This is a genomic window from Saccharomonospora cyanea NA-134, assembly GCF_000244975.1.
In the GTDB taxonomy this organism is placed as follows: domain Bacteria; phylum Actinomycetota; class Actinomycetes; order Mycobacteriales; family Pseudonocardiaceae; genus Saccharomonospora; species Saccharomonospora cyanea.
This window is the reverse complement of the sequence record NZ_CM001440.1, coordinates 1238539-1350161: the sequence shown is the minus strand read 5'-3', so window position 1 is coordinate 1350161 and position 111623 is coordinate 1238539. Positions and strand designations below refer to the sequence as shown.

The following is a 111623-nucleotide window of genomic DNA, read 5'->3' as shown; positions in this document are numbered from 1 at the left end:
CCGTCCCGCACCGTCACGTCGACGCGGGAACCGGAGTGGAGATCGCCCTTCAACAACATCCGGGAGAGCACGTTGTCGACCTCCCGCTGGATGGTCCGGCGCAGTGGGCGGGCCCCGTACTCCGGCTGGTAGCCAGCCTCCGAGAGCCACTGCACGGCCTCCGGGGTGAACTCGACGTCCACGCCCTGGGCGTGCGCCTTGCGTGTCGTCTCCCCCAGCAGCAGTGTGGTGATCTGCTGGAGCTGTTCGGGCGACAGCTTGCGGAAGACGATGATCTCGTCGATGCGGTTGAGGAACTCCGGCCGGAAGTTGTCCCGCAGCCTGCGCATCAGGCGCTGGCGTAGCGGGCTTTCCGTCTCGCTCTCGTCCTGGGGGGCGAACCCCAGTGCGCCCTGCGTACCGCTCAGCACGAGTTCGGAACCGATGTTGCTGGTCATGATGAGGACCGTGTTGGTGAAGTTCACCGTACGGCCCCGCCCGTCGGTGAGACGGCCGTCCTCCAGGACCTGCAACAGCATGTTGAACACGTCCTGGTGCGCCTTCTCGATCTCGTCGAGCAGCACCACCGAGTACGGTCGCCGGCGCACGGCCTCGGTGAGCTGCCCGGCTTCCTCGTACCCGACGTAGCCGGGGGGCGCGCCGACGAGCCTGCTGACGGTGTGCCGCTCGCCGTACTCGGACATGTCGAGCCGGATCATGCTCTCCTCGCTGCCGAACAGAGCCTCGGCCAGCGCCCGCGCGAGTTCGGTCTTGCCGACGCCCGTGGGCCCGAGGAACAGGAAGCTCCCCGACGGCCTTCCGGGTTCGGCGAGCCCGGCCCTGGCCCGACGTACGGACTCCGCCACGGCGGCCACCGCCTCGTCCTGGCCCACGACCCGCCCGTGCAGGTGTTCCTCCAGGTTCAGCAGCCGTTCGCGTTCCTCCTGCGTCAACTGCGCCACGGGGATGCCCGTGCTGCGCGAGACGACCTCGGCGATGTCGGTGGCCGTGACGTCGGGCGCCTCGGCGGGCCGGTCCTCCCTGCGCTGCTCCTCGATCCGGCTGCGCAGGTCGTGGATCTCGTCGCGCAACGCGGACGCGCGCTCGTAGTGTTCCTCGCTCACCGCCTGGTCGCGGTCGCGGCACAGTTGTTCGAGCCGCGACTCCATGTCGCGCAGCCGCTCGGGCCAGCGCCCGGAACGCATCCGCACCCGTGCGCCCGCCTGGTCGACGAGGTCGATGGCCTTGTCCGGCAGGTACCGGTCGGTGATGTAGCGGTCGGACAGCGTGGCCGCCGCGTTCAGCGCCTCGTCGGTGAACCGCACCTGGTGGTGCGCCTCGTACTGGTCGCGCAGCCCGTGGAGGATCGCCAGCGTGTCTTCCACGTTCGGCTCGGGCACGAGGATGGGCTGGAAGCGACGCTCGAACGCCGGGTCGTTCTCGATGTTCTCGCGGTACTCGTCCAGGGTCGTCGCGCCGACGATGTGCAGCTCGCCCCTCGCGAGCGCGGGCTTCAGCATGTTGCTCGCGCCCATCGAGCCCTCCGACGCCCCCGCACCCACCACGGTGTGCAGTTCGTCGATGAACACGATGAGTTTGCCCTGGTTCTGGCGTAGCTCGTCGAGCAGCTTCGTCATGCGCTCCTCGAAGTCCCCGCGGTAGCGCGTGCCCGCGACCATCGCGGCGATGTCGAGCTGCACCACGCGGCGGTCGGCCATCGAGTCGGGCACGTTGCCGTCGACGACGCGCTGCGCGAGTCCCTCCACGATGGCCGTCTTGCCGACACCGGCCTCGCCGATGAGGACGGGGTTGTTCTTCGTGCGCCGCGAGAGCACCTCGATGGTCTGCTCGATCTCGTCGTCACGACCCACCACGGGGTCGATCTCCCCGTTGCGCGCCATGGCGGTGAGGTCGCGCCCGTACGCGTCGAGCGTGGGCGTCTCGCTGACCTGCTCCTGCTGCTGGGGTTCGTGGCGGGTGGGGCGCGGCGAGCTCTCCGGCCCGGAGATCGCCCGCTGCATGGCCTCCGGGGTCACTCCCGCCTCCGACAGCAGCAGTCCCGCGCGCGAGTCGGGGTTCGCCACCAGCGCCAGCAGGATGTGCTCGGGGCCGATGTAGGACGACCGCAGTCCCCGCGAGATCTGGTGCGCGTCGAGCAGGGTGCGTTTGGCGCCGGGGGTGAGCACGGGCGTGGCCTGCGGCGACCGGCGCTCGGCCGCCTCCCGCTCCACACGCTCGGCCAGCGCGTCGGGGTTCGCGCCCGCACGCTGCAGCAGCTCCCGGCTTCCGGGCACCCGGGTCGCCGCCCACAACAGATGGGTGGAGTCGAGTTCACTCTGCCGCCATTCACCGACCTGGCGCACGGCCGCGGAAACCAGCGCGAGCGCCTGCTCGCTCATCAGGCGCGTGATCCCCACGGCGTGGGGACGCCGCCCCGGCATCGCGTTGCCGAAGAACTGGGCGAGTAGCTGGTCGAACGGGCTTGGCCCGGGTTCGGCGAAGAAGCCGGTCATCGACACACTCCCTCTCGGCGGCGGTTCGTTCTCGCTCCCCGGCCTACCCGGTGGAGCGGTTCGTCAACCCGTCATCCGACGTAGCGCCGAGCGGTGGAGCGTCGTTGGGAGTCCTCCAGCGACCGCAGTCCCTCCTCCACCGACGGTGGCACCACCCGGCGTTCGGACAGCACCCACGGCAGCCCCCGCACCGCCTCGGCCACAGCGCCGAGGGTGGCGGCGTCCCTGGGCGCGGAACGCAGCACGTCGACGGTGCGCCGTGCCGCCGACCGGGCGGGTCTGCGCAGCCACAGCGTCCACAGCGTGTTACGGATGCCGAGCTGGCGGCGCCGTCGCGGGTCGCGCTGCCGTGACGGCGCATGGTGGATCACGATGTCGGGGTCCCAGCACATCCACCACCCGTGTGCGGCGAGGTCGATGGCGAGCAGCTCCTCCTCCCCGCCGAGCCACATGCGCGGCGAGAACCCGCCCACCTGCCGGAACGCCTCCACCCGGAAGGTCGTCAGTCCCGCCATCACACCGAGCAGCGCGGGCCCGGGAAGCCAGTCCGGCCCTCGAACCGGGGAGTCCCGCAGCTCGGGAGTGATCGGGTCCTCCACCAGATCCGGTTCCACGAGGCAGCGGCCCGTCACCGACGCCAGGCCGGGGTAGGTGTCGAGCAACTCCGCCGCCCGCGTGAGCGCGCCCGGCTGCCACCGGGTGTCGTCGTCGCAGAACGCCACGTACGGTGTCTGGATCTGGCGCACGGCGAGGTTACGGGCGAGGGCTCCGAGATTGCGGTCGCACCTCAACAACGACACGTGCGGGAACACGGTGGCGATCGCGTCGGCGGTGCCGTCGGTCGAGGCGTTGTCGGCGACCACGATCGGCGCGGCGTCGGGCAGCGACGTCATCGCCTCCAGCGTCCGCAGCGCCTCGTCACGACGGTTGTGGGTGATCATCACGACGCTGACGCGGTTCATGCGAGCTCCCTGATCCGCTGTTCGACGTGGTCGGGAAGTGGGCGGCGGTCCGCCAGTGCCCTCGGCAGCCTGCGGAGCGCTCCCGCCGCCGCGACGGGATCGCGAAGCAGCGTGCCTGCCGTGCGCGCGCAGTCGCCCAGCGGGCGGCGCATCCACGTGATGAGCACGTTGTTCCGCCGCTCGATCCGCCGTCGCCAGGCCGCGGACGGTCGGATCGCCGACGGATGGTGGTGCGCGTACAGCCGGTCGACATAGCACAGCTCCCAGCCCCGGGCGGCGAGGTCGTAGGCGAGCAGCTTCTCCTCGGCTCCGAAGTGCAGCAGCGGGTTGAAACCCCCGGCGTCGAGGAACGCGCTGCGCCGCACCACCGCGGAGCACGCGAGGAAGCCCAGCACCCTGGGGCCAGGCAGGTCGGGTGCGGTGCCCAGCGGGCTGTGGGCCATCGCCTCGCACACGGGGTCGCGGCGGCATTCCGGGCCCACCAGCGTCGTGGCCGCCACGAGCCCGACCCGGGGGTAGGCGTCGAACAGCACCTCGGCCTGGGACAGCGACCCCTGCGCCCACCAGGAGTCGTCGTCGCAGAACGCCACGTACGGGGTGTCGGCCGCCTCCACGCCCAGGTTGCGTGCCGCCATGCCCACGTTCTCCGGGAGCCGGACGAGCCGCACCTCCGGGAAGTCCTCGTGCACCCGCGTGGCCGTGTCGTCGGACGACCCGTTGTCCACCACGATGACCGGCGGGGTGGGCTTCAGCGCCCGCAGGTGTTTCAGCGTGTTGGCGAGGTCGTCCGCGCGGTCCCGCGTGGCGATCACCACCGTCGTCCTCATCGGAGCACCTCGCCCAGGAGTTCCGCGACGAGCGTGCCCTGCCCGCCCGGCGGGGTACGCACCCCCTCGCCACCCGGGTTCGACAGGCACCAGCGCCACCACCGGTCCAACCTGTCGGTGTCGAGTTCTTCGGCACCGATCACGGCGGGCCAGCCCAGTGCCTCGCCCTGGGCCGTCACCTTCCCGCCGCCTGCCACCGGGTCCACGGCGACGGCGGGCACACCGGACCGCAACGCGAGCACCAGCCCGTGCATGCGCGTGGTCAACACGACGTCCAGCCGCGCCACCAGGGACAGGAACTGGTCCGGTGTGGCGCAGTGCCGCCAGTCCGTGCTGTCGAGCCGCGTGTCGAGGCTCACCCGCGCGCAGTCGAGGCCGGTGACCCAGTTCAGCAACGTCTTGTGCACCTGCTCGTGTCTGCGGCGCCCGCCGTACTCGTGCTGTCCCGGCGCGAGCATGATGCCCACCACCGGCACCGTGTCGATGTGCGCTGCGTAGGAGAGGTCCGGCTGCGCCTCCCCCAGCCCGTCCCGGGCGAGAATGCGGTGGAACCCGGCCGCGGCGGGGTTCCGGGGGTCGATCACCGACACCCCCACCGCGATCCGTCGGCACACCGCGTACCGACGGTGGAGCCACTCCACCTGCTCCCCGTGCGCGGGCCCGCACACGAAAACGAGATGGGTGTAGCGTTCCGGGTCCGCGTCGTCGAGATGCAGTGCGCCCGGCCGCAGGCCGGGGCTCCACGCCGTGTCCACGCCGATGCCGGCCCCTTCGAGGGCGTCGGCGACGCGTCGCATGCTCAACACGTCCCCCGCGGTCGCCTCACCATGGAGGAAACTCGGCCATCCGGTCACCAGCACGCGCATGCTCCGACCTGTACCCGCTGGCGGAGCGTTTCACACCGGACCTCCAGGGTAACCGATCCGGCATGGTTTCCGCAGGTGAACACGTGGTCGTCATCGGTGGTGCGGGTTTCGTCGGATCCCATGTGTGCGAACGACTTCTGCGCAGCGGATACCGAGTGACCTGTGTGGACAGTCTCGTGACGGGCAGCGTGGACAACGTCTCCGCGCTACGCCACAACGCCGGGTTCCGACTCGTCGAACTCGACGTGACCCGCCCACTGTCGGAATGGCCCGAAATGCCCGCACCGGGCTCCGTGCTGCACCTCGCTTCCCCGGCGTCCCCCAAGGACTACCAGCGCCTGCCCATCGAGACGCTGCGCGTGGGCGCGGTCGGTACCGAGAACGCACTCGAACTCGCCACCCGGCACGGAGCGAGGTTCCTGCTCACGTCCACGAGCGAGGTGTACGGCGACCCTGCCGAGCACCCGCAGAACGAGAGCTACTGGGGCAACGTCAACCCCATCGGTCCGCGCAGCGTGTACGACGAGGCCAAGCGCTACGCCGAGGCCCTCACCATGGCCTACCACCGACAGCGGGGCACCGACGTGGCCATCGCGCGCATCTTCAACACCTACGGCCCGCGCATGCGCGGCGACGACGGGCGAATGATCCCGAACTTCATCACCCAGGCGCTCTCCGGGGCACCCCTCACCGTGGCCGGCACGGGAACGCAGACCCGCTCGGTGTGCTATGTCGACGACACGGTGTCGGGGCTGCTCGCCCTGTGGCGCAGCGATCTCACCGGGCCCGTGAACATCGGCAACCCGCACGAGCTGACGGTTCGGCACCTCGCCGAGGAGGTCCGCGCCATCACGGGGACCGCCTCGGCGATCACGTCCGTACCCGGTGCCGTCGACGATCCCCGCCGTCGCTGCCCGGACATCACGCTCGCCCGCACGAAGCTCGGCTGGGAGCCGGAAACCGGTCTTCGGGAAGGTCTGAACCGCACCGTCGCCTGGTTCGCCCGGCACCCCGGCGCGACCGCGAGGACGAGCCGCGCCTGAATGACTCCGGGTGACCGCTCTCGCTCACCTTCCGTAGCGACGTCCTGGGGTTTTGCCGTGCACCCGTTTAGGCGTCGCTTCAGCGGGTAGCGACATAGTGCGGGTCGCGACAGCGACTCCACCCGATCCGGGAGGTGTGCACGAGTGCGGATACTCGGAATCAACGCCGTTTTTCACGATCCCGCGGCCGCGATCGTCGTGGACGGCCGGATCGTCGCCGCCGCGGAGGAGGAGAGGTTCACCCGCCGCAAGCACGGCAAACCGCCTGTTCCGTTCTCCACATGGGAGTTACCGGAGAAGTCGGCGGCGTGGTGCCTGCGGCAGGCCGGGCTCGACGCGTCCGAACTCGACGCCGTCGCGTACTCCTACGATCCCACGCTCGTCGACGAGTCCCTCGGCGGCGTGGACGCCGGAGGCTGGGAGAAACTGCGCACGCTCTACGCCCGGCGAGCACCGGCGTTCCTGAAGACGGCGTTGCCCGGGCTGGATCCGAGCATCGTCCGGTTCGTCCGGCACCACGTCGCGCACGCCGCCTCCGCGGCGCTGGCCGCACCGTTCGGTGACTGCGCGGTGCTCACCTCGGACGGCCGGGGCGAGGCCGAGTCGTCGGTGCTCGGCGAGTACCGCGACGGCAAGTTCCTGGAGCTGGCCCACCAGAGCCTTCCGCACTCTCTCGGACTCACCTACGAGGACTTCACGGCACACCTCGGTTTCCAGCGGTCCAGCGACGAGTACAAGGTCATGGCACTCGCCTCCTACGGCACGCCACGCTTCCTGCCCGAACTGCGCGAGCTGGTCTTCTCCACCGGCGACGGGGGGTTCCGCACCGAACCGGTGGAGTGGGAGCGTTTCGCCCCGGCTCGGCACCGCGACGGTGAGTTCCTTCCCGAGCACGCCGATCTGGCCGCCAGCGTGCAGAAGGTGACCGAGGAGGTGCTGCTCGACCTCGCCCGGTGGCTGCACGAGCGCACCGGCCACACCGACCTCGCCATGGCCGGAGGTACCGCGCTCAACTGCGTGGCCAACACCCGTCTGTACGACGAAGGCCCGTTCGAACGCGTCTGGGTGCAGCCCGCGGCGGGTGACGCCGGCACCGCACTCGGCGCCGCGCTGCAACTGGCCGCGGACTTCGGTGAGGCGATCGAACCCATGTCCGGGGCCGACCTCGGCCGAGGCTGGACCGACGACGAGCTGGAGGACTGGCTGCGCCGCGCCAGGGTGCCGTACGAACGCTGCGACGACATCGCCGAGACGGTCGCGGACGCGCTCGCCGACGACGCGATCGTGGCGTGGTTCCAGGGTCGCGCGGAGTTCGGGCCGCGCGCACTCGGTCACCGGTCGCTGCTCGCCCATCCCGGCAGGTCCGAGAACCTGGAACGACTGAACGACGTGAAGGGCCGCGAGCAGTTCCGGCCCGTGGCGCCGATGGTGCTCGCCGACCGCGCGTCCGAGTTGTTCTCGCGCGGGCCGATTCCGAGTCCGTACATGCTCTTCGTGCACGACGTCGATCCCCGGTGGCGTGACCGCATCCCCGCGGTGACCCATGTGGACGGTACGGCGCGGATCCAGACCGTGGACTCCGCCGACGAGCCGCTGCTGGCGCGCATGCTGTCCGCGTTCGAGCGCAGGACGGGCCTGCCCACGGTGGTGAACACGAGCCTCAACACGGCGGGACGCCCCATGGTCGACGACCCCAGGGACGCGTTGGAGTGCTTCGGCTCCGCACCCGTGGACCTGCTCGCCATCGGACCGTTCGCCGTATGGCGTAAGGGAGGGACGGCGTGAACCGACGGCGTGACCGGGCCCCGGCCTACACCGTCGTCATCCCGACGGCGGGGCGCGACAACCTCGTCTCACTGCTGCGGGGACTCGCACACGGCGAAGGCCCCGAGCCCAGCGAGGTGCTGGTGATCGACGACCGGCCCGCGGGCCGGGCCGGCACGCCGCTGACCCTGCCGGAACTCGGCCTGCCCGTGCGCGTGCTCGCCTCGGGTGGGCGAGGCCCGGCCGCCGCGCGCAACGTGGGCTGGCGGGCCGCGCGGGACGAGTGGATCGCCTTCCTCGACGACGACGTGTTGACGGCGAGGGACTGGCCCTCGCGGTTGGCCACCGACCTCACCGGACTCGACGACGACGTGGCTGCCTCCGTCGCGCGGATCGACGTCCCGCTGCCGGACACCCGCAGGCCCACCGACGACGAACGCGACACGCTCGCGCTGACGCGGTCACGGTGGATCACCGCCGACATGGCGTATCGACGGCAGGCGCTGGTGGAGGTCGGCGGATTCGACGAACGTTTTCCCCGCGCGTACCGGGAGGACGCCGATCTCGCGCTGCGCGTACGCCGCGCGGGCTGGCGCATCGCCGAGGGCAGCCGCGTGACGACCCACCCGCCGAAGCGGGGCGGTTTCCTCGCGAGCGTGCGCAGGCAACGCGGCAACGCCGACAACGCGTTGATGCGCGCCAAACACGGCGCGCACTGGCGGCACGAGGCCGGTGAGGGACCCGGCAGGCTCGGCAGGCACGTGTTGACGACCCTGGCCGGAGTGTCGGCGCTCGCGTTGACCGCCGCCAGGTCGCCGAGGGCGGCGGCGCTGGCCGCCGGGCTCTGGACCGGGCTGACCGGGGAGTTCGCCACGCGGCGGATCGCGCCGGGACCGCGCACACCCGGTGAGGTGGCGCGGATGGCCGTGACGAGCGCCGTGATCCCACCCGTGGCCTGCGCCCACCGCCTCGCGGGCGAGTGGCGGGTCCGGCGGGGTCGCGCGGTGCTGTTCGACCGGGACGACACGCTGATCGAGGACGTGCCGTACCTGTCCGATCCGGAGAAGGTGCGGCCCATGGCCGGGGCGGCCGACGCGCTGGCGCTGCTGCGCGACGCGGGGGTGCCCGTGGGTGTCGTGAGCAACCAGTCCGGACTGGCCCGCGGCCACATCACCGCCGAGGCGTTTCGCGCCGTCACCCACCGCGTCGACGAACTGCTCGGCCCGTTCCAGACGTGGCAGCACTGCCCCCACGGTCCCGACGACGGGTGTCCGTGCCGGAAACCCCGCCCCGCCATGGTGCTGCGGGCAGCCGAGGAGCTCGGCGTGGACGTGCGACGGTGCGTGGTCGTCGGTGACATCGGCTCCGATGTGGAGGCCGCGTTGACGGCGGGTGCACAGGCGATCCTCGTGCCGACCGCGCGCACCCTGCCCGACGAGGTGGAGCTGGCGCGCCGCCACGCGGTCGTCGCCCCCGACCTGCCCACCGCCGCGAGGATCGCGTTGGAGCTCACATGACGGGCCGGGTTCTCGTCGCGCGTCTCGACAACATCGGCGACGTGCTGCTGGCGGGGCCGGCCGTCCGGGCCGTGGCGGCACACGCCGACCACGTGGTGCTGCTCGCCGGGCCCCGCGGCCGTGCCGGTGCCGAGCTGCTGCCCGGTGTGGACGAGGTCGTGGAGTGGTGCGCGCCGTGGATCGACCCGGAACCGCCCGCTCTCACCGAGGCCTCGGTCGACGCCCTCGTCAAGCAGGTGCGGGATCTACGACTGGACGCCGCGTTCATCCTCACCTCGTTCCACCAGTCCCCGCTGCCGCTGGCGCTTGTGCTGCGACTCGCTGGAGTGCCGTGGATCGGCGCCATCAGCGACGACTACCCCGGCTCGCTGCTGGATCTGCGGCACCGCGTCGACGGTGACCCGCCCGAAGCCGAGCGCGCGCTGTCGCTCGTCACCGCGGCCGGGTTCGCCCTGCCCGAAGGAGACGACGGGGCCCTCGCCGTCCGACGTCCGTTGCCGGACACCCGGGCGCTGACCGGTCCGGACCCGTTCGTGGTGGTCCACCCGGCCGCCTCCGTCCCGGCACGGCAACCTTCGTGGGAGCGGACCGCTGCGGCGGTGTCGGCGCTCGCCGGGGCGGGACACCGCGTGGTGCTCACCGGTGCCCGCGCCGAACGCGACCTCACCGCCCGCATCGCCCACGCGTCGGGCTCGGACGCCGCTTCGGGCCGGGTCGTCGACCTCGGTGGTGCGACGTCACTTCCCGAACTCGCCTCCGTACTGGCCGCCGCCCGCGTGGTGGTGGCCCCCAACACCGGCCCGGCACACCTCGCCGCGGCCGTGGGCACCCCCGTGGTGTCCCTGTTCGCACCCGTGGTCCCCAGCGCCCGCTGGGCTCCCCACGGCGTGCCCCGTGTCGTGCTGGGAGACCAGGACGCACCCTGCAAGAACACCAGGGCCCGGCACTGCCCGGTCCCGGGACACCCGTGCCTGGCGATCGATGCGGCAGACGTGGTCGAGGCCGTGGAAGCACTGGCGCTCACGACCGGGCGCGGTGACGACGGTGCCGACACCGCGCTGCGCGTCGGCACGAAACCCACTGGAGGTGTGTCGTGATCGAAGAGCATTTCCGCGCACTGGAAGGCGCGCTGCACCGGGTGCGCGCCGCGGCGCCGACCATCGAGTCGTGGGCGAAGCAGCTCGCCGAGGTGCTGACCGGCGGCGGCAGGCTGCTCGCGTGCGGCAACGGCGGCAGTGCGGCCGAGGCACAACACCTCACCGGCGAACTCGTCGGCAAGTTCCGTCACGACCGGCAACCCCTGTCCGCCATCGCGCTCCACGCCGACACGTCGGCCGCCACGGCGATCGTCAACGACTACGGCGAGCACGAGCTGTACGCACGGCAGGTGCGGGCCCACGGCAGGCCGGGCGACGTGCTCGTCGCCCTGTCCACCAGCGGCCGCAGCCAGAACGTGGTCACCGCCGTGAAGGTGGCGCACGAACTCGGCATGGTGACCTGGGCGTTGACGGGCCCCGAACCGAATCCGCTCACCGCGCTGTGCGACGACGCGGTCGCCGTGGACGCCGACCACGTGGCCACCGTGCAGGAGGTGCACCTCGCGGTCGTGCACGCGCTCTGCGCCCACCTCGACCGCACGCTGGGGGTGCCCGCATGAGGCCGCTCGTGGTGGTCGGGGACGCGCTGCTCGACGTCGACGTCGAGGGCAGCGCCACGCGGCTGTGCCCCGAGGCGCCCGTGCCGGTGGTGGACGTGGACGGCGAGTGGGTGCGGCCCGGCGGTGCCGGGCTCGCGGCGACGCTGCTCGCCACGCACGCCGCGGGTGACGTGCTGTTCGTGACGGCGCTGGGCAGCGACGACACGGGACGCAGGCTGGCCGCGCTGCTGGCCCGCGACGTGGAGGTGCTGCGGCTGCCGCTGTCGGGCGAGACGGCGCGCAAGACCCGGGTCAGGGCGTCCGGGCAGTCGGTGACACGTCTGGACACCGGTGACGGCCACGCGGCGCACGCCCCGCTGCCGGAGCGCGTGCGGCGCGCGATCCGGGGGGCCGGTGCGGTGCTGGTCTCCGACTACGGCCGTGGTGTCGCGGCACATCCGGAGATGCGGCGGTTGCTCACCGAGGCCGCCGCGCGGGTACCGGTGGTGTGGGATCCACACCCTCGCGGCACCGCCGCGGTGCCGGGGGTCACGCTGGCCACCCCCAACGAGCGGGAGGCCCTGTCGATCGCGGACGGGTGCGCCGACCCGGCGGACGCGGCGGTGTCGGTGCGGCGGCGGTGGCGCAGTCAGGCCGCGGCGGTGACGGTGGGAGCGCGCGGGGCGGTGCTCGCCGCCCCGGACGGGACCACGCTGGCCGTGCCCGTACCGGACGGCGCCACGCTCACCGGACAGAAACTCGACACCTGCGGCGCGGGCGACCGGTTCGCGAGCGCGGCCGTCAGCGCGCTCGCCGAGGGTGCGGACGTCGCCGACGCCGTGGCCTCGGCGGTGGAGTCCGCGTCGAGGTTCGTCGCCGCCGGTGGAGCCGCCGCCCTGTCGACGCGGGACAGCTCCCGGGACGGCGGCGAGGACGGCCTCCCGCCGAGCGAGGACGGGTCGGCGTTCGAACTCGCGGAGTCCGTACGCAGGCGCGGCGGCAGGCTCGTCGCCACGGGCGGGTGCTTCGACCTCCTGCACGCCGGGCACGTGAGCCTGCTGCGGCACGCGAAGTCGCTGGGCGACGCGCTCGTCGTCTGCCTCAACTCCGACGAGTCGGTCCGGCGGCTCAAGGGCCCCGGACGGCCGGTCGTCACGGCCGACGACCGCGCTCGGCTGCTCGCGGAGCTGTCCAGTGTGGACGCAGTGGTGGTGTTCGAGGAGTCGTCGCCGTCGGCCGTGCTCGAACGGCTGCGCCCCGACGTGTGGGTCAAGGGCGGCGACTACGCGGGCAGTGAACTCCCCGAGGCCGAGGTGGTACGCCGCCACGGCGGCGAGGTGGTGCTGGTGCCCACCGTGGAGGGCTACTCCACGACCCGGCTGCTTTCGGAGGCGAGCCGGTGAACGAGGTGAACGAGGAGGCACGATGAAGGTTCTGATCAGTGGCGGGTCGTCGGGGCTCGGGGCCGCGACGGTCCGGGAGGTCCTCGACGCGGGCGGCACCCCGCTCGTGCTCGACCGCAAGCCCCCCGAGGTCGGCGGCGTGGACTACGCGCTGGCCGACCTCGCCGACACGCCCGCCGCCGAGAACGCCGTGCGGGAGCTGGCCGAGCGCGCGGGCGGGCTCGACGCCGTGTTCACCGCGGCGGGCATCGACACGCCGGGCAGGCTCGATGACGTCTCGACCGAGGACTGGGAACGTGTGGTGCGGGTGAACCTGCTGGGCACCGCCGCCGTCGTGCGTGCCGCCCTGCCCTATCTCGAACGTTCGCGGGGCAAGGTCGTCACCTGCTCCTCCACGCTCGGGCTGCGCTCGGTCTCCGACGCCACCGCCTACTGCGCGTCGAAGGCGGGAGTCGTCGCCTTCACCCGCGCGCTCGCCGCCGAGACGGCCGGCCGGATCGGAGTCACGCTGCTGGTTCCCGGCGGCATGCACACCGCCTTCTTCGACTCCCGCGACGACCAGTACAAACCCCCGGCCGACGCGAAGCTCAACGAACCGGCGAACGTGGCCAGGGCCGTTCTGCACGCGCTGCGGCAACCCGAGGGGTGCGAGGTCAGGGAAATGGTCGTCTGCCACTCGGAAGAGGGCTCATGGCCGTGACGCTCGTGCTGCGCGCGCTCGGACTCGGCGACCTGCTGACCGCCGTGCCCGCGTTGCGCGCGCTGCGCAGGGCCCGGCCGGACGACCGGATCGTGCTGGCCGCGCCCGCCCCTCTGGCCCCTCTCGTGGAGCTGGTGGATACCGAGGGGCCGGGCGTCGAGCTGCTGCCCACGCCCGGGCTGTCGGCACTGCCTCCGGTGGCGGACGTCGACCTCGCCGTGAACCTCCACGGCAGCGGACCGCAGAGCATCGCCGACCTGCTGGCCACGCGACCCCGGCACCTCGTCACGCACCGGCATCCCGATCACCCGGGGCTCGGTGGTCCCGAGTGGAGCGACAACGTGCACGAGGTGGACCGCTGGTGCGAGCTGCTGGACTGGCACGGAATTCCCTCCGACCCCGGCGACCTGGTGCTACCCCCACCGCCCGTGCCGAGCCCCGTGCCGGGGGCCGTGATCGTCCACCCAGGGGCGGCGTTCCCCGCACGCCGGTGGCCACCGGAACGCTTCGCCACCGTGGCGCGCGCGCTCGCCGACGACCTGGCGGGCACGGCCACGCCCGTGCTCGTCACCGGCAGTGAGGCGGAACGTCCGTTGGCCACCGAGGTCGCCGTCCGCGCCGGACTCGGCACGTCGGCCGTGTTCGCCGGACACGGCCTCGGCGAGCTGGCGGCGCTCGTGGCGGAAGCCGCGCTCGTCGTCTGCGGCGACACGGGAGTCGGCCACCTGGCCACGGCCTTCGGGACGCCGTCGGTACTGCTGTTCGGCCCCACCCCGCCCAGCCGCTGGGGACCGCCCGCCGACCGGCCGCAGCACGTCGTGCTCTGGGCAGGCGCGCTCGGCGACCCCCACGCCACGACCCCGGACGCGGGACTGCTGCGGCTCACCGCGTCCGCCGTACTCGACGCCGCGCGGACGCTGCTCGCCGGAGGTGACCCATGTCGGACCCCAAGGAACGCCGAGACCGTCTCACCGTCGGTGTCGTCGGTACCGGCTACGTCGGACTGACCAGCGCCGCCTGCCTCGCCCGGTTGGGGCACCAGGTGACCGGTGTGGACATCGACGCCGCCAAGGTCGCCGCCCTGTCCCGGGGCGAGGTTCCGATCGCCGAACCGGGCCTCGACACGCTGGTCGCCGAGGGCCTCGGCGACGGCAGGCTCACCTTCACCACCGACCTGGGCGCGCTGTCCCGTGCCGAGGTGGTGGTGCTGTGCGTGCCGACCCCCACCGGCCCGGAGGGCACAGCCGACCTGCGCGCGTTCGACGCCGCCGTCGACTCCCTCTCGACGATCCTCACCCCCAGCTGCGTCGTGGCCGTGAAGTCGACGGTGCCGGTGGGTACGACCGCGCGCACGGAACACGTGCTGAACCGCCCCACGGTGAGCAACCCCGAGTTCCTCAGGGAAGGGCACGCGGTCTACGACTTCCTCAACCCCGACCGCATCGTCATCGGCGCGGTCGACGCCGACGCCGCCGACCGCGTGGCCGCGCTCTACGACGGCCTGCCCGCCCCGGTGCTGCGCACCGACCCGGCGAGCTCGGAGCTGGCGAAGTACGCGAGCAACGCCTTTCTCGCGGTGAAGGTGTCCTACGTGAACGTGCTCGCCGAGCTGTGTGAACGTCTCGGCGCCGACATCGCCGACGTGGCACAGGCCATGCGTCTCGATCCGCGCATCGGTTCGGCGTTTCTGTCACCCGGCCCCGGCTGGGGCGGCTCCTGCCTGCCGAAGGACACCCGGGCGCTGCTGCACACGGCCGCCGAGGCAGGTGTCGACTTCGCGGTCCTGGCCGACGCGGTGGCGGCCAACCACCACCAGCACGAGCGCATCGTGGCCAAGGTCAGGGAGGCCGTCACCGGATCGGCCGACGGCACACTGGACGGCCTGCGCCTCGGACTGCTCGGGGTGGCGTTCAAGGCCGGGACGGACGACGTGCGCGAGTCGCCCGCGCTGGCGGTCGCGGCACGGCTCGCGGAGGCCGGTGCGGTGCTGACCGGCTACGACCCCGGGGTCAACCGCAACGACTGCGCGGCGGGGGTGGTGCAGCTGGTGGACGACGTCACGCTGGTGGCCAAGGACGCCGCCGGGCTGGTGCTGTTGACGGAGTGGCCGGAGTTCCGCGACCTCGACTGGGCGCAGCTGGCCGACCTGACCGACCGCGCCACAATCGTGGACACGCGCAACCTGCTCGATCCCGAGGCCGTGACGCGTGCGGGTTTCGCGTACTGGGGACTGGGTCGGTGAACCGATCACCAAAAGGGGGACCAAACCATTTTCACGTTTTCGGACCGCCATTCCGGTGAACTAGACGGCGACTATTTTGGCGGACCGCCGACAAGTGATCGGAAATTCACTCGATCAGTCACGTGAGATGTCCTCGACCGCGCCCCCCACGTCGGCGTCGGGAAGTTTCCGCGCGGCGTCGGCCTGCGCCACGATTCCGACGAGTTCCTCGCCTTCCACGACGGGCAACCGCCGCACCTGGTGACGCGCCATCAGCCGCAGCGCCTCGGCCACGTCGTCGTCGGGCCCCACCGCGACGACCTCGCCCTGCGCCAGCTCACCGACGTGTACGGCCACCGGGTCCTTGCCCTCGGCCAGCACTTTCACCACGATGTCCCGATCGGTGAGCATCCCCTTGAGCTTGTGGTCCTCACCCCGGATGGGCAGCGCCCCCACGCCCTCCCCCGCCATCGTCCGGGCCGCGTGCGTCACCGTCTCACTGGTTTCCGCATAGGTCGGGTTCGTGGTCATGATTTCTCGAACACGTGTCATCGGTAGGTCACTCCTCGTATCCCAGGAAAATCCTCCGATTGGGGAATGCCCGACGATTCTGGTCTTTGCACGTTGGGCCGTCCGGGCTAGTCTTTGGGCGTCGGCGATGGAGTAGGCAGCGCCGGACGCAGAGGCCAGACGTAATTCGACCTATCGGTTGATGTGGACACCGCTGGAGGTGCCGTGTCCGAATTAGCAGTACCCACTTCACTGTTGGGTCTAACCACCGAATGTCACGGAGCAGGAGTCGTCGTCACGGTGAGCGGCGAGATCGACCTCGGCACGAGGGACGAACTCGCCGAGCACCTGGACGAGGCACTCGGCGCCGTGTCGCCACCCCAGTCACTCGTCGTGGACCTCAACGAGGTCACGTTCCTGGGGTCGGCGGGACTGGCGCTGCTTCTCGACACGCAGGACGCCGCCGCGCGGAAGGGCGTTCCCCTCCGCGTGGTGGCCACACAGCGAGTGGTTCGGAGACCGATCGAGGCCGTGGGCCTGGCCGAGGCACTGCCGTTGCACCCGACGGTGGAGTCGGCCCTCACCGAGCTCCCCGTGCCTCGGAGAGGGGACGAGTTGGTGGACTTCCCGTTCCAGGCGAACCCCGCCTTTCGATGAACACGAAGGGTCGTCCTCATCGCGCGCGACACGGTGAGGTCGGCCTTCCACATGCCCACCGAACGAGTTATCGAACCTATGTTCGATTCGCTGGTATCGTCTCGGCATGATCGACGACACAGTTGTCGCGGCGGCATCGACGTTCCTGACGGCGAACGCGCGCCTGCTCGACCGGCACAGGTTCCGACTGCTCGTGGAGGCGGGAGATCCGCAGGCGACGCTGTCCGCGCTCGCCGGCTACCGCAACGCCGACGGCGGTTACGGCCACGGCCTCGAACCCGACCTGCGCTCGCCCGAGAGCCAGCCGTCCGCCGCACTGCACGCCTTCGAGGTACTGGCGGAACTCGCCCCGGTCACGACCGCCCAGGCCGAGCAGCTCTGCGACTGGCTGCTGACGGTCACACTGCCCGACGGCGGGCTGCCGTTCGCGCTGCCGGTCACCCATCCCGAGAGTTGCGCGCCGTTCTGGGTCCAGGCCGACCCGGCGACGTCGTCACTCCAGATCACCGCCGTCGTGGCCCTGCACGCCCACCGTGTCGCCGTCCACGACCGCGCCGTGGCCGCTCACCCGTGGTTGTCGCGCGCCACTGAGTTCTGCGTGTCGGCCATCCACCGGCTCCGCGAGGAACGCCGTACGCCCCACGCCATCGAACTCGCCTTCGCCGTGCGCTTCGCCGACGTGCTGAGCGTGCGACACCCCGAGACGGCCCGCGAACTCCTCGACGTCCTGGGGGCGTTCGTGCCCGCCGACGGCACCGTCCACGTGCAGGGTGGCGCAGCCGATGAACACATGCGGCCTCTGGACTTCGCACCGCTTCCCGGCCCGGCCCGGGCGTTGCTGTCGCCGGAGGCCGTCGAGGCCGATCTCCAGCGACTGAGGTCGGGGCAGGCGGACGACGGTGGGTGGACGGTCGACTTCGTCAGCTACTCCCCCGCCGCCGCGCTGGAGTGGCGCGGCTACACGACGGTGAACGCATTGCGAACCTTGACCGCCCACAGCGGCTGACCCGGCGCGCGACGGGAACGCGGCGGCGAGATCGTCGGCACCCACCTGCCCACGAGCGTGTGTGGCACGCAGTGGTGCTGTACGAGTCCCGGCCGTGGGTGGCGGGCACGCCACCCACGGCCGGAGGGACTAGAAGCGCAGGTTCGCCAGGTACTCGAAACCGACCTTGGCCGTGTTCAGCGGGTCGGCCGGGTTGTCGTGCTCGACGATGTACTGCTTCATCGGTCCGGTCCACGTCCGGCGGAACAGACTCGCCCAGTCGATGGTGCCCGTGCCGACGTCGGCCCAGCCGCCGCCCTCCGCGCGGTCCTTGACGTGGAACTGCAGGACCCGGCCGAACCGGCGGAAGTACTCCTCGACCGGGTCGGCCCCGCCGTCCACCACCCAGTACAGGTCGTACTCCAGGTGTACGTTGCGCGGGCTGGTGTTCTCGGCGATGACGTCGATCGGCCGGACACCGTCGATGGCCTGGTACTCGTGGGCGTGGTTGTGGTAGCCGTACGAGATCCCCGCCCTGCGGAAAGCCGCGGCGGCCTTGTCGAGCCGGCCCGCGAACGCCCTCCACTCCTCCAGCGTCGAGTAGTTGGCGTAGGCGCAGGCCGCCTTGCGGTAGCCGAGCGTCTTCGCGTCCTCGATCAGCTGGTCGACGTCGGCGCCGTCGAACGAGACGTGGGCGGAGGTGGCCTTCAGGTGGTAGCGGTCGAGCAACCGCCGGAACTCGGCGGCGGAGCGGCCGTAGGTGCCCGCGAGCTCCACGGTGCGGTAGCCGATGTCGGCCAGTGCCTCCAGCGTGCCCTCCAGGTCGGCCTCGAACAGGTTCCGGAGGGTGTAGAGCTGGATGCTGAGCATCTGCCTGGGAATGCGCCTGCCGCGCCAGCCCCAGTCGGCGTGAGCCGTGCCGCTCATCGCTCCGGCAAGACCCACGGCGGCCGCGGCACCCGCCGCGGTGCGGAACATCGCTCTGCGGGACAGTTTCTTGTCGCTCATGACGTCAGTTCCTCTCCGTGCTGAACGCGGCGTCGAAGGCCGCCTCCGGCTTGTCGAACAGCTGGCTGCGGATGTAGGTCACGGCCTCGGCGGCACCCCGCAACCGGTCCATGCCCGCGTCCTCCCACTCGACCGAGATCGGCCCGGTGTAGCCGATGGCGTTCAGCGCCCGGAACGCGCTCTCCCAGTCCACGTCGCCGTGCCCGGTGGACACGAAGTCCCAGCCGCGACGCGGGTCGGCCCACGGCAGGTGCGAGCCGAGCCTGCCGTTGCGGCCGTCGAACCGCTTCTTCGTGTCCTTGCAGTCCACGTGGTAGATGCGGTCGGCGAAGTCGAGAATGAAACCCACCGGGTCGAGGTCCTGCCACACGAAGTGCGACGGGTCCCAGTTCAGACCGAAGGCGGGACGGTTGTCGACGGCCTGCAGCGCCCGCTTGGTGGTCCAGTAGTCGTAGGCGATCTCGCTCGGGTGCACCTCGTGGGCGAACCGCACCCCCACCTCGTCGAAGACGTCGAGGATCGGGTTCCACCGCCGCGCGAAGTCGGCGTAACCGTCCTCGATCATCTCCGCGGGCACCGGTGGGAACATCGCCACGTACTTCCAGATCTTCGACCCGGTGAAGCCGATGACGGTGTCCACGCCGAGTTTCGCGGCGGCCCTGGCCGTGTCGGCCATTTCGGCGGCCGCCCGCTGGCGCACACCCTCGGGTTCGCCGTCACCCCAGATACGGGAGGGCAGGATGTTGCGGTGCCGCTCGTCGATCGGGTCGTCGCACACCGCCTGACCGACGAGGTGGTTGGAGATGGCCCAGACCTTGAGCCCGTAGGAGTCGAGCAGCTTCAGCCGGTTCGCGACGTAGTCCTCTTCGGACAGCGCACGGTCGACCTCGAAGTGGTCGCCCGAGCACGCGATCTCCAGCCCGTCGTAGCCCCATTCCGAGGCCAGTCGACAGACCTCTTCGAACGGCAGGTCGGCCCACTGGCCCGTGAACAGTGTTACCGGTCGGCTCATCGTTGAGTTCCCTCTCGGATTCCTTGCAGTTGCAGCAGGAGTTGACGTACGTCGGTGGCGGACAGGCGGCCGGAGGACTCCACGGCGGAGGGCACCTCCGGATCGGAGCAGAGCAGCACCGGACCGTGCTCGGCCGAGTCCGGTAGCCGGCCGTGCGAGCCCCGCACCCACCTCGGGTCGGTGGGCACCACGTTCATGGCGTAGCGCAACCCGGCCTTCTTGCGCACCAGGTTGAGCCCCGCCCTGGCCTTGGCGAACCGGTCGGTCGGGTCGAAGAACAACTCGGCGGGATCGTAACCGGGCTTGCGGTGGATCTCCACCCCCCGCGCGAAGTCGGGTGCGAGGTCGTCGTCGAGCCAGTAGTAGTAGGTGAACCACGCGCGCGGCTCGGCCACCGCGACGAATTCCCCCGCGCGCTCGTGGTCGAGCCCGTACCGGGCCTGCGCCTCGCGATCCAGTACCTCGTCCACACCGGTGAGGTCCTCGACGATCTTGCGAACCCTGGGCAGGTCGGCGTCGTCGGCCACGTAGACGTGGGCGACCTGGTGGTCGGCCACGGCGAACGCCCGGGACGTCCACGGGTCCAGGTACTCCATGCCGTCCTGGGTGTAGACCTCCAACAGCCCTTCCCGCCGCAGTGCCCGGTTGATGTCCACCGGCGTGTCCACGGACGTGATGCCGTACTCGGACAGTGCCACCACGGTGGTTCCAGCCCGTTCGGCGTCGGCGAGCAGCGGCGCCAGCACGGCGTCGACGTCGCGCGCGGCCTTGGCCGCCTGCGGCGAGTCGGGGCCGTACCGCTGGAGGTCGTAGTCGAGGTGCGGCACGTACGCCATCGTCAGGTCGGGGTTGTCGGTGCGTAGGATGCGCCGTGTGGCCTCCACGATCCACTTCGACGAGGTGATCGACGCCGTGGGCCCCCAGTACTGGAACAGCGGGAACGCACCGAGTTCGGCCGTCAGCGCGTCGTGCAGGTGCGGTGGGCGCACGTAGCAGTCGGGTGACTTGCGGCCGTCGGCGTGGTAGATGGGCCTCGGGGTGACCGTGATGTCGGTGGTCATGCCCATCGCGTACCACCAGCACACGTTGGCGGCGGTGTAGTCGGGATGCTCCGCCCTCGCGGTCTCCCACACCTTGGGCCGCTGCACGAGCTTGTTGTGTTGCCGCCACAGGTGGATCTCGCCGAGGTCGCGGAAGTACCAGCCGTTGCCCACGATCCCGTGTTCGGCAGGCATCGCACCGGTGAGCAGCGTCGACTGCACGCTGCACGTGACGGCGGGCAGCACGGTGCCCAACTCGGCGCGCCAGCCCTTGTCGGCCACCTCCGACAGGTGCGGCATGTGCCGTAACAGGGCGGGCGTCATGCCCACCACGTCGAGCATCAGCAGTTTCCTCATACGGCTACCTCCGTCCTGGCCCAGCTCAGTTCGTCGGCGATCCCGGCGGCGAGATCGGTCCGGTCGGCCTCGGGCAGTACCGTCCACGTGTAGGTCTCGACCTCGACGTGTGGGAGTGCTCGCCCGCTCCCGGCGAGGGCGGCCACCGCGTCGGTCAGCACGTCCGTGGTGGACGCGAGCGGTGACCTCGGCCGGGTGTGCAGCGGGACGTGGAAGTGCACGCGCCACGGCCCGGTTCCCGGCAGGTCCGTCAGCGCGGCGTCGAGGTCGTCGGCGGCGAGCACCTCGCCCGTCGCCGACAACTCCCGTACCTGGTGCAGGTAGCGCGGTTCGCAGAACTCGGCGAGCGCCGCGCGGGCCTGCGGATCGGCCGGGTTCTCGACGTGCAGCGCGGCCGACGCCTGCACCTTCACCACGTCGAGTCCGGCGTCGTGGACGCGCCGTACCGTGCTCGCGGGGTCGGCGAACGACACGGCCAGATGGCAGGTGTCCAGGCACAGCCCCACGTAGGCGGGGTCGACACGACCGGACAGCCACGACACCGCATCGGCCACCGTGTCGAGTACACACCCCGGTTCGGGTTCCACGGCCAGCCGCAACGGCCTGCCGACGCGGTCGGACAGCGCCCGCGCGTGGGCCGTGACCTCGTCGAGGGCCGCCACGGCGCGCTCGTCGTCGCCCGGGCCCCACGGGTCGCGCCAGGCGAGCGGCAGCGTCGAGATGCTGCCGTAGCTCGCGTCCTCGTGCAGCAGGTCGGCCAGCACCGTCAGGCAGTCACGCGTGTAACGCAGCCTGCGCGGGTCCGTCCACTCCGGAACATACACCGCGTGTTTCACGACGGTGTCGTGGAAACCGCCGTACGGGAAGGCGTTGAGTGTCTGCACACCCAGTCCCCTGGCCTTCAGCTCCCCGGCGAACCGGGCCCTGGCACCGGGATCGTCGGCCAGCGCGGAGGCCACCTCGGCTGCGAGCCACAGCCCCACGCCGAGAAGGTCGACCCCGAGTCGCTCCCGCACCGGAACGGCGTAGGTGTCGAGTTGGGCGACGATGCCGTCGAGGTCCTCGGCGGGATGTACGTTGGTGCAGTAGGAGAGCACGGCTCACTTCCTCGCGCCGCGCAGGACGGAGTTTCCTTCGAACGTCTCGGCCGTCGGCGCGGACTCGGGCAACGGACCGAGCATCAGCTTGCCGCTCTGGCCGTAGAACGCGACGGGGTTGTCCCACAACACCTTGTCTACTTCGGACTCGGAGTATCCGGCTTCGAGCATCGCCTTGCCGGTGCGGTAGGTCTTGAGCGGGTCGGAACGTCCCCAGTCGGCCGCCGAGTTCACCAGCATCCGCTCGGTGCCGTACTCCTTGAGAATGGCCACCATGCGGTGTTCGTCCATCTTCGTGTCGGGGTAGATGGAAAAACCCATCCAGCACCCGGACTCGGCCACGAGTCCGACGGTGACCTCGTTGAGGTGGTCCACCACCACGCGAGCCGGGTCGATGCCCGACTCCCGGACGACGTCGAGCGTGCGTCTCGTGCCCGCGAGCTTGTCGCGGTGCGGGGTGTGGACGAGCACGGGCAGGTCGTGCTCGATCGCGAGTCCGAGCTGGCGGGTGAACGCCTTCTCCTCGGCGTCGGTCATCGAGTCGTAGCCGACCTCGCCGACGGCCACCACACCGTCCTTGGCGAGGTAGCGCGGCAGCACGTCGAGCACGTCGACACACCGCGGATCGTTGGCTTCCTTGGGGTTCAGCGCGATCGTGCAGTGGTGCCTGATGCCGAACTGCGAGGCCCGGAACCGCTCCCACCCGATCAGCCCGTCGAAGTAGTCGGTGAACGCCCCGACGTTCGTGCGCGGCTGCCCGAGCCAGAACGCGGGTTCGACGAGGGCACGCACACCGGCGGCGTACATGTTCTCGTAGTCGTCGGTGGTGCGCGACGTCATGTGGATGTGCGGGTCGAAGATCTTCATCGGGCGACCTCCTCGTCACGGGTGGCACCGAGGGCCAGGATCGCCTCGGCGTCGGCGGGCACGGCGCGGCCTGCGGCCTTCCTCTCGGCCACGTAGTCGGAGACCATGCGGAGCAGCTCGGCGTCACAGCGCCGGGACAACCCGGCGACAGCGGCCGTGGGAACACCGGTGAACAGGCATTTCAGTACCCCGTGGCGCCAGCCGTGGTCGTCGAGGAACTCGGCGGCGAACCGCCCGAGCGCGGCGGCCACCAGTCCGGTGTCGTTGGCCCGCAGCGCGTCGGACACCAACCGCACCCCGGCCTCGACCACGTGGGGGTCGTCGGTGGGCAGGACGTGGAGGTTGCGCAGTACGCCTCGGCGCTCGGCGCCGTCGCCGTACCGGTACAGCTCCTCCACCTCCTTCACCAGCGCGTCGGTGTCCAGTTCCGAGCCCAGTGCCGCCAGCAGCCGGCCACGCGCGCGGTCGTCGACGGTGCCGTGCACGAGCCCTTCCGGGTCGGTGTCCGGCCGGACGGCGGTGCGCCCCACCTTCCGGCCCACCGCCGGGAACAGCGTGCGGATACGGGTGGGGTCGGCGCGGATCGCCGACTCCGCGCCTGCCACCCAGTCGACCACCCGGTCGGCCTCCGTCAGCGCCGCCTTCGCGCGGCGGGCGACGTCCGGGGCGGCGTGACTGTGCCGGGGCAGCTCCACGGCCGCCAGCCCCTCGTAGCCGACGTCGGCCAGCGCGCCGAGCGTCTCGGCGAGGTCGAGCTGCCCCTCACCGAACTCCAGGTGCTCGTGCACGCCGGGGAGCATGTCGTCCAGTTGCACGTTGAACAGCAGGCCCCCGGCCTTCCGCACGCACTCCGCCGCGCTGACGGGCTCCACCGCGACGCAGTGCCCCACGTCGAGCGTGATGCCGAGGCGCTCGGGGTCACCCAGTTCCCGACGCAGCCTCAGTGCCTGGTCGAGGTGCTGCACGTAGTGGCCGGGTTCGGGTTCCAGTGCGAACCGCGCCTGCGTGCCGTCCAGCACGGCCGCCACTCCGGACAGCAGACGCTGCCAGGCCGTGTCCTCGTCCACGGTGGAGTCGGCGACACCGGACCAGAACGAGACGCACTCCGCGCCGAGGTCGACGGCGATGTCGGCCGCCCTGCGCAGGAAGTCCAGCCGAGGCCCGGGGTCGTCGGAGAGCAGGGTCGGCCGGTGCTTGCGCCACGGATCGAGCAGGAACCGCGCACCGGTCTCGACCACCACGCCGAGCCCCAGCTCCGAGAGCCGCCTCGCGACGCGCGCCGTCTGCGCGGCCACGTCGTCGGCGAACGGATCGAGGTGCGCGTGGTCCAGCGTCAGCGCCACACCCGAGTAGCCGAGGTCGGCGATGATCGCCAGGGCGTCGTCGAGCCGGTGGTTGGCGAAACCGTTGGTGCCGTATCCGAATCTCAGTGTGCTCACGTCGGGCTCACCCTTCTCGCGAGTCGCCGCGCCAGCGGCAGAACGGTCACCAGCAACGTCGCGGCGCGCACGGCGCCGTGCCTCGCCGCGATGGTGGCCTGGAGCGGGACCATGCCGTGGATGCCGGCTTTGGTGGCCTCACGCACGCGCTGCGCCGAGGGCTCCCGCAGGGCCGCGTACTGGGCGCTGCCCACGGACGACGCGTACGTGCCCGCGAACACCGCCGTGGCCGCCCTCCGCAACCGCCCGCCACCGGACCCGGCGGGACGTCGCCTCCCCGCCAACGCGGCGGAGGCCGCGGACGTCACGGTCGCCGCGAGGGCACCACCTGCCGTGCGGGCTTCGGTGCCGTGCACCTCCCCCGCCGACAGCGCGGTGACGCCGAACGTGTGCACGCCCAGTGCTCCCGCCGCGGCCAGGGCCGCCCGTTCCCGGCCGGAGGCGCCCATGAGCACGTCCAGCGCACGGCACGCCGCCATGCCCACCGGCCCGAGGGCCGTGCCCTTCAACGTCGTGTCGTAGGCCCACAGGCAGGCGGCGAGCGGAACCGCGGTGCGCCAGGCGTGGGCCCCACCACCGATCCGCGCCAGTGCCAGTCCCGCGGCGGTGAGGCCTGCGCCCGTGGTCAACGCCGCGGTCGCGCTCACCCGGCCGGAGGGGATGGGCCGCTCGGGGCGCTCCACCGCGTCGAGGTCGCGGTCGGCCCAGTCGTTGAGCGCCATGCCCGCCCAGTAGAACGCCGCCGACGCCAGGGGCAGCAACCGTCTCCGGCCGCGTAGCGGCGTTCCCGAGGCGGCGGCACCGGCCACGGTGTCGCCCACCACGGTCAGCGCCGCCGGTGCCCGGACGAGCTCGGCGTACGCGCTCACAGGGTGCCCGCCCAGTCGACGAGCTCGGAGAACTGCTGCGAGAGGCGGTGTTCCTCACTGCCCACCGGGTCCTTGAAGAAGAATCCCAGGGACGCGAGCGGTCCCGTCCGCCCGGCCGCGTGGGCCGCCGCCGTGAAGCGCGCCAGGTCGAGCACCAGCGGCGCGGCGAGCGACGAGTCGTAGCCGGTCCAGGTGAACTGCAGGCTCATGCGGGCACCGAGAAAGCCCTCGAACGACACGTGGTCCCAGGCGATCTTCTGCTCGCCGAGGTCGGGCACGTTGTCGATGTGCAGGGGCGCGGTGACCTCCCGGCCCAGCAACGTCGCCAACCCACGCCCCTTGGACGCGAGCTTGCTGCCCGCGTGTTCGGCGTCGGCCAGCGTCATGCCGTCGCCGCCCCCGAGGAGGTTGGTGCCCGACCACGACCGCACCATGAAGCCACGCGTGGTGAACATGGGCGCGAGCGTGCTGCGCACCAGGGTTTCGCCCGTCTTGCCGTCCGACCCGGCGTAGGGCACCCGCTGCTGCTCGGCCAGCGTCTCCAACGCGGGAAGCCGGATTCCCGTCGACGGCGTGAAGTCGACGAACGAGCAACCGGCCCGCAGCGCCGCGTAGGCCGCCACCGAGCTCGGCGGCAGCACCGTGCGGCCGGGAACGGCCATGGCCGCCTCCAGCACACCGAGGCTGTCGTGCTCGGGCAGGGTGGGGAACACGGGTTCGGTGGACGACACGTTGAGCACCACGACCCTGGCCAGCCCGTGCCTGCTCGCGAACTCGGTGATGTCGGCGGCGAGCGCCCGCGCCGCCTCCGCCTGCGTGCCCGCGTGCGTCGCCGGGTGGTACCCGGGTCGCAGCTCGCTCTCCACTTCGGACAGCGAGGGACGCACCGCCTCGAGGACGCGGTGCGGGATCACACCGGCTTCGGCGAGCAGTTCGGCCCGCTTCTCCAGGCACGTGTCGACGATGTCGTGCCCGCCGACGTGGATCTCGTCCCACTCCGGCAGCGGGACGTCCGCGAACTCCTGCCGCGCGCTGACACAACCGACGGGAGGAACGACCCCGGACCGCAACGCGAGCAGACCCGTGATCGCCGTGGTGGCGACCGAACCCCGGGCACCGATCAACCACAATCCTGTGGGCGCCATGATGCACCAACCTCAGTTCACTCGTGTTCGTTCGCGGCGGGGCTCGCGCCGCCGCGTCTTGTCCGCCCTCTCACGCTCCCTGACGTCCCGTCGCTTCGACGCGGCCGCCGTGGAGACTCCCGGGTGGACGTCTGCCGCGCCGCAGACGCCCACCCGGGAGAGGATCACGACACGACGGGCAGCGGGGCGCTGCCGTCGAGGTCACCGATGAGAGCCCGCCCGTCTCGCACCAGCACCTCGCGTGCCCCCTCGTCGGAGACGCGCTCGGCTCGGTCCACGAACTTCTCCAAGGCGCGCGCGGCCTGCTTCATCTGGTCCCGGTCGAGGGCCCGTTCCGCACGCGCCAGGTCGGCCAGCAGCAGGACCTTCTCGGCGAAGCCGAGCTTGCGGTCGGCGCCGAACCGGTACACCAGCGCCTTCACGTCGTCCACCGAGGTCGTCGAGGTGAAGGTCAGGGTGTGCTCGGCCGTGTTGCCCGCCTTGTCGGTGGCCTTCACGGTGAGCGTGTGGTCGCCGAGGTCCAGCTGGTGCAGCGGCACCGTGGTGGCCGACTCCAGTGCCTCACCGTCGAGTTCGGCCCCGGCGGAGGAGATCCCGGACGTGGCGTCACGCGCCTGCCACGTGATGATGAGGTCGTCGGCGTCACCGTAGACGAACCCGTCGGCCACCCCACCGACCAACACGGTCGGGTTCGTGCCGTCGATCTTGACGGTGACGGCCTTGTCGGTCTCCGTGTTGCCCGCCTTGTCCACGGCGCGGTAGAGCATCGTGTGCTCACCGTCGCCACTGATCACGACCGGCTCGGTGTACGTGGTCCAGTCCCCGCCGTCGAGGCTGTACTCGATGCGCTCGACACCGGAGTCGGCGTCGGTGGCCGACAGCGTGACCCCGACCTCGCCCGCGTGCCATCCGTTCGCACCGGGCTCGGTGAACGACGCCTCCGTGGCCGGGGCCGTCGTGTCGAGCTCGCGGACCTGCACGTTGCGGAACCAGACGTCGTCACCGTCGCCGTGGTTCTGCAACCCCACGAAGCCCGTGGTCAGGTCGCGGTTGGGGTCGGTGCTGACGAAGTCGTTGACCAGCTCCCCGTTGAGGTAGACCTTGATGGTCTGGTCGCGGACCACGATCTCGTACGAGTTCCACTCGCCCGGCGGGTTGAGCGCCGCGTCCCGCGCCGCCAGATCGGCCGACTGGAAGTCGTAGATGGCACCGGTGGTCTTCTCGGGTGCGTCGGTGGCGTCGATCTGGATCTCGTAGCCCTCGTTCACCGCCACCCACGGGTCGTCACCCGGGTCGGGGAACCCGACGAACACACCGGAGTTGTCGTCCCCTGCCATCTTCCAGTCGAGCTTGAGGCTGTAGGCGCCGAACTCCTCGCCGAACCACAGCAGCCCCATACCGCCGACCGACTTGATGGTGCAGTCGCCCTCCAGCTCGAACGATCCGGGGCCGGCCTGGTTCCAGTTCTCCAGGGAGGACGCGGTGCCGTCGAACAGCATCCGGTAGCCCTCCTCGGGCTGGGCGGGCTCGCATTCGGTGGGCGGGGTGCCGGGCTCGGCGACTCCGCCACCATCGACGTGGAGGACGTCCACGTCGAACAATCCTCCGCTGCCCTGGCCTCGGAACACCAGGTACAGCGGCCCCTTCTCACCCGGATCGGTGACAGCGACAGGGCCGATCTCCGTGTAGGTGTCGAAACCGCCCGTGTTCGGCACGTCCACCGTGTGGACCACCGGGCCGTCGACGGCACCGATCCTGGCCTCGATCGTGCCGCCGGCACCACCCGAGGACACCCGGTACGTGATGCCGTCGACACCGGTCAGGTCGGCCGGGTCCAACTTGACCCAGTCACCGTCGTCGATGTAACCGACCCGCTTGCCACCGCTGGCGCCGTCGGCGTTCACGACCTCGACACCGTGGAACTCGGAGAAGTACTCGGCCTGCTTGGTCTTCGGCTGCAGGACGATCTCGTCCGAACCCTCCAGCGCGGGCACGTCACCGGCTCCGGTGTCCGTGTAGCTCGCGTTGATGACGCCGAAGATGTTCGCGTCGAGCCCGTGTCCCTCGTCGGCGGGGGTTTCGATGACGCCCTCGCAACCGGTCGCCCTCGACAACGGGTGGCCGTGGTTGTCGTGGCCGAGGATGTACTCGACCGTGACCCTCGAACAGTCGATCTCGCCGTCCTCCGGGTCCGTGACGCTCACCCGGAACGGCACGGTGTCACCGAAGCCGAAGAACCCGCCGTTCGCCGGAGTTTCGAGCGTCACGGTCGGGGCCGTGTTGCCCACGGTCACGATCACGCTCGCACTCCCGGTCAGCCCCGTGGAGTCGGTCACCGACAGCCTGGCGCTGTACTGGCCGTTCTCGGTGTAGGTGTGGGTCACCGGCCCGGCCTCCGTCGAGTCGGTCTCGCCGTCGCCGTCGAAGTCCCAGGCGTAGGTGAGTTCGTCGCCGTCCTCGTCGCCGGTCCCCGACGGGTCGAACGCGACCTGAAGCGGTGCCTGTCCCGACGTCACGTCGGCCGACAGCGACACCTGCGGCGTGCGGTTGCCCTTCGTGTAGTCGATGCGGTACACGGCCGAGTCGGCCGCGCCACCGAAGTAACCGCTGCCGTAGTCCAGCACGTACAGCGAACCCTCGGGCCCGAACTCGATGTTCATCGGTCTTCTGAGCTGCATGGACTCGAAGAACGGTTCGATGGCGCCGCGCTCACCGTCCGCGCCCACCTCGATCGTCTTGATCCACCCGCGGTCCCACTCGTAGGCGAAGTTCCTGCCGTCGTAGACCTCGGGGAACTTCGTGTTCGAGTCCAGCTCGGGGTCGAAGTGGTACACCGGGCCACCCATGGGCGACTCACCACCGGTACCGAACTCCGGCACCGAACCGCCGTCGTACGGGATCCACGCCGGCTGCACGGGCGGCAGCTCGGTGAGCCCCGTGTTGTTCGGGCTGTCGTTGACGGGTGCGGAGCAGTCGAACGCCTCACCGGAGGTGCCGGTCGCGAAGTCGTAGTCGCGGTAGGGCTGGTTGTCGCCCACGCAGTAAGGCCAGCCGTAGTTACCCGGCCCCTTCACGAGGTTGAACTCCACGGTGCCCGCGGGACCCCGGTCGGGGTTGGCCGACCCCGCGTCCGGCCCGTAGTCACCGACGTAGAGCCAACCGGTCTCCTTGTCGACCGCGAACCGGAACGGGTTGCGGAAACCCATCGCGTAGATCTCGGGCCGCGTCTTCTCCGTGCCGGGCTCGAACAGGTTGCCCTCGGGGATCGTGTAGCTGCCGTCCTCCTGCACCGTGATCCGCAGGATCTTGCCGCGCAAATCGTTTGTGTTGCCCGAGGTGCGCTGGGCGTCGAACGCGGGGTTGCGGTCGGCTCGTTCGTCGATCGGCGTGTAGCCGTCCGAGGCGAACGGGTTCGTGTCGTCACCCGTGGACAGCAGCAGGTTGCCGTCGGCGTCGAAGTCGATCTCACCACCGGCGTGGCAGCAGATGCCGCGGTTGGCGGGCACCTGAAGGATCTGCTGCTCGCTTTCCAGGTCGAGCGTGCCGGAGTCGGTGAGCTTGAACCGCGAGAGTTGGTTGTGTCCCTCGAACGGCGCGAAGTCCTCCGACGTGCCGTTCTCCGGTGCGTCACCGGCCGGGGTGGAAAGCGGCGGCGCGTAGTACAGGTAGACCCAGCGGTTGGTCTCGAAGTCCGGGTCGACGGCGATGCCCTGGAGGCCGTCCTCGTCGTGGTTGTAGACGTCCAGGGTCGCGGCCACGGAGGTGTCGCCGTCGGGCGTGGTCAGGAACACGCGGCCGTCGCGCGAGGTGTGCAGCACCCGGCGGTCCGGCAGCACCGCCAGCGCGATGGGCTCCCCGGTGACGGCCTCGCCCCTGGCAAGGGTGATCTGGTCGAAGTCGGTGTCGGCGGGCGGTTCCGTTCCGGGGTCCTCCCCGGAGGTGGAGCAGTCGGCGTCGGCCAGCCCTGCCGCGTACCGGATGCCACCGGCGAGGTGGGAGAGGAACTCCGGTTCGTCGAAGGACTCGGACGTGTGGCCGCCGCCGGTGTACCAGGCTCGCCCGCCACTGTTCTCGTGGCACCAGGCGATCGGGTGGTCGTCACCCATCGCGCCCGAACCCGGGTCGTAGCTGCTCTCGTCGAGCGAGGCCAGCACGTGCACGTCCTGCCTCGGGTTCTCGCGGTAGTTGTACCACTCGTCGGTGCGCGTCCACTGGTACGGAAGGTCCGCTGTGGACGGATGCTGGCGGTCCTCGACGTTGACGACCGCTTCCTGGATGTGGGGATGGGAGTCGAACCAGGCGCCCACGAGGTCGCCGTACCACGGCCAGTCGTACTCGGTGTCCGACGCGGCGTGCACGCCCACGTAGCCCCCGCCGCCCTCCACGTAACGCTCGAAGGCGGCCTGCTGTTCGGAGTTCAGGACGTCGCCTGTGGTGGACAGCCACACGACGGCGTCGTAGCTCGCGAGGTTGTCGTCGGTGAACGCCGCGGCGTCCTCCGTGGCGTCCACGGAGAAGTGGTGCGCGGCCCCCAGTTCCTTGATGGCCTCGATCCCCGCCGGGATCGAGTCGTGCCGGAAGCCCGCGGTCTTCGAGAAGACGAGAACACTGGCTTCCTCGTGTTGGATCTGCTGGTCGGCGACAGCGACGAAGCCGCCGGCACCCAGTCCCGTACTCAACGCCAGCGCCGCGACGCCGGCCTTCCAGCCGCGCCGCGACGCTGTTCTCACCCTGGTACTACTGCCTCGTTGCACTGGTACCTACTCCTCGTCCCCCAACGGGTGGGGCCCGGTCGGTTCTCGGTTACACCTCGATGTACTTCGATCCGTTCTCCGCGCTCTGCTCGACCGCCGCCAGGATCCGCTGAACGTGCAGTCCGTCGGCGAAACTCGGTTCTGGTGGTGTCCCCGCCTCGATCGCGGTGAGCAGGTCCGCGATCTCGTGGGTGAAGGTGTGCTCGTACCCGAGCACGTGCCCTGGCGGCCACCAGGCACCGGCGTAGGGATGGGTGGGTTCGGTGACGACGATCCGGCGGAAACCGCCGGTCTCGGGCGCCTCCTCCCCGTCGTGGAACCACAGCTCGTTCATCGACTCGAAGTCGAAAGCGAGGCTGCCCTTGGAGCCGTTGATCTCGAGCCGCATGGCGTTCTTGCGGCCCGTCGCGTAGCGGGTGGCCTCGAAGCTGCCCACCGCGCCGGACGAGAACCGCGCGCTGAACACCGCGCAGTCGTCCACGGTGACGTTCTCCGTGCCCCCGGCGGCGTCCGACGGGCGCTGCCGCACGAACGTCTCGGTCAGCCCGGACACGCCCGTGATCGTCTGCCCGGACACGAACTGGGTGGCGTCGATGATGTGCGCGCCGATGTCGCCGAGGGCCCCGGAACCGGCCTGCTCCTTACGCAGTCGCCAGGTCATCGGCGCCTCGGCGTCGGCCAGCCAGTCCTGGAGGTAGGCCGCCCGCACGTGGCGCAACTCGCCCAGCCTGCCCTCGGCCACCAACTGTCGCGCCAGCGCGAGCGCGGGCACCCTGCGGTAGTTGAACGCCACCATCGAGTACACGCCGCGTTCACGTGCCCGCTCGGCCGCCTCCACCATGCGCTCGGCCTCGTCGACCGTGTTGGCCAGCGGCTTCTCGCACAGTACGTGCTTGCCGGCCTCCAGCGCCGCGATGGCGATCTCGGCATGGGTGTCACCCGGAGTGCAGACGTCCACGAGATCCACGTCGTCGCGTTCCACGAGCGCCCGCCAGTCGGTGGAGGACTCTGCCCACCCCATGCGTTCGGCCGCCCGGGCGGTGCGCTCCGGGTCCCGTCCGCCGAGGACGACCATCCTGGGCGTGCGGGGCACGTCGAAGAACCGCGCGACACTGCGCCACGCTTGGGAGTGCACGGCGCCCATGAATGCGTGGCCCACCATGGCGACCCCGAGTTCGGGCCGCCCGCTGTCATTGCTGATTGCTTTTTCAGTCACCAGTCGTAACCCAACGTCAGGAAATCCGCTTGTCGTTCGATGACCGCCGCCGAGCCGGTGGTGAACGCTCGGCGGACATCGGGTCTTTTCGGCTCCTCCGGCCACGCTCGCGCGCCCGGACGACCGGGCGGGCGCAGGGCTGATGCCGAAGGGCTGGGGCCGGGTTCGCTCGGGGTGAGCCGGGGCCGGGTGCTCACTTCGTCGCTTGCCGCGTGCAGACTTAAATCCACATCAGCCCCACTTTCTTCTCTGGCATGCAAAAGTAGGGCTGTGACCGTTCAGTCGTCAAGCGTGAGATTTCGCCACGGGCGGGCCTGCCACCCCGAAACGCTGTGTGACCAGCGGATCACCACTTGAAGTGCATGTGGCGGAACGAGGGCCACAACTCGGCCCACGAGGCCTTCCGTCCCTCGCACAGCCAGATGGGAGCGCCCTGGTTGTCGTTGTTGACCTCGTGACCGTTGTCCACGGTTCCGATCTGTTTCACCTGATCGAAGTAGTCATCGAGGCGGTCGCGGTCAGCGCCGACGAACAACGTCAGTCGGGCGTCCTCAGGCGGCGAGCCGAAGTACCAGTAACCCCGCCCACCGCTGTACGCGTGCGGCAGGCCGGGCTCGAACTTCTCGATCGCCGCGGCCTGCCAGTAGGTCTCGGTCACGATCGTGGTCGTCGCCTGCCGCTCCGGCGGCAACCCGGCGTACACCGACGCCACGCTCGCGGCGACCTGCGGCCAGCCGAACTCCTCCAGCTCCATGTTCATCGGGTCGTACGGCTCACCCGCGTACGCCGAGATCGGCTTGATCGGCAGCCAGCTCACCGCTACCAGCGCCGACACCGCGTAGGCCAACGCCATGGCGGGCCGCCACCGCGACGTGAGCACCCGGTCCAGCTCCACCGCCGAGACCGCGAAGCACAGCGCGAACATCCCACCGACGTAGTACGGCCGCCCGGAGGACGCCCAGAACACCGCCGTCACCCCGAGCACGGTCAGCCCGAGGAACCGGTACTCGCGCAGCCGCGGCGACCGCAGCAACCACCACACCCCGAGAACGACGAGCACCGCCCCGACGCCGTATCCGGCCTGTTCGAGCGCCATCGGAAGGAACGTGGCCCGACCCCCCGCGTACGACACCTCGTCGGCGACGATGCGGTTCATCTCCAGCTGCGGCCAGCCGTTGGCCGCCTGCCACACGAGCGTCGGCACGCACGTGGCCACCGCGATCGCGCCGCCCAGCCACAGCAGCGGTCGACGGACGAGGTCCTTCGGCCCGAGCAGCCACGCCGCCAGCACGGCGACGCCCCAGAACACCGGGATGAGGAACTTGACCTGCAGGTCCACCGCGGTCACGAGCGCGGCGGCGAGCAACACCCGGTCGTCGCGTAAGCGAACCCAGCGGACCACCAGCCACACGATGACCGTCCACAGGAACGCGTCCACCATGTGAGTGGCGAGGATGTGCCCAGCACCCGCCAGCAGGAACGGTGAGCACGCGTACGCCCCCGCCGCCATGACCTGCGCCCGCGTACCGCCCCCGAGCTCGCGGGCCGTCAACCCGGCCACGACGATGCCCGCCCCGGTGAACAACACCGCGGGCAGGCGGAAACCCATGACGGAGTTCGGGAACAGACTGTCCATCAGCAACGCCAGCAGCGGCAGCAGCGGAGGTTGGTCGGCGTAGCCCCAGTCGAGGTGCCGTCCCGCGGCGATGAAGTACAACTCGTCGCCGTGATAGCCGTAGCGGTTACCGAAAGCCAGCAGCACCACCATCGCGGCACCGGCCACGAGGCACACCGGAAGCCGGGCGAAGCGCGGGACGGCCATAAACCAAAACCTTAAGGGACGGGACCACACGGATCAGTAGTGATCTTTACCCACCCGCACGTGGCGGCGACTACACCATTTGGACGTTCGTGGTGCTCCGTGTGGGCAGAAGCGACGGGTCGTGAGGCTGCCCGCGTCGGGCGTACCGGCTCGACGCGGGACCATGACCGGATGGCACGGATTCGCGATGTGGTGTTCGACTGCCGGCATGCGGCGTCCCTCGCCCGGTTCTGGTCGGCGGCACTGGAGGACTACCGGGTGGCACCCTACGACGAGGCCGAACTGGCCCGGCTGCGCGAGGTCGGCATCGACAACCCGGAGGACGACCCGACCGTCCTGGTCGAGCCTCGTGCGGCAGGCCGGCCGCGCCTCTTCTTCAACGCGGTACCCGAGCACAAGACGGTCAAGAACCGGGTGCACCTGGACCTGGACAGCGACGACGTCGGCGCCGAGCGTGAACGGCTGGAAGCGCTGGGCGCGACGGTGGTGGCCGAACACGACGGTCACCTGGTGCTCACGGATCCCGAGGGCAACGAGTTCTGCCTGATGTCCACCTGACGACGTGGCACCGGCCGGCTCCCTGCGACCGGGAGCGCTACCGGCCGCAGGGAACCCGACGACTACATGTTGATCATGTGTCCGGCGAGGCCGTGGATCGCCTCCTTCACCGCCTCGCCCAGGGTCGGGTGCGCGTGCACGTTGCGGGCCACCTCGTGCACCGTCAGGTCCCACTGCTGGGCCAGCGTCAGCTCGGGCAGCAGCTCGGTGACGTCGGGGCCGATGAGGTGCCCGCCCAGCAGTTCGCCGTACTTGGCGTCACTGACGAGCTTCACGAACCCGACCGCGTCGGCCAGGCCGTGCGCCTTGCCGTTGGCCGTGAACGGGAACTTCGACACCTGCACGTCGTAGCCCTCGGAGCGGGCCTGCTCCTCGGTGAGACCGAAGCTCGCCACCTGCGGCTGGCAGTAGGTCGCCCGCGGAATCATGCGGTAGTCGAGTTCCATGGTCTCCACGTCGGCGATCGTCTCGGCCGCCACGATCCCCATCGACTCCGCAGCGTGAGCGAGCATCAACTTCGCCGTCACGTCACCGATCGCGAAGATGTGCGGCACGTTCGTCCGGCAGCGACCGTCCACATCGATCGCACCACGCTCGGTGAGCGCAACGCCGGTGTTCTCCAGCCCGTAACCCTCCACATTGGGCGCGAAACCCATGGCCTGGAGCACCTTGTCGGCCTCCAGCACCTGCTGCTCGCCGTCCTTCGACACGGTGACCCGTACCTTCTCGCCCGACTCGTCGATGGACTCGACGCGCGTGGACGTGAGGACGTCGATGCCGAGCCTGCGGTACCGGCGCGCCAGCTCGGCCGACACCTCCTCGTCCTCGGCGGGCACCATGCGGTCCATGAACTCCACGATGGTGACCTTGACGCCGTAGTTGTGGAGCACGTAGCCGAACTCGACACCGATGGCGCCAGCACCGCAGATGACGATGCTCTCGGGCAGGTCGGACTCCAGGATCTGCTGTTCGTAGGTGACCACCCGGTCGCTGACCGAGGTGCCCGGCAGCAGCTTCGGCGAGGCGCCGGCGGCGATGATGCAGTGGTCGAACGTCACGGTCTCCACGCCGTTGGCCGTGGTGACCTCGATGGACTTGTCACTCGTGAAGGTGCCGCGACCGTTGAACTGGGTGATCGCGTTCTTCTTCATCAGGTAGTGGATGCCCTTGACACGGCCGTCGGCCACCTTGCGGCTGCGCTGGTGGGCGGCGGAGTAGTCGAACGTGACCTCGCCGTCGACCTTGATGCCGAACGTGCGCGCCTCGTGGGTGAACAGGTGGGCGAGCTCGGCGTTGCGCAGCAGCGCCTTCGACGGAATGCACCCGACGTTGAGGCACACCCCGCCCCAGTAGCGTTCCTCGATGACGGCGGTGTCGAACCCGAGCTGGGCCGCACGGACTGCGGCGGTGTATCCGCCGGGGCCGGCACCCAGCACCACAACGTCGAAGTGTTCGCTCATGGCCGCGATTATGCCCCCACCGCGTCCGCCGGTGGGGTGCGGCCACGGACGTCCACCAGCAGGTCCGTGATGGACGTCATGATGCGTTCGGTCGCCTCGCGCAACTGGCTCGCGCTCGGCCGCTCACACACCAGATCCGACAGCTCCACCGGCGGGCCCGCCACCACGTGCAGGGTCGGCCTGGGCCGCACCTTCGGTAGTCGGCCGCCCACGGGGAGCAGCTCCTGAGTCCCCCAGCACGCCACCGGTACCACGGGGGTCCCGGTGGTCAGTGCCATGCGGGCGAGCCCCGTCTTTCCCCTGGTCGGCCAGCCGTCCTCGCGGTCGGTGAACCCGCCTTCGGGGAACACCACCACACAGTCACCCGCACGCACGGCGGCCACTCCGTCACGGAACGCGTGCAGCGCACTGGCCTTGCCGCGGTGTACCGCGATGTGCCTGCCCGAGCTCATCACCCACCGCACCACGGGCAGCTCCCACAGCTCGGCCTTGGCGAAGAACCGCGGCACCCGCCCCGCGGTGAGTGTGAACAACGTCACCGCGATCGGATCGGCGAAGGACAGGTGGTTGCTCGCCAACAGCACGCCGCCCCGCCGGGGAACGTGACGATGGCCCTCGAGCCGCCAGCGGGACGCCGCGGCCAGCAGAGGCGCGATCACCTCGATGGCGAGTCCGAACCAGAATCCCCGGCCCCGGCGGGGGAAACGGCGGATGAGCGCGAGCGGGTGCGGCCCGCGGCGCGGTTCGCCGGAACGGGAGGTACTCAGTCGAGACGCTCCAGGACCACGACGGGGATCTCCCGCTCGGTCTTGCGCTGGTAGTCCTCGTAGTCGGGCCACACCTCGACCATGCGGGCCCACAGCGCTGCGCGTTCCTCACCGGTCGCCGTGCGGGCACGGGCGGGGAACCTGTCCGCCTTGACCTGCACCCGGACCTCGGGATCGGCCACCAGGTTCTTGTACCAGTCGGGATGGTCGGGTGCGCCGCCCTTCGACGCGACGACGACGTGGTGGCCCTCGTACTCGCCGAAGATGAGCGGCGACTTACGTGGCCGCCCGCTCCTGCGCCCCGTGGTGGTGAGGATGAGGATCGGCGCGCCCTTCATCCAGGTGTAGCCGACCTCGCCGTCGGTTTCCTCGTAGCGGCGCACATGGTCGTCACCGAACAGCATCGTTCACTCCTCGTCGAGCGATCGGGTGAGCACGTCCGACAGCAGGGCGGGGTCCACGTTCCCCCCGGACACGACGGCCACCGTCCGCCCGGCGGGCAACTCGGCCGCGTGGTACAGGTACGCCGCCGTCGGCACGGCGCCGCTCGGCTCGGCGACCAGCCTGCCCCTGCGGGCCAGCACCGCCATGGCGGAGCGGATCTCGTCCTCGGTCACGGTGACGAGATCGTGCAGGCGGGTCTTCAGGTGGGCGAACGTCAGCTCCGAGGGCTGGGAACGCAGCCCGTCGGCGATGGTGCGGTTGCGGTCCTCGATCGACCAGTCCACGAGCGAGCCCGCCCGCAGGCTCTCCCGGGTGTCGGCGGCGAGTTCGGGCTCCACGCCGATCACCTTGGCGTCCGGGAGCAGCGCCGTGATCGCCGTGGCGATACCGGAGGCGAGTCCACCGCCGCTGACGGGAACCAGCACGACGTCCACGTCCGGCAGGTCCTCGGCGATCTCCAGGCCGATGGTGCCCTGACCGGCGATGATGTCCGGGTGGTCGAACGGCGGCACCAGCACCGCGCCGCGCTCGGCGACGATCTCGTACGCGACCCGCTCCCGCTGGCCCTCACCCACCAGGACGACCTCGGCGCCGTACGCCCGAGTGTTGTCGATCTTCACCTGGGGAGTCGACGCGGGCATCACGATGTGTGCCGTGATCCCCTCGGTCGCCGCCGCGTAGGCGACCGCCTGCGCGTGGTTACCGCTGGAGTAGGCCACCACACCGCGACGGCGGGCGTCGTCGTCGAGCCGTGCGATGGCGTTGAGCGCGCCCCGGATCTTGAACGCCCCGATGGGCTGCAGGGTCTCCGGTTTCAGCCACAGCGGCCGGTCGTCCTCCGCCCACGTGCACGGCAGCAGGGGCGTCCGGACCGCACCGCCTGCGATCCGGTCGGCGGCGGCGCGGATGTCGTCGAGTGTCACCAGGTCCACGCAGCCGAGTATGCCTCATCCGGCTCGACGGGCGAGGCGCTCGCCCGCGCGGGCGGGCCCACGGCCGGCCGGACGGGCACGCGTCGTCGTGGGCCTCGCAGGCTCCGTGGGGGCGGCCTGCGCCCCACGCCCGCCGGTGGAACGCACCCAGCGAGGCTGGCACCTGCCCAGCGCGTTCGCCGAAGGCGCCTCCGTGCGGTGAACCAGTTCCTCAGCGCGTGCCCGTACCCAAGCCATGTTCCCTCGGACGCGGGGGAGGACGTTCCCGTTCCCCGCACGCGGGAACCGGGTCGCGCCCAGCGACGTCGAACGGAAATGAGCGAGAGGAACCTGCCGTCACTCGACGACCTGCTGGCGCAGTCGGACCGTGTGGATCGCCGCCTTCTCGCGCAACGCAGACAGGCCGACCAGCAGCGCGTCAAGGCTCAGGACGACTGGGGGCTGGTCGAGGTCACCGTCGACTCGCGGGGGCGGTTGCAGGAAGTGGCGATCAACGCCGATCTCGCGGCTCGGACGAATCTCACCGACCTCGCCGAAGCCATGCTCCAGGCCGCGCGTGCGGCGCAGTCGCGCGCCGAGGCCCTGTCGTAGGCACCAGCCGACGTCACGGCGAACACCGGGGAGGAAACGGCATGTCGGAAACCTTCAGCGTCGACCCTGAGATCCTGCACCATGGCGCCACGCGCCTCGACGAGGTGGCCGGCACCACCACCAAGGCCGCCCACGTGGCCCAGGAGGCCGTCGGCTCGCCGGACGCCTTCGGCGCGTCCGGCGAGGCGCGGGAACTCGCGGCGGCCTGGGCCGCGCTCGTCAAGGCCCGAGCCACCGAGATGGAGTCCCTGGCCGCTCAGGCCAGCCAGCTGGCACAGACCGTGCGCGAGGCGGCCGAGGCGTACAAGCAGGAGGACACGGCCCACTCCGAGACCATGAAGCAGCAGGAGAAGGAACTCGCCGAGGAGCACGAACGGCAGCGGGACAACAACTCACAGGCCGGTCCGGGCAGCCGGCGATCCGACGAGGAACAACACGCCGAGGACGAACAGCGCCAGGAGAAGAGCGACTCGCGGACCGCTCCCGGCACGCCGGGCAACTGAGAGCAGGACGGAGAGAACTCATGGGTTTCCGGCATCCGGCCCTGGGAGGGGCCACCACATCCAGCGAACTCGGCCTGCTCGCCAAGGCCGCTGACACGCTCGGCTCCCCCAACCCGATCCAGGCGTTGCGGCACGTCGACTGCGATCCGCCGGCCGTCGCCGAACTGGCCGCGCGGCTGGCCGAGTCCGCCGAGGTGCTGGAGGACGCGTCGGCCGACCTCGGCACGGCCCTCGGGGAGATCGGCACCGGCTGGTCGGGAGCAGGTCACGAGGCGTTCGCCGAGAGCGCGGCCGCGGTCCAGCACCGGTACAAGGAGACCACGGCACGGACGCACGACGGCGCGCAGGGTGGCGCCGAGGTGGCGTCCACACTCGACTCCCTCGCAGGCACGGTGGCGGACAGGGCGCTGTCCGTCGCAGGCGGTGCCGCCGAAGCCAGTAGGCGGGTGCTGGCAGGCGAGTCCGGCGACTCGGCCGAGGTCGTGAACGAGGCCTGCCGGACGATCGTGCTCACCGTGCAGGACGCGGTCCGGTCCATCGGCGACCTCGCCGGGAAGCTGGCGAACCACGCCTGAGCGCCGAGGTGGCCGGGAGCGGCGGGCACCGTCCCCGGCCACACGCGACACCGCGCTAGAACCGCAACCTTCGCAGCGTTCCGTAACTGCGCCTCGCGCTCGCGAGCGGGTCGGCCGGCTGGTCGTGCTCCACCACGTACTCCTTCACACCGGACCACCTGCGCTGCCGGAAGATCCGCCGGAAGTCGATCGTGCCGTAGCCGACGTCGGCGAACGACCCGTCCTCGGCCCGGTCCTTGACGTGGAACACCGGGAACCGTCCGGGATACCGCCGGAAGTAGTCGACCGGGTCGTACCCGGCGTGGATCGCCCAGTACAGGTCGATCTCGAAACCGACGTAAGCCGGATCGGTCTCGGTGAGCAGGATGTCGTAGAGCACCCGCCCGTCGACGGTGCGGAAGTCGAAGTCGTGGTTGTGGTACAGGAACCGCAACCCGGCCTCCCGCGCCGCCTGGCCCGCCACGTTGAACTCCGCCGCCACCTGGCGGTAGCCGTCCGGCGTCCACAGTGAACCCGGCAGTGACGGAACCACCACCGACTCGGCACCGAGCACGTGGGCGTGCTCCAGCTCCCGTTGCCAGTCTCCCCGGATCGCGTCCAGCGACAGGTGCGTCAGCACCGCCCGCAGTCCCGCGTTGTCGAGCATCGCACGGAAGCGCTGCGGCGTGTGCCCGTACAGCCCACTGACACCCACGGTCGAGTACCCGATCCCGGCGAGCGCGTCGAGGGTGCCCTGCGGGTCGTCGGCCATCAACGACCGCACGGTGTAGAGCTGGATGCCGATGTGGCCGGGCGGCACCCGCTTCTGGTCGGCGAACGCCGTCCCTCCCGTCAGCAGCCCGCCCGCTCCGGCGACGGCCGCCGAGCCGAGCGCGAGCCGCAGGAAATCACGTCTGGTGCTCATCGCGCCACACCCTTCCCGTTGAACTGGAGCCAGTCGAGTGACAGCAGGTCCGGCCGGTCCGGTGACCAGCCGGGGTTGGTGAACACGACGTAGAGCGTCATCGTGCCCTCGTGGTCGGCGAGGTCCACGGTGTGCTCGACGATCGTGTCCCACCCGCCGGTGGGGGCGACCTCCACCGAACCGAGCAGCGGGCCGTCCGGCGCGTCGGCACGCAGCTCGACGGTCCCGCCGAGCCCACCCGAGCTGGCCCCGAGCGTCACGGAGTCGATGCCCATCAGGTGGATCGGGTCGTAGGCCACCCAGTCGCCGTGCTCGATCTCGCCGAGCCGCTTGCCCGCCGAAGCACCGTCGCGGGAGAGCACCTCGACCCCACCGGAGGCTCCCCCGGTGTCCTCCAGGTGCTCGGCCTCCTTGTGCCGCGGTTCGAGCGTGACGTGCGCGGACCCGGTGAGCGCGGGCACACCGCCCTTGCCACCACGATCGGTGTACTGGGCGCTCAGCGCCACGTACAGGTTCTGGCCGGGACCGTGGCTGTCGCCGCTGTCGGTGGTGATCTCACCCTTGCAGCCGGTGACGTTGTCCATCGGGTGCAGGTGGTCGTCGTGGCCGAGCTGCGACTGCACCACCACTTGTGAACAGTCGATCCTGCGGTCCTCGGGGTCCTTGACCTTGACGACGAACGGGATCGTGTCACCGAATTCGAACATCCCTCCGTCCGGAGGCAGCACGATCTCGACCGTCGGGCGCGTGTTCCCCGCCGTGATCGTGGTGACCGCCGTCGCCGTGAGGTCGGGATTCGCGGTGCTCGTCACCGTCAACCGCGCCGTGTACCGGCCGGGTTCGGTGTAGACGTGAGCCGGATTCGCCTCGGTGGAGTCGGTGGTGCCGTCGCCGTCGAAGTCCCACGCGAACGTCACCGGCTCGCCGTCGCCCCCGGCGGACCCGTCGCTGGAGAACCGCACTTCGAGCGGCGCCTTGCCCGAGTCGGTCGAGGCACTGATCACCGCCGTGGGAAGCCTGCCGTCGGCCACGTAGTCGATGCGGTAGATCGCCGAACCCTCGTTGCTGCCGCCCCGGCCCGTGCCGCTGCCCTCACCGAAGTCGATGACGTAGAGCGAGCCGTCGGGGCCGAAGTGGGCGTCGAACGGCTGGATCCACTCCATGTCGGCGAAGATCCCGTTGATCGACAGCAGCTCGCCCGCGTGTGCGGGAGGGAACCTGGGGTCGGTGAACGTCTGGCCCTCCTGCTGCACCGACATCACCTTGAACCACCGGCGCGTCAGCTCGTAGGCGAAGAACTTCCCGTCGAAGTACTCCGGGAACTTCGTCACGCTCGGGTTGTCAGGGTCGTAGTCGTACACCGGACCGCCCATCGGCCCTCCGCCTCCGGTGCCCAGCTCGGGGAACTCCTGCGACGCCGAGTACGGGTACCACACCCACGCGGGTTGCGCGGGCGGCAACTCGGTGAGTCCGGTGTTGTTGGGCGAGTCGTTCACGGGGTTGGCGCAGTCGAACTTCTCCCCCGAGGTGCCGGTGGCGAAGTCGTAGTCGTTGAACGGAATGTTGTCGCCCACGCAGTACGGCCAGCCGTGGTTGCCCGCCTCGGTGACACGCAGGAACTCCACGGTGCCCTCGGGACCGCGCTGCGGGTCGGCCTGCCGCGCGTCCGGACCGTAGTCACCCACCATCAGGGCGCCGGTGGCCGGGTCCACGGTGATGCGGAACGGGTTGCGCAGACCCATCACGTAGATCTCGGGGCGGGTCTTCTGCGTGCCCGGCTCGAAGAGGTTGCCCTCGGGGATCGTGTACGTGCCGTCGGGTTGTGGGGTGATGCGCAGGACCTTGCCGCGCAGGTCGTTCGTGTTGGCCGACGTGCCCTGGGCGTCCCACGCCCGGCGGCCCTCACGCTCGTCGATGGGCGTGAAACCGTCCGAGGCGAACGGGTCGGTGTTGTCGCCGGTGGCGACGTAGAGGTTACCGTCGGCGTCGAACGTGATGGAGCCCGCCATGTGCGAGTTGGCCCGGCCCTCACCCCGGAAGGTCGGGATCTCCAGCAGGCGTGCCTCACTGGACCGGTCCACCGTGTTGTCGTCGGACACGGTGAACCGCGAGAGGTTCAGCCGCGGTTCCTCGGGGTCCGACCACAGCAGGTAGAGGTGGTGGTTCTCGGCGAAGTCCGGATCGAGTGTCAGACCGAGCAGCCCGTCGGACTGGCTGGTCATCTCCGGCGTGTACGCGAAGTCGAGCGCGGTGGTGACCTCCATGCTCTCCTGGTCGATCACCTTGAGCGCGCCCGTGCGCTGGATGTAGAAGACCCGGCGGTCGGGCGCGACAGCCAGCTCGAACGGGTCGGCCAGACCCTCGTCCACCAGCACCGTGCGCTGGAAGTTGCCCGTCTGCGTGGCCGAGCAGTCACCGGGCTTCGCGCCCGCCGCCCACTCGATGCCACCGAGCAGGTGCGACAGGAACAGCTCGTCGGAGAACTTCTCGGCCGCGTGGCCGCCCGCGGTGAACCAGGAGCGCCCGCCGTCGTAGTTCTGGCACCACGAGTACGGGTGGTCGACCCCCTCGTCGAGCCCCGTGATGCCGTCCCGGACCTTGATCTGCGCGAGCGTGTGGACCCTGCCCGTGGGGTTGACCTTCCAGTTGTACCACTCCTCGTGCTGCTCCCACAGCTCCGGAAGGTCGCGTGTGGACGGATGCGCGCGGTCGAGTACCTTCACCCGGCCCACCTGTGGCGTGGGATGGTGGTCGAAGATCGCGCCCACGAGCCCCTCGTACCAGGCCCAGTCGCGCTCGCTGGCCGAGGCCGCGTGCAACCCGACCCAGCCTCCACCCCCCTGGACGTACCGCTGGAGCGCGGCCCGCTGGTCGGCGTCGAGGAGGTCACCGGAGTCCGGTGTCGAGTTGGTGTTGTTGAAGACGAGCGCGTCGAAACGCGCGAGGTTGTCGTCGGTGAACGCCGAGGCGTCGTCGGTGGCCTCGACCTCGAAGCCGTGCTGTTCACCGAGCTGTTCGATCGCCGCGATGCCCGCGGGAATCGAGTCGTGGTAGAAGTTCGTGACCTTGGAAAAGACCAGGACGCTGAAACGTGGTTGTGCCCCCGCGGGGAGCGCCGCCGCGACGCTGACGGTCATCAGCATCGCGAGCAGCGCCCCCAGAGCTCGGGCACGTCGACGACCGGACATGTGCGAATCCTCTCCTTTGAGTTCCGCAGAAAGCGCTTTCTTTCGTGCATGCCGGGACCGTGTTCAGTTGTGCGTGCCGGGCTTTCTCGATCGCGGGAGTCAGCCGCGAAGGGTTACAGCGTCAGTTCGTCGACCGCGATCCTGCGGCCCTCGCGGGCCGAGCGCAGGCCGAGCTCGGCCAGCTGTACCCCACGGGCGCCCGCCAGGAAGTCCCAGGGAAACGGCTCGTCACACACCACGTGCTTGAGGAAGAGCTCCCACTGGGCTTTGAATCCGTTGTCGAACTCCGCGTTGTCGGGCACCTCCTGCCACTGTGCGCGGAAGTCCTCGGTGGCCGGGAGGTCGGGGTTCCACACCGGTTTCGGAGTCACCGACCGGTGCTGCACACGGCATCGCCGCAGCCCCGCGACGGCACTGCCCTCCGTACCGTCCACCTGGAACTCCACCAGCTCGTCACGGAACACCCGTGTGGTCCACGACGAGTTGATCTGCGCCACCACGCCGCCGTCGAGTTCGAAGATGCCGTACGCGGCGTCGTCGGCAGTGCAGGTGTAGGGGTTGCCCTGTTCGTTCACCCGCTGCGGAACGTGGGTGGCGGCCAGCGCCTGCACCGAGCGCACCGGACCGAAGATGTCCTCCAGCACGTAACGCCAGTGGCAGAACATGTCGACGATGATGCCGCCGCCGTCCTCGGCCCGGTAGTTCCAGGACGGCCGCTGCGCCTCCTGCCAGTCACCCTCGAACACCCAGTAGCCGAACTCACCGCGCACCGAGAGGATGCGGCCGAAGAACCCGCCGTCCACCAGCCGTTTCAGCTTCAGAAGGCCGGGCAGGAACAACTTGTCCTGCACCACGCCGACCTTCACGCCGGCGGTGGCGGCGACCCGGGCCAGCTCCAGCGCCGTCTCCGTGTCCTCGGCGATGGGTTTCTCCGTGTACACGTGCAGACCCGCGGCCACCGCCTTGCGCACGGACTCGGCCCTGCGGCTGGTGACCTGCGCGTCGAAGTAGATCTCGGCCGACGAGTCGGCCAACGCCTCGTCGAGGTCGGTGGTCCAGCTGTCGAGCTGGTGCCGCTTGGCGATCGCGGCCAGCTTCGCCTCGTTGCGTCCCACCAGGATCGGTTCGGGCCGGAGCACGGTTCCGTCGGGCATCGCCAGGCCGCCCTGCTCCCGGATCGCCAGGATCGAGCGCACGAGATGTTGCCGGTACCCCATGCGCCCGGTGACGCCGTTCATCACGATCCCGACCGACCGCTCCTTGAGTCCCGCCATAGGTCGCCTTTCTGTGTGGTGTCGGCATTGCTGGGCGCGAAAGCCTGCCCCGCGCCGTCTGCGTGATGGGCCGTGTTGGTCTCAGTCGCCCACGACCGCCGCCTGGGCCGCACCGAGGTGGTCGCGGATGTGCTGGGTGGCGCGCGCGAACTCGGGGTCCGCCATCGTCCTGCCGTAGTCACGCTCCACGGGAAGGTCGACGTCGACCACCCCGGCCACCGTGCCCGGACGAGCCGTGACCATGACGACCCGGTCGGCCAGGTACACCGCCTCGGAGATCGAGTGGGTCACCAGGAGCACGGTGGTGCCGGTCTCCTGCCAGATGCGTCGCAGCTCGACGTTCATCTGCTCCCTGGTGAGTGCGTCGAGCGCGCCGAACGGCTCGTCCATGAGCAACACGGGGGGCCGGTGGAGCAGAGCCCGGCACAACGCCACGCGCTGCTGCATCCCGCCCGACAGCTCGTGCGGGTAGGCGTCCTCGAAACCGGCCAGCCCCGTCATCTCGATGAGCTCGTCGGCCCGCTGCTGCGCCTCCCGCGCCGGCAGGTGCCGCATCTCGGCCTGCAGCAGGATGTTCTTCCTCGCCGTGCGCCATTCCAGCAGTGCGGCCTTCTGGAACACGTAGCCCACGTCCTTACGGGGGCCGGTCACGTCCTCGCCATGCAGGCGCACGCTACCCGTCGACGGAGCCAGCAGGCCCGAGGTGAGTTTCAACAGCGTGGACTTGCCGCATCCCGACGGACCGACGATGGCGATGAACTCGCCGGGCTCGACGTTCAGGGTGACCTCGCGCAGCGCCAGGACGTCGCGCTTCTTCGTGCGGAACCGCACCGTCACGTCGGAGATCTCGACCGCGTAGCTCGACATGGACCCACTCATTCCTCAGGACTCAGGTTGGCTTCCCAGTAGGCGCTGGGCTCCTCGGCCTTGGAGATGACGCCCGCGGAGTGGAACACCTCGATCGTGGCGCGCCAGTCCTCCTCGACGTTCACGCCGGGCCGCTGCCCCTCGGTGTTCTCGGTGTGCAGCAACTCCAGCGTGGAGGCGAGCTGGTCGGCCAGCACCTGCGCCGACGGCAACTGCTCGGAGGCACCTTCCATGGCCGCCACCGCCGCCTGCTGGTCCTGCGAGGCCGCGGCCCACGCCTCGCTCGTGGCGTCCACCATGCGCCGCACGAGGTCACGGTGCTCGTCGAGCATGTCCTGGGAGGTCAGCAGGCCGTTGCTGTAGAAGTTGAGGCCGTGGTCGGCGAAGCGGAGGTACGAGACCTCCTTGCCCGCCTTCTCCTGCATGGTCGGCCCCTGGTCGGTGGCGTAACCGAGCAACGCGTCGGTCTGGCCCGACATGACCGCGGCCATCTTGCCCGCGGCGTCGGTGTTCTGCGTTTTCACGTCGTTCTCGCTGAGGCCGTTGGCGGCGAGGAAGGCGGGGAACGTGGCGCTCAGCGCGTCGCCCGCGGTGGTGGCGATGGTCTTGCCCTTGAGATCGGCCACCGAGTCGATGCCCTGCTCGCTGAAGAACTGCACCGACGACGGGGTCGTCTGGAGGAACACACCCACGCTCTTCACGTCGAGGCCCTGGGACACGCCCGCCAGCAGCGCGGGCGTGTCCGCCCAACCGAAGTCGGTCTGGCCCGCGGCGGTGGCCTGCACGGTCTTCTGCGACCCCTGCCCCGCCCTGATCTCCAGGTCGATGCCGTGGTCTTCGTAGATGCCCTCGGTCTTGCCGTAGTAGAAGGGCGCGTGCTCGCCGTACGGGTACCAGTTGAGGGTCAGGGTGACCTTCGTGAGTTCCTTGCCCTCGGCGTTGGTCGTGGTCTCGGGGCCGGAGCCGCCGCAACCTGCGGCGAACAGGAGCGCGGTACCTGCGACGAGCGCGGACAGTCGTTTCATCGAAACTCCAATCGGTGGAAACCGTGGCCTTCGGGGTGCCCCGTCGAAGCGCTCGCTACAGAGTGGTCGTCACGGTGTCGGCACGGCGGCTGGCGTGCCACGGCAGCACGAGGTGCTCCAGCCATTCCACGAGCGCGAACAGCAGCACCCCGAGAACCGACATGATCAGCAGTCCCGCGAACAGCACCGGGGTGTCGAGGTTGCCGTTGGCCTGGAGGATGACGTAGCCCAGCCCGGCGTCGGCGCCGACGAACTCACCGACGACCGCACCCGTGACCGCCATGGTCGCCGCCACCTTCAGGCCGGAGAACAGGTGCGGCAACGACGCGGGGAAACGGATCTTCCAGAAGGTCTGGCCCGGCTTCGCTCCCATGGTGGCGGACAGCTCCAGCATCTCGGGATCGACCGACTTCAGCCCCGTGACCATCGAGATCACCACGGGGAAGAACGCCATGAGGACCGCTACGACGATCTTGGGGCCGAGCCCGAACCCGAGCCACACCACGAACAGCGGCGCGATCGCGATCTTCGGGATCACCTGGGCGAACAACAGCAGCGGGTACAGCGTCTTCTCGACCGTCGGCGACTGCACCATCACCAGCGCGGAGGCGACACCGATCGCGGTGGCGATGACGAAGCCCAGCAACGTCTCGTAGGTCGTGGTCCACGTGTGCTGCCAGAAGTAGTCCGGAGCCTCCGCGATGGCCGCGAAGGTGTCGCCGGGAGACGGCACGAGGTAGGGCTCGACCAACTCGGCCGCGGTCACGACCCACCATGCGACGAACAGCGCCGCCAGCAACGCGATCGGGCGCCAGGAGCGTTCCACGAACGCGACGAAACGCTGCGCGGTGGAGGGCCGCGCGCGTTCGGCGGCGGCCTCCGCGGGCCCCTCCGGCGGCCGCACGGGTGACTCCGGGGTCGATGACCGACTCGGCGTGACCATGGTCCTCCGTTCAGCGGTGAACGTGTCGGACTACACCCACTCAGAGCCCGCGTGAAACAGGCCCTGAATGCGCTTTCTGAATGCGCTTTCCGGTAGAGTAGGCAGGGAGGGATACCCGGTCAAGCGTTCTTCTGTCAGGAGTTGCGTATGGACGCTCACCCCCATGTCACCCTGTCCGACGTCGCGCGAGCAGCCGAGGTGTCCCTGGCCACCGCATCCCGCGCGCTGAACGGCACCACGAAGGTGCGCGCCGACCTACGGGAGCGTGTCCTCGCCGCCGCGAGACGGCTCGCGTACGCGCCCAACGCCCACGCCCAGGCCCTCGCGGGGGGCACCCACCGCACGGTCGGTGTCGTGTGCCACGACGTCAGCGACCCCTACTTCGCCTCCATCGCCCGCGGTGTCATGCGCGTCGCCGGCGACAGGGGGCTGCTCGTGATGCTGGCGAGCACGTTCCGTGATCCGCAGAAGGAGATCGCGTACGTCTCGATGCTCCGCGCGCAGCGCGCCTCGGCGATCCTGCTCGTCGGCTCCGGGTTCGAGGACCGCGCCTGGAGCAAGGCGCTCACGGAGGAGTTGGAGCCCTACCAGCGCGGAGGCGGGCAGGTCGCCGTCGTGTCGCGCCACCGGAACGTGCGAGCCGACAGCGTGCAGCCCGAGAACAAGCGCGGCGCGGCGAAGCTCGCCCGCACCCTGCTCGACCTCGGGCATCGGCGCTTCACCGTGCTGGCGGGCCCGCGCAGGCTCACCACCGTGGTCGACCGGCTCACCGGCTTCCGCCAAGCCCTCACCGAAGCCGGGGTCGAACTGTCGGAGGACGACGTCTTCGAGTCCACCTTCACCCGCGACGGCGGCTACACCGCGATGCGGCAGGCCTTGGACCGCGGCCTGGAGTCCACCTGCGTGTTCGCCGTGACCGACGTCATGGCCATCGGCGCGCTCACCGCGCTGCGCGAGGCCGGGGTGAGCGTGCCCGACGACGTCTCGCTGGCCGGATTCGACGACATCCCGGTGGTGCGGGATCTGACACCGAGCCTCACCACCGTCGCACTTCCGTTGGAAGAACTGGGAGAACGGGCCATGGAACTCGCGCTACGCGGCGAGAAGGGCACGCGCAGCCGCGTGGTGCGGGTGCCCGCCGAAGTCGTGGTGCGCGACAGTACGAAGGAGGTTCGGGCGTGATCGCGGATCTGACCATCGAGCGGGTGGAGACCTTCGCCGTCGCACTGCCGACCCTGCGGTCGTTCGGGGTTTCCGGCGGCGCGGTGGCGACGGCGGGCCAGCCGAGTGTGCGCGTGCTGGTGAAAGTCAGCGCCGACGGGGTGTGCGGCTGGGGCGAGGCCACGCCCATCCCCGCGTGGACATACGAGACCGCCGAGTCGATCGTCACGACCATCGACCGCTACCTGGCGCCCGCCGTGCTCGGCCGGGCGGGTTGGGATCTCGACGGCGTCACAGGCGCGTTCGACCGGGCGATCAACCGGGGTTTCACGATCGGCGCCCCGCTGGCCAAGGCCGCGGTGGACACCGCACTGCACGACCTGCTGGGCCGGGCCCTCGGCGTTCCCGTCGGCATGCTGTGGGGGCAGCGCAGGCGGGAGCGGCTCACGCTCGGCTGGATGGTGTCCGGGCAGACACCCGCCGAGGTGGCCGACCACGTCACCGAGGGCCGCGAGGCGGGCTACGAGGCGTTCAAGGTGAAGATCGGCCTGCACGGCGAGCGTGACGACCTCGCCGTGGTCGCGGCCGTGCGCGAGGCCGCGGGCGACGACGCACCGCTGTGGGTGGACGCGAACCAGGGCTTCAGCGTCGACGCCGCCCTGCGGGTGAGCCACGAACTGCACCGGCTCGGGGTGACCGCGTTCGAACAACCGTTGCCTGCCAACGACATCGTCGGCCTGCGTCGGCTGAAGGACTCCTCCCCCGTGCCCGTGGCCCTCGACGAGAGCCTGCGGCACCCGAGCGATCTCGCCACGTTCGTCCGGCTCGACGCCGTGGACGTCGCCATCGCGAAGGTCCAGCGCAGCGGCGGGCTGACACTGTCACGACGGTTGTGCTCGCTGGCGCAGGACTGCGGCGTGCGGCTCATGGGGTCGGGACTCACCGACTCCGACGTCGGCCTCGCCGCGTCGCTGCACCTGTTCGGCGCGTTCGGCATCGACACGCCCGTCGACCTCAACGGCAGGCAGTTCGTCGACTCCGTCTACGCCGACGGCGTACGCGTCGACGGCGGTGTCGCGCAGGTGCCGACCGGTCCGGGCCTCGGCGTGGACGTGGACGAGGCGACGGTCCGCAAACTGGCGGTCAACGTCCTCGACTGACGCCCGCACGCGTGTCCGCACTTCCCGCACGCGTGTCCGCAGCCTCCAGCGCGAACATCCGCGCACAACCTGCGGACACGGCGTCAGGCAGCGGTCGGCGCGTCGGCGAGGTGACCTCTTGTCGCGCGGGGCTTCTTGGCCTATCGTTCGTGAAAACGCTTTCTAGAAAACGCTTTCATACTGGAGGGCAGATGGTCGCAATACCGCTGCCGAAGCCCGACGGGACGCTCGAAACGTGGTCACCGTCCGGCCGAGGCATCCCCGACGCGCCCAGGACCCCGGCCTCGACACGCGTCGCGTACGCGGCCGCCCACGTGGTCGCCGATCCCTTCGCCGGGCACGATCCCACGCAGACCGTCGCACTCGACTGGGACTCCACCCTCGCCTTCCGGCGCCACCTCTGGTCGTGCGGACTCGGCGTGGCCGAGGCCATGGACACCGCGCAGCGCGGCATGGGACTCGACTGGAGGACCACCACCGAACTGGTCCGGCGCACGGGCGCCGAGGCGAGGTCCTGCGGCGGGGCGTGGGTCGCCGGCGTCGGCACCGACCAGCTCCCCGCGGGGCCCGCCTCGGCCGACGACATCGTGGCGGCCTGGCGGGAACAACTGGAGCTCGTCAGCGGCGAGGGCGCGGTGCCCGTCGTCATGGCCAGCCGCGCACTCGCGGCCACCGCGACCGGCCCGGACGACTACCACCGCGCGTACGGCGCCCTGTTGTCGGAGGCGCAGGGTCCGGTGTTGCTGCACTGGCTCGGCGAACAGTTCGACCCCGCACTCACCGGATACTGGGGGCACCGCGACATCACCGCGGCGGCCGACGAACTCGCCGCGCTCTGTGCCGAGCACTCCTCCGTGGTCGCCGGGGTGAAGGTGTCGGTGCTCGACGCCGAGGTGGAGCGCCGGTTCCGCGCGGCACTGCCCGAGGGCGTGGCCTGCTACACCGGGGACGACTTCCACTACCCCGAGCTCATCGCGGGCGACGACAACGGTCACAGCGAGGCGCTGCTCGGCATCTTCGACCCGATCGCCCCCGTGGCCGGGGCGGCGCTGGCCCGGCTCGACGAGGGCGACCGGGCGGGGTTCACCGAACTGCTGGAGCCGACGGTGGCGTTGTCCCGCGAGATCTTCCGGGCGCCCACCCAGCACTACAAGGTGGGCGTGGTGTTCCTGGCGTACCTGGCGGGGCACCAGCGGCACTTCCGCATGGTCGGCGGGCTGGAGTCGGCGCGGTCGATCGTCCACCTGTCCGAGGTGTTGCGGCTGGCCGATCGCGCGGGCGTGCTGCCCGATCCGGAGCTGGCCGCCGCGCGGATGCGACCGCTGCTCCAGGCGGCGGGGGTGAGCCTGTGAACCGGTTGAGTCTGAACCAGATCAGCACCAAGTCGTGGTCACTGCCCGAGGCGGTCGCGGGCTGCGCCGAGGCGGGCGTGGAGTGGATCGGGCTGTGGCGGGACAAGGTCGCGGAGGTCGGTGTCGACGAGGCTGCCCGCCTGCTGAAGCGGCACGGGATCAGGGTGTCCTCGCTGTGCCGCGGTGGTTTCTTCACCGGGGTGACACCGCAGGGTGATCCCGTCGACGGCGTGGCCGACACCCGTCAGGCCGTCGACGAGGCCGCGGCGCTGGGCACGGACGTGCTCGTGCTCGTGGTCGGCGGGGTCGCGGACAACGACCTCGCCGCCTCGCGGCAGCGGGTGGCCGACGCCGTGGGCGAGCTCGCCCCGTACGCGAGGGAGCGCGGTGTCCGCCTGGGCCTCGAACCCCTGCATCCCATGCAGTGCGTCGACCGGTCGGTCCTCTCCACACTCGCGCAGGCGCTGGACATCGCCGAGGAACATCCGGCCGACGCCGTCGGCGTGGTGGTGGACGAGTTCCACGTGTGGTGGGACCCCGACGTCGAGGCTTCCATCGCGAGGGCCGGAGACCGTATCCTCGGTTTCCACGTGTGCGATCCGCTCGTGCCGTTCACCGACCCGCTGCTGGCCCGCGCGTTGCCGGGCGCCGGGCCGGTCGACCACCGGAAACTGAAGGCCTGCGTGGAGGCCGCGGGGTACCGGGGGCCCATCGAGGTCGAGGTCTTCAACGCCGAGCTCTGGAACACGCCCGGTGATGTGGCGTTGCAGCAGGTCATCGAGTCGTACCGGCGACACGTCGCCGAACCTTAGCTCGACCATGGTGGAGGTCCGGGTACGGTGGCGGTGTGCCGAAACTCGCCGACCATCTCACCATCGGGCAGGTGGCCCAACGTAGTGGTGTGCCTCACACCGCTCTCCGGTTCTACGAGGACCGCGGCCTGATCTCCTCCGAACGGACCGCGGGTAACCAGCGCCGTTACCCGCGGTCCGTGCTGCGACGGATCGCGTTCATTCGCGCGGCCCAGCGCGTCGGCCTGACGTTGGAGCAGATCGGCGAGGCGCTGTCCACCCTCCCGCGCGACCACGCGCCGACGAAGACCGACTGGGCGAGACTGTCGCGGAGTTGGCAGGACGAACTCGACGCCCGCATCGACGCGCTGCGACGGCTACGCGACCAGCTCACCAGCTGCGTCGGATGCGGGTGCCTGTCGATGCGCACCTGCGCCCTCAACAACCCCGACGACAGGATCGCCACCCTCGGCCCGGGCGCCCCCGGCCTGAAACCGAAGTCCGAAGGCGGTCTCTGACCCCGAGCCTCCGACGCCGTGCCCGCAGGTTGTGCACGCGTGTCCGCAACCTGCGTACGCGTGTCCGCACCTGGTGCACACGTGTCCGTGCTTCCCGCCCACCCGCTCTGCCCCGAGTGGTGTCACCCGTGGCCGTCGTGCCCAGCCCCGTGGCCGCCGCGTCCGTCGTGGACCCCACCGGTGTCCAGCCGCCGCGGTGTCGATGATTCCTGGCCCGGTTCGACGATCACGAACTGACCCATCATCCCGCTGTCCTCGTGGTAGAGCAGGTGACAGTGGTACATGTAGGGCGTCGCGGGATCGACGTCCGTTCCGAACCGGACGACGAGCCGCACCGTCGACCCCGCCGGGATGAACACGGTGTCCTTGCGCCCCGCCTGCCACGCGGGCGGTTCCCGGCCGTCGATCGTCAGGATGCGAAACGCCACGTCGTGGATGTGGAAGTTGTGCGGGAGGCCCGCGCCTCGGACCTCCCAGATCTCGGTGGCTCCCGCGGCGACGACCTCGTCGATGCGTCCCATGTCCATCGACTCGCCGTTGATGAAGGCTGTCCCCGACAGTTCGAAACGACGCACGCGCGCGTCGGCCGGTGCGGTCAGCGGTTCCTCGGCGGACAACGTTCGCGGCGCGGCCGGGTTCGGCTCCAACGTGGTCTTCGCGCGCAGTTGCAGGATGTCCAGTGTGTCGTCGGCACCGGCGAACCGGTCGGCGGGGAAGCCGCCACCGAGATCGGTGGGATGGCTGCGGAGGATGCTCGTCTCGCCGGGCTCCATGGTCACGAGCAGTTCGACGCGCTCACCAGGGGACAGTCGCAACCGGGTACGTTCGACGGGGGCGGGCAGGAGTCCACTGTCGCTCGCGATGACGGCGAACGGGCGGTCGTCGTCGAAGCCGAGATCGTAGATCCGCGCGGGTGAGCCGTTCAGCACCCGCAGCCGGGTCACGGTCCTGGTGACCTCCAGGTGGGGATCGTGGGTTCCGTTCACGAGCACTGTGTCGCCGAGGATGCCCGTACTGCCCGGCCCCATGCCCCTGCCGTTGAAGTCCAACTGCCCGTCGTCGGTGAACGCCTTGTCCTGAATGATCAGCGGGATGTCGTCGACGCCGTAGTCGTCCGGGAGTTCCAGCGCGTCGGAGATGTCGTCGTCGACGAGGAGCATCCCCGACACGCCGCGGTAGACGTGTTCGGCCGTCCTGCCGTGGGGATGGGGGTGGTACCACAGGGTCGCGGCGGGTTGCTTCACCTCCCAGTGCGGGTTCCACGTCTCCCCGGGCTCGATCTCCTGGTACGGGCCACCGTCCATGACGGCCGGGAGTCGCATCCCGTGCCAGTGCAGGGAGCTGCTCTCCGGCAGGTCGTTGGTGACGTGAATACTGACGTGCTGGCCCTTGCGGACCCGGATCGTCGGGCCCAGGTAGGAGCCGTTCACTCCCCATGTGCGGGTCTGCTTACCGCGCAGGAACTCGGTGGTGCCGGTCTGCAGGCGCAGGTCGACGTGGTCCCGCCCGTCCGCACCACGGCGCGGTTCGACGACGGGCGGGATGGCGACGGGGTTCGCGAACTCGTGCTGGCCGGATGTCTCCACACGGGACTCGTTGTAGACGACGGTGAACGCCGTTCCGAAGGCCACGGCCACCACGAACCCGGTGCAGAGCAGCACGATGAGGATCTTGCCGCCCCGGCCGCGTCGCCGCCAGAAGTTCTGGCGACCAGGAGAAACAGGTGATGATGTCACCCCTCAAGGGCATCAGTCGCGGGCGGTTCACACATCCGGGCGAGGCCCGGACCGCTCCCGGATCTCGCGCTCGGGTTTCCCCTGACCCATGCCTTGCGGGTGCGACGGCAAGCGGCGGCGGCCCGCTTTCGGCCCGACCGGTAGCCGTATCCGCACCGATCAGCGCCACACGGTCGCCGTGGACGCCGCGGTGATGGCCGACGACGGCCACGAGTTCCGCAGCAACACTACGGCGTGTGGCTCACCAGCGAGGTTCCCTCGCGCTACCTGCGACGGGAGTGGGAGACGCTCGGGTGCGGCGAGACCGCCATCCACCCGAGCACCACGCCACGGGTTCCTCACCGCACCAGCCGGAAGAACTCCCGCAGCTCCCGCACGAACGTCTCGGGCTGCTCCAGCGCCGCGAAGTGTCCGCCCGCCTCCGGCTCGCTCCAGTGCACGATGTTCGGGTACCGCCGCTCGGCCCACCGGCGCGACGGCCGGGGAGTCTCCTTCGGATAGAGCGTGCATCCGGTCGGGACCACCACCAGGTCGTCCGTGGACTCGGTGAACCACGCCTGCACCCGCCGGATGCTCTCCCAGTAAAGGCGCGCCGACGATGCTCCCGTGCGCGGCAACCAGTACATCATCAGGTTGTCGAGCAGCACGTCGCGCGGAACGGCGTTCTCCGGGTGCCCCGCACAGTCGGACCAGCTGTGGAACTTCTCCACGATCCACGCGGCGAGGCCTGACGGCGAGTCGGTCAGTGAGTAGCCGATCGTCTGGGGTCGCGTGGACTGCTGCACGCTGTAACCGTCCTCCCACTCCTTCGCGTGGCCGAGGGCATCGAGCGCGGCGCGTTCGGCGTCGGTGAGGTCGTCGAACGTCGCGGGGTCGGGTGCGGCCAGTGGCGGTGACAGGTGGATGCCGCACAGGCGCTCGGTGTCGTGCAGTGCCAGCAGTGTGGTGACGCTGGTGCCCCAGTCACTGCCGTGCGCACCGTAGCGGTCGTAGCCGAGGACGGTCATGAGCCTGCTCCAGGCCGCGGCGATGCGCTCGATGCCCCAGCCCGTCCGCCCCGGTTTGCCGCTGAAGCCGTATCCGGGCAGCGTCGGGCACACCACGTGGAAGGCGTCGCTCGCGCTGCCGCCGTACGCTGTGGGATCGGTCAGCGGGCCGATGACGTCGAGGTACTCGACCAGCGAACTGGGCCAGCCGTTGGTGAGCACCAGCGGTAGCGCCTCCGGATGCGGCGAGCGGACGTGCACCACGTGGACGTCCGCTCCGCCGAGGTTCACGAGGTACTGCGGGAGCGCACCCAGCCGTCGTTCGACACGCCGGGCGTCGTACTCGTCGGCCCAGTAGCCACACAGCTCGCGTAGATACGCCAGCGGCACTCCCTGCGACCAGTCGTCGACCGGCTCGGGATCGGGCCACCGCGTCGCCCGCAGGCGTCGGCGCAGGTCGGCCAACTCGGACTCGGAGACATCGAGGTGAAAAGGGCGTGGGTGGGTCACGGTACCTCCCGTAGAACGCTCCCGTCGTCAGCCATGATCAACGCTGGCGGCGGCTCGCGCCTTCCCCGACTCCCGGCTCTCGCACCGGGGGCGCACCCGGTGCACCCGTGTGCGCCCCACGGTACGTCGAAGAGCAACTCAACCCTGGCGCGCTTTGAAGCGGGGATCTCGCTTGTTGATCACGTAGACCCTGCCGCGTCGACGAACCACCTGCGAACCCGGCTTGCGCTTCAACGAACGCAGTGACCTGCGGACCTTCATCGTTTCCTCCTCTGGATCGAGAGCACTCTCGGACAGCTGCGAACCACCGACTCGCCGACCCCTTCACCGTCCGTACCGTCGGAAGTAGGCGACCAGTCGACGCGGTACGAGCCTTCGTTCCCCGTCGATGGTGATGGACACGAGCTCGGGCGCTTTCGCCTTCCACCGTGAACGGCGCGACCTGGTGCCGGAGCGGGACGTCCTGTGCTTGGGAACAGCCATCACTTCCTCCCCCCACGGTGTCCGTAGCGACGGCGGAACTTCTCGACCTGTCCGGCGGAGTCCACGACGCGTCGGGTGCCGGTCCAGAACGGGTGTGAGTACGAGCTGACGTCGAGGACCACGAGGGGGTAGGTGTTGCCGTCGGTCCACTCGATGGTGCGCTGGGAGGTGGCCGTCGAGCGGGTGAGGAACGCCTCGCCGGTCGATCGGTCCTGGAACACCACGGGGTGGTAGTCGGGGTGGATCCCTGGCTTCAACTCTCGGTTCCCTTCCTGTGAGTGATCGCTTCGGTTTCGGGTCGTTCGGTGTCGTCGCAGAGTTCCTCGTGCCACTGTCCGAACGGGTCGGGGTAGCGGGTCCAGGCGTCCCGGCCCTGGGCGAGTTCCTCGTCGGTCAGCAACGCCGCACGCAACGCCGTCTCGATGCCACGCGGCTCCGCGTCGTGTGTGATCACCACGAGTTCCTGGTGCCGGTCGCCGAAGAACGGATCCCAGCGCAGCGACGCGAGTGCCCGGCGCTCGCGGGAAACGTCCTCCCACGAAGGCGCTTCGGGGGAATCGAGCCAGGGGCCGAGAAGTCCGACACCGAGACCACCGCCCGCGGACTCGATCCACAACGCGGTGTCCGGCTGACTCGCGACCCACACCCGCCCGCGCGTGCGGACAACGCCGTCGAGCAGCACGTCGATCGCCTCGTGCAGCCGTTCCGGATGGAACGGCCTGCGCGCGGAGAACGGGACGACGGTGACCCCGCAGTCGGTGTGCAGCGGCGGCTCGCCGCGCAGCAGGGAACCGTGTGGGTCCTCGGCAGCGCCCCGGCGGGCATGGTGTGGCACGGCTCCGACGAGCGCGTCCCAGCTTGTCGTGGACAGCTCGACGATGGGTGCGCTCGGAGCGACGCGCCGCAGCACGGCGTTGGTCTTGGCGACCGTCCAGACATCGGGCAAGTCGCCCACGTACACGAGCACATCGGCGAACTCGACCTGGGCGAGCGCGACCTGGGCGACGGTACGTTCGTCGTCCGGCGAGCCCGGCAGGCCGCGCTCGGCCATGGTCTCGTCACCGAGCGCGTCGTGGAGCCAGTCGCCGGCGTCGAAGACCGTTACGACGGCTTCGATCTCGACGTCCTCGATCACCGGTCGGTCGTCGACCAGGACATGGTGGATCGCCCAGCTGACCTGCTCCGGTTCCATCGACTCGTCGAGCCGCAGGACCATGCGCTGCACGTCGGGCTGCGCGGAGAGTCGGCGCAACAGCGGCAGCAGGTCCTCCCGCAGGGTGCAGGAAACGCAGCCGTGGGCCAACTCCAGGGTGGTGTGTGACTCGCTCGAACCGAGCCACACCGTGCGCAGTACCACGCCGGACGAGACCTGACGCAGGTCGTGGTGGACAACGGCGGTGCCACGGCTGCTCCCACGAAGCCGGTTCGCGAGGTCGCGGTTCGCGGCGGGCGAGAGCCCACTCGTCAGGATCAGGGGTGTTCTGTGCTTGGCGGTCACAGTGCGGTAGCGTAATTGATAATGAAAATCAATTTCAACTAGGGAGGGGCTGTGTCAGCCAGCTGTCAGGTCACCGGGCGCAAGCCGGGCACGGGCAAGCGGGTGTCGCACTCTCACAGACGCACCTCGCGGACATGGAAGCCGAACCTGCAGAACCGCAGGTACTGGGTGCCCAGCGAGGGTCGCTGGGTGCGCCTGCGCGCGTCGGCGAAGGGAATGAAGACGATCGACAAGCGCGGCATCGACGCCGTCGTGGCCGAGCTGCGCGCCAAGGGGGTGCGACTGTAGACCATGGCCCGCGACGACCTTCGCCCGATCATCAAGCTCCGGTCCACCGCAGGCACCGGCTACACGTACGTGACCCGCAAGAACCGCCGTAACGATCCCGACCGCATGGCGCTGCGCAAGTACGACCCCGTGGCGCGCAGGCACGTCGAGTTCCGTGAGGAGCGCTGATGGCCAGGAAGTCCAAGATCGTCCGCAACGAACGGCGACGCGCCGTCGTGGCCCGGTACGCGGAACGCAGGGCCGAGCTGAAGGCCGTCGTCCGCTCACCGCGTTCCACGCCCGAGGACAAGGCTGCCGCCGTGTCGGCGCTGCAGGCCATGCCACGCGACGCGAGCCCCACACGCGTCCGCAACCGCGACGTGGTCGACGGCCGTCCGCGCGGGTACTTCCGCACGTTTGGCCTGTCGCGCATCCGGTTGAGGGAGATGGCCCACCGCGGCGAACTGCCCGGTGTCAGGAAGTCGAGCTGGTGAAGGAGAAAGCGATGGCCAAACGCGATCCACGCGGCGGCGGGCGCAAGCGCAACCTGCTGAGAGCCAACGGGGTCGACGAAGTCGACTGGAAGGACGCGACCCTGCTGCGCCAGTTCGTCTCCGACCGGGGCAAGATCCGCGCACGACGGGTGACAGGGCTCAGCCCGCGGGAGCAGAAGCAGGTCGCCACCGCGATCAAGAACGCACGCGAGATGGCCCTGCTCCCCTATCCGGCCTCTCGCCGGGGGTGAGTCCGCAGGACACGGGGCGAGGCGGCGTCGGGCACACTGTGGCCGGCGTCGCTCGCGCCACCTGGAGCGCCGAGCGGGTTGGAAGGCTTCGGGGCGATTCGGTCGGGCCGCCGTCGGATCCACTTGAGGAGCTGATGCCCGTGCCTGTCGTGGAGCTGCTGCGCCGAGCCGTCGCCCTGGTGCCGGAGGACGCCCGAAGTGACGCCGGACGCGGCCCCGACGACGTTGGGGACCACCTCGACCACAACGAGTGGGAAGCAGCGCTCGACCTTCTCCTGGATTTCGACGGCCTCACCTGGCAGACCGTGGAGTACTGGGATCTCCTCATCGCCGCCGCCGAGGAGATGCGGCTCGACGACGACGCCCGCTGGTGCCACTGGCGCAGGTTTGAGGCCCGCTCCGGCCTCGTCCGTGCCGAACTCCAGCTCGTCCCCGCCGAGGTCGGCGGGCGACGGATCCCGATCCCGGGTACGGGAGTTCTGCGGCCGATGTGGAACCTGGACCCGGACTCCGACGGGAGGACCGAGCTCCACATCGCCGCGCTGTGGGTCGAGACCGCCAGCGCCCTGCAACCCGGCGGGCACGGCACGGTCAGGCTGCTTCCCCTGACACCCGAGCGATGGCGACACCTCGCCCCGGGCGACCGGATCACCATGCACGAGGCACGGCCCGTGGCGGGCACGGCGACGATCGTCCAGGTGCTGCCTCCGCCCTCCTGACGCGCTCCCCGGCGACGGTGGCACCGTGGTCACCACCGACCGCCCGGCTCACGAATCGCGGTCCTCCGCCTTCGGCCCCCGCCGCCTCGGCCTGCCGAGCATCCGCCTGCCGATGTCGAACAGGTGCGTGCGCAGCGTCTCGTCGTCGAGGTGCGCCTGCTCCGGCGCGCCGCCTGCCAGTGCGAGCCCGGCCAGCATGACGTTGACGTTGATGGTGGTGGCCAGATCCGGGTCGGGCCCGGCGAGGAGCTTGCGCATGCGCGCGGCGAAGTTCTCCACTCCGTCGAGGGAACGCTCGATGGCACGGATGATGCCGGGATCGCTGTTGAACAGCGCGATGAGCGACCGGTACCGCACGATGAGGTCCACGAACCCGCCGAGCGCGTGGTCGATCTGCGCGCCACGGGTGCGTTGCCGTTCGGCTTCGGCCATGCGGGCGGTCAGTTCCTGCAGTGCCGGGGCGGCGACGGCCTCGGTGATCTCGTCCTTGGTCCTGAAGTGGTAGTAGACGGCCGCCTTCGTCACGCCGAGTTCGTCGGCGATCATCTGCAGCGACGTTCCTCCCACCCCATGCTCGCTGAACAGCCGCAGCGCCGTGGCAAGCAGGCGGGACCGGGTGTCCTCGGCAACGGTGTCGCCACTCATCCTTCCTCCTCACAAACACTCCGACCCTACGCCGCGCACTGCCGCGGGTCTCACCTCGCCCACCACCGCCCCGCTGGTTTCAGTCACTGTTTTCCGGGTCACACACTTGCCGATCGGCTTAAAAGCTACTTGCCGATCGGCTAGCATACGCGCCGTACTTTCCGTGAATTTTCTTCGCGTTGGGAGCTTTTCGTCTTGGCCACCTTCCTCGCCAGACTCGGTCGCGCGTCCTTCCGGCGGCGCCGCCTGGTCACCAGCCTGTGGGTGCTGCTGCTCGTGGTCTTCGGCGTCGGCGCCATCACGCTGTCCGGACAGACCTCCAACTCCGTGACCATTCCCGGCACGGAGGCACAGCAGGCCATCGACCACCTGGAAGAGAAGTTCCCCGAGGCCGGGGTCGGCAAGGGCACGGTGAACGTCGCCGTAGCCCCGCCCGAGGGTGGGCAGCTCGACCCGAGGGTGGTGGCCGGGCTCGTCCAGGACCTTGGCGAGGCGCCGAACGTCGCCACCGTCGTCGACCCGTTCCAGGCGAAGTCGATCGCCCCCGACGGCTCGCTGGTTCTGGTCAAGGTCGTCTACCAGGTGCCATCGCCGGAGGTGACCGACGCCGACCGCGACGCGCTGCAGGCCGCCGCCGAGTCGACGCGCGCGGCGGGCTGGACGGTGGAGTTCGGCGGAGACGCCATGCAGGGTGTCCCGGTCACCCAGCCCACCGAGGGCATCGGCGTGGTCATCGCCGCCATCGTGCTCGTCGTGACGTTCGGCTCGCTGATCGCGGCCGGGCTTCCCCTGCTCACGGCGCTGGTCGGCGTCGGCATCGGCATGGCGGGCATCACCGCGCTGTCGGGAGTCGTCGACCTCAACGCCAACACCCCGGTGCTCGCACTGATGATCGGCCTCGCCGTCGGCATCGACTACGCGCTGTTCATCGTGTCGCGCCACCGCTCCGAACTGGAGAGCGGCGCGAGCCCCGAGGACGCCGCCGCCACGGCCGTGGGCACGGCGGGCTCGGCCGTCGTGTTCGCCGGACTGACCGTCATCATCGCGCTGGCCGGGCTCACCGTGGTGGGCATCCCCATCCTCGGCCAGATGGGGCTGGCGGCCTCCGCGACCGTGGCCGTCGCCGTGCTCATCGCCATCACGCTGCTGCCCGCCGTGCTCGGCTTCGCCGGCACCAAGGTGCTCGGCGGCCGCGTCCCCGGGTTGCGCCGCACGGCGAAGCCCGGCCCGACGGCGGGCGAACGGTGGGCCTCCTTCCTCTCACGCCGCCGCGTCGTGATGCTGCTCGCGACCGTGGCCGGTCTCGCGGTGCTGGCCGTTCCCGCCGCGGACATGCGGCTCGGCCTGCCCACCGACGCCACCGCCGCGCCCGACTCGACACAACACAAGGCGTACGACCTGATCAGCGAGAGCTTCGGCCCCGGCCTGAACGGCCCGCTCGTCGTCGTGCTCGACGTGGAGTCCGATCCGCAGGGCACGGCGCGGGTCGCGATGCAGCGCATCGGATCGCTCGACGACGTCGCCATGGTCACGCCGCCTCAGTTCAACCGGGAGCGCGACACGGCGTTGCTCACCGTGATCCCCGACAGCGGGCCGCAGACCCAGGAGACCGAGGACCTCGTCGCCGACATCCGTGACCTCGGTGGGGAATTGAAGGCCGACACCGGCGCCACCACGTCGGTCACCGGCGCCACCGCCATGAACATCGACATCTCGCAGACGATGTCCGACGCCCTGCTGCCCTACCTGTCCCTGGTCGTCGGGCTGGCGTTCATCCTGCTGATGATCGTGTTCCGGTCGCTCCTCGTGCCGCTTTCGGCGACACTGGGCTTCCTCGGCTCCGTCGGCGCCACGTTCGGCGCGGTCGTGGCCGTGTTCCAGTGGGGCTGGCTCGGCGACCTGCTCGGCGTCGACGCCACCGGACCGGTCATGAGCGTGCTGCCCGTCCTGCTGATCGGGGTGCTGTTCGGGCTCGCCATGGACTACCAGGTGTTCCTGGTGACGCGCATGCGCGAGGAGTACGTCCACGGCAGCGCACCGGACAAAGCCATGATCACCGGTTTCAAGCACGGCTCACGCGTCGTCGTGGCAGCCGCGCTCATCATGATCAGCGTGTTCGCCGGTTTCGTCCTGGCCGAGTCGGTCCTGATCCAGTCGATCGGGTTCGCGCTCGCGTTCGGGGTGGCCGTGGACGCGTTCGTGGTGCGCATGACCATCGTGCCCGCGCTGATGTCGCTGCTCGGCCGCAGCGCGTGGTGGCTGCCGCGCTGGCTGGACCGCGTCCTGCCCAACGTGGACGTGGAGGGCGAGAAACTCGCCCGCGGCGCGAACGGTGGCAACGGCGGGGCCGGCGGCGACCGCGAGTTGGAGCCGAGCCGCTAGGACGAGAGCCAGACCACGGCGCCGCCGCCCGCCAGCAGAGCGGCGGCGCCGACCGCCACCGCCAGTCCCCGCGACTTCTTCCACAGGCTGAAGGCACCACCGGCGAGGAAGCCCGCCACGGCGAACAGCAACAGGACGACGACGTCTCGCGACACCTACAGCACTCCCTTCGTGGAGGGAATGCCACCCGCCCTCGGGTCGGGCTCCGTCGCCGCCCGCAGCGCCCTCGCGACGGCCTTGTACTCCGCCTCCGCGATGTGGTGCGGGTCGCGGCCGTGGACGACACGCACGTGCAGCGCGATCTGCGCGTGGAACGACAGCGAGTCGAACACGTGCCGGTTCAGCACGAACGGGTAGTTGCCGCCGATGGTGAAGGCGTTGAACTGTTCGGGCTCGCCGACGTGCACGCAGTACGGGCGGCCCGACACGTCGATGGCGGCGTGCGCGAGTGTCTCGTCCATCGGAATCCAGGCGTCGCCGAAACGCCGGATGCCCTTCTTGTCGCCCAGCGCCTCACGAATCGCCTGCCCGAGCACGATCGCGGTGTCCTCGACCGTGTGGTGGGCGTCGATGTGGACGTCGCCCCGCGCCTCGACCCTCAGGTCGAGGCTGCCGTGCACGCCGAAGGAGTGCAGCATGTGGTCGTAGAACGGGACACCGGTGGACACCTCCACCTGGCCGCTGCCGTCGAGGTCGACCTCGACCCTGATGGACGATTCCCTGGTGGTGCGCTCCACCTTGCCGACCCGGCTCACCGCGGGACCTCCTTGCTCACCTTCAGGAAGGTGTCGTTCTCCTCGGGCGTGCCGATGGACACGCGCAGATGACCCGTGATGCCGATGTCGCGGATCAGCACACCGGCTTCCAGATAGGACTTCCATGCCGCCGTCGCGTCGGCGAAGCGTCCGAAGAGGATGAAGTTGGCGTCACTGGGAACCGGTGAGAAACCGAGCTGCCGCAACGATTCCGCGACGCGGTCGCGTTCCGCGGCCAGGGTGGCCACCGACTTCAGCGTGGCGTCGGCATGCCGCAGTGCCGCGCGGGCGGCGGCCTGGGTCACCACGGAGAGATGGTAGGGCAGGCGGACCAGCAACAGCGCGTCCACCACGGCGGGCGCCGCGGCCAGGTAGCCGAGGCGGCCACCCGCGAACGCGAACGCCTTGCTCATCGTGCGCGACACCACGAGCTTCGTGGGGTGGTCGTCGAGCAGTCGCACGGCGCTCGGTTGCGACGAGAACTCGGCGTATGCCTCGTCCACCACGACCAGCCCCGGAGCCGCCCGCAGCACGGTCTCCAGATCGGCCAGCGGGATCGATCCGCCCGTCGGGTTGTTGGGGCTGGTGAGGAACACGACGTCGGGCGCGCGTTCGGCCACCAGCGCGGCGGCCTTCTCCGCGTCGAGCGTGAAGTCGGCGCGACGCGGCGCGGGAACCCAGTCGGTGCGCGTTCCCGCCGCGATGATCGAGTGCATCGAGTACGACGGCTCGAAGCCCAGCGCCGTACGCCCCGGACCACCGAACGCCTGCAGGAGCTGCTGCAGGATCTCGTTGGAGCCGTTGGCCGCCCACACGTGACGCTCGGTCAGGGGCACCCCCGTCGACGTCGACAGGTAGGCCGCGAGGTCCCGCCGCAGCGCGACGGCGTCGCGGTCGGGATAGCGGTGCAGGTTCCTCGCCGCGTCCCGCACGGCCTCGGCCACGTCGTCGACGAGCGCGGCGGGCGGCGGGAACGGGTTCTCGTTGGTGTTCAACCGCACCGGCACGTCGAGCTGCGGTGCCCCGTACGGGCTCTTGCCCCGCAGGTCGTCACGCAGGGGCAACTGGTCGAGCGTGACGTCCGTGCTCCTGCCCGCGCTCACGCGTCCTCCCCTGACAGTCGCGCGGTGACGGCCTCGCCGTGGGCGGGCAGGTCCTCCGCGTTGGCAAGGGTGACGACCTTGCCCGCCACCTCGCGCAACGCCTCCTCGCTGTAGTCCACGACGTGGATGCCTCGCAGGAAGCTCTGCACGGACAGTCCCGACGAGTGCCGCGCGAAACCGCCCGTCGGCAACACGTGGTTGGACCCGGCGCAGTAGTCGCCGAGCGACACCGGGGCGTAGGGGCCCACGAACACGGCGCCCGCGTTACGCACCCGGGCGGCCACCTCGCGCGCGTCGGCGGTCTGGATCTCCAGGTGCTCGGCGGCGTAGGCGTCCACCACCCGCAGCCCCTCGTCCAGTGTGGACACGAGCACGGTGCCGGACTGCGGGCCTCGCAGCGCCTGCTCCACACGCTCGCTGTGCTTCGTGGCGGCGACCCGATGCCGCAGCTGTTCGTCAACCTCGTCGGCGAGCCGCTCCGAGGTCGTGACGAGCACGCTCGCGGCCAGCGTGTCGTGCTCGGCCTGGCTGACGAGGTCGGCGGCCACGTGGGCGGCGTCAGCGGTGTCGTCCGCCAGGATCGCGATCTCGGTGGGCCCGGCCTCGGAGTCGATGCCGATCAGGCCGCGCAGCATCCGCTTGGCGGCGGTCAGGTAGATGTTGCCCGGCCCGGTCACCAGGTCGACCGGCTCCAACTCCGCGCCGTCGGTGTCCGTACCGCCGTGGGCCAGCAGGGCCACGGCCTGCGCACCGCCGACCGCCCACACCTCGTCGACGCCCAGCAGTGCGGCCGCCGCGAGGATCGTCGGGTGCGGCAGGCCGCCGAAGTCGGCCTGTGGCGGGGAGCACAGCACCAGCGACTCCACACCCGCCGTCTGCGCGGGCACGACGTTCATCACCACGCTCGACGGGTACACCGCCAGCCCACCCGGCGCGTACAGGCCGACGCGGCGCACCGGCACCCACCGCTCGGTGACCGTGCCACCCGGGACGACCTGGGTGGTGACGTCCTGCCTGCGCTGGTCGGCGTGCACGGCGCGCGCCCGGGCGATCGACTCCTCCAGAGCCTCGCGCACCGCCGGGTCGAGTTCCGCGAGCGCGCTCTCCAGTTCGGATGCGGGCACCCGGACCCGGCCGGGACGCACCTTGTCGAAACGCTCGGCGTACTCCAGCACGGCGTCGACTCCGCGTTCCCGCACCGCGTCCACGACCGGGCGCACCTGATGCAGCACCGCGTCCACGTCCATCTCGGCGCGCGGGAGCAGGGCGCGCAACTGGGCCGGGGACGGGACGCGACCTCGCAGGTCGGTGCGCTTCAACATAATGTCCAGGGTACGAGGCGGGACCGCGTCCGCGACCGGGAGGTAGCCGTGATCCGAGTGGGCTTGTGCCAGCTCACATCCAGTGCCGACCCGACCGAGAACCTCCGGTCGGTACGCGAGTGGACGGCCACCGCCGCCGCACGCGGGGCCCGGGTGGTCGTGTTCCCCGAGGCCATGATGGTGCGCTTCGGCGTGCCGCTGCGGCCGGTGGCCGAGCCGATCGACGGTCCGTGGGCCCACGGGGTGCGGGAGATCGCCGACGAGTTCGGGGTCCTGATCGTCGCGGGCATGTTCACCCCCGACGGCGACCGGGTGCGCAACACCCTGCTCGTCACCGGCCTCGGCCACCACCTCGGTTACGACAAGATCCACCTCTACGACGCCTTCGGGTTCCGGGAGTCCGAGACGGTGGCGCCGGGGGAGCGGCCGATGACCGTCACGGTCGAGGGCGTGACCCTCGGTTTCGCCACCTGCTACGACGTGCGGTTCCCCGAACTGTTCCAGGCGCTGGCGGAGGACGGCGGCAGCGCGGTCGTGGTGCCCGCGTCGTGGGGAGCCGGTGAGGGCAAGCGCGAGCAGTGGGAACTGCTGGTCCGCGCCCGGGCCCTCGACTCGGGAACGTGGGTGCTGGCCTGCGACCAGGCCGATCCGGCCGCGGCGGGCGTCGACGTGCACCCGAAGGCACCGACCGGCATCGGCCACTCCCTCGTGGCCGACCCGTTCGGCGGAGTGCGGGCGCAGCTCGGTCCCGCCCCCGAGTTGCTGGTGGTCGACATCGACCCCGACCGTGCCGAAGCGGCCCGCGCGGCCACCGCCGTGCTGGCGAACCGGAGGCTGGGCGCCGGCCGTCCGCAGTGATCCACGGTGGTCCGCGCTGGTCCGCGCCCGTCCCGGTCACGCGCCGCGCAGGTCCATTCCGATGTCGAGGGCCGGTGCGGAGTGGGTGAGCGCGCCCACCGCGAGGTAGTCCACGCCCGTCTCCGCGTAGTCGCGTGCCACCGCCAGGGTCAACCCGCCGGAGGCCTCCAACCGCGTCTTCGGTGACAGTTCGTCGCGCAGCTCCACCGCCCGCCCGCAGTCGCGGGGACCCAGGTTGTCGAGCAGCACCTCGTCGGCGCCGCCCTCCAGAGCCTCGACCAACTGTGCGAGGTCGTCGACCTCCACCTCGCAGGGCAGTTCGCCTGCCCGTTCGCGGGCGAGCCGCAACGCCTCGGTCACCGACCCGGCCGCGACGACGTGGTTGTCCTTGATCAGCACCGCGTCGCCGAGCCCCATGCGGTGGTTGACGCCGCCCCCGCAGCGGACGGCGTACTTCTCGAGCGCCCGCAACCCCGGCAGTGTCTTGCGGGAGTCCCTGATGGCGCAGCCCGTGCCCGACACCGCCGTCACCCACGCCGCCGTCGCCGTCGCGATCCCGGACAGGTGGCACAGCAGGTTCAGCGCCGTGCGCTCGGCCGTCAGCAGGCCGCGTACCGTACCCCGGACCACGAGCGCGGGTTCGCCGGGTGAGAGCCCGCTGCCGTCCGGGCGTCGGGACACCACGTCGTAGCCGTCGCCGAGCACGGCGTCGAAGACCGCCGTGGCCACCTCGACGCCCGCCAGCACACCGGGCACGCGCGGAGTCAGCTCGGCGACGGCCGTCGCTCCCTCGGGGACCGTCGCCTCCGTGGTGACGTCCGGCCCGTATCGCAGGTCCTCCTCCAGTGCCGTGGTGACGACGCGTCGCACCTCGGCGGCATCCGGTTCGCTCACGCCACGTCCTCCAGGATCGGGTCGGTCAGCACGGGTTGTCCGGACGGGTTCAGCCGGACGGTCTGGCTACGCCTCCAGAGACGGTCGTCACGCTCTGGGTGGTCGTGCCGCACGTGGCAGCCCCTCGACTCCGTCCGCGTGTTCGCCGCCGCGAGCAGTGCGCGCGCGACGAGCGTGAGCGCCGCGTCCTCCACCGCGTCAACAGTCCACAGCGGAGTGTCCTTCGTGGAGACGTCGAGGACGGAGCCCGCCACCGCCATCCCCTCGGCGTCACGGCCGATGCCCGCGTACCGGCTCATGAGCCGCTGCAACGCCGACCGCTCGGCCACGGGCGCCACAGGGGTCGGGCCCGGTCGCGGGTCGGACACCGCCGACCTGCCCGCCGCCAGGTCCATCGCCATGGCCTCGGCCGCGCGGCGCCCCATCACGAGCCCTTCCAGCAGGCTGTTCGAGGCCAGCCGGTTGGCGCCGTGCAGCCCCGTGCGTGCCACCTCCCCCACCGCGTAGAGGCCGGTGACCTCCGTCCGCCCGTGCCGATCGGTGACCACGCCGCCACACGCGAAGTGCGCGGCGGGAACGACCGGGATCGGCTCGCGGGTGGGGTCGATCCCGGCCGCCGTGCACGCGGCCAGCACCGTGGGGAACCGCTCGGCGAACCCGGTGACCGCCGTGGCATCGAGGAAGACGTGGTCGTCGACACCACCGGGAGCCGAGGCGAGCCTGCGCGTGATCGCGGCTGACACCACGTCACGAGGTGCGAGATCGCCCAGCGGATGCACACCGCGCATCACCCGGTCACCGGCGGCGTCCACGAGCACGGCACCCTCACCGCGCACCGCCTCCGTCACCAACGGGCACCGCCCCCTGGCCCCCGGCGTGTAGAGCACGGTGGGGTGGAACTGCACGAACTCGAGGTCGGCGGCACTCGCACCGGCCCGCAGTGCCAGGGCCAGGCCGTCACCGGTGGCGAGCTCGGGATTCGACGTCGCCTGGTAGAGCTGCCCGAGCCCACCCGTGGCCAGCAGGACCGCCCGCGCCCTCACGGTGCCGGGCGTGGAGTCCGGCGCGGCCAGGACCCGCAGCCCACACACCTCGCCCGACGCCGTGGTGAGTGCCTCCACAGCGACGTGCTGTTCCAGTACCGGAAGTCCCTCCGCCGCGGCCACGAGACAGCGCTGGACCTCGGCGCCCGTGGCGTCGCCCCCAGCGTGGATCACGCGGAAGGCGCTGTGCCCACCCTCCCGGGTGCGAGCGAGCCGCCCGGCGGAGTCGGTGTCGAACCGGGCACCCCGGCTCCGCAGCCACTCCACGGCCGCCGGTCCCGCCTCGACCACGGTGCGCACCGCGTCGGCGTCGCACAGCCCCGCCCCGGCGTTGAGGGTGTCGGCCACGTGCGCGTCCAGCGAGTCGCCGTCACCGCCTGCGGCGTCGGCGAGCACCACGGCCACGCCTCCCTGCGCCCACCGCGTGTTGCCGTCGGTGAGGCGGCCCTTCGTCACCACCAGCACCCGCAGCCCGAGTTCGGCGGCCCGTGACGCCGCCGTCAGCCCGGCGACCCCGCTGCCGACCACCACCACGTCGGCTTCCGCCTCCCACGGTGTTTTCGACTCCGAGGCAAAAACCGGAGAGGTCATTCGCCACCGCCGGGAGTACCGATCTCCACCATCCGCCGCACCGACGCCCGCGCCCGGGCCGCGATCTCCGGGTCCACGTGGACCTCGTCGACGCCGTCCCGCAGCGCCCGCAACAGGGCCGCAGGAGTGATCATCTTCATGTAGCGGCAGGACGCGCGGTCGTTCACGGCGCGGAAGTCGATCTCGGGTGCGGCCTTGCGCAACTGGTGCAGCATCCCCACCTCCGTGGCGACGAGCACCGACCTCGCCTTCGTGTCCCGTGCCGCGGTGAGCATGTCCCCCGTGGACAGGATCTTCACCCTCTCCGACGCGACGGCGCCTTCCCCCGCCAGGTACAGGGCCGAGGTCGCACACCCGCACTCCGGGTGGATGAACAGGTCGGCCTCGGGGTCCGCCGCCGCCCGCTCCGCGAGCTCGGGGCCGTTGATGCCGGCGTGCACATGGCACTCCCCCGCCCAGACGTGCAGGTTCTCCCTGCCGGTGACCCGTTTGACGTGAGCGCCGAGGAACTGGTCAGGGCAGAAGAGAATCTCCTTGTCGGCGGGGATCGACGCCACGACGTCCACCGCGTTCGACGACGTGCAGCAGATGTCGGTCTCGGCCTTCACCTCCGCCGTGGTGTTCACATAGGACACCACGACCGCACCGGGATGCCGCGACTTCCACTCCCGCAACTGCTCACCCGTGATGGAGTCGGCGAGCGAGCAACCCGCCCGCGCGTCGGGGATGAGCACCGTCTTCTCCGGAGAAAGGATCTTCGCGGTCTCCGCCATGAAGTGGACACCACAGAAGACGATCGTGGAGGCGTCACTCGACGCGGCGATCCGGCTCAGTGCCAGCGAGTCGCCGGTGTGGTCGGCGATCTCCTGGATCTCGGGCAGTTGGTAGTTGTGCGCGAGCAGGACCGCGTCACGCTGACGAGCGAGGCTGCGCACCTCCTCGGCCCAGGCCGCGTCGGCCACGACCCCGTCGTACGGAGCGAGCTCGTCCACGTGTGCCGTCATAGTGGTCCTCCGAGAGTTTTCGTCTTATAATCGAAAACCGTGCACTCTCATATTAACAGCAGCAACCCCCTGGCACACGAGGTTCTCGCCGCGGTTCTCCAGGTGCGATACGCCACACCGCCCGGCACGGGCACCGGTGGTGACGGACCCACCTCGCTTCGGGTACTGCTGTGGCGGCGTGCGCTCGACCCGCACATCGGCCGATGGTCGTTGCCGGGCGGAAGACTGCGCCCGGACGAGGACGCCGAGACCTCGATCCGTCGGCAACTCGCCGAGAAAGTCGACGTCAAGACGCTGTCCCACGTCGAACAGCTGGCTGTGTTCAGCGCGCCGGACCGCGTGCCGGGGCCGAGAGTCGTGGCCACGGCGTTCCTCGGACTCATCCCCTCGGACGTCGATCCGGTGGTGCCCGAGGACACCACGTGGCACGACGTCGAGGCCCTGCCCCGGACCGCGTTCGACCACTCCGACATCGTGCTGGCCGCGCGGGAACGGCTCCGCGCCAAACTCAGCTACACCAACCTGGGCTTCGCGCTCGCGCCACGGGAGTTCACGATCTCGGCGTTACGCGACCTCTACTCCGCCGCGCTCGGCTACGCGATCTCCGCCACCAACCTGCAGCGCGTCCTCTCACGGCGCGGCGTGCTGGTGCCGACCGGCCGCACGGCCCCGCCCGGCCGCGCAGGCGGACGCCCAGCCGCGCTGTACCGGTTCACACACCGCGACCTGCGTGTCACCGACGCGTTCGCGGTGTTCCGCCCTCCGGCCTCCACATCGGGACGCCGTCCGCGGACGCGCGGCGCGGCCGCCAAACCCGTAACGTGACAACGTGACTCACTCGGAAGGACGCGACAGCCAGCCGACCACCTGGACAACCCTGCCCCTCTTTCCGTTGCACACCGTGGCGTTGCCCGGCGTGCACCTCCCGTTGCACATCTTCGAACCGCGCTACCGGCAACTCACGATCGACCTCGTCACCGAGGTGGTGCCCGAGCGCCTGTTCGGCGTGGTGGCGATCCGCAATCCCACGATCACCGAGGTCGAGGAGCCTGCCCACGTCCACGCCACCGGGTGCGCGGTGCGACTTCGGGAAGCTCGTCGGTTGCCGGACGGGCGTTTCGACATCGTCGCCACCGGACACCGGCGGTTCCGGCTACTGAGCATCGACACCGGCGCCGCACCGTACCTGCACGCCACCGTGGAATGGGCCGACGACGAACCGCTGCCCGACGGCTCCGAGGGCGCCGAGGAGGCCACCGCCCGGCTCGCCGACGCGGGCAGAGCCGCGCACCGCCGGTACTGCTCGGTGGCATGGGAGTCCGACGGCTGGCAGCCACCGCCGCGCGACACCGAGCCCGCGTTGCTGGCCTACCGCCTCGCGTCCGACTGCATCCTCCCCCTCGCCGACCGGCAGGAGCTCCTGGAGGAACGGCACCCACTGCGGCGGCTCCGGCTGACCTGCCGGCTGCTGGCGAGGGAAGCCGCGTTCATATCGGAGTTGAGCGCCGTGCCACCGCCGCAGCACGAGGTGAACGAAACGCTGCTGCGTCCGAGCCTGAACTGACGGCTCAGCCCAGGCGCCTACCGAGGTCGTCCCGCGCGTTCCAGGCCGCGAGAGTGCCGTACGCGAACGCCGTCGTGAGCGGTTGTGCGAGCAACACCCAGCCCGATTCCAGCACGGGCGCGCGTTCCACGACCTGCCCGAGCCGGAGCGTGGAGGGCAGGGCGAACCGGGCCTCGGCGAAAGCCAGGCCCATGCGCATCGCGAGCCACGCGCCCAACAAAGAGCCGAGCACGGCGCCGACGAGCATGACCGGCCCGCGACGAGCCCGCAGCAACCACACCACCACGCCCACGAGCAGACCCGCCACCAGGCCGAGCAACAGGAAGATCGCCAGGTCGTCGAACCGGTGCCAGCTCTCCGCGGTCAGGGGCACCAGCTGGTGGTCGCGCGTGACCACCCGCATGCGCTGAGCCGGGGCCAACTGCGCCCAGATCCAGCCGAGCGGCAGCCCGACGAGGCTGATCAGTGACGCGGCGCTGAACGCGGGCAGCAGGTCCGCTCGCAGCACCACGCGAGGGACCCGGCCTGCCGACGGGGTGAGGATCGCGTGGCCCCGCTCGGCGTCCGCCTGCTCCGACAACTCCACACCCTCCCGCGCGACGACCTCGCTTTTCCCCGTCGGGAGCCTATCCGGTCGTCGCCGAACTCATGGAGGAGGTTTCACCGTGCCTGCTGCACCGCGCCGACCACCCGCTCGGCGTCACCTGCACCACCATGCGTCGCCCGCACTCGGAGCAGTAGCGCGGCGGTTCGAGGGCCGTGCGCGGGGTCCGGCACGCCTCGTGACCCGGTGCGGAGAGCAGCCCACCGCAGTGAACGCAGTACGTCGTGTTCACGCTCCCTCGCTCACAGGCTGTCGCTGAGCGCCTTGATCGGCATCTTCAGGTCGCTGAGCATGTCGAGGTCCTGCTGAGCGGGGCGACCGAGATTCGTCAGGTAGTTGCCGACGATGATCGCGTTGACGCCGCCGAGCATGCCCTGCTCGGCACCGAGGTCGCCCAGCGTGAGTTCGCGCCCGCCCGCGAAGCGCAGCATCGTGCGCGGCATGGCGAGCCGGAACGCCGCCACGACCCGCAGCGCGTCCTTGCCCTCCACGATGTCGAACCCCTCGTACGGGGTGCCCGGCTGCGGGATGAGGAAGTTCATCGGGACCTCGTGCGGGTCCAGTTCGGCCAGTTGGACCGCGAACTCCGCGCGCTGCTCCAGCGACTCGCCCATACCGATGATGCCGCCGCAGCAGACCTCCATGCCCGCGTCGCGCACCATTCGAAGGGTCTCCCAACGTTCCTCCCACGTGTGCGTGGTGACGACGTTGGGGAAGTGCGACCGGGCGGTCTCCAGGTTGTGGTTGTAACGGTGGACACCCATGTCGACGAGTTCGTCGACCTGTTCCTGCGTCAGCATGCCCAGCGAACACGCGATCTGGATGTCGTTGCCGGACTCACGGATCGCCCTGATGCCGTCGCGAACCTGCGACATGAGACGCGCGTCCGGGCCGCGGACGGCCGCCACGATGCAGAACTCGGTGGCCCCGGTGGCCGCGGTCTCCTCGGCCGCCTTCACCAGGCCGGGGATGTCCAGCCACGCCGCGCGGACCGGGGTCGGGAACCGGCCGGACTGCGAGCAGAAGTGACAGTCCTCGGGGCACCCGCCGGTCTTGACACTGACGATGCCCTCGACCTCCACCTCGGGGCCACACCAGCGCATCCGCACGTCGTGGGCGAGCGACAGCAGGTCGGGAATGTGCTCGTCTCCGAGGCGGAGCACGTCGAGCAGCTGCTCCTGCGACAGCCCGGTGCCCTCCTCCAGCACCTTCTGACGCGCGGTGGTGAGGATCTCCGCCCCCGTGGCTGCGGCCGTCACGGCATCTCCTTCGGCTTGCTGGATGTGGTCACGAGTCTGACGGACGGGGCCGAGATGGCACAGCGACGCACGTCACGTTGCCGTCATCTCCCCGCCGCGGCCACGGCACGGGTGAACCGGTCGGGGTCGAACGTGCCGCCCAACCACGGTGCCAGCCCACGGCGGGCCTCGTCGAGGAATTCCTGCCTGCTCGCCGACGCCAGTCCCTCCGGCAACGCGCCGAGCAGCGGCGCGGCAGCGGCCACCGGAAGATCGGCGGTGTTGGAACGGGCCGCGAGGTCCGGGTCGGACGGCCAGGCGCCGATCACGACGCCGAGCACGTCGAGCCCCCGGCGCGTGGCGACCTCCGCGGTCAACGCCGTGGCGTTGAGAGTGCCGAGGCCCGCCTCCGCGACGACGAGCACGGGAGCTCCGAGCGCCCACGCCGCGTCGGCGAGCGTTCCTCCCGACGCGTCGAAGCGGACGAGCAGACCTCCCGCGCCCTCCACAAGCACCAGCTCGTGGTCCTCGTGCAGCCGGGAAGCGGCAGCGGCCACGTCGGCGGGCGTCACCTCCGGCAGGCCGCTGCGGCGCGCGGCGGCCTCGGGTGACAACGGGTCGGGGTAGCGGCGCAGTTCGCACGTGGTCACGTCACCCGCGAGACGACGCACGTCGGCGAGATCGCCCGGCTCGCCTGCCACAACGCCCGTCTGCGCGGGTTTGAGCACAGCGACGCTACGGCCGTCGTCGGCCGCCAGCGCGGCCACGGCCGCCGTCACGACGGTCTTACCGACGCCGGTTCCGGTTCCGGATATCACCAGCACGGTCACGGCAGCGACACTAATACCGAAGCGCGCACCGGTTCTCACCCGGCCTTCACACCGGCGGGTTGGAACACACCCGTGTCGCCGTCGAGCAGGTAGACCTGGGCCGCTCCGACGTCGAAGTACATTCCGGTCAGCGTGAGCTCGCCCGCGCGTTCGGCCTCGGCCACCAGTGGATCGGACCGCAGGCGTTCGAGTTGCTCGAGCACGTTGTGCAGTGCGAGCACGTCGACCTGGGCCGGGGGCGGGCTGCCGCCCAACCGGACGGGAGCGGTCTCGCGGGAACGCCGCAGAGTGGACTCCCCGTGCCGCAACCACCGCCGCAGGGTGGGCAGCCCCGCACCGTCGCCGGTGAGGAGTGCGTGCATCGCACCGCACGAGGAGTGTCCACAGACCACGATCTCGCGGACCTTCAACACGGCGACGGCGTACTCGACGGCCGCGCCCACGGACGGGTCCACGTCGGTGTTCCGCCCCCCGTCCACCGGTACGAAGTTACCGATGTTGCGCACGGTGAAGAGGTCACCAGGCCCGCTCGTGGTGATCATGTTCGGCACGAGTCGCGCGTCGCTGCACGTGATGAACAACGTGTGGGGCGACTGTCCCGACGCCAACCGCATCAGCGTGTCCTTCACCAGCGGAGCGGTGCGCCACTGGAACTCCGAGGTTCCCCGGTGCAGCGGACGGTGCCGCTGCTCGGGGATGACCACGCCCTGCTCCTTCGCCATCCACTCCGACCACGGGGCGAGCCAGCGGGGCGGCACGCGTGTGGCCTCCTGCCTGCGCACGGTGGGTGAACTTGACCTGCCGTTGCCGTACCACGGGTGACCGATCTCGTCGATCACGACAGCGCCTCCCGCCCGCTCGTAGGCGTGCTGCCACTCGGACAGGCACTCGAAAGCGGCATGGTCGAGGTAGTCGACGACGAGTTCGAGCCGCACCGTACGCTCCGGCGGGATCGCACCGAGCACCGCCGACAGCCTCGGCACCGACAGGAACGTCAGCACTCCCTCGATGACGATGCGTCGCTGTTCGCCCTGGTCGACCACGTGGATGCCGGACCACATCGTGCGCCGCAGCATGAGTGCCAACGACAGCGCGACACCGACGAGCACACCGGTGAGCAGGTCGATCACCACGACGCCGAGCAGCGTGGCGAAGTACAGCGAGAGGTCGCCGTGACCGCGCACAGTGCGGATCGTGCGGACGTTCACCAGCTTCGCCCCGACGTAGGTCAGCAGACCCGCGAGCGCGGCGAGCGGAATGCTCTGGACGAGCCCGGCCAGCGCCACCGTGAACAACAACACCCAGACGCCGTGCAGCACCGCCGAGACGCGGGTGCGGGCTCCGGCCGCGACGTTGGTCGAGCTTCGCACGATCACCCCGGTGACCGGCAGACCGCCGAGAGCGCCGGAGGTGATGTTGGCCGCGCCCTGCCCGACCAGCTCCCGGTTGAGGTTCGCGCGGGGCCCGGTGTGCATGCGGTCGACGGCGACGGCCGACAGCAGGGTCTCGACACTGGCGATGAGCGCGATCGTGACCACCGCGAGCCCGAAGTCGAACCAGCCCACCGAGGGCAACTCGGGAAGGAAGCCGATGTCGAGCAGGTCGGTCGGCAGGTCGACCCGTTCCACCGACGCACCGGCGAGTACCGAACCGATGGTGACGAGCGTGATGGCCGCCAGCGGAGCGGGAATGCGCGGGAACGGACCGGGCAGGCGAGGCCACAGCAGCAGTACCGCGATCGTGACGAGCCCGACGACAGCGGCCGCGTCGTGATGTCCGACGAGCTGTCCCGGCAACTCGGCCAGGTTGTCCACCGCCGAGCTCTGCGGGGCGCCGCCGAGGACGACGTGGAGCTGGCCGAGCACGAGCGTGACGCCGATTCCCCCGAGCATGCCGTGCACGATGGCGGGCGCGATCGCCAGTGCGGCTCGCGCCACCCGACTCAGTCCGAACAGGATCTGGAGCGTTCCCGCGCACACCGTGATGGCGCACGTGACGGCCCAGCCGAACTCGGCGATGGTCTCGGCCATCACCACCGTGAGTCCCGCGGCGGGCCCGCTCACCTGGAGCCGCGAACCCCCGAGGGCGCCGGCCACGATCCCGCCGACGACGGCGGCGACGACACCGGCCACGATCGGCGCTCCCGATGCCAACGCGATGCCCAGGGACAGCGGCACGGCCACGAGGAAGACGACCAGCGAGGACGGAACGTCGTGCCGCAGCACGGTTTTCCACCCAGCTCTACTTCGGACCGTGGCGTCGACGCGGTCGGCGGCTGGTGGGGTGCCGGTCATGGTCGGTCTCCTGGTGTCGTCGGGTGGGCCGCGGGCACCAGGTAACAGCAGATTCGCCGAAATGTCCGCTATTGAAAAAGGCTTTCATGTTGAGGAGCGAATCCCTCTGTCACGAAGGGGGCGTACCACCACAACGCTCGCCGCAGCAGAGTGATGCAGCTCTCACCCGGTACGCGACCGCATTGACCGCTGTCGTATCCCTCCGTGTCGATCGCCACCCGACCACGCAGACGAGCGACTCGATCGAGTGCTTTCCTGTGACGGACTCCACTCCGCGTGCGAGCGGTACCGTTCACACCTTCCGGTCAGGACACCTCCGCGGCGGCCACCATCGCGTCGGTCACGAGTGCGAGATCCTCGTCCGACGTGATGTACGGCGGCATCGTGTAGATCAGGTCGCGGAACGGCCGCAGCCACACGCCCCGCGAGGTCAGCGCCTCGGTGGCCACCGCCATGTCGACGGCGTGGTCGAGCTGCACCACCCCGATGGCGCCGAGCACGCGGACGTCCACGACACCCGGCACGTCGGCCGCGGGGGCGAGCCCGTCCCGCAGCCTGCGTTCTACGCGCCGCACCTCGTGACGCCAGGCCCCGTCGGCCAGCAGGCCGATCGACGCGTTGGCGACGGCCGAGGCGAGCGGGTTGCCCATGAACGTCGGGCCGTGCGCCAGCACCGGGACCTCGCCCCGGGAGATCCCGTCGGCGACCCGCGTGGTGCACAGCGTCGCCGCCATCGTGAGGTAGCCGCCGGTCAGTGCCTTCCCCACACAGAGCACGTCGGGAGTGGCACCCGCGTGCTCCGCGGCGAACAACGCACCCGTGCGCCCGAACCCCGTGGCGATCTCGTCGAACACCAGCAGCACGTCGTGCGCCCTCGTGACCTCGCGAAGCACCCGCAGGTAGGCGGGATTGTGGAACCGCATACCGCCGGCGCCCTGCACGACCGGCTCCACCACCACGGCGGCGAGCTCGCCGGCGTGCTCCTCCACCGTCCGCACCAGGGTGTCCACGTAGGACTCGTCGACCGGGGCTTCGAAGCCCGGTGGTGGAGCGGGCACGAAGAGTTGCTCCGGCAGCACTCCACGCCACAGCGCGTGCATCCCGCCCTCCGGGTCGCACACGCTCATGGGGTGGAACGTGTCACCGTGGTACCCGCCACGCCAGGTGAGCATCCGGGTCTTGCCCGCCCGCCCGACCGAACGCCAGTACTGCAGGCACATCTTGAGCGCCACCTCGACCGACACCGAACCGGAGTCACACAGGAACACGTGCTCCAGCCCGTCGGGAGTGAGGTCCACGAGTGTGGTCGCGAGCCTGATCGCGGGTTCGTGCGTCAACCCGCCGAACATGACATGGCTCATCCTCCCGGCCTGCTCGGCCAGTGCCGCGTCGAGAACGGGGTGCCGGTAACCGTGGATCGCGGCCCACCACGACGACATCCCGTCGACCAGTTCCCTGCCGTCGGCCAGCCGCAACCGCACGCCCGACGCCTCCTCCACCAGCAGCGGCGGCACCGTCGCAGGCATCGGACCGTACGGGTGCCACACGTGGTGGGCGTCGAGGCGCAGCAGCTCGCGAGTCTCGGGATCGGGCGTCATGCGAGGCACTCTACGACGCACCGGATACCGTGGTGCCATGCCGACCAGCGCCCGTTACCGGCCCATCACGGTCGAGCGCCTGGTGGCCGAGCTCGCCGACCGCGTCGCCGCCGTCGCGGCGCGCAGACGCTGGAGCCGCGTGCTGGTCGACGGCGCCGACACCGCCACCGACACCGCGGCGCTGGCGGGCGCGCTCGTCGATCCGTTGCGCGTGCGCGGGCACGAGGTGCTGCGCGTGTCGGCCCACGACTTCCTGCGACCTGCCTCGCTGCGGTTCGAACGCGGCAGGCACGACCCCGACGTGCGCTACGAGGACTGGCTGGACGTCGCGGCCGTCCGGCGCGAGGTGCTCGGGCCGCTGGAGGAGTCGGGCACCGGCCAGGTGCTGCCCGCGCTGTGGGACACGACCCGCGACCGCGCCTTCCGGCTACCTCGCACCCGGCTGCCCGACGGCGGCGTGGTGGTGCTCGACGGTGAACTACTGCTCGGGCAGGGCCTTCCCGCCGAACTCACCGTGCACCTGTGGCTCTCCCCCGACGCGCTGCGACGGCGGCTGCCCGAGGACGCGAGTTGGGCACTGCCCGCCTACGCCCGCTACGACACCGAGGTCCGGCCCGCGGAAGTCGCGGACGTCGTGGTGCGGATGGACAACCCCCGGCACCCGGCGCTGCGGGAGGGCTGACGCCGTCGACCCGGTCGGCCCGCTCACCGCCCGCTGTGGTGCGGGCGCAACTCCGCCGCCCTGCCGAGGGAGCGGCGACCGGCCAGCAGGTCGGACAGCCGCTGGGCCAGGACGTCCCACCGCCAGTGCTCGCGGACCCACTGCCTGCCCGCCTCACCCATCCGGCGGGCGCGGACCGGGTCGGCGAGCAGCGCGGCGATCGTGTCGACGAGCTGGGCCTCCTCCCTGCCGTCGACGACATGCCCGGTGACCTCGTCCAGCACCGTCTCCGGCGCGCCACCGGAGTTGCCCGCGACGACCGGCAGTCCCGTCGCGGAGGCCTCCAGGTAGACGATCCCGAGGCCCTCCACGTCGAGCCCCTTGCCGCGGGTGCGTGCCGGCATGGCGAACACGTCACCGACCGCGTAGTGGGCGGGCAGCTCCTCCCACGGCACCGACCCCGTGAAGACCACGTGTTCGGCGACTCCACGGAGCTCGGCGAGCTCGGTGAGCTTCCTGCGGTAAGGACCACCGCCGACGAGTAGCAGCGCCGCACCGGGAACCCGGCGCCGCAGCTCGGGAAGGGTCTTCACCAGCATGTCCTGCCCCTTGCGGGGAACCAGCCGCGACACGCACACCACCGTGGGCCGGTCGGCCAGCCCGTAGCGTTTCCGCAGCTCGGCGCGCGCGGCGTCGTCGGGACGGAACACCTGGGAATCCACTCCGGACGGCAGATGCTCCAGACCTGCCAACGGGCCGAACGCCGACGCGAAGCGGCGGCGCGTGTAGTGGCTGACGAACGTGAGCACGTCGGTGGTGCTCCCGATGCGGCGCAACGCCTGACGCGCCACCGGCAACATCGACCACCCGACCTCGTGCCCGTGTGTGGAGGCGACGACGCGGTGCGCGCCCGCCCTGCGCAGCGGCTCGGAGAGCAAGGCCAGCGGGGCGGCGGCGCCGAACCAGACGGCCTCGCAGTGCCGGGAGCGCACGAGCTGCGCGGCCCGCCGCAACACGTCGGGTGTGGGGAGCATGAGCGAGGTGGGATGCCGTACCACCTCGAACGGCTGCTCGGCGTCGAAACGCGAGTGAGATCCCGACTCCCGTTCCCACGCCGGGGCGTAGACCACCAGCTCGTCCGAGGGCAGTCGGGTGGCCAACGCGTGCAGATACGACTGGATGCCCCCGGGCCGGGGCGGGAAGTCGTTCGTCACCAGCAACGTGCGAGGCATGGTGCGAGACTATCCCGCCCCGGTGGGGGCACTGGCGCGGTGCCGGTCTCAGGCGACCCGGCGGGCGCCGCTGTACTCGGCCTGCAGCGGCGCGACCTTGACCACGTCACCCGTGGTGGGCGCGTGGACCATCTGGCCGTTACCGATGTAGATGCCGACGTGGTACACGGGCGACCCGTAGAACACCAGGTCGCCGGGCTGCAACTGCGCCCTCGGGATCGGCGTCCCGAAGGTCGACTGCGAGCTGCTCGTGCGCGGGATGCTGATGCCGGCCTGGGCGTAGGCCCACTGGGTCAGCCCCGAGCAGTCGTAGCTGTTCGGGCCCGTGGCGCCCCACGCGTACGGCTTACCGCGCTGGCTCAACGCGGCGTTGACCGCGATCTGGGCCTTGGGCCCCGGAGCCTGGACGTTGCCGGGGTCGGGCCCGATGTCCTGCTGCTGCGCCTTGTCGGCATCGCTGAGCAGGCCGTACTGGGCCGCCAGCTCGTCCTTCTGATCCTCCAGCTTCTGCTTGCGGTCCTTCAGGTCCGCGGCGATCTCGGCGGCCTTGTCCTTGGCCTCCTTGGCCTTCTGCTGGGCCGTGGCCGCCTCGTTACGGCTGTCCTCCGCCCTGTCGACGGCGCTCCGGAGCGCGCTCAGCGCCCGGTTCTTGTCCGTCGCGAGAAGGTCGATCGCCGAGGAACGGTCGAGGAAGTCCTGCGGGGAGTCCACCGTGAGCAGTGCGGACAGCTTGCTCAGCTGCGCACCGCTCGTGAAGGACGCGCCCGCGAACCTGTCGACCTCCTTCCGGAAGACCTCCTCGTCCTCGCGCGCCCCCGCCTCGGCCTTCTTGGCCTTGTTCAGGACCTTGGTGAGCTTGTCGAGCTCCTTCTCCTTGGCCTCGAGGTCCTCCTGGGCGGAGAGGTACTCCTCGTTGAGCTTCTGTGCCTTGTCGGCGAGCTCCCGGTACTTCTCCAGTGCCTCGGAGGTGCTCTGAGGCTGCTGCGGGGCGGGGACCGCTGGTGTCGCCGTCGCCGGCGCCTGGGTGAAGGTGACGACCGCGATCACGGCGCACGCCGCCAGTGCTCCCGACACCACACGTCTCACGGGATGCGACTGCACGTCGCGTGTGTCTCCTTTGCTCTCTGGCCGCCCGCCGGCTAGCCGCGGCAACGTGGACATCCGCAGGCCGAAGAACATCACAGTGCTGGTTTTCCGACAGGCGGTGGCGACATTGTCGCGTCGTGTCCGGCGCAGCTCCCCGACAAGCTGTCTCGGCGGCGATCCCGCGTCGCCGACCCCTGTGGAACGGCTGCCTGGCGCGAGATCTCGGCCAGATTACGAAGAGGGTTCGGCGAAGTCCACCAACCCAGCGGAGGGAATCGGTGACCGTCCGTGTGGCAGCGCCAGGACCTGCGATTTGTGTCGAGATGTGATCAGAACAACACGAAGACACTCTCAAGGTTGAGACCGTTCACCTGATCGGATGGACCGCTCACCGAAAAGGCTTGGCGTAGAGTGATCAACCGAGGTCACTAAAGAGCACTCGGCGCGGCCGGAAATCCGGCCCCCAAGCGGATCACGCCGCCACGTGGCGCAACGGCGGCACCATTCCCGCGTCGGCGAGAAGCGAAATGGCTCGTAGTTCCTCCGAACTCCACCGCAACGGACGCGGCGCATCGACCACCACACTGACCACGCAGTTCACGCAATCGCGATCCCGAAACAGGCACTGGTCGCAGTCGACGGTCACCGCAGCCGAATCCTGCTCGGTTTCGCCGACGGCGTCGTGGGCTCGCTCGACCTCGTTCATACGAAAAACCGTACGAACAGCCCTGACAATTTCCGCTCAGCGGCCCACGTACTCCCAGTGCCACGGTTCCTCACGCGGACTTCCCTCGTGGGCCCAGGAGGGAAGTACCCAACCGAAGTCGGGGGCGTGAGCGCGCATCCAGAGATGTTCGTCGGTGTCGAACGTTTCCACACCGCCGCAGAGGTCCACCGCGAGGCCCCAGCCGTGGGTACTCGTTCCCGGTGTCGCCGACAACTCCGGTTTGCGCTGGCGCAACTCCAGTTGCATCTCCAGGGTCCGGTAGGAATCCGTCAGACACAACGACTCACCGAGTGCCTCTTCGTAAGCCACGGAAAGCGCCGCCAAATCGTGGGCGGCATCGCAGCGCAACGCGTGTGGCTCCTCGTCGAGCCCGCACAACACCCCGCTGGGAATGAGCCCGTTCGGATAACCGGCCCAGCCGCGCCGGGCAGGACCGCCCGCGCCTGCGCCACCGGAGGGTTGGATACCACCGCAGCGCCACGACGGCGAGTCCTCGCCTTCGGGCACCGGCCGCGCCGGACGGGTTCCGAGACTCGGGCGCACCACCCCGAGCACCGCGTCCCGGCCGGGCAGAGCGGCCACCACCACGGCCGCCGACCGCGCGTCCGCCACCACCATCGCGTCGGCGCCCACGACGATGCCGATCGACTGGACGCCGTACCGCCGCGGACCGACGACGACGAGGTCGCCCGGGCTCGCGTCCTCGAAAGCGACCTCCCGTCCGGTGGCCCACTGCGCCGCCACCGACTCCGGGACATCGAAGCCCGCACGCCGGTACAGCGCGTGGACGAGTCCGTCACACGAGAACGCGTCAGGCCCGTCACCGTCGGCCGCGTACGGTGACCCCACGGCGTCGAGAGCGCCCGACACCACGACGGACACCTCACGCGGCACCACGAGCGCACCCGGCTCCGGGGCCCACGCCACCCCGCGCTGGACGGTCCCGTCGGCGCCCCGCACCGGTCTCAGGCCGGGAGGCAGCCGGCCCGCGTCGAGCAACGCCCGCGCCGGTGGAAGCCGGACCCCTGCGCGTTCGAGCACCCGAAGATGCTCGCGCCATGCCTGCACCGTGCCCGCGCCGTCTTCGACGTCCTCGGCGTCCTCGACGTCCTCGGCGTCCTCGGCGTCCTCGTCGAAGCGGGACTCCACCACGCCGTCGGCACCATCACCCGCACCGCGCGTTCCTTCCGAGGGCGGCACCGACCACAGCGACAACACGACGAGCAAGGACAGTGACACCGCGAGTGCGCGCATTCCGCCTCCGCCACCGTGAACACGACCGTGACGACGGGGAATACCACTGCGACGCGTGTTGGAACGTGAGAACGGTCAGACACGCCCGAGCCGCGTCAGCAGCACGGCGGCGGGGACGGCGTGCGCACCCGAGTCGCACACCGAGGTCACCACGGCCTGGTCCGAGGTGGCGACCACCAGGGGACGGCCCTGGGGCTCCGATCGCACCAGTGTCCGGATCACGTCGTCGGCCAGCACTCCCGGATCGGAGAACAGCACCCGCACGTTCCTCGGTCCCGTGATGGGGATGGACGTGACGTCGGCGCCGTCGAACACAACGGTGATCTCGGCCTGTGTGCGCGACGCGAGCGCACCGAGCTGGCGCACGAGCCGCTGCCTCTGCTCGGCAAGGGAAAGCTCCGGGTATCCGGTCTTGGTGATGTTGTAACCGTCCACGATCACATGCACCCCCGGCAGCGCCAGGAGTGTGTCCAGGACCCTCGGCTCCGACACCCGGCCACCGCGCCTGCCGGTGTTCGCACCCCGCACCACGTCGGCGGGTCGTCTCGGGCTGCTGCCGACAGAGAGCTCCCGCCGCAGGCCGTCCACCGCGCCGCTGAGCGTGTCCAACAGCATGGACAGCCGCACCTCGTCGGCGTCTCGTGCCTCCCGGGCGGACTGGCGGGCGGCGTCGGCCTCGGCCATCGCCCGCTCCGCCCTCGCGCGCTCGGCCGCGGCCTTCTGCTGTTCCCGCTCCAGCCGCGCGGACAGCGCCTCGGTCTCGGCGTGCCGCTCAGCCTCCACGCGCTCCCGCTCGGCGACGGCCTCGGCCGCGGCATCCTTGGCCTTCCGCACCACGACACCCTGTTCGCGCAGTCGCCCACGGAGCTTGGCCAGCTCGTCCTCGCGCTCGGCCCTGGCCTGCTCGACGGCCGCCTGGGCCTCCTGCAGTTCGGCGCGCAGCCTGCCGACCTCCGCCTCGAGTTTGCGCACCCGGGCCACAGCAGCGTCGCGTTCGGCACGCAGCGTGGACTCCTCGGTGTTGCGCGCCACCAACCGCACGCGAGAGGAGGCGCTCGACTCGCCGAGGAGCACGGCGGCGGCGGCCGCGGCGACGGAGTCGTCGTCGTTGGGGTTCAGGGCGTCGACTCGGTGTTCGCGCAGCCACTCCAGCACCGCGGTCCGAAACCGCGTCGAGTCCCGGAGCGCGGCCAGCAGTGCCGGTCCGCCGAGCTTCGCGCGCTTGGCAGGCGCGAAGCGCGCCACGGGCCGAAGCTGACGCGGTACGTCGTCGTTGGGCAACCGGCCCAGGGCAGCGGCGGCGAGGTCGGCGACCCGATCCCGGATCGGCTCGGGAAGCCCGAGCCAGTCGACGGGTTCGGCTGGTTCCGTCAGGGTTCCGCTCTCCTCCACCTGAGTGGGCCGGACAGCGGCCGCACCGCCCTCGCCGGACTCCCCGGCGGGCAGCGTCCCCGAGGGCGTTTCCTCGGGGTGCTCAGGGTACGCGGACGACGACAACATCGGTCCAGCTTAGGTTCTTCGCGATCGGATCGCGCCCCCAATCCGGGCGCGGGTTCGATCACACACGCGCGACCCGCGCGAAGACTGTCGGTGTGGCTGCCTAGTGTGTCCGCTCATGCAGCTTGCGTTCGACGAGCTGGGCACTCCCCTGCGCGACGTCACCTTCGTGGTCGTGGACCTGGAGACGACGGGTGGCGCCCCGGACGGAGGCAACATCACCGAGATCGGCGCGGTGAAGGTCCGGGGCGGTGAGGTGCTCGGCGAGTTCGCGACGCTGGTCGATCCGGGTGTGCCCATTCCGCCGCAGATCGTGGAGCTCACCGGCATCACCACCGCGATGGTGCGCTCGGCCCCCGGGATCGAACAGGTTCTGCCCGCGTTCCTCGAGTTCGCCGCTGGCGCGGTGCTGGTGGCCCACAACGCCGGATTCGACACCTCGTTCCTCAGGGCCGCTTGCGCGGAACACGGCTTCACCTGGCCCAAACCCACCGTGGTGTGCACGCTCAAGCTCGCCCGCCGCGTGCTCCGGCAGGAGCCCAGGGGAAGGCTCAGCTACCGGCTGTCCTCACTGGCCGCCCTGTTCGGTTCCGGCACCACACCGAACCACCGCGCGCTCGACGACGCGAAGGCCACCGTCGACGTCCTGCACGGGCTGTTGGAACGCCTGGGCCCGCTCGGTGTCCAGTCGCTCGAAGAGCTGCTCGACTACCTGCCCGACGTGACCCCCGCGCAGCGTCGCAAACGCGACCTCGCCAGGGACCTCCCCGAACGCCCCGGCGTCTACCTGTTCCGGGGGCCGTCGGACGAGGTGCTCTACGTCGGCACGGCGAGCAACCTCCGACGCCGGGTGCGGCAGTACTTCACGTCGTCCGACAGTCGTGGCCGCATCAGGGAGATGGTGGCACTGGCCGAGCGGGTCGACACCGTGGAGTGTGCCCACTCGCTCGAGGCGGCGGTGCGCGAACTACGGCTGCTGGCGGCTCACCGTCCCGCCTACAACCGCCGTTCCCGGAACCCGGGGAAGGTGTGGTGGGTCGTGCTCACCGACGAACCGTTCCCGCGCCTTTCCGTGGTCCGGCGGCCCCGTGACGGGGCGCTCGGACCGTTCACCTCCCGCACCCGCGCGAAGGCCACGGCCGACACGCTCGCCGGCATCGCCATGCTGCGCACGTGCACGGCACGCATTCCCGCCTCAGGCGCCTCCGGAAGCCCGTGTGTACTCGCGGAACTGGGTAGCTGCGGTGCTCCCTGCGCGGGCGCTCAGACGGTGGAGGAGTACCGGCCGTCGGTACGGCTCGTGTCCGGCCTCGTGGAGGGCACCGACGCCACGTTGCTGAGTCGGGGCGCCGACCAGCTCACCGAACTCGCCACCGCCCGTCACTTCGAGCGTGCGGCTCGCCGCCGCGACGAACTCGCCGCGCTGCTGCGCGCGGTCGGCAAACGGCACCGGCTCACAGCACTGGCGTCCGTCGCCGAACTCGTCGCGGCGTCCCCCGACGGTTCGGGTGGCTGGGAGCTCGCGGTCGTGCGCCACGGCAGACTCGCCTCCGCCGGTGTCGCCCGCCGCGGCGTGCCACCGCTGCCGGTGGTCGACGCCCTCGTCGCGTCGGCCGAGACCGTGCTACCCGATCCCGGCCCGTTGCGCGGCGCCAACCCCGAGGAGACCGCGCTGCTGTGGCGGTGGCTCACCCGGCCCGGCGTGCGCCTCGTTCGAACGTCCGCGCCCTGGGCCGAGCCGCTACACGGAGCGGGCCGATGGCGGTCGTGGCTCGACGCGGCGGATACGGCGGCGACGCTGGAAGCGGCCGGCAAGGCCGCAGGAGCCGCAGGATGAGGACCGTTCCTCCGACCCCGTACGCTCGCAGGCGACGGACTCGGTCCGATCACCCAATTCGCCAGAGACCACAAGGAGGCCCTGTTGGTTACCGCGATCGTGCTCATCCATGCCGCGACGGACAGCATCCCGGAGACCGCGCAGGCGATCGCGGACATCGACGGCGTGTCCGAGGTCTACTCGTGCGCCGGGGACGTCGACCTGGTCGCAGTACTGCGGGTGTCCAGCCACGAACGGCTCGCCGAGGTCATCCCAGGCCGCATCGGCAAAGTGCCGGGTGTCCTCGACACCGTCACTCACATCGCGTTCCGGTCGTACTCCAGCGCCGACACGGAGTCGGCGTTCGACATCGGCATCGACGACGACTGAGGCGGCTGACGACTGAGACGGCCGAGGCACCGCGCCCACGAGAACCGAAAGGCCACCATCACCACGTCTCGATCGTGGTGATGGTGGCCTTGTCGTCTCGGTCGGCCGCTACCGCGTGCTGGGCGAACCCGTCTGCTCCGGCTGCGGAGCCTCCAGCGCGCCACCCTCGGAGTGGTCGCCCTGTTCCGCCCTGGCACGCTCCAGCGCCGCGGTCTCCTCCGGCGGGTCCGGCGACCACATCGAGCCTGCCACCGGCCGGCCCGCGCTGCCGAGCTCGTTCATCTTCTTCGGCACCGTCGAGCCCTGGTACTCCAGCGGCACCGGGTGTCCGTGCTCGTCCACCGGCCCCAGCGGCTGGTGCACCTCGATGAACTCACCGTGCGGCAGGCGCTTGATGATGCCGGTCTCCACACCGTGCTCCAGCACCTCACGGTCGGACCGCTGCAGACCCAGGCAGATCCGGTAGGTGATGAAGTACGCCAGCGGCGGGAGGACGAGCAACCCGATACGGCCCGCCCACGTCATCGCGTTCAACGAGATGTCGTACTTGAACGCGATGATGTCGTTGAACCCGGACAGCTCCAGCACCATGAAGAACGTCAACGCCATGACACCGAGGCTGGTCCTCACCGGTGCGTCACGGGGACGCTGCAGCAGGTTGTGATGCGCCGTGTCCTTCGACAGCTTCCGTTCGATGAACGGGTAGGCGATCAGCATCGTGAACAGGATGCCCATGCCGATCGCACCGGCGAAGAACACCGGGGGCACCGTGTAGTTGCCGAGGTAGAGCTCCCACGGCGGGTAGATCCGCAGGATGCCGTCCGCCCAGGCCAGGTACCAGTCGGGCTGCGACCCCGCGGACACCTGCGACGCGTTGTACGGCCCCAGGTTCCACACCGCGTTGATCTGGAAGAGACCCGACATCAGCGCGATGAAGCCGGTCACCACGGCGAACCACGCGCCACCCTTGAGGGCGAACACCGGCATGATCCGCACGCCGACGACGTTGGTCTCCTTGCGCCGCACACCCGGGAACTGCGTGTGCTTCTGGTACCACACCAGCGCGAGGTGCGCGGCGACCAGTGCCAGCATGATGCCCGGAATGATCAGGATGTGCAGGGCGTACATCCTCGGCACGATCACCGTGCCGGGGAATTCGCCACCGAACAGCGCCCAGTGCAGCCAGGTCCCGATCACGGGAACCGACAACACGATGCCCGACAGCGTCGCCCGGATACCGGTACCGGAGAGCAGGTCGTCCGGCAGCGAGTAACCGAAGAAGCCCTCGAACATGCCCAGGATCAGCAGCAGGGCGCCGATGACCCAGTTGGCCTCACGCGGCCTGCGGAACGCTCCGGTGAAGAACACCCGGAACATGTGCACGAACATGGACGCGACGAAGATCAACGCCGCCCAGTGGTGCACCTGGCGGACGAACAGACCGCCGCGGACCTCGAACGAGATCTCGAGCGTCGACTCGAACGCCCGCGACATCTCGATACCCTGGAGGTTCTTGTACGGGCCGTCGTAGACGACCTCGGCCATCGAGGGATCGAAGAACAGCGTGAGGTAGATCCCCGACAGGATCAGGATGATGAAGCTGTAGAGGGCCAGCTCACCGAGCAGGAACGACCAGTGGGTCGGGAACACCTTGTTCAGCTGGTGCCGAAGCCCCTTGGCCATGAAGTACCGCTGGTCGGCGTTGTTCGCGGCCTGGGCGGCATGCTTGGCCAGGAAGCCGGAGCCCTTCGTCGGAGTGGTGAGTGAGCTCATGACTTGCGCTCCCAGTAACCCGGTCCGATCGGCTCGATGAAGTCGTGCCGAGCGATGAAGTACCCGTCCTCGTGCACCGTGATGGGCAGCTGCGGCAGCGCGCGAGTCGCCGGGCCGAAGACGGGCTTGGCGTACTGCAGCATGTCGAACTGCGACTGGTGGCACGGGCACAGCAGGCGGTTGGTCTGCTGCTCGTACAGCGACGCCGGGCAACCCACGTGCGTGCAGATCTTCGAGTACGCGTAGTAGGTGCCGTAGTTGAAGTCCTCCTGGCCCTTGCGCTTGACGACCCGCTCGGCGTCCTCGGTACGCAGCCGGATGAGCATCACGGGGTTGTCGGAGCGCTTGAGCGCGACGGACAACGCGTGGGAGTCGCCCCGCTCGGACTCACGGAACGGGAACACCGTCTCCATGCCACCCGCATCGAGGTCCTCCGGCCGCACCAGCGAGATCTCGTGCGGATTGCCGGTGTTGCGGCGCAGGTAGACGATCTCACCCGGGTACTGCGGCATCCACCCGGTATGGGCCAGCGAGTCCGGGCTGTTCGGGTTCTCCCACGGGTCCTTGATGAAGCCCGCGACCGGCAAGGCGACGGTGCCGAGACCCAGCACGCCCGCGCCGAGACCGGCCGTCCGCTTGATCATCGAACGACGGGCGATCGTGCTGCGCTCACCCGCGTCGGCCAGCTGGGCCACCAGCGTCTGCCGGTCGATCTCGGCCGAGCCCTTGCCCATGTTGTCGTTGCGCTGCTGCACGGCGAGCTCGTCGGGGACGAACCGCTTCGTGTAGAGCAGGACACCGATCGACAGCGCGAGCACCGACACGCCCAGCGTGATGCCCAACGCCGGGGTGTAGAGGCTGTACCAGAAGTGTCCGTCCTCGTCCGACGGCGGCACGTACTCCGACGGCCACCAGATCAGGGCGGCGATGAAGGCGAGTCCCGCCAGGGTGGCGAGGACGAACCACAACGCCACCGTGCGCTGGGCCCGCTTCTCGGCCCTGGTGCCCTTGACCGGCCACGGATCGGGGTAGTTGACGATCTCGACCCCGTCCAGCTTCGCGCCGAGACGGACGAGTTCGTCACGGCTCATGCCCGCGAGCTCCTCGTCGCTCGGCCGCTGCTCCGGCCCGTTACCGCTACTCATGCTGTCTGAACCTGCCTCGCTGTACTCCGCGTGCAGGGCGTAAGCCCCTCACCCTTGGCCTTCCCGGCTGAACGCCACCGTGGCTCGACTGGCGTGTCCATACTCACGCCCTCGATCCGATCCACAGGGTCGCGCCGATCAGCGCACCGATGCCGACGACCCAGGCGACCACGCCTTCGGATGCCGGGCCGAGGCCGCCGAGCGGATTGCCGCCGGGCGAGTTGTTGCCGCCCGACACCGACTTCACGTACGCGATGATGTCCTGCTTCTCCTCAGGGGAGAGCTGCCGGTCGGAGAATTTCGGCATGTTCTCCGGTCCGGTCAGCATGGCGGTGTAGATCTCCTCCTCGGAGGCGGGTTCGAGCTCTGGCGCGTACTTGCCCGCCGACAGGGCCCCGCCCGCCCCCGTGAAGTTGTGGCACGACGCGCAGTTGAGGCGGAACAGCTCCGCACCTCGCGCGGGGTCGGACCCACGCAGCTCCGCACCCGACTCCGCCGGGCGCTGCGGGCCACCGCCGTTGGCCTGGATGTAGGCGCCGAGCGCATCGATCTGCTCCGGCGTGAGCCTCGGCGGCTTGCGCGGGGCCTGAGCCTCCTGTCGAACCAGCGGCATACGCCCCGTGGAGGTCTGGAAGTACACCGCGGCCTCGCCGACACCGATCAGGCTCGGTCCTCGGCCCTCGACGCCCTGGAGGTTCTCGCCGTGGCAGGTGATGCAGCTGCTGTTGTAGATCTCCTCACCCTTGCGGATGAGTGCGGGATCCTCCTGCGCCTGCGCCGTCTGTGGCTCGGGTGCGAAGACGGCGTACAGGCCGCCCGCGCTCAGCAGCGCGACCCCGAGGGCCAGCGTGCCCGCCATCCGGCGACGGAATTTCGTGCGACGGCCCGACCGCCTCTCCTCGGCGGTACCGGGCTTCTTCTTGAAGAACATCTTCTGCGGCAACCCTTGCTGTCAGTTCGGCCGAATGCTTCGAGGTCAGGGAACGATGTAGATCACCGCGAACAGGCCGATCCACACGATGTCGACGAAGTGCCAGTAGTACGAGACGACGATCGCCGAGGTCGCCTGCGCCGGCGTGAACTTGCTGAGCTTCGTGCGCATCAGCAGGAAGACGAACGCGACCAGACCACCGATGACGTGCAGCCCGTGGAAGCCGGTGGTCATGAAGAACACCGTGCCGTAGGCGCCGGACGGAATCGTCACGCCCTCGTTGACGAGGGTGATGTACTCACCGACCTGACCCGCGACGAAGACCGTGCCCATGAGCAGGGTGATGAGGTACCAGCGGCGCAGCCCGAACACGTCACCACGCTCAGCCGCGAAGACACCGAACTGGCAGGTGAACGACGACGCCACCAGGATGATCGTGAACGGCAGCGCGTACGCGATGTCCAGGTGGATCGGCTCACCCGTGGCCGGGTTGAGGGGCGGCCAGATGCCGGAGTCGTTCTGCGCCTTGACCGTGAAGAACATGGCGAACAGGCCAGCGAAGAACATGAGCTCGCTGGACAGCCACACGATCGTGCCGACACTCACCATGTTCGGCCGGTTCAGCGAGTGCACTCGCTGGCTGATGGAAGGAGCTGCCGTTGTCACGGCTCGCATTATGTCTCCCCTCGACCGGGCGCCGCAGATCGGGTCCTACGGACGGTCGTGCACAGACCGAAAACGCTACCGAAACCCCTCTGAACCCGCTGGGTAACGAGGGGCTACGCCCGTTAGCATGAGGCTCGTCACCATCGTCGAGGCGCAAAGGACGCGAGGATGACCGAGCCGGCGAGGAAGATCCTGGTTTTCAGCCACAAGGTGGAGGTACGCGACTCGATCATCAACGCGATCGGTCGACGCCCGGCAGCCGACCTGGGGAAAGTCACCTACGTCGAGGCCGCCGGAGTCGCCGACGTGATCGCCGAGATGGACTCGGGTGAGATCGATCTCGCCATTCTCGACGGTGAGGCGCAGCCCACCGGTGGCATTGGTCTCACTCGCCAGCTCAAGCACGAGCTCGCCGACTGCCCGCCTATCGTGGTGGCTGTACGCCGCAGGGACGATCGATGGCTCGCCACCTGGTCGCAGGCCGACGCCGTGTTGGTGCACCCTCTCGACCCGTTGGCCGCGGCCGAGACCGTCGCGGACGTGCTGAGGACCCAGCGCGTGCCTGTGGTGAACGGCTGAGCTCCGAAGAGCCGGAGAGAGCCGCTCCTCGCCCGCGCCGGTCGGTGCGGGTCAGCGACGCCCCCTCGCGTGAACCATGACGATCAGGACTCACCTTCCGTGAGTCTCCCATGACGATCCGCCGAGTCGTGCCCACGTTCGGCGGCCGGAGATGAACATGCCTGAACACACCTGGCCAGCCGTTCTCAACCAGCTCATCGAGCGCGTCGACCTCTCCGAGGACGCCACGGCGTGGGCCATGGACCAGGTGATGTCTGGTGAAGCCACCCCCGCGCAGATCGCGGGCTTCGCGGTGGCGTTGCGCGCGAAGGGCGAGACCCCTGCCGAGATCTCCGGCATGGCGAAGGCGATGCTCGCCCACTCCAAGCGCATCGACCTCGGCACCCGGACGGTCGACATCGTCGGCACCGGCGGCGACCGCAAGGGGTCTGTGAACATCTCCACCATGACGTCGCTGGTGGTGGCCGCGGCAGGCACCCCGGTGGTCAAGCACGGCAACCGCGCCGCCTCGTCGAAGTCGGGCGCGGCCGACGTGCTCGAGGCGCTGGGGGTGACCATCGAGTCGGAGCCCGACGACGTGCGGCGTTGCGTCGAGGAGCTCGGGATCGGGTTCTGCTTCGCGCCCGTCTTCCACCCGGCCTACCGGCACACCGGCCCGCCCCGCCGTGAGCTGGGCGTCTCCACCGCGTTCAACCTGCTGGGCCCGCTCACCAACCCCGCCCAGCCGTCCTCCGGGCTCATCGGTTGCGCCTACCTCGACAAGGCTCCGGTGCTGGCCGAGGTGTACGCCCGGCGCGGTCACAGCGTGCTGCTCGTCCGTGGCGACGACGGCTTCGACGAGATCACCACCACGACCACCAGCACGGCCTGGGTGGTCTCGAACGGCCAGGTTCGCACCACGACCATCGACCCCGAGACGCTCGGCATCCCCCTCTCCACGCCCGACGCCCTGCGCGGTGGTGACGCCGCGGCCAACGCCGAGGTGGTCAAGGAGCTCGTGGGCGGCAAGACGGGTCCGGTGCGGGACGCGGTCCTGCTCAACGCGGCGGGCGCGCTGGCGGCCTTCGCGGGCTTCTCGGACGACCTCACGGCCGACCTGCGCGCGGGCCTGGAGCTGGCCACCCGGGCCATCGACTCCGGCGCCGCCGCAGATCTGCTGACCCGCTGGATCAACCGGGGCTGACACGCTGTCGCGACCGGGCTTGAGTCCGCCCCGAGGGGTGACACCACGGTGAGGACATGGACGACGGCGCGCTCTACTCCATCGGCGAGCTCGCCCGCCTCACCCTGGTGCGCACCCTGCGGGAGCTGGGACTCGGCCTGTCCGTGATCCAGCAGGTTCTCGAGCGGGAGTCGTCGCTGGCCGAGGTCGCCGCGATGGAGGCCGATGCTCTGGCCGAGCAGATCCGCGTCCTTCGGGTGCGGCAGGCCGTGCTGACGGCGTTGACGCGGACCGTCGGCCACGAACCGACGCCGTGGGAGATCGGCCTCGTGCACAGAGTAGCCACGCTGTCCGACGCGCAGCGTCGTCGGCTGATCGACGAGTTCCTGGACACCGCACTCGCCTACCCGGCCCTCGCGGGGATCCGCCGTTCGCTGGTTCCCGACATCCCGCCGATCCGGAGCCGGACCCAGCTGGAGGCCTGGATCGAGCTGGCGGAGCTGGCACAGGCCGACGGGTTCCGCTCCCTCATGCGCAGGCTCACCGACCATCACGCAGCCGAACGCAGGCGGCACGACGGCATGCCGCCGCGACCGGACCTGTCACGGTCGTCCACGACCGGGTCGCTCCCGCGATCGACGCTGGGCTCGACCCGCGACGCGAGCGTTACCTGCACCCACTCTCCACCGTCAACGGCTGGGCACCATCGGAGAGTCCGCGGCCGGTGTTCGGCTGGTGGCTGGCGGCGTCACACACCCGCGAGCAGTAGCCCGCGCACGAAAGTGGGGTCCCGGCGAACCGGGACCCCACTTCGAGGATCGTGACGATCGCTACGGTCAGTGGTGGCTGGGTCCGGTGTGGTACTCGAACACCAGGCCGCCGACGGTGATGAGCACCACCACGATGCTGAGGATGATCAGCCACGGCTGCCAGAACGCCAGCGCCACACCCGTCAGCGCGGCCGCCGCCGCGACACCGACCGGCCAGTAGCTACCCGGGCTGAAGAAACCCAGCTCACCGGCACCGTCGCTGATCTCGGCGTCCTCGTGGTCCTCGGGACGCGGCTCGATGCGCCGGGCGACGAACCGGAAGTAGCTGCCCACCAACAGCGCCAACCCACCCGAGAGCAGCAGCGCCACCGTACCGATCGGCTCGATGCCGTCGTCGGTCATCTGGGCGGTCATCACCCCGTAGACGATCGCGACGACGAAACCGAAGATCGCGACGATGTCGAAAACCCGAGCTTCGACCTTCATGAGCGTGTGTCCTTCTTACTCGATCGCTGGGTCACTTCTCGATGGCCGGCTCAGCCCGACGCCGTGCGCGCGGCGCGGTCGGTCGTGAACGGGCTCGTGGTCGTCGCGACCGGGCTGCACAGCTGCTCGTCGCATCCTTCGCCCTGCATGATGGACAGCGCCTGCGACGCGGTGTTCGGCTGCCCCGTCTGCGGGTTGAGCTGCGTGCGCAGTTCCAGGTATCGATCGAACTTGTCGGGCGACAGCGCGCGGATCTCGAAGTTCATCATCGCGTGGTAGGTGCCGCACAACTCGGCGCAACGGCCGACGAAGGCACCTTCCCTGTCGATGGTGTTCTGGAACGAGTTGTCCTGGTTGTTCTTGTCCGGGTGCGGCATCACGTCACGCTTGAAGTGGAATTCCGGCACCCAGAACGAGTGAATGACGTCGGTGGACACCAGGTTGTACTGGATCCTCCGGTCGGTGGGCAGTACCAGGAGCGGGATCTCGCTGGAGCTTCCGACCGTGGTGACGGGCTGACCGTTCTCGGCGGTGACCTCCGGGTACGTGAACTCCCAGTTCCACTGGAACCCGGTGACATCCACGACGACGTCGGGGTCGTCCTCCTCCGCCAGGACCGACTGCTCGGTGACGGCGGTGAAGAAGAACAGGACGCAGACCATGACGACCGGCAGCACGACGACGAACAGCTCCAGCGGAACGTTGTACTGGAACTGCCTCGGCAGGGGCTCGGTCTTGCCCTTCTTCTTCCGGTGGAACGCGACCGTCCAGAAGATGAGTCCCCACACGATCACGCCGACGACGAGCGCCGCGACGACCGACCAGGTCCAGAAGGTGCGCATCTTGTCGGCTTCCGGCGTGACACCGTCGGGCCAGCCGAACCGCAGAATCTCCTCGCCCGAGCAACCGGTCACCGTCAAAGCGACGAGCGCGGCGAGCGCGGCTAGCTTGCCGGCCTTCCCTCGTCGTGTGCCCCGGGTGCGCTCAGAAACGCCCACTCCGTGATGCCTCCTCGCCCGATCCTTCCAACGCATGGGACTCTAGCCGAGACCCGGGACGGCGGCGTCACCGCCTTCCCCGGCATACTTGCGACTTACGACTTGGGCTTTGACAGACAAAGGGTGTGTGAAACGGCGTGTGCGGCCTGCTTGGACTGGTCTGTGGCAGTGAGGATGACGCGGCGAACGCGCGGGACGCCGTCGGCCGCGCCCTGCGCTGCCAGCGGCATCGCGGCCCCGACGAGACCGACACCTGGGCCGAAGGTGAGATCGTCTACGGCTTCAACCGGCTCGCGATCATCGACCTCGAACACTCCCACCAACCGTTGACCTGGGGACCCGAGGACAACCCGACCCGGTACACCATCAACTTCAACGGTGAGATCTACAACTACCTCGAACTGCGCGAGGAACTGGCGAAGGAGCACGGTGCGAAGTTCGCCACAGAAGGCGACACCGAAGCGATCGTGGCGGCCTACCACCACCTCGGCCCGGCCGCGGTGGGCCGCCTCCGCGGCATGTTCGCGTTCCTGATCTGGGACTCCGAGCGGAAGGTGTTGTTCGGCGCTCGCGACCCCTTCGGCATCAAGCCGCTGTACTACTCGTCCGGTCCGAACGGCGTCGCGTTCGCGAGCGAGAAGAAGAGCCTGCTGGAGCTGTCGGCCACGCTCGGGGTCGCCGACGAGCTGGATCGCACGGCGCTCCAGCACTACCTCACACTTCAGTACGTGCCGGAGCCGGAGTCACTGCACCGTGGCATCCGGAGGGTCGAGTCCGGCACCTCGTTCACGGTCTCTCCGGGCGGGGAACCGAAGATCGAGCGCTACTTCTCCCCCGAGTTCCGGGCGCAACCGGTGTCGGGCCCCTACGGGGTGGCGTCCCTGCACGAGAGCATCGCCGAGGTGCTGCGCGACTCGGTGGCCAAGCACATGCGCGCCGACGTCACGGTGGGCTCGTTCCTGTCGGGCGGCATCGACTCGACCGCCATCGCCGCGCTGGCGAAGGAGCACAACCCGAACCTGATCACGTTCACCACCGGGTTCGAGCGTGAGGGTTACTCCGAAGTGGACGTCGCGGCCGAGTCCGCCGCGGCGATCGGGGTCAAGCACGTGGTGCGCACCGTCTCCGCCGAGGAGATGATGGACACACTGCCCCTGATCGTGTGGTATCTCGACGACCCGGTCGCCGACCCCGCGCTCGTGCCGCTGTGGTTCATCGCACGCGAGGCGCGCAAGCACGTGAAGGTGGTGCTGTCGGGCGAAGGCTCCGACGAGCTGTTCGGGGGCTACACCATCTACCGGGAGCCGCTGTCGCTGGCGCCGTTCGAGAAGGTCCCCGGTGGAGTGCGCAAGCTCATCGGCAGGGCGTCCACGCTGATTCCCGAGGGCACGCGCGGCAAGGACCTGCTCCGCCGTGGCGCGCTGTCGCTGGAGGAGCGTTACTACGGCAACGCCCGGTTGTTCCGCGACGACCAGTTGAAGCCCATCCTGCGGACGTTCCGCGAAGGCGTCGGCCACCGCGACGTCACCGCCCCCTGGTACGAACTGTCCCGGGGATGGGATCCGGTGGCGCGCATGCAGCACGTCGACCTGTTCACCTGGTTGCGCGGCGACATCCTCGTGAAGGCCGACAAGGTGACGATGGCCAACTCGCTGGAACTGCGGGTCCCGTTCCTGGACTCCGAGGTGTTCCGCGTGGCGTCGACGATCCCGCTCGACCAGAAGATCACCAAGGAGACCACCAAGTTCGCGCTGCGGCGGGCCCTGGACGGCATCGTGCCCGCACATGTGCTCAACCGGCGCAAGCTCGGCTTCCCCGTCCCGATCCGGCACTGGCTGCGCGCCGACATGTACGACTGGGCGCGCGGCATCATCAACGACTCGAAGACCGACGACCTGCTCGACAAGCGCGCCATCCTGGCGATGTTGCAGGAACACCGCGAGGGCACGCTGGACCACAGCAGGCGGTTGTGGGCACTGCTGGTGTTCATGCTGTGGCACGGCATCTTCGTCGAGCACCGCATCAAGCCCGAGGTGCCGGAGCCGCACTACCCGGTCAAGCTGTGACACCGCGCGCCGTGGCGGGCGTCAGTCGGCGTCCGCCATGGCGTGCCCCCGGTGCCGAGGCCGGATGTCGTGCCACCGGTGGAACACGTCGTCCGGGTCGTACTCGCCCTTGAGCTCGGCGAGGCGCCGGTAGTTCCGCACGCCATACCCCGCGACGACCCGGTCATGACCTTCGTCACCGATGAAGTTGAGATACGTGTCACCGGTTCCCCACGGTCGGACGTCGGCACACAGGCCACGCGACCACGCTTTCACGCGTTCGTCATCGGCGGGGTCGAGGTACACGCCGAACGGGTGCACCGCCCACGCCGCGCCCCGATCGAACCCGGGCCAGTCGCGGCCGCGGGAGATCGCGCCGCCCCAGGGGAACAGCAACTGCTGGGAGGCCGACGGCACGGGCATCTCCGTGGCCCTGTCACAGAAGTGGTCGAGTGCCTCGTCGGGCAGCTCCCGGAGGTTCTCGTCGGACCAGTAGTTCCGCTGGCCTGGCGGATCGTCGAGCATTCGCTGGAACTCCGCGTACGGGACCTCGGTGACGAGCATGCCCCGCGGTTCGGCGGCGAGCAGCGGCGTGACGAACTCCCGCAGCTCCTCGACAGGTCCGGTGTACGTCACCAGGGCCGCGCAGCACAGCGTGTCCACCAGCTCCGGCGGCACGGGGTCGTCCGGCGTGGCGGTGTGGTAGATCAGCCCTCCACCCACCGCGTCGGGAGCGTCACCGTTCAGATCCCGGTAGACACGAGCAACGGCACGGCCCTCCTCGGCCGGCCACACCAGCAGCGCGATGCAGAACTCCGGCACCGAATGCAGGGCGAAGGTCAACGACGTCGCCACTCCGAAGTTCCCGCCGCCGCCGTGCAGGCCCCAGAACAGCTCGGGCAGGTGTTCGTCGTCCACGCTCACGTGCCTGCCGTCCGCGGTGAGGAGCTCCACCGACAGGAGGTTGTCGCACGCCAGCCCGTACCGGCGTTCCAACCAGCCGGAGCCGCCGCCGAGGGTGAGGCCCGCGACGCCCGTGGTGGACACGCGCCCTCCCGTGGTGGCGAGGTGGTACGGCTGTGTCGCGCCGTCGAGGTCGGCCCACGTCGCGCCTCCACCTACGGTGACGGTGCGCCGACCGGCGTCCACGGTGACGTGGTTCATCGGGCGCAGGTCCACCACCAGGCCGCCGTCGACCAGGCTGGCCCCGGACACACTGTGCCCGCCGCCGCGTACCGCCACCTCGAGATCGTGGTCGGCCGCGAACTCCAGCGCCGTCGTGACGTCGCCGGGAGTCGCGCACCGAGCGATCACCGCCGGGCGCGCGGTGACCATGGCGTTGAACACGGCCCTGACGTTCTCGTACCCGGCGTCGTCCGGCGTCAGGACGGCCCCGGTGAGGGCGGTGCGCAGGGGCCGCAGGTCCCCGCTGTCGAAAGGCCGCAGCGTCGTGGACATCGTGCCTCCTCCCCCCTGACTCTGGGGAAGTCGCAGGCACGGCGTCGGTGTTACGCCTGCACGCCGGTCAGGGCCTGCTCGACGTCGGAGGCGGCCTCGTCGCCGTAGGTCTCGCGCAGTCGCTGCATCGCGTCGGCGAGGTCGAACGTCCACTCCTGGGTGCCGACGGTCTCCAGCACGCCCACGGCCACGAGACAACCGAGTTGCGCCGACCGTTCGAGTGACAGGCCGTGGTGCCTGCCCGCGAGGAACCCGGCGCGGAACGCGTCGCCCACACCCGTGGGATCGACCGTGGCCCGCGCGGGGACGGCGGGAACGTGTACCCGGTCGCCGTGCGAGTCCACGATGTCGACTCCGTCGGCGCCCCTGGTGGTGATGCGCAGGCCGACGCGGTCGAGAACGTCGTCCTCGCTCCAGGCGGTCTTGCGCAGCAGCAGTTCCCACTCGTAGTCGTTGCTGAACAGGTACGCCGCTCCGTCGACGAACCGCCGGGTCTGCTCCCCGTCCATCCTGGCGAGCTGCTGTGAGGGGTCGGCCACGAAGGTGTAGCCGCGCCGACGGCACTCCTCGGCGTGCCGCAGCATGGCCTCGGGGTCGTCCGGGCTGATGAGCACCAAATCCAGCCCGCCGAGCCGGTCGGCGACGGGAGCCAGCTCGATTTCCCGGGCTTCGGCCATCGCACCTGCGTAGAACGTCGCGATCTGACAGAGGTCGTCGTCGGTGGTGCACACGAAGCGGGCGGTGTGCGCGATCTCCGAGACGTGCACACCCGAGGTGTCGACACCGTGCCGCCGCAGCCACGACCCGTAGTCGGCGAAGTCCGCGCCGACCGCGCCGACGAGCACGGGCTTCACACCGAGCATGCCGAGCCCGAACGCGATGTTGGCGCCCACCCCGCCCCGGCGGACCACGAGGTCGTCGGCGAGGAAGCTGAGCGACACCCTGTGCAGCTGTTCAGCGACGAACTGGTCGGCGAACCGACCGGGGAAGTGCATGAGGTGGTCGGTCGCGATACTGCCGCAAACCGCGATGCGGGACGCAGGTGAGTTCACGTCGGTGGATTCTGCCGTACCCGAACACACCGCTCCCAGGGCCTTCCGACGGCGGCCGGAAGCCCTGGGAGCGGCGCGGTCCGTGCCGGGTCAGGCCCGACGGCGACTCAGTGGAAGGAGTCGCCGCAGGCGCAGGAGCCACCCGCGTTCGGGTTGTCGATCGTGAAGCCCTGCTTCTCGATCGTGTCGACGAAGTCGATCTCGGCGCCGTCCACGTAGGGGGCGCTCATGCGGTCGACGGCCACCCGCAAGCCGTTGAACTCACGGAACAGGTCGCCGTCCAGGGTGCGCTCGTCGAAGAAGAGTTGGTAGCGCAAACCGGCGCAGCCACCGGGCTGCACGGCGATGCGCAGGTGCATGTCGTCCCGGCCCTCCTGATCGAGCAGCGCCTTCGCCTTGGCGGCGGCGGCCTCGGTCAGCGTGACGCCGTGTGTGGCCTCACCGGCGTCGGCGGAGGTGTTGCCGGTCTGCTCAGCGGTCGTCATGACTCTCCCTCACGGTTCTTGGTTCAGGCGGGTATCCGCTCCAACACACCGGACACCCGTTCTGTTCCCACCGTCCATGGTGTCACATTCGCCGACCGGATGAACATGCTGAGTGTCGGCTGCAATACCCTGGTGAGGTGAGGTTCCTGCGTCGTTCGACCACCAAAGAGGCCGGCACCACCGATGAGGCCGCCGAGTCCGGCACGGCCGTCCAGGACGCCGACTCCTCGGCCGAGGCCCGTCGCAAGGGCTACACACCGGGCAAGGGGCGCCCCACACCCCGGCGTAGGGAAGCCGAGGGCAGGCGCCGCGGCCCGGTCGCCCCGCCACCTCGCACCACGCGCGAGGCCATTCGCCGCAGCCGCGAACTGCGGAAGCAGAACCCGGTGAACAAGGAGGAACGGCGCGCGGCGGCCCGGGAACGGCGCGAACGCATGCTCGCGGGCGACGAGCGCTATCTGCTCCCCAGGGACCGCGGCCCCGTCAAGGCGTACGTACGGGACCTCGTCGACTCGCGCCGTAACGTGCTCGGGCTGTTCATGCCCATGGCCATCGTGGTGTTCGTCACCCTGCTGATCCCGATCATGGCGGTGCAGCAGTACGCGACGTTGCTCACCACCGTGCTGCTGCTCGGCATGATCGTGGAGGGCTTCTTCAACGGCAGGCGCATCGCCAAGGAGGTGCGCGCGAAGTTCCCGAAGGAGGAGGTGCGCGGCGCCTCCATCGGTTGGTACGCGTTCGTGCGCGCGAGCCAGCTGCGCAGGCTGCGGGTGCCGAAGCCCCGCGTGAAGCCCGGTGACCCTGTCAACTGAGCCTGCCGACTGACCCCGTGGGTCGCGCGCATCCCCCGATACGCACGCGACCCACGGGCACGAAGCCGTCCGTCAGTGGAACACGAACTCGGCGTCGGCGGTCCGGCTACCGGGGCACAGAAAACCTCCGCCCGACTTGGTGAGGGTCACGCCACGGGCGGTGTAGGTGCGTGCGTTCCCGTCCCGCTGGGCCGAGAGCCCGTCGGCCGAGTACTCGCACGACACCCCCATGCTCACCACGGTGACGGTGATCCGGTCGGCCGTGGCCGTACCCGCGGCGTCGTCGAACGTGATGGTCGGGTTGTTGTTCAGGGTGGCCGAGAGCCCGCCCGTGCAGGTCATGTTCGCGTTGACCGAGCGCCGGTCGACGGTGAGGGTCTCGGGCGGGTTCGCGCTGGTGTCCGCGCCGGTCCAGCTGCAGGTGTCGCCGTCGGACGTGATGGAGCCGTCCACCTTCTGGTGATCGGCGGCGGCCACGCCGACGCTCATGCCGGCCAGGGCCAGCGCGGAGACGAGGACACCGATCGGTCGAGTAGAGAGCCGAGCCACTGCTACCTCCCGTGTCAGGGTTACCAGCGGGTTAACTGGCCCCCCTATATAAACACCGGTGTTTCTTGAAGTCAACGGTCCGGGACCGGCTCGTCACTCTGCGAGACGCGTCGAGCATCCGCTCAGGAACAAGCTCAGCGACAACACCTCGCGCCGGAGCGCGGCCGTGGACACCTCCCCGCCGAGCGCCTCCGCCACAACACGGAAGAACAGCCCAACGAGGAACTCGACGTGGATACGTCCGGCCGGCGTGTACTTCGCGGAGGGGTCGAACAGCTCCGCCACGGACCGCTTGAACGCGCTCAGCCGGGCGAGCAGGACAGGCTCGGACGTACGCTCCGTGACCACGAACAGGAAGCGAGCGGCGTCCCGGTTCTCAGCGGCCCAGCTCAGCACCGCGTCCGCCACCGCCCGGTAGCGCTCCCCGCAGTCACCTCCGCGCGAGGCCCAGGCACACTCGCACACCGCCCTGCACTCCCCGGCCGCCTCGTCGAAGGCGGCCAGACCGCAGGTCACCACACTTCTGTAATGTTGCGTGAAGACGGACGCACGCAGCTCCGCCACGCCCGCGACCTCCACTGGGGTGATCTCCGCCCAGGCACGATCTCGAGCCGCGGCGCGCAGAGCGGACCGCAGCCGAGCGCAGACACGGCACTCGAACGTGTTCGTGATCACAACCGGAGAGTAACCGGCAGGAGCCACCGTCGACCAGTGCGACGTTGCGGACCGGAGGTAGTTGTGGGCGGAGGCACGGAACAGTTGCCACGTGGCCGACACGGCTTGACCCGTGAGTACGTCACCGACCACCAGCGCGGCCGCATCCTCAACGCGACGATCGCGTGCGTCGCCGAACACGGCTACCCGGACCTCACCGTGGAAGCGATCGTGGGTGCGGCGCGGGTGTCGCGCAGGACCTTCTATCACTACTTCCGCAACAAGGAAGAGGCCTTCCTCGCCGCCTACGACGACGTGGCACGGCGCTTGGCCACCCGCCTCCGCGGGATCGCCGCCCTGCGGGACGCCACGTTCGCACAACGGGTTGAGGAGACCCTGCGCACCGTGCTCACCTTCTTCGCCGAACACCCGGCCGAGGCGCAGTTGACCGTCGTCGAGGCCCTCGCGGCCGGCCCCGCCGCGCTGCGGCGGCGCCACGACGCCCTGCTCGCCATCGTCGACCTGGTGGACCGCAGCACTCACGCCCTCACCGACGGCGACGATCCCCGCAGGCTGCCTCCCATCACCGCTGAGACCGTGGTGGGAGGCGTGGTCGAGGTGGTCTACTCCAGGGTGGAGCGGGGCGAGACCGCGCGTCTGCCCGAACTGCTGCCCGACCTGGCCTACTGTGTCCTGCTGCCGTACCTCGGTCCGGCCACGGCAGCGGCCGAGCACGACCGCCTGGCCGGTGGGGACACGCCCGACGGCCCCCGGGAAGGTGTTTAGCCATGCGAATGATCGACGACTAAGCTTGCGGTATGGAGTTTCGTCGTCTCGGCCGCAGTGGCCTCTCCGTCAGTGAAATCTCGTACGGCAACTGGCTCACCCACGGCTCCCAGGTGGAGGAGGAGCAGGCCCACGCGTGCATCAAGGCCGCGCTCGACGCGGGTGTGACCACCTTCGACACAGCCGACGTGTACGCCAACACCGTGGCGGAATCCGTGCTCGGGCGAGGCCTGGCAGGCCAGCGCAGGGAAAGCCTGGAGATCTTCACCAAGGTGTTCTGGCCGACCGGACCCGGAGGCCCCAACGACAAGGGCCTGGGGCGCAAGCACATCATGGAGTCGGCCCACGCGTCGCTGAAGCGCCTCGGCACCGACTACGTCGACCTGTACCAGGCCCACCGCTTCGACCACACGGTGCCGCTCGAGGAGACCATGACGGCGTTCGCCGACCTGGTGCGACAGGGCAAGGTGCTCTACATCGGAGTGTCGGAGTGGAGCGCCGAGCAGATCGCGCGGGGCGCCGCGCTGGCACGTGAGCTGAAGATCCCGTTCGTCTCCAACCAGCCGCAGTACAACATGCTGTGGCGGGTCATCGAGGAACAGGTCGTGCCGACCTGCGAGCGCGAGGGTCTTAGCCAGATCGTGTGGTCGCCCATCGCGCAGGGCGTGCTCACGGGCAAGTACAAGCCGGGCCAGCCGCTGCCCGCCGGTTCCCGGGCCACCGACCAGAAGGGTGGCGCGAGGATGGTGGAACGCTACCTGCGTGACGAGGTGCTCACACGCGTACAGAAGCTGCAACCGCTGGCGGAACAGGCCGGGCTCACCATGGCGCAGCTCGCCGTGGCCTGGGTGCTCCAGAACCCCAACGTCGCCTCGGCCATCATCGGCGCGTCGCGGCCCGAGCAGGTGCACGAGAACGTGAAGGCCGCGGGGACCGAGCTCGACGACGACCTCATGCGGGCCATCGACGAAGCACTCGACGACGTCGTGGAACGTGACCCGGGGCTGACCAAGAGCCCGGTCCTCTGACGTCCGGACCACCACCCGAGCGGGTCGTGAGTGGACGGTCGGCGTCGGCTCACGATCCCTCGGAGAGCACCCGATCGGCGATCACCAGATCGTGCGGGTAGGTGACCTTGATGTTGCGTTCCTCCCCCGGCACCCAGCGCACCGGGAGCTCGGAGAACCGCTCCATGCACGAGGCCGTGTCCGTCCCGGCGAACCCCTCGGCCTCGGCCCGCTCGTAGGCCGCCAGCAGCGGTGCCGCCCGGAACCCCTGCGGGGTCTGCGCGCGCACCAACGTCTCGTGCCCCGCCCCGGTGACGGTCTCACCGCTACCGTCGCCGAGCGCCACGATGTCGTCGGCCCGGAGTCCGGGGAGAGCACCCCCGTGTTCCCGCGCCACCCGCAGCACCTCCGCGATGAGCGCTGTGCTCACCAGCGGGCGCGCGCCGTCGTGCAACAGCACGGTGTCGACCGCACCCGACTCGATACGGCTCTTCAGGTGTCGCAACGCGAACAGTTCGGACTCCTGCCTACTCCGTCCACCGTGGACGACCTCCACGGGTGTTCCGGGCAGCTCGTCGCGCAGCACGCACTCGACCAGGTCGCGGTCCACGGGCCTGGTGACCAGCACGACGACGTCGACACCCTCCGCCCGCGCGAAGGCGTCGAGCGACCAGGACACGACGCTGCGACCGGCTAGCGGCAGGTAGACCTTGTTGGTCGCCGCTCCCACGCGTGTGCCCGCACCACTCGCCAGCACGACCCCGGCCGCCCCCGGTGATCTCAGCCCACCCGCCATGGCGCCCGATCTTAGAGACCCGTCCCCCCAAGCCCGTGTCCGCAGCCTGCGAACGCGTGTCCGCACCTACCGCACGCCTGCCGACGTTCGTCGTCCCGGCACCGTCGCGCTGGGTACGGTAGGCACGTGCCTATCGAGTTCGCCGAGGTTCCCCGGCCCGACGACACCCAGCGCAGGACGAGCCGCCCCAGGTTCGGCACCCTCGACACCTTCGGCGACTGGCTCGCCGCTCGCCAGGGCCGCTCCCGGCCCACGCCGCCCCGGCACCCTCGCATCGTCGTCTTCGCCGCCGACCACGGCATCGCGGCCAGGGGTGTGTCCGCCCGCCCTCCCGAGTACACGCGGGAGGCGGTGCGGGAACTGCGCGACGGCGGCACGCCGCTCGGCCTGCTGGCCGACCGGGCCGGCGCCGGAATGCGGATCGTCGACGTCGCCGTGGACAGCGAAGAGCGGGACGAGTTCAAGGTCCGCCGAGGCTCAGGCCCCATCGACAGCGAGGACGCGCTGACACGCGAGCAGGTCGAGGCGGCCGTGGACGCCGGAATCCGGATCGCCGACGCCGAGGTGGACGAGGGAGCGGACCTGCTCGTGCCGGCCGGACTCGGGGTGGGGGCGAGCACACCCGCGGCCACGCTCGTGGCCGCGCTCACCGGCACCGAACCGGTCGCCGTCGTCGGCCGCGGCTCGGGTATCGACGACAACACCTGGATGCGCAAGGCCGCCGCCGTGCGCGACACCCTGCGCCGGGCGCGGCCGGTGGTGACGGAACCACTCGAACTGTTGCGGACCGCCGGAGGCGCGGACCTCGCCGCCCTCGCCGGGTTCCTCGCTCAGGCCGCCGTGCGCCGCACCCCGGTGCTGCTCGACGATCTGTCCGTGTGCGCCGCGGCGCTGCTGGCCGAGGAACTCGCACCGGGCGCCCGGTCCTGGTGGGCGGCCGCGCACCGGACCACCGAACCCGCCCATGCCGTGGCGCTGGAACACCTCGACCTGGAACCGCTCGTGGACCTCGGCATCGCGGAAGGCGCGGGCACCGGCGCCGTGGCACTCCTGCCGCTGCTGGCGAGCGCGGCACGGCTCGCCGAATAGCGGGACACCGGCAAGATCGTTAGGTTCCGAGCATGAGCCAGGAACTCGTGCTCAGCGCCGTCGCCGTCGTCGCCGTGCTGGTCCTGCTCGCGGTCCGGGTTCTCCTGCGCCGGAGTGGCGGGGCAGGACCCCGGGAGCTGGGGCGGCGCCTGCGCGAACGCAGACGCCGCCGCTGATGCCTTCGCTCAGCCCAGCGTGTACATCCAGCCGTGCGGATCGGGGCGCGTGCCCTCCTGGATGCCGGTCAGTTCCTCACGCAGCTTCATGGTGATCTCGCCGGGCGAGCCGTCTCCGACGGAGAACTCTCCGCCCGCGTGCTTGACGTGTCCGACCGGCGTGATCACGGCGGCCGTACCGCACGCGAACACCTCGGTGAGCTCCCCGGAGCTCGCGGTCTTCTCCCACTCGTCGGTGGTGATCCTGCGTTCCTCCACCCGGTAGCCGAAGTCCGAGGCGAGCCGCAGCAGCGAGTCACGCGTGACACCGGGCAGCAGCGACCCGCTCAGTTCGGGCGTCACCACGCGGGCATCCGAACCGGAGCCGAACACGAAGAACAGGTTCATGCCGCCCATCTCCTCGACGTAGCGGCGCTCGTTCGCGTCGAGCCACACCACCTGGTCACAGCCCTGCTCCACCGCCTGCGCCTGCGCCACGAAGGACGCCGCGTAGTTACCGGCGCACTTGGCCTCGCCCGTGCCGCCGGGAGCGGCCCGCACGTACTCGGTGGACAGCCACACACTCACCGGCTTCACGCCGCCCGTGAAGTACGACCCCGCGGGCGAGGCGATGAGCATGTACAGGTAGCTGGACGACGGGCTGTTGACACCGAGCCCGGCCTCCGTCGCGATGAGGAAGGGCCGAAGGTAGAGGGAGTCCCCCTGCCGCGTCGGCACCCACCGTTCGTCCGCGGCGATCAGCTCCCGGATCGAGCCCAGGAAGAGTTCGTCGGGCAGCTCCGGCATGGCCAGCCTGCGCGCCGAACGGCGGAACCGGGCGGCGTTGACGTCCGGGCGGAACGCCTTCACCGTGCCGTCCGGCTGCCGGTAGGCCTTGAGCCCTTCGAAGATCGCCTGGCCGTAGTGCAGCACCGCCGTGGCGGGGTCGAGCGACACCGGCTCGTACGCCCGCAGCTCGGCGTCGTGCCAACCCGTGCCCTTCGTCCACTTCACCGTGGCCATGTGGTCGGTGAAGTGCACCCCGAATCCCGGCTTCGCCAGTACCTCAGCTACCCGCTCCGCCGAGGCCGGACGGGTGCTGGGGCTGTGGCTGAAAGGGATCGTGGTCGTCATGGCCGTCAGCATATCTTCCATCGGCGGCGAGACCAGAGGCGTGCGCGCCTCTACGATGGCGGCGTGACCTCACAGCCGCAGAATCCGTACCGCTCCAACCGCGTGTCCGCGGGGCCCGCCTCGGACACGAAGGCGTTCTTCGCCGCGACGCTGCTCACTTTCGTGAGCGGCATGATCGTTCTGATCGGCTTCATCATGGCCGGAGGATTCGGCATCGTCCTCGGCATCGTGGGCATGATCTTCGGGCTCGTGTGGTGGAAGGAACGCCACGGCAGCATGTTGCCCCGCGACCTGCCCGCCAAGTCGGTGGTGGGCCTCACTTTCGGTTCGCTCCTGCTGTTCGGGCTCGCCGCGATGATGGCCTGACGACCGCTCATCTCCGCCCACGCCGGACGAGCCGGTGGGCCACGTCGGCGAGCGTCACGACACCCGCCAGCTGAACGGCGAGGGCCGGGCCGAGCACGGCCGCCGCGAGGCAGGCCGCCGCGACGGCCCCCGCGCCCGCACCGCTCCATCCCGGCCGCCCCGTGACCCGCTCCCCCGCCTCCCGGAGACGTCCCGCGTGACGCACGGCACCGAGGAGCCCGGCAAGCACCGCGACCACGACGAGCATCGAGGTGAGCGCCGCGGCGTCCGCGGCGACGAGCACGTCCCGCAGCGACGTCGGTGACAGCCCGAAGCGGACCGGCCCGAGCTGGTAGAGGGCCGCGGCGGCCACCGCCATCGAGGTCACCACCGCCGCCGCGAGCCGCCCCGCGCGCAGTTCCGAGAACAGGGGCAGGACCAGCACGACGGCCACGCCGAGACCGAGTGGCGTCGGCGGCTCGGCCTGGGCGAACGTCGGAGTCGCGGGCGCGATCGCCACGCACACGGCCACGAACGCGGCGGCGACCGCGAACGCCGCCACCACGACCCATCGGGACATCCGCTCGGGCAGCCGCGCCCCCAGCGCGTCGGCCACCGAGGCGGCGAGCAGCACGGCGACCACCACAGCCGAGTAGCCGAGGCCCGGCGCGAGCACTGACTTCGCGCCCGGCACGACGTAGGCGGCCGGGACCGTGGCACACAGCACGAGCAGGCACCACTGCCGCGCCGTGGTCGAAGCGGTCTCGACCCGCCCGCGCGGTGTCGCGGCGGGAGCTCCCGCCGCCCAGGTGAGAACACCGGCCAGAGGCAGCGCGGCAAGCGTCCACCACCCGGCCGACGAGGCGGCCACGGCGAGGACGACGAACAGTCCTGCGGCGAGTGCCATCGGGCGACCTACCTCCACACGTGTGCCGGTGTCGCCAATAGCATGGCGGGTGAGATCGACGGGCGGGCGCGTCGCCCCGACCGGGGAGCGCCGTCCGCATGTTCTGACGCTGAAGGAGCCTGACGTGAGCGTGCCGAAGCTGTCCCTGTCCGAGAACTCCGAGGGGGCATTGGCCAAGACCCGCGCCGAGGTTGTCGTGGTGGGCACCGTGCAGGGGTCCGACGGAGTGGAGCTGGCGGCCGGTGCCGAGGCCGTGGACTCCGCGTTCGACGGCACGCTGACCGAAGTCCTCGCCACGCTGGGCGCCACGGGCAAGAGCGAGGAGGTCGTGAAGGTTCCGACGCTGGGCCGCATCCCCGCCGGGATCGTGCTGGCGGTGGGACTCGGCAAGGCCGACGACCTGACCCCGGAGCGCGTCCGGAGGGCCGCCGGCGCTTCGGGTCGCGCCGCGACCGGCCACAAGCGGGTGCTGACCACCCTCTCCGAGCTGGACCTGCAGGCGGCCGTGGAGGGTACCGTGCTCGGCTCCTACGCTTTCACGGCGTACAAGTCGGAGCCGGGTGACGCCCCGCCCGCGAACGTCGAGGTCGCCGCACCTTCCGAGGGCACCACGCGTTCGCACAAGGCGACGCTGAAGGCGGCCACGGCCATCGCCGAGGCGGTCACCGTCGCCCGCGACCTGGTCAACACGCCGCCGAACGACCTGTTCCCCGCGTCCTTCGCCGACCGCGCCAAGGAGCTGGCGAACACGGGTGGCCTGGAGTTCGAGGTCCTCGACGAGAAGGCCCTGAAGCGCAAGGGCTTCGGCGGCATCCTCGGTGTCGGCGGCGGCTCGTCGCGCCCGCCGCGGCTGCTGCGCGTGGCCTACCGCGGAGCGAAGGCGAAGAAGAAGGTCGCGCTCGTGGGCAAGGGCATCACGTTCGACACCGGCGGCATCTCGCTGAAGCCGGCGGCGGGCATGGACAAGATGACCTCCGACATGGCGGGCGCCGCCGCGGTGCTCGCGTCGGTGGTGCTGGCGGCGAAGCTCAAGTACCCGCTCGAGGTCGTGGCGCACATCCCGCTGGCGGAGAACATGCCGTCGGGCACCGCGTACCGCCCCGGCGACGTGCTCACCATGTACGGCGGGAAGACGGTGGAGGTACTCAACACCGACGCCGAGGGTCGCCTGGTCCTGGCCGACGCCATCACGCGGGCGTGCGAGGAGGAGCCCGACTACCTCATCGAGACGTCCACGTTGACGGGCGCCCAGGTCGTGGCGCTCGGCGAACGCACGGCCGGCGTCATGGGCTCGGACGACTTCCGCGACCGGGTCGCCGAGATCTCGCAGGCCACGGGCGAGAACGGCTGGCCGATGCCGCTGCCGGAGGAACTGCGAGCGGGTCTCGACTCCAAGATCGCGGACCTCGCGAACGTCACGGGCCAGCGGTGGGGCGGCATGCTCGCCGCGGGCATCTTCCTGCGGGAGTTCGTCGCCGGTGACCTGCCGTGGGCGCACATCGACATCGCGGGCCCGGCCTACCACGACGGTTCCCCGTGGGGCTACACCGCCAAGGGCGGTACGGGCGTGCCGGTGCGCACCATCGCCGCGGTGCTCGCCGACATCGCCGATAACGGCTGATCCGACAGGCTGACCGGCTGATCGGAGAGGTTGACCGGCCGCGTGGAACCGATGCCCACCACCCCGCCCGGGGACTTCGTCGAGGCCGCCGTGCGCGTCGTGCTCACGGCGGCCGACGACGCGGTGGACACCGAGATCAGCCGTGCGGCACTGCTGTCGGCGTGCGTCGGCGCCGCCGATGCGAGCGACCGGCTGGTCCGGCAGTGGCGACGCACCACGGGCAGGCCGGTCGCCCGGCTGGCGGCCCACCGAGTGACCGCGCGGGCGTGGGCGATGCTGCTGTCGGTACGCGCCGACGCTCCGGAGTGGGCTGACGGGCTCCTCCCGCTCGACCTCGACGCGGAGGAGGACGCTCACCGCGCTCACCTCGCGCGGCTCGGCAGCCGTCCGGGTGCCGAGGCGACTCTCGCGGAACTGGTCGAACGCGCCTGGGCCCACGCCGAGGCCGGGCATCTCGCCGAGGCCCGCGCCGCGGTCGGTGAGTGAGCGCACATCGCTCGCGACACCTCCGCCCCCGACGTGGCCACGCTCGCCGGATGCCGCCCGCTCGCCCGGTTGCTGGCCGAGGGAGCGCTCACCGTTCCGGAAGGCTGGGCCGAGGGCTACACCGACGCGCTGGTCGCGGCTCTGCACACGCGACACCCGGTCGATGTGGCGGGACCGT

General features: G+C 70.3%; 110 protein-coding genes (2 of these 110 only partly in view). 45 read left to right on the top strand and 65 right to left on the bottom strand.

Annotated elements, in window-relative coordinates; all coding sequences use genetic code 11:
• The 4 genes from SACCYDRAFT_RS06520 to SACCYDRAFT_RS06505 all read right to left on the bottom strand — a co-directional run.
• On the bottom strand, positions 1 to 2492 hold the 5' portion of the coding sequence (locus SACCYDRAFT_RS06520; RefSeq protein ID WP_005454698.1) for an ATP-dependent Clp protease ATP-binding subunit. Its footprint begins 40 nt before the window's first position; the window shows 2492 of its 2532 coding nt (coding positions 1–2492); the start codon lies at positions 2490 to 2492; its stop codon lies off the left edge, out of view.
• Between the two features lie 71 nt (positions 2493 to 2563).
• On the bottom strand, positions 2564 to 3454 hold the full coding sequence (locus SACCYDRAFT_RS06515; RefSeq protein ID WP_005454696.1) for a glycosyltransferase family 2 protein: 891 nt from the start codon (positions 3452 to 3454) through the stop codon (positions 2564 to 2566).
• Complete coding sequence (locus SACCYDRAFT_RS06510) at positions 3451 to 4281, bottom strand: glycosyltransferase family 2 protein (RefSeq protein ID WP_005454695.1); 831 nt, start codon at positions 4279 to 4281, stop codon at positions 3451 to 3453. The genes SACCYDRAFT_RS06515 and SACCYDRAFT_RS06510 overlap by 4 nt, the downstream gene beginning before the upstream one ends.
• Complete coding sequence (locus tag SACCYDRAFT_RS06505) at positions 4278 to 5147, bottom strand: polysaccharide pyruvyl transferase family protein (protein ID WP_005454694.1); 870 nt, start codon at positions 5145 to 5147, stop codon at positions 4278 to 4280. The genes SACCYDRAFT_RS06510 and SACCYDRAFT_RS06505 overlap by 4 nt, the downstream gene beginning before the upstream one ends.
• Before the next feature lie 62 nt (positions 5148 to 5209).
• On the opposite strand from SACCYDRAFT_RS06505, the gene SACCYDRAFT_RS06500 reads away from it, so the two are divergent.
• The 9 genes from SACCYDRAFT_RS06500 to SACCYDRAFT_RS06460 all read left to right on the top strand — a co-directional run bounded on the left by SACCYDRAFT_RS06500 (position 5210) and on the right by SACCYDRAFT_RS06460 (position 15452).
• On the top strand, positions 5210 to 6190 hold the full coding sequence (locus SACCYDRAFT_RS06500; protein WP_005454693.1) for a UDP-glucuronic acid decarboxylase family protein: 981 nt from the start codon (positions 5210 to 5212) through the stop codon (positions 6188 to 6190).
• 144 nt (positions 6191 to 6334) lie between these two features.
• Complete coding sequence (locus SACCYDRAFT_RS06495; protein WP_005454692.1) at positions 6335 to 7975, top strand: carbamoyltransferase family protein; 1641 nt, start codon at positions 6335 to 6337, stop codon at positions 7973 to 7975.
• A complete protein-coding gene (locus SACCYDRAFT_RS06490; protein ID WP_005454691.1) occupies positions 7972 to 9471 on the top strand; it encodes an HAD-IIIA family hydrolase in 1500 nt (499 codons plus the stop codon). Before SACCYDRAFT_RS06495 ends, SACCYDRAFT_RS06490 begins: the two co-directional genes overlap by 4 nt.
• The gene (locus SACCYDRAFT_RS06485; RefSeq protein ID WP_005454690.1) at positions 9468 to 10568 is read left to right on the top strand and encodes a glycosyltransferase family 9 protein; all 1101 of its coding nucleotides are present in this window, start codon (positions 9468 to 9470) and stop codon (positions 10566 to 10568) included. The genes SACCYDRAFT_RS06490 and SACCYDRAFT_RS06485 overlap by 4 nt, the downstream gene beginning before the upstream one ends.
• A complete protein-coding gene (locus tag SACCYDRAFT_RS06480) occupies positions 10565 to 11128 on the top strand; it encodes a D-sedoheptulose-7-phosphate isomerase (RefSeq protein WP_005454689.1) in 564 nt (187 codons plus the stop codon). The genes SACCYDRAFT_RS06485 and SACCYDRAFT_RS06480 overlap by 4 nt, the downstream gene beginning before the upstream one ends.
• Entirely contained in the window at positions 11125 to 12510 is a 1386-nt protein-coding gene (rfaE2, locus tag SACCYDRAFT_RS06475; protein WP_005454687.1) for a D-glycero-beta-D-manno-heptose 1-phosphate adenylyltransferase, read from the top strand. The genes SACCYDRAFT_RS06480 and rfaE2 overlap by 4 nt, the downstream gene beginning before the upstream one ends.
• A gap of 22 nt (positions 12511 to 12532) precedes the next feature.
• Positions 12533 to 13210 (top strand): SDR family oxidoreductase, encoded by a 678-nt coding sequence (locus tag SACCYDRAFT_RS06470; RefSeq protein ID WP_005454684.1) that lies wholly within the window; start codon positions 12533 to 12535, stop codon positions 13208 to 13210.
• A complete protein-coding gene (locus SACCYDRAFT_RS06465; protein WP_005454682.1) occupies positions 13201 to 14217 on the top strand; it encodes a glycosyltransferase family 9 protein in 1017 nt (338 codons plus the stop codon). The genes SACCYDRAFT_RS06470 and SACCYDRAFT_RS06465 overlap by 10 nt, the downstream gene beginning before the upstream one ends.
• Complete coding sequence (locus tag SACCYDRAFT_RS06460; protein WP_043536219.1) at positions 14148 to 15452, top strand: UDP-glucose dehydrogenase family protein; 1305 nt, start codon at positions 14148 to 14150, stop codon at positions 15450 to 15452. The genes SACCYDRAFT_RS06465 and SACCYDRAFT_RS06460 overlap by 70 nt, the downstream gene beginning before the upstream one ends.
• A gap of 114 nt (positions 15453 to 15566) precedes the next feature.
• Here SACCYDRAFT_RS06460 and SACCYDRAFT_RS06455 read toward each other — a convergent pair whose 3' ends face one another.
• The gene (locus SACCYDRAFT_RS06455) at positions 15567 to 15983 is read right to left on the bottom strand and encodes a CBS domain-containing protein (protein WP_005454674.1); all 417 of its coding nucleotides are present in this window, start codon (positions 15981 to 15983) and stop codon (positions 15567 to 15569) included.
• Positions 15984 to 16145: 162 nt separating this feature from the next.
• On the opposite strand from SACCYDRAFT_RS06455, the gene SACCYDRAFT_RS06450 reads away from it, so the two are divergent.
• Together SACCYDRAFT_RS06450 and SACCYDRAFT_RS06445 are read left to right on the top strand one after the other, a co-directional pair.
• Positions 16146 to 16598, top strand: a complete 453-nt coding sequence (locus tag SACCYDRAFT_RS06450) for an anti-sigma factor antagonist (protein WP_043536218.1) — start codon at positions 16146 to 16148, stop codon at positions 16596 to 16598.
• Positions 16599 to 16704: 106 nt separating this feature from the next.
• Positions 16705 to 17604, top strand: coding sequence for a hypothetical protein (locus tag SACCYDRAFT_RS06445; protein ID WP_005454672.1), 900 nt, complete (start codon positions 16705 to 16707; stop codon positions 17602 to 17604).
• Positions 17605 to 17733: 129 nt separating this feature from the next.
• On the opposite strand, the gene SACCYDRAFT_RS06440 is transcribed toward SACCYDRAFT_RS06445, so the two are convergent.
• The 11 genes from SACCYDRAFT_RS06440 to SACCYDRAFT_RS06390 form a co-directional block, all read right to left on the bottom strand.
• Complete coding sequence (locus SACCYDRAFT_RS06440) at positions 17734 to 18591, bottom strand: sugar phosphate isomerase/epimerase family protein (protein ID WP_005454664.1); 858 nt, start codon at positions 18589 to 18591, stop codon at positions 17734 to 17736.
• 4 nt (positions 18592 to 18595) lie between these two features.
• Complete coding sequence (locus tag SACCYDRAFT_RS06435) at positions 18596 to 19603, bottom strand: sugar phosphate isomerase/epimerase family protein (RefSeq protein ID WP_005454662.1); 1008 nt, start codon at positions 19601 to 19603, stop codon at positions 18596 to 18598.
• Positions 19600 to 21000 (bottom strand): alkaline phosphatase family protein, encoded by a 1401-nt coding sequence (locus SACCYDRAFT_RS06430; protein WP_005454660.1) that lies wholly within the window; start codon positions 20998 to 21000, stop codon positions 19600 to 19602. Before SACCYDRAFT_RS06430 ends, SACCYDRAFT_RS06435 begins: the two co-directional genes overlap by 4 nt.
• Positions 20997 to 22097, bottom strand: a complete 1101-nt coding sequence (gene eboE / locus SACCYDRAFT_RS06425; protein WP_005454647.1) for a metabolite traffic protein EboE — start codon at positions 22095 to 22097, stop codon at positions 20997 to 20999. Before eboE ends, SACCYDRAFT_RS06430 begins: the two co-directional genes overlap by 4 nt.
• A gap of 3 nt (positions 22098 to 22100) precedes the next feature.
• Positions 22101 to 22964, bottom strand: a complete 864-nt coding sequence (locus SACCYDRAFT_RS06420) for a TatD family hydrolase (RefSeq protein ID WP_005454646.1) — start codon at positions 22962 to 22964, stop codon at positions 22101 to 22103.
• Entirely contained in the window at positions 22961 to 24403 is a 1443-nt protein-coding gene (locus SACCYDRAFT_RS06415; protein WP_005454644.1) for an EboA domain-containing protein, read from the bottom strand. The genes SACCYDRAFT_RS06420 and SACCYDRAFT_RS06415 overlap by 4 nt, the downstream gene beginning before the upstream one ends.
• A complete protein-coding gene (locus SACCYDRAFT_RS06410; RefSeq protein WP_005454642.1) occupies positions 24400 to 25272 on the bottom strand; it encodes an SCO3242 family prenyltransferase in 873 nt (290 codons plus the stop codon). The genes SACCYDRAFT_RS06415 and SACCYDRAFT_RS06410 overlap by 4 nt, the downstream gene beginning before the upstream one ends.
• The gene (locus tag SACCYDRAFT_RS06405; RefSeq protein ID WP_005454640.1) at positions 25269 to 26417 is read right to left on the bottom strand and encodes an inositol-3-phosphate synthase; all 1149 of its coding nucleotides are present in this window, start codon (positions 26415 to 26417) and stop codon (positions 25269 to 25271) included. Before SACCYDRAFT_RS06405 ends, SACCYDRAFT_RS06410 begins: the two co-directional genes overlap by 4 nt.
• Before the next feature lie 164 nt (positions 26418 to 26581).
• Entirely contained in the window at positions 26582 to 31171 is a 4590-nt protein-coding gene (locus tag SACCYDRAFT_RS06400; RefSeq protein ID WP_005454638.1) for a ThuA domain-containing protein, read from the bottom strand.
• Between the two features lie 49 nt (positions 31172 to 31220).
• The gene (locus SACCYDRAFT_RS06395; protein WP_198285004.1) at positions 31221 to 32333 is read right to left on the bottom strand and encodes a Gfo/Idh/MocA family protein; all 1113 of its coding nucleotides are present in this window, start codon (positions 32331 to 32333) and stop codon (positions 31221 to 31223) included.
• Positions 32334 to 32733: 400 nt separating this feature from the next.
• Positions 32734 to 34209: an ArnT family glycosyltransferase gene (locus SACCYDRAFT_RS06390; RefSeq protein ID WP_005454635.1), complete on the bottom strand. Its 1476-nt coding sequence runs from the start codon at positions 34207 to 34209 to the stop codon at positions 32734 to 32736.
• 171 nt (positions 34210 to 34380) lie between these two features.
• Between SACCYDRAFT_RS06390 and SACCYDRAFT_RS06385 the strand changes: the two genes are divergently transcribed.
• On the top strand, positions 34381 to 34767 hold the full coding sequence (locus SACCYDRAFT_RS06385) for a VOC family protein (protein ID WP_005454632.1): 387 nt from the start codon (positions 34381 to 34383) through the stop codon (positions 34765 to 34767).
• A 62-nt stretch (positions 34768 to 34829) separates the two neighbouring features.
• On the opposite strand, the gene lpdA is transcribed toward SACCYDRAFT_RS06385, so the two are convergent.
• The 4 genes from lpdA to SACCYDRAFT_RS06365 form a co-directional block, all read right to left on the bottom strand.
• On the bottom strand, positions 34830 to 36227 hold the full coding sequence (gene lpdA / locus SACCYDRAFT_RS06380; protein ID WP_005454631.1) for a dihydrolipoyl dehydrogenase: 1398 nt from the start codon (positions 36225 to 36227) through the stop codon (positions 34830 to 34832).
• Positions 36228 to 36235: 8 nt separating this feature from the next.
• Complete coding sequence (locus SACCYDRAFT_RS06375) at positions 36236 to 36886, bottom strand: lysophospholipid acyltransferase family protein (protein ID WP_005454630.1); 651 nt, start codon at positions 36884 to 36886, stop codon at positions 36236 to 36238.
• Between the two features lie 104 nt (positions 36887 to 36990).
• Positions 36991 to 37398 (bottom strand): nitroreductase family deazaflavin-dependent oxidoreductase, encoded by a 408-nt coding sequence (locus tag SACCYDRAFT_RS06370; RefSeq protein WP_005454629.1) that lies wholly within the window; start codon positions 37396 to 37398, stop codon positions 36991 to 36993.
• Between the two features lie 3 nt (positions 37399 to 37401).
• Positions 37402 to 38370, bottom strand: a complete 969-nt coding sequence (locus SACCYDRAFT_RS06365; protein ID WP_005454628.1) for a threonine ammonia-lyase — start codon at positions 38368 to 38370, stop codon at positions 37402 to 37404.
• A 315-nt stretch (positions 38371 to 38685) separates the two neighbouring features.
• Between SACCYDRAFT_RS06365 and SACCYDRAFT_RS06360 the strand changes: the two genes are divergently transcribed.
• The 3 genes from SACCYDRAFT_RS06360 to SACCYDRAFT_RS06350 are packed head-to-tail and all read left to right on the top strand — an operon-like array spanning position 38686 to position 40039.
• Positions 38686 to 38961: a YbaB/EbfC family nucleoid-associated protein gene (locus SACCYDRAFT_RS06360; RefSeq protein WP_005454627.1), complete on the top strand. Its 276-nt coding sequence runs from the start codon at positions 38686 to 38688 to the stop codon at positions 38959 to 38961.
• 41 nt (positions 38962 to 39002) lie between these two features.
• Entirely contained in the window at positions 39003 to 39464 is a 462-nt protein-coding gene (locus SACCYDRAFT_RS06355; protein WP_005454626.1) for a type VII secretion target, read from the top strand.
• Positions 39465 to 39484: 20 nt separating this feature from the next.
• Positions 39485 to 40039 carry a WXG100 family type VII secretion target gene (locus tag SACCYDRAFT_RS06350; protein WP_005454625.1) on the top strand — a complete coding sequence of 185 codons (555 nt, stop codon included), beginning with the start codon at positions 39485 to 39487 and terminating at the stop codon, positions 40037 to 40039.
• A gap of 55 nt (positions 40040 to 40094) precedes the next feature.
• On the opposite strand, the gene SACCYDRAFT_RS06345 is transcribed toward SACCYDRAFT_RS06350, so the two are convergent.
• The 6 genes from SACCYDRAFT_RS06345 to SACCYDRAFT_RS06320 all read right to left on the bottom strand — a co-directional run bounded on the left by SACCYDRAFT_RS06345 (position 40095) and on the right by SACCYDRAFT_RS06320 (position 48240).
• The gene (locus SACCYDRAFT_RS06345) at positions 40095 to 40943 is read right to left on the bottom strand and encodes a sugar phosphate isomerase/epimerase family protein (RefSeq protein WP_005454624.1); all 849 of its coding nucleotides are present in this window, start codon (positions 40941 to 40943) and stop codon (positions 40095 to 40097) included.
• A complete protein-coding gene (locus SACCYDRAFT_RS06340; protein WP_005454622.1) occupies positions 40940 to 44131 on the bottom strand; it encodes a ThuA domain-containing protein in 3192 nt (1063 codons plus the stop codon). Before SACCYDRAFT_RS06340 ends, SACCYDRAFT_RS06345 begins: the two co-directional genes overlap by 4 nt.
• Before the next feature lie 113 nt (positions 44132 to 44244).
• Positions 44245 to 45405, bottom strand: coding sequence for a Gfo/Idh/MocA family protein (locus SACCYDRAFT_RS06335; protein WP_005454620.1), 1161 nt, complete (start codon positions 45403 to 45405; stop codon positions 44245 to 44247).
• Between the two features lie 81 nt (positions 45406 to 45486).
• Complete coding sequence (locus tag SACCYDRAFT_RS06330; RefSeq protein WP_005454619.1) at positions 45487 to 46272, bottom strand: ABC transporter ATP-binding protein; 786 nt, start codon at positions 46270 to 46272, stop codon at positions 45487 to 45489.
• A gap of 8 nt (positions 46273 to 46280) precedes the next feature.
• Positions 46281 to 47297, bottom strand: a complete 1017-nt coding sequence (locus tag SACCYDRAFT_RS06325) for an ABC transporter substrate-binding protein (RefSeq protein WP_005454618.1) — start codon at positions 47295 to 47297, stop codon at positions 46281 to 46283.
• 55 nt (positions 47298 to 47352) lie between these two features.
• Positions 47353 to 48240: an ABC transporter permease gene (locus SACCYDRAFT_RS06320; protein ID WP_052309075.1), complete on the bottom strand. Its 888-nt coding sequence runs from the start codon at positions 48238 to 48240 to the stop codon at positions 47353 to 47355.
• Positions 48241 to 48387: 147 nt separating this feature from the next.
• On the opposite strand from SACCYDRAFT_RS06320, the gene SACCYDRAFT_RS06315 reads away from it, so the two are divergent.
• The 5 genes from SACCYDRAFT_RS06315 to soxR all read left to right on the top strand — a co-directional run bounded on the left by SACCYDRAFT_RS06315 (position 48388) and on the right by soxR (position 53222).
• On the top strand, positions 48388 to 49422 hold the full coding sequence (locus SACCYDRAFT_RS06315; RefSeq protein ID WP_005454616.1) for a LacI family DNA-binding transcriptional regulator: 1035 nt from the start codon (positions 48388 to 48390) through the stop codon (positions 49420 to 49422).
• Entirely contained in the window at positions 49419 to 50561 is a 1143-nt protein-coding gene (locus tag SACCYDRAFT_RS06310) for a mandelate racemase/muconate lactonizing enzyme family protein (RefSeq protein WP_005454615.1), read from the top strand. The genes SACCYDRAFT_RS06315 and SACCYDRAFT_RS06310 overlap by 4 nt, the downstream gene beginning before the upstream one ends.
• A 191-nt stretch (positions 50562 to 50752) precedes the next feature.
• On the top strand, positions 50753 to 51913 hold the full coding sequence (locus tag SACCYDRAFT_RS06305; RefSeq protein WP_005454613.1) for a dihydrodipicolinate synthase family protein: 1161 nt from the start codon (positions 50753 to 50755) through the stop codon (positions 51911 to 51913).
• Positions 51910 to 52725: a sugar phosphate isomerase/epimerase family protein gene (locus tag SACCYDRAFT_RS06300; RefSeq protein ID WP_005454611.1), complete on the top strand. Its 816-nt coding sequence runs from the start codon at positions 51910 to 51912 to the stop codon at positions 52723 to 52725. The genes SACCYDRAFT_RS06305 and SACCYDRAFT_RS06300 overlap by 4 nt, the downstream gene beginning before the upstream one ends.
• Before the next feature lie 35 nt (positions 52726 to 52760).
• Entirely contained in the window at positions 52761 to 53222 is a 462-nt protein-coding gene (gene soxR, locus SACCYDRAFT_RS06295; RefSeq protein ID WP_005454610.1) for a redox-sensitive transcriptional activator SoxR, read from the top strand.
• Positions 53223 to 53344: 122 nt separating this feature from the next.
• Here the strand turns inward: soxR and SACCYDRAFT_RS06290 are convergent, their stop codons facing one another.
• The 6 genes from SACCYDRAFT_RS06290 to mrf all read right to left on the bottom strand — a co-directional run bounded on the left by SACCYDRAFT_RS06290 (position 53345) and on the right by mrf (position 58435).
• Positions 53345 to 54958: a multicopper oxidase family protein gene (locus SACCYDRAFT_RS06290; RefSeq protein ID WP_198284974.1), complete on the bottom strand. Its 1614-nt coding sequence runs from the start codon at positions 54956 to 54958 to the stop codon at positions 53345 to 53347.
• Between the two features lie 338 nt (positions 54959 to 55296).
• Positions 55297 to 56454 carry an epoxide hydrolase family protein gene (locus tag SACCYDRAFT_RS06285; RefSeq protein WP_005454608.1) on the bottom strand — a complete coding sequence of 386 codons (1158 nt, stop codon included), beginning with the start codon at positions 56452 to 56454 and terminating at the stop codon, positions 55297 to 55299.
• A gap of 138 nt (positions 56455 to 56592) precedes the next feature.
• Positions 56593 to 56715, bottom strand: a complete 123-nt coding sequence (gene ykgO, locus SACCYDRAFT_RS25705; protein ID WP_005454607.1) for a type B 50S ribosomal protein L36 — start codon at positions 56713 to 56715, stop codon at positions 56593 to 56595.
• A 63-nt stretch (positions 56716 to 56778) separates the two neighbouring features.
• Entirely contained in the window at positions 56779 to 56937 is a 159-nt protein-coding gene (rpmF, locus tag SACCYDRAFT_RS06280) for a 50S ribosomal protein L32 (RefSeq protein ID WP_005454606.1), read from the bottom strand.
• Entirely contained in the window at positions 56937 to 57194 is a 258-nt protein-coding gene (locus tag SACCYDRAFT_RS06275) for a type B 50S ribosomal protein L31 (protein ID WP_005454605.1), read from the bottom strand. The genes rpmF and SACCYDRAFT_RS06275 overlap by 1 nt, the downstream gene beginning before the upstream one ends.
• Complete coding sequence (gene mrf, locus SACCYDRAFT_RS06270) at positions 57191 to 58435, bottom strand: ribosome hibernation factor-recruiting GTPase MRF (RefSeq protein ID WP_005454604.1); 1245 nt, start codon at positions 58433 to 58435, stop codon at positions 57191 to 57193. The genes SACCYDRAFT_RS06275 and mrf overlap by 4 nt, the downstream gene beginning before the upstream one ends.
• Positions 58436 to 58486: 51 nt before the next feature.
• Here mrf and rpmB point away from each other — a divergent pair, with 51 nt between their 5' ends.
• From rpmB to SACCYDRAFT_RS06245, 5 genes are all read left to right on the top strand, one after another.
• Positions 58487 to 58723 (top strand): 50S ribosomal protein L28, encoded by a 237-nt coding sequence (rpmB, locus tag SACCYDRAFT_RS06265; RefSeq protein ID WP_005454602.1) that lies wholly within the window; start codon positions 58487 to 58489, stop codon positions 58721 to 58723.
• Between the two features lie 3 nt (positions 58724 to 58726).
• On the top strand, positions 58727 to 58891 hold the full coding sequence (gene rpmG, locus SACCYDRAFT_RS06260; RefSeq protein ID WP_005454600.1) for a 50S ribosomal protein L33: 165 nt from the start codon (positions 58727 to 58729) through the stop codon (positions 58889 to 58891).
• Positions 58891 to 59196, top strand: coding sequence for a 30S ribosomal protein S14 (gene rpsN, locus SACCYDRAFT_RS06255; protein WP_005454599.1), 306 nt, complete (start codon positions 58891 to 58893; stop codon positions 59194 to 59196). Before rpmG ends, rpsN begins: the two co-directional genes overlap by 1 nt.
• A gap of 11 nt (positions 59197 to 59207) precedes the next feature.
• Positions 59208 to 59447, top strand: a complete 240-nt coding sequence (rpsR, locus tag SACCYDRAFT_RS06250) for a 30S ribosomal protein S18 (RefSeq protein ID WP_005454598.1) — start codon at positions 59208 to 59210, stop codon at positions 59445 to 59447.
• 134 nt (positions 59448 to 59581) lie between these two features.
• Positions 59582 to 60166, top strand: a complete 585-nt coding sequence (locus SACCYDRAFT_RS06245) for a hypothetical protein (RefSeq protein ID WP_005454597.1) — start codon at positions 59582 to 59584, stop codon at positions 60164 to 60166.
• Between the two features lie 48 nt (positions 60167 to 60214).
• On the opposite strand, the gene SACCYDRAFT_RS06240 is transcribed toward SACCYDRAFT_RS06245, so the two are convergent.
• Positions 60215 to 60811 (bottom strand): TetR/AcrR family transcriptional regulator, encoded by a 597-nt coding sequence (locus tag SACCYDRAFT_RS06240; protein ID WP_005454596.1) that lies wholly within the window; start codon positions 60809 to 60811, stop codon positions 60215 to 60217.
• A gap of 195 nt (positions 60812 to 61006) precedes the next feature.
• Here SACCYDRAFT_RS06240 and SACCYDRAFT_RS06235 point away from each other — a divergent pair, with 195 nt between their 5' ends.
• Positions 61007 to 63193: an MMPL family transporter gene (locus SACCYDRAFT_RS06235; protein WP_005454595.1), complete on the top strand. Its 2187-nt coding sequence runs from the start codon at positions 61007 to 61009 to the stop codon at positions 63191 to 63193.
• Here the strand turns inward: SACCYDRAFT_RS06235 and SACCYDRAFT_RS26585 are convergent.
• The 4 genes from SACCYDRAFT_RS26585 to hisD are packed head-to-tail and all read right to left on the bottom strand — an operon-like array spanning position 63190 to position 66373.
• Positions 63190 to 63348, bottom strand: a complete 159-nt coding sequence (locus SACCYDRAFT_RS26585; protein WP_005454594.1) for a hypothetical protein — start codon at positions 63346 to 63348, stop codon at positions 63190 to 63192. The two genes, SACCYDRAFT_RS06235 and SACCYDRAFT_RS26585, sit on opposite strands and share 4 nt — an antisense overlap.
• Positions 63349 to 63948, bottom strand: a complete 600-nt coding sequence (hisB, locus tag SACCYDRAFT_RS06230) for an imidazoleglycerol-phosphate dehydratase HisB (protein ID WP_005454593.1) — start codon at positions 63946 to 63948, stop codon at positions 63349 to 63351.
• Positions 63945 to 65051 (bottom strand): histidinol-phosphate transaminase, encoded by a 1107-nt coding sequence (locus SACCYDRAFT_RS06225; RefSeq protein WP_005454591.1) that lies wholly within the window; start codon positions 65049 to 65051, stop codon positions 63945 to 63947. Before SACCYDRAFT_RS06225 ends, hisB begins: the two co-directional genes overlap by 4 nt.
• Positions 65048 to 66373 (bottom strand): histidinol dehydrogenase, encoded by a 1326-nt coding sequence (gene hisD, locus SACCYDRAFT_RS06220; RefSeq protein ID WP_005454590.1) that lies wholly within the window; start codon positions 66371 to 66373, stop codon positions 65048 to 65050. The genes SACCYDRAFT_RS06225 and hisD overlap by 4 nt, the downstream gene beginning before the upstream one ends.
• 48 nt (positions 66374 to 66421) lie before the next feature.
• Between hisD and SACCYDRAFT_RS06215 the strand changes: the two genes are divergently transcribed.
• Positions 66422 to 67231, top strand: a complete 810-nt coding sequence (locus SACCYDRAFT_RS06215; protein ID WP_005454589.1) for a carbon-nitrogen hydrolase family protein — start codon at positions 66422 to 66424, stop codon at positions 67229 to 67231.
• A 36-nt stretch (positions 67232 to 67267) separates the two neighbouring features.
• On the opposite strand, the gene nadC is transcribed toward SACCYDRAFT_RS06215, so the two are convergent.
• The 3 genes from nadC to nadA are packed head-to-tail and all read right to left on the bottom strand — an operon-like array spanning position 67268 to position 70763.
• On the bottom strand, positions 67268 to 68125 hold the full coding sequence (gene nadC / locus SACCYDRAFT_RS06210) for a carboxylating nicotinate-nucleotide diphosphorylase (RefSeq protein WP_005454587.1): 858 nt from the start codon (positions 68123 to 68125) through the stop codon (positions 67268 to 67270).
• Positions 68122 to 69759, bottom strand: coding sequence for an L-aspartate oxidase (locus SACCYDRAFT_RS06205; RefSeq protein ID WP_005454583.1), 1638 nt, complete (start codon positions 69757 to 69759; stop codon positions 68122 to 68124). The genes nadC and SACCYDRAFT_RS06205 overlap by 4 nt, the downstream gene beginning before the upstream one ends.
• Positions 69756 to 70763, bottom strand: coding sequence for a quinolinate synthase NadA (nadA, locus tag SACCYDRAFT_RS06200; protein ID WP_005454581.1), 1008 nt, complete (start codon positions 70761 to 70763; stop codon positions 69756 to 69758). Before nadA ends, SACCYDRAFT_RS06205 begins: the two co-directional genes overlap by 4 nt.
• Before the next feature lie 39 nt (positions 70764 to 70802).
• On the opposite strand from nadA, the gene SACCYDRAFT_RS06195 reads away from it, so the two are divergent.
• Both SACCYDRAFT_RS06195 and SACCYDRAFT_RS06190 read left to right on the top strand, forming a co-directional pair.
• Positions 70803 to 71588, top strand: a complete 786-nt coding sequence (locus SACCYDRAFT_RS06195; RefSeq protein WP_005454578.1) for an NUDIX hydrolase — start codon at positions 70803 to 70805, stop codon at positions 71586 to 71588.
• 4 nt (positions 71589 to 71592) lie between these two features.
• A complete protein-coding gene (locus SACCYDRAFT_RS06190) occupies positions 71593 to 72327 on the top strand; it encodes an LON peptidase substrate-binding domain-containing protein (protein ID WP_005454576.1) in 735 nt (244 codons plus the stop codon).
• A 4-nt stretch (positions 72328 to 72331) separates the two neighbouring features.
• Here the strand turns inward: SACCYDRAFT_RS06190 and SACCYDRAFT_RS06185 are convergent, their stop codons facing one another.
• The 6 genes from SACCYDRAFT_RS06185 to SACCYDRAFT_RS06165 form a co-directional block, all read right to left on the bottom strand.
• On the bottom strand, positions 72332 to 72907 hold the full coding sequence (locus tag SACCYDRAFT_RS06185; RefSeq protein WP_005454574.1) for a DUF2567 domain-containing protein: 576 nt from the start codon (positions 72905 to 72907) through the stop codon (positions 72332 to 72334).
• 46 nt (positions 72908 to 72953) lie between these two features.
• On the bottom strand, positions 72954 to 73163 hold the full coding sequence (gene bsaP / locus SACCYDRAFT_RS26770) for a biotin synthase auxiliary protein BsaP (protein ID WP_005454573.1): 210 nt from the start codon (positions 73161 to 73163) through the stop codon (positions 72954 to 72956).
• Between the two features lie 10 nt (positions 73164 to 73173).
• Entirely contained in the window at positions 73174 to 74190 is a 1017-nt protein-coding gene (bioB, locus tag SACCYDRAFT_RS06180; protein ID WP_005454572.1) for a biotin synthase BioB, read from the bottom strand.
• An 83-nt stretch (positions 74191 to 74273) separates the two neighbouring features.
• Positions 74274 to 74999 carry a dethiobiotin synthase gene (gene bioD / locus SACCYDRAFT_RS06175; protein ID WP_043536212.1) on the bottom strand — a complete coding sequence of 242 codons (726 nt, stop codon included), beginning with the start codon at positions 74997 to 74999 and terminating at the stop codon, positions 74274 to 74276.
• A gap of 35 nt (positions 75000 to 75034) precedes the next feature.
• On the bottom strand, positions 75035 to 77293 hold the full coding sequence (locus tag SACCYDRAFT_RS06170; RefSeq protein ID WP_005454570.1) for a SulP family inorganic anion transporter: 2259 nt from the start codon (positions 77291 to 77293) through the stop codon (positions 75035 to 75037).
• Positions 77294 to 77598: 305 nt separating this feature from the next.
• Positions 77599 to 78891: an adenosylmethionine--8-amino-7-oxononanoate transaminase gene (locus tag SACCYDRAFT_RS06165; RefSeq protein ID WP_005454569.1), complete on the bottom strand. Its 1293-nt coding sequence runs from the start codon at positions 78889 to 78891 to the stop codon at positions 77599 to 77601.
• Positions 78892 to 78928: 37 nt separating this feature from the next.
• Between SACCYDRAFT_RS06165 and SACCYDRAFT_RS06160 the strand changes: the two genes are divergently transcribed.
• A complete protein-coding gene (locus SACCYDRAFT_RS06160; protein WP_005454567.1) occupies positions 78929 to 79573 on the top strand; it encodes a nucleoside/nucleotide kinase family protein in 645 nt (214 codons plus the stop codon).
• A 23-nt stretch (positions 79574 to 79596) separates the two neighbouring features.
• Here SACCYDRAFT_RS06160 and SACCYDRAFT_RS06155 read toward each other — a convergent pair whose 3' ends face one another.
• From SACCYDRAFT_RS06155 to SACCYDRAFT_RS06135, 5 genes are all read right to left on the bottom strand, one after another.
• Complete coding sequence (locus tag SACCYDRAFT_RS06155) at positions 79597 to 80784, bottom strand: glycosyltransferase family 4 protein (RefSeq protein ID WP_005454565.1); 1188 nt, start codon at positions 80782 to 80784, stop codon at positions 79597 to 79599.
• Positions 80785 to 80832: 48 nt separating this feature from the next.
• Complete coding sequence (locus SACCYDRAFT_RS06150) at positions 80833 to 81963, bottom strand: C40 family peptidase (protein ID WP_005454563.1); 1131 nt, start codon at positions 81961 to 81963, stop codon at positions 80833 to 80835.
• Between the two features lie 379 nt (positions 81964 to 82342).
• The gene (locus tag SACCYDRAFT_RS06145) at positions 82343 to 82576 is read right to left on the bottom strand and encodes a hypothetical protein (RefSeq protein WP_043536210.1); all 234 of its coding nucleotides are present in this window, start codon (positions 82574 to 82576) and stop codon (positions 82343 to 82345) included.
• Positions 82577 to 82612: 36 nt separating this feature from the next.
• Positions 82613 to 83851 carry a M15 family metallopeptidase gene (locus SACCYDRAFT_RS06140; RefSeq protein WP_005454561.1) on the bottom strand — a complete coding sequence of 413 codons (1239 nt, stop codon included), beginning with the start codon at positions 83849 to 83851 and terminating at the stop codon, positions 82613 to 82615.
• Between the two features lie 75 nt (positions 83852 to 83926).
• Positions 83927 to 85351: an NYN domain-containing protein gene (locus tag SACCYDRAFT_RS06135; protein WP_005454559.1), complete on the bottom strand. Its 1425-nt coding sequence runs from the start codon at positions 85349 to 85351 to the stop codon at positions 83927 to 83929.
• 115 nt (positions 85352 to 85466) lie between these two features.
• Between SACCYDRAFT_RS06135 and SACCYDRAFT_RS06130 the strand changes: the two genes are divergently transcribed.
• Together SACCYDRAFT_RS06130 and SACCYDRAFT_RS06125 are read left to right on the top strand one after the other, a co-directional pair.
• Positions 85467 to 87185, top strand: a complete 1719-nt coding sequence (locus SACCYDRAFT_RS06130; RefSeq protein WP_005454557.1) for a DEDD exonuclease domain-containing protein — start codon at positions 85467 to 85469, stop codon at positions 87183 to 87185.
• 84 nt (positions 87186 to 87269) lie between these two features.
• Positions 87270 to 87554, top strand: a complete 285-nt coding sequence (locus SACCYDRAFT_RS06125) for an Lrp/AsnC family transcriptional regulator (protein ID WP_005454555.1) — start codon at positions 87270 to 87272, stop codon at positions 87552 to 87554.
• A gap of 108 nt (positions 87555 to 87662) precedes the next feature.
• Here the strand turns inward: SACCYDRAFT_RS06125 and qcrB are convergent, their stop codons facing one another.
• From qcrB to ctaE, 4 genes are all read right to left on the bottom strand, one after another.
• Positions 87663 to 89327, bottom strand: a complete 1665-nt coding sequence (gene qcrB, locus SACCYDRAFT_RS06120; protein ID WP_005454553.1) for a cytochrome bc1 complex cytochrome b subunit — start codon at positions 89325 to 89327, stop codon at positions 87663 to 87665.
• On the bottom strand, positions 89324 to 90472 hold the full coding sequence (gene qcrA, locus SACCYDRAFT_RS06115) for a cytochrome bc1 complex Rieske iron-sulfur subunit (protein WP_005454551.1): 1149 nt from the start codon (positions 90470 to 90472) through the stop codon (positions 89324 to 89326). Before qcrA ends, qcrB begins: the two co-directional genes overlap by 4 nt.
• Before the next feature lie 103 nt (positions 90473 to 90575).
• Entirely contained in the window at positions 90576 to 91403 is an 828-nt protein-coding gene (gene qcrC / locus SACCYDRAFT_RS06110) for a cytochrome bc1 complex diheme cytochrome c subunit (protein ID WP_005454550.1), read from the bottom strand.
• Between the two features lie 45 nt (positions 91404 to 91448).
• Positions 91449 to 92078 (bottom strand): aa3-type cytochrome oxidase subunit III, encoded by a 630-nt coding sequence (ctaE, locus tag SACCYDRAFT_RS06105; RefSeq protein ID WP_005454548.1) that lies wholly within the window; start codon positions 92076 to 92078, stop codon positions 91449 to 91451.
• A gap of 159 nt (positions 92079 to 92237) precedes the next feature.
• Here ctaE and SACCYDRAFT_RS06100 point away from each other — a divergent pair, with 159 nt between their 5' ends.
• The 3 genes from SACCYDRAFT_RS06100 (at position 92238) to SACCYDRAFT_RS06090 (ending at position 94634) form a co-directional block, all read left to right on the top strand.
• Entirely contained in the window at positions 92238 to 92648 is a 411-nt protein-coding gene (locus tag SACCYDRAFT_RS06100) for a hypothetical protein (RefSeq protein WP_005454546.1), read from the top strand.
• A gap of 157 nt (positions 92649 to 92805) precedes the next feature.
• Positions 92806 to 93831, top strand: coding sequence for an anthranilate phosphoribosyltransferase (gene trpD, locus SACCYDRAFT_RS06095; protein ID WP_005454544.1), 1026 nt, complete (start codon positions 92806 to 92808; stop codon positions 93829 to 93831).
• 56 nt (positions 93832 to 93887) lie between these two features.
• Positions 93888 to 94634: a MerR family transcriptional regulator gene (locus SACCYDRAFT_RS06090; protein ID WP_052309073.1), complete on the top strand. Its 747-nt coding sequence runs from the start codon at positions 93888 to 93890 to the stop codon at positions 94632 to 94634.
• 12 nt (positions 94635 to 94646) lie between these two features.
• Here SACCYDRAFT_RS06090 and SACCYDRAFT_RS06085 read toward each other — a convergent pair whose 3' ends face one another.
• Positions 94647 to 95066: a cytochrome c oxidase subunit 4 gene (locus SACCYDRAFT_RS06085; protein WP_005454543.1), complete on the bottom strand. Its 420-nt coding sequence runs from the start codon at positions 95064 to 95066 to the stop codon at positions 94647 to 94649.
• A 50-nt stretch (positions 95067 to 95116) separates the two neighbouring features.
• Positions 95117 to 96064: an aa3-type cytochrome oxidase subunit II gene (gene ctaC / locus SACCYDRAFT_RS06080; RefSeq protein ID WP_005454542.1), complete on the bottom strand. Its 948-nt coding sequence runs from the start codon at positions 96062 to 96064 to the stop codon at positions 95117 to 95119.
• Positions 96065 to 96201: 137 nt separating this feature from the next.
• Here ctaC and asnB point away from each other — a divergent pair, with 137 nt between their 5' ends.
• Complete coding sequence (gene asnB, locus SACCYDRAFT_RS06075; RefSeq protein WP_005454541.1) at positions 96202 to 98130, top strand: asparagine synthase (glutamine-hydrolyzing); 1929 nt, start codon at positions 96202 to 96204, stop codon at positions 98128 to 98130.
• A 21-nt stretch (positions 98131 to 98151) separates the two neighbouring features.
• Here asnB and SACCYDRAFT_RS06070 read toward each other — a convergent pair whose 3' ends face one another.
• The 3 genes from SACCYDRAFT_RS06070 to SACCYDRAFT_RS06060 all read right to left on the bottom strand — a co-directional run bounded on the left by SACCYDRAFT_RS06070 (position 98152) and on the right by SACCYDRAFT_RS06060 (position 101104).
• The gene (locus SACCYDRAFT_RS06070) at positions 98152 to 99567 is read right to left on the bottom strand and encodes an FAD-binding oxidoreductase (RefSeq protein ID WP_005454540.1); all 1416 of its coding nucleotides are present in this window, start codon (positions 99565 to 99567) and stop codon (positions 98152 to 98154) included.
• Positions 99568 to 99617: 50 nt separating this feature from the next.
• On the bottom strand, positions 99618 to 100619 hold the full coding sequence (locus SACCYDRAFT_RS06065) for a carbohydrate kinase family protein (RefSeq protein WP_005454538.1): 1002 nt from the start codon (positions 100617 to 100619) through the stop codon (positions 99618 to 99620).
• A 107-nt stretch (positions 100620 to 100726) separates the two neighbouring features.
• Positions 100727 to 101104 carry a HesB/IscA family protein gene (locus tag SACCYDRAFT_RS06060; protein ID WP_005454536.1) on the bottom strand — a complete coding sequence of 126 codons (378 nt, stop codon included), beginning with the start codon at positions 101102 to 101104 and terminating at the stop codon, positions 100727 to 100729.
• Between the two features lie 137 nt (positions 101105 to 101241).
• Here SACCYDRAFT_RS06060 and SACCYDRAFT_RS06055 point away from each other — a divergent pair, with 137 nt between their 5' ends.
• Entirely contained in the window at positions 101242 to 101916 is a 675-nt protein-coding gene (locus SACCYDRAFT_RS06055) for a DUF3043 domain-containing protein (protein ID WP_005454533.1), read from the top strand.
• A 72-nt stretch (positions 101917 to 101988) separates the two neighbouring features.
• On the opposite strand, the gene SACCYDRAFT_RS06050 is transcribed toward SACCYDRAFT_RS06055, so the two are convergent.
• Both SACCYDRAFT_RS06050 and SACCYDRAFT_RS06045 read right to left on the bottom strand, forming a co-directional pair.
• On the bottom strand, positions 101989 to 102465 hold the full coding sequence (locus SACCYDRAFT_RS06050) for a hypothetical protein (protein WP_005454531.1): 477 nt from the start codon (positions 102463 to 102465) through the stop codon (positions 101989 to 101991).
• A 93-nt stretch (positions 102466 to 102558) separates the two neighbouring features.
• Positions 102559 to 102981, bottom strand: a complete 423-nt coding sequence (locus SACCYDRAFT_RS06045; RefSeq protein ID WP_232283782.1) for a hypothetical protein — start codon at positions 102979 to 102981, stop codon at positions 102559 to 102561.
• A 264-nt stretch (positions 102982 to 103245) separates the two neighbouring features.
• On the opposite strand from SACCYDRAFT_RS06045, the gene SACCYDRAFT_RS06040 reads away from it, so the two are divergent.
• Positions 103246 to 103905, top strand: coding sequence for a TetR/AcrR family transcriptional regulator (locus tag SACCYDRAFT_RS06040; RefSeq protein WP_232283781.1), 660 nt, complete (start codon positions 103246 to 103248; stop codon positions 103903 to 103905).
• A 32-nt stretch (positions 103906 to 103937) separates the two neighbouring features.
• Positions 103938 to 104933 carry an aldo/keto reductase family protein gene (locus SACCYDRAFT_RS06035; protein ID WP_005454524.1) on the top strand — a complete coding sequence of 332 codons (996 nt, stop codon included), beginning with the start codon at positions 103938 to 103940 and terminating at the stop codon, positions 104931 to 104933.
• Positions 104934 to 104982: 49 nt separating this feature from the next.
• Here the strand turns inward: SACCYDRAFT_RS06035 and SACCYDRAFT_RS06030 are convergent, their stop codons facing one another.
• Positions 104983 to 105708, bottom strand: coding sequence for an IspD/TarI family cytidylyltransferase (locus SACCYDRAFT_RS06030; RefSeq protein ID WP_005454522.1), 726 nt, complete (start codon positions 105706 to 105708; stop codon positions 104983 to 104985).
• Positions 105709 to 105834: 126 nt separating this feature from the next.
• On the opposite strand from SACCYDRAFT_RS06030, the gene SACCYDRAFT_RS06025 reads away from it, so the two are divergent.
• Together SACCYDRAFT_RS06025 and SACCYDRAFT_RS26255 are read left to right on the top strand one after the other, a co-directional pair.
• Positions 105835 to 106797 carry a nicotinate-nucleotide--dimethylbenzimidazole phosphoribosyltransferase gene (locus SACCYDRAFT_RS06025; protein WP_005454521.1) on the top strand — a complete coding sequence of 321 codons (963 nt, stop codon included), beginning with the start codon at positions 105835 to 105837 and terminating at the stop codon, positions 106795 to 106797.
• A gap of 32 nt (positions 106798 to 106829) precedes the next feature.
• Complete coding sequence (locus tag SACCYDRAFT_RS26255) at positions 106830 to 106973, top strand: hypothetical protein (RefSeq protein WP_005454520.1); 144 nt, start codon at positions 106830 to 106832, stop codon at positions 106971 to 106973.
• Between the two features lie 9 nt (positions 106974 to 106982).
• On the opposite strand, the gene SACCYDRAFT_RS06020 is transcribed toward SACCYDRAFT_RS26255, so the two are convergent.
• Positions 106983 to 108086 carry a branched-chain amino acid aminotransferase gene (locus tag SACCYDRAFT_RS06020; protein ID WP_043537101.1) on the bottom strand — a complete coding sequence of 368 codons (1104 nt, stop codon included), beginning with the start codon at positions 108084 to 108086 and terminating at the stop codon, positions 106983 to 106985.
• A 63-nt stretch (positions 108087 to 108149) separates the two neighbouring features.
• On the opposite strand from SACCYDRAFT_RS06020, the gene SACCYDRAFT_RS06015 reads away from it, so the two are divergent.
• Positions 108150 to 108452 carry a hypothetical protein gene (locus tag SACCYDRAFT_RS06015; RefSeq protein ID WP_005454518.1) on the top strand — a complete coding sequence of 101 codons (303 nt, stop codon included), beginning with the start codon at positions 108150 to 108152 and terminating at the stop codon, positions 108450 to 108452.
• A 7-nt stretch (positions 108453 to 108459) separates the two neighbouring features.
• Here SACCYDRAFT_RS06015 and SACCYDRAFT_RS06010 read toward each other — a convergent pair whose 3' ends face one another.
• On the bottom strand, positions 108460 to 109338 hold the full coding sequence (locus SACCYDRAFT_RS06010) for a hypothetical protein (RefSeq protein ID WP_005454517.1): 879 nt from the start codon (positions 109336 to 109338) through the stop codon (positions 108460 to 108462).
• Between the two features lie 124 nt (positions 109339 to 109462).
• On the opposite strand from SACCYDRAFT_RS06010, the gene SACCYDRAFT_RS06005 reads away from it, so the two are divergent.
• The 3 genes in view from SACCYDRAFT_RS06005 to SACCYDRAFT_RS27245 are tightly spaced (at most 51 nt apart) and all read left to right on the top strand, a layout consistent with a single transcriptional unit that may run on beyond the window.
• Positions 109463 to 110959, top strand: coding sequence for a leucyl aminopeptidase (locus SACCYDRAFT_RS06005; protein ID WP_005454516.1), 1497 nt, complete (start codon positions 109463 to 109465; stop codon positions 110957 to 110959).
• A 51-nt stretch (positions 110960 to 111010) separates the two neighbouring features.
• Entirely contained in the window at positions 111011 to 111445 is a 435-nt protein-coding gene (locus tag SACCYDRAFT_RS27250; RefSeq protein ID WP_005454515.1) for a hypothetical protein, read from the top strand.
• Positions 111446 to 111478: 33 nt separating this feature from the next.
• Positions 111479 to 111623: the 5' end (the start) of an SMI1/KNR4 family protein gene (locus SACCYDRAFT_RS27245; protein WP_005454514.1), read on the top strand. The gene runs 389 nt beyond the window's last position; 145 of the gene's 534 nt are visible here — the first part of the coding sequence; the start codon lies at positions 111479 to 111481; its stop codon lies off the right edge, out of view.

Excerpts from the sequence above, each read along its gene's own strand:
- SACCYDRAFT_RS06515 (WP_005454696.1), bottom strand. The coding sequence starts at position 3,454 with ATGAACCGCGTCAGCGTCGTGATGATCACCCACAACCGTCGTGACGAG.
- SACCYDRAFT_RS06510 (WP_005454695.1), bottom strand. The coding sequence starts at position 4,281 with ATGAGGACGACGGTGGTGATCGCCACGCGGGACCGCGCGGACGACCTC.
- SACCYDRAFT_RS06505 (WP_005454694.1), bottom strand. The coding sequence starts at position 5,147 with ATGCGCGTGCTGGTGACCGGATGGCCGAGTTTCCTCCATGGTGAGGCG.
- SACCYDRAFT_RS06500 (WP_005454693.1), top strand. The coding sequence starts at position 5,210 with ATGGTTTCCGCAGGTGAACACGTGGTCGTCATCGGTGGTGCGGGTTTC.
- SACCYDRAFT_RS06485 (WP_005454690.1), top strand. The coding sequence starts at position 9,468 with ATGACGGGCCGGGTTCTCGTCGCGCGTCTCGACAACATCGGCGACGTG.
- rfaE2 (WP_005454687.1), top strand. The coding sequence starts at position 11,125 with ATGAGGCCGCTCGTGGTGGTCGGGGACGCGCTGCTCGACGTCGACGTC.
- SACCYDRAFT_RS06470 (WP_005454684.1), top strand. The coding sequence starts at position 12,533 with ATGAAGGTTCTGATCAGTGGCGGGTCGTCGGGGCTCGGGGCCGCGACG.
- SACCYDRAFT_RS06465 (WP_005454682.1), top strand. The coding sequence starts at position 13,201 with ATGGCCGTGACGCTCGTGCTGCGCGCGCTCGGACTCGGCGACCTGCTG.
- SACCYDRAFT_RS06460 (WP_043536219.1), top strand. The coding sequence starts at position 14,148 with ATGTCGGACCCCAAGGAACGCCGAGACCGTCTCACCGTCGGTGTCGTC.
- SACCYDRAFT_RS06455 (WP_005454674.1), bottom strand. The coding sequence starts at position 15,983 with ATGACACGTGTTCGAGAAATCATGACCACGAACCCGACCTATGCGGAA.
- SACCYDRAFT_RS06445 (WP_005454672.1), top strand. The coding sequence starts at position 16,705 with ATGATCGACGACACAGTTGTCGCGGCGGCATCGACGTTCCTGACGGCG.
- SACCYDRAFT_RS06440 (WP_005454664.1), bottom strand. The coding sequence starts at position 18,591 with ATGAGCGACAAGAAACTGTCCCGCAGAGCGATGTTCCGCACCGCGGCG.
- SACCYDRAFT_RS06435 (WP_005454662.1), bottom strand. The coding sequence starts at position 19,603 with ATGAGCCGACCGGTAACACTGTTCACGGGCCAGTGGGCCGACCTGCCG.
- SACCYDRAFT_RS06430 (WP_005454660.1), bottom strand. The coding sequence starts at position 21,000 with ATGAGGAAACTGCTGATGCTCGACGTGGTGGGCATGACGCCCGCCCTG.
- SACCYDRAFT_RS06420 (WP_005454646.1), bottom strand. The coding sequence starts at position 22,964 with ATGAAGATCTTCGACCCGCACATCCACATGACGTCGCGCACCACCGAC.
- SACCYDRAFT_RS06405 (WP_005454640.1), bottom strand. The coding sequence starts at position 26,417 with ATGGCGCCCACAGGATTGTGGTTGATCGGTGCCCGGGGTTCGGTCGCC.
- SACCYDRAFT_RS06395 (WP_198285004.1), bottom strand. The coding sequence starts at position 32,333 with ATGGTGGGCCACGCATTCATGGGCGCCGTGCACTCCCAAGCGTGGCGC.
- SACCYDRAFT_RS06390 (WP_005454635.1), bottom strand. The coding sequence starts at position 34,209 with ATGGCCGTCCCGCGCTTCGCCCGGCTTCCGGTGTGCCTCGTGGCCGGT.
- SACCYDRAFT_RS06385 (WP_005454632.1), top strand. The coding sequence starts at position 34,381 with ATGGCACGGATTCGCGATGTGGTGTTCGACTGCCGGCATGCGGCGTCC.
- lpdA (WP_005454631.1), bottom strand. The coding sequence starts at position 36,227 with ATGAGCGAACACTTCGACGTTGTGGTGCTGGGTGCCGGCCCCGGCGGA.
- SACCYDRAFT_RS06370 (WP_005454629.1), bottom strand. The coding sequence starts at position 37,398 with ATGCTGTTCGGTGACGACCATGTGCGCCGCTACGAGGAAACCGACGGC.
- SACCYDRAFT_RS06360 (WP_005454627.1), top strand. The coding sequence starts at position 38,686 with ATGAGCGAGAGGAACCTGCCGTCACTCGACGACCTGCTGGCGCAGTCG.
- SACCYDRAFT_RS06355 (WP_005454626.1), top strand. The coding sequence starts at position 39,003 with ATGTCGGAAACCTTCAGCGTCGACCCTGAGATCCTGCACCATGGCGCC.
- SACCYDRAFT_RS06350 (WP_005454625.1), top strand. The coding sequence starts at position 39,485 with ATGGGTTTCCGGCATCCGGCCCTGGGAGGGGCCACCACATCCAGCGAA.
- SACCYDRAFT_RS06345 (WP_005454624.1), bottom strand. The coding sequence starts at position 40,943 with ATGAGCACCAGACGTGATTTCCTGCGGCTCGCGCTCGGCTCGGCGGCC.
- SACCYDRAFT_RS06340 (WP_005454622.1), bottom strand. The coding sequence starts at position 44,131 with ATGTCCGGTCGTCGACGTGCCCGAGCTCTGGGGGCGCTGCTCGCGATG.
- SACCYDRAFT_RS06335 (WP_005454620.1), bottom strand. The coding sequence starts at position 45,405 with ATGGCGGGACTCAAGGAGCGGTCGGTCGGGATCGTGATGAACGGCGTC.
- SACCYDRAFT_RS06330 (WP_005454619.1), bottom strand. The coding sequence starts at position 46,272 with ATGTCGAGCTACGCGGTCGAGATCTCCGACGTGACGGTGCGGTTCCGC.
- SACCYDRAFT_RS06325 (WP_005454618.1), bottom strand. The coding sequence starts at position 47,297 with ATGAAACGACTGTCCGCGCTCGTCGCAGGTACCGCGCTCCTGTTCGCC.
- SACCYDRAFT_RS06320 (WP_052309075.1), bottom strand. The coding sequence starts at position 48,240 with ATGGTCACGCCGAGTCGGTCATCGACCCCGGAGTCACCCGTGCGGCCG.
- SACCYDRAFT_RS06315 (WP_005454616.1), top strand. The coding sequence starts at position 48,388 with ATGGACGCTCACCCCCATGTCACCCTGTCCGACGTCGCGCGAGCAGCC.
- SACCYDRAFT_RS06305 (WP_005454613.1), top strand. The coding sequence starts at position 50,753 with ATGGTCGCAATACCGCTGCCGAAGCCCGACGGGACGCTCGAAACGTGG.
- ykgO (WP_005454607.1), bottom strand. The coding sequence starts at position 56,715 with ATGAAGGTCCGCAGGTCACTGCGTTCGTTGAAGCGCAAGCCGGGTTCG.
- rpmF (WP_005454606.1), bottom strand. The coding sequence starts at position 56,937 with ATGGCTGTTCCCAAGCACAGGACGTCCCGCTCCGGCACCAGGTCGCGC.
- rpmG (WP_005454600.1), top strand. The coding sequence starts at position 58,727 with ATGGCCCGCGACGACCTTCGCCCGATCATCAAGCTCCGGTCCACCGCA.
- rpsN (WP_005454599.1), top strand. The coding sequence starts at position 58,891 with ATGGCCAGGAAGTCCAAGATCGTCCGCAACGAACGGCGACGCGCCGTC.
- rpsR (WP_005454598.1), top strand. The coding sequence starts at position 59,208 with ATGGCCAAACGCGATCCACGCGGCGGCGGGCGCAAGCGCAACCTGCTG.
- SACCYDRAFT_RS06245 (WP_005454597.1), top strand. The coding sequence starts at position 59,582 with ATGCCCGTGCCTGTCGTGGAGCTGCTGCGCCGAGCCGTCGCCCTGGTG.
- SACCYDRAFT_RS06240 (WP_005454596.1), bottom strand. The coding sequence starts at position 60,811 with ATGAGTGGCGACACCGTTGCCGAGGACACCCGGTCCCGCCTGCTTGCC.
- hisD (WP_005454590.1), bottom strand. The coding sequence starts at position 66,373 with ATGTTGAAGCGCACCGACCTGCGAGGTCGCGTCCCGTCCCCGGCCCAG.
- SACCYDRAFT_RS06205 (WP_005454583.1), bottom strand. The coding sequence starts at position 69,759 with ATGACCTCTCCGGTTTTTGCCTCGGAGTCGAAAACACCGTGGGAGGCG.
- nadA (WP_005454581.1), bottom strand. The coding sequence starts at position 70,763 with ATGACGGCACACGTGGACGAGCTCGCTCCGTACGACGGGGTCGTGGCC.
- SACCYDRAFT_RS06170 (WP_005454570.1), bottom strand. The coding sequence starts at position 77,293 with ATGACCGGCACCCCACCAGCCGCCGACCGCGTCGACGCCACGGTCCGA.
- SACCYDRAFT_RS06165 (WP_005454569.1), bottom strand. The coding sequence starts at position 78,891 with ATGACGCCCGATCCCGAGACTCGCGAGCTGCTGCGCCTCGACGCCCAC.
- SACCYDRAFT_RS06160 (WP_005454567.1), top strand. The coding sequence starts at position 78,929 with ATGCCGACCAGCGCCCGTTACCGGCCCATCACGGTCGAGCGCCTGGTG.
- SACCYDRAFT_RS06155 (WP_005454565.1), bottom strand. The coding sequence starts at position 80,784 with ATGCCTCGCACGTTGCTGGTGACGAACGACTTCCCGCCCCGGCCCGGG.
- SACCYDRAFT_RS06150 (WP_005454563.1), bottom strand. The coding sequence starts at position 81,963 with ATGTTCTTCGGCCTGCGGATGTCCACGTTGCCGCGGCTAGCCGGCGGG.
- SACCYDRAFT_RS06145 (WP_043536210.1), bottom strand. The coding sequence starts at position 82,576 with ATGAACGAGGTCGAGCGAGCCCACGACGCCGTCGGCGAAACCGAGCAG.
- SACCYDRAFT_RS06140 (WP_005454561.1), bottom strand. The coding sequence starts at position 83,851 with ATGCGCGCACTCGCGGTGTCACTGTCCTTGCTCGTCGTGTTGTCGCTG.
- SACCYDRAFT_RS06135 (WP_005454559.1), bottom strand. The coding sequence starts at position 85,351 with ATGTTGTCGTCGTCCGCGTACCCTGAGCACCCCGAGGAAACGCCCTCG.
- SACCYDRAFT_RS06130 (WP_005454557.1), top strand. The coding sequence starts at position 85,467 with ATGCAGCTTGCGTTCGACGAGCTGGGCACTCCCCTGCGCGACGTCACC.
- qcrB (WP_005454553.1), bottom strand. The coding sequence starts at position 89,327 with ATGAGCTCACTCACCACTCCGACGAAGGGCTCCGGCTTCCTGGCCAAG.
- qcrA (WP_005454551.1), bottom strand. The coding sequence starts at position 90,472 with ATGAGTAGCGGTAACGGGCCGGAGCAGCGGCCGAGCGACGAGGAGCTC.
- qcrC (WP_005454550.1), bottom strand. The coding sequence starts at position 91,403 with ATGTTCTTCAAGAAGAAGCCCGGTACCGCCGAGGAGAGGCGGTCGGGC.
- ctaE (WP_005454548.1), bottom strand. The coding sequence starts at position 92,078 with ATGCGAGCCGTGACAACGGCAGCTCCTTCCATCAGCCAGCGAGTGCAC.
- SACCYDRAFT_RS06100 (WP_005454546.1), top strand. The coding sequence starts at position 92,238 with ATGACCGAGCCGGCGAGGAAGATCCTGGTTTTCAGCCACAAGGTGGAG.
- trpD (WP_005454544.1), top strand. The coding sequence starts at position 92,806 with ATGCCTGAACACACCTGGCCAGCCGTTCTCAACCAGCTCATCGAGCGC.
- SACCYDRAFT_RS06090 (WP_052309073.1), top strand. The coding sequence starts at position 93,888 with ATGGACGACGGCGCGCTCTACTCCATCGGCGAGCTCGCCCGCCTCACC.
- SACCYDRAFT_RS06085 (WP_005454543.1), bottom strand. The coding sequence starts at position 95,066 with ATGAAGGTCGAAGCTCGGGTTTTCGACATCGTCGCGATCTTCGGTTTC.
- SACCYDRAFT_RS06070 (WP_005454540.1), bottom strand. The coding sequence starts at position 99,567 with ATGTCCACGACGCTGCGGCCTTTCGACAGCGGGGACCTGCGGCCCCTG.
- SACCYDRAFT_RS06060 (WP_005454536.1), bottom strand. The coding sequence starts at position 101,104 with ATGACGACCGCTGAGCAGACCGGCAACACCTCCGCCGACGCCGGTGAG.
- SACCYDRAFT_RS06035 (WP_005454524.1), top strand. The coding sequence starts at position 103,938 with ATGGAGTTTCGTCGTCTCGGCCGCAGTGGCCTCTCCGTCAGTGAAATC.
- SACCYDRAFT_RS06030 (WP_005454522.1), bottom strand. The coding sequence starts at position 105,708 with ATGGCGGGTGGGCTGAGATCACCGGGGGCGGCCGGGGTCGTGCTGGCG.
- SACCYDRAFT_RS26255 (WP_005454520.1), top strand. The coding sequence starts at position 106,830 with ATGAGCCAGGAACTCGTGCTCAGCGCCGTCGCCGTCGTCGCCGTGCTG.
- SACCYDRAFT_RS06020 (WP_043537101.1), bottom strand. The coding sequence starts at position 108,086 with ATGACGACCACGATCCCTTTCAGCCACAGCCCCAGCACCCGTCCGGCC.
- SACCYDRAFT_RS06010 (WP_005454517.1), bottom strand. The coding sequence starts at position 109,338 with ATGGCACTCGCCGCAGGACTGTTCGTCGTCCTCGCCGTGGCCGCCTCG.
- SACCYDRAFT_RS27250 (WP_005454515.1), top strand. The coding sequence starts at position 111,011 with ATGCCCACCACCCCGCCCGGGGACTTCGTCGAGGCCGCCGTGCGCGTC.